This window comes from Streptomyces sp. NPDC020807 (assembly GCF_040641575.1).
Lineage (GTDB): Bacteria > Actinomycetota > Actinomycetes > Streptomycetales > Streptomycetaceae > Streptomyces.
On sequence record NZ_JBFADU010000010.1, the window covers coordinates 112476 to 205378 of the forward strand.

The following is a 92903-nucleotide window of genomic DNA, read 5'->3' on the forward strand; positions in this document are numbered from 1 at the left end:
GGCATCCCGCTGGCCACGGTCCGCGAGGCCCTGGCCAGGCTCCCCGAGGAACGCACGCCGACGAAGGAGGACTGGGCACGGCTCTCGGCGGCCTGGCGCACCGAGCTCGACGAGCGCATCCGTCAACTGGGCCGCCTCCGCGACCACCTGACGGACTGCATCGGCTGCGGCTGCCTCTCCCTGGAGAACTGCGTCCTGTCCAACCCCGACGACGTCATCGGCGACCGGATCGTCGGCTCGGTCCTCATGCCGACACGCCGTCCCGGCGAGGGCGTCGAAGACTAGGGCCTGTCCGACCCTGATCCGCCGGACAGTCCCTAGGGGTACGAGCTCCGCCACGCGACGGCCCGTCAGGGCTGAGGCCCTCCGGCCCGGGGCGCGCGGCCCCGGGGGCCGGCCGGAAACCGGGACTTCGCCGCCCGGCACGCGGCCCGTCGGACCCCACGCCGTGGCGGCCGCCGTACCGGGCCCGCGCCGGACGTGTGCTCGGCGCGGACACGGGAAGTCATGGGCGAGGCGAGGGCCCTGCGGACGGAACCGGCGGGACGCGCGACGCCCGCCCGCCGTCAGCACCAGAGCCCGCCCGCTCGCCGGCGGTCGGCGCCCGCCCGCCGGCCGCTGGGGTCCGTCCGCTCGGCGCCGATCTCCGGTCGCCGGCGTTCGTCCGCTCGGCGCGGGTGTCCGGTCGCTCGCCGTCGGTCTCCGTCTGCTGGGCGACCGGGTCCGGCCGCCGGAGTCCCCCGTCGGCGCCGGTGTCCGCTCGCCGTAGCCGTAGCCGTAGCCGTAGCCGTAGCCGTAGCCCGACGCCGGTGTACCGGTCGTGGTCTCAGGCCGCCGAGGCCAGCGGGCGGTGTCCGGCCCGCGCCCGGGCCAGCGCCCCGGAGGTCAGCACCGCGCGCGGGACGCCCACGCCGCAGTCTCCGCACACCGGGCCGAGCCACGGCTCGTACGTCTCCGCGGACCCGCTCCGCCACTCGATCCGCGGTCCCTCGCACACCGGACACCGCTCGCCCGGCCCGTCCTCCAGGGCGGTGATCAGACGACGGATCACCTCCGGCAGCGGGTCCGAGGGGTGCACCTCCGGGTCGCCGCACCGCACGACCCCGTTGCCGCCCCAGACGCGCCGGTGCCAGTCGTCGACCGCGCCGAGCCGCCGCAGCCCCTCGTGCTTCTCGCGCCGCCGCCGGGCGGCGAACTGCTCCTCGTACGCGAGCCACACGGCCCGCGCCTCCTCCAGCTCGTCGAGCGCGGCCACCAGCCGCCCCGGGTCGAGCTCCCGGTCCTCGGGCCCGAACCTGTGCCTGCGGCACAGATGGTCCCAGGTCGCCCGGTGTCCGTACGGCGCGAACCGCTCCAGGCACTTGCGCAGCGAGTACCTGCGCAGCGCCGTGTCGCACCCGGGATCACGCACCTGTCTCGCGAGACTCCGGAAACCGGCCATCTCTCGCCACCTCCGTCGCTGGTCCTACCGCGGTATCTGGAGGACGAACGAGCGGCCCGCCGTGTTCCGGCGACACGCGGAAAGCGTCAAAGTCCCGCCCGGGCCGCCGACACGACCACCCGGGCGAGTTCCGGGCGGCGGATGTCGCCGTGCGAGCGCACCGCCTCGGCCGCGTCCACGCTCACGCACCCCGCGCCCGGCACCCCGTCACGGAGCGCCTCCGCCAGGGTCAGCGCCATCGTCCCCGGCACCGCGAGGACGCCGTCGTACCCGATCGCGCCCCAGCGCGGATCCCGCGCGCCGAGCGGCCCGGCCAGGGGACCGGGGAGCGGGCCCGCCGCCGACTCGGCGTCGCGCGCCAGCCGCGACGCCAGCGGGTACATGACCCCGAGAGCCGTGTCGTGCCGCGAGTGGCAGGCCACCACCGGTCCCCGCACCCGGTCCTGCATGCCGCGCAGCGCGCCGGAGCGCCCCGGGTCGTGGGGCAGGCGCGGGGCGAAGGCGTAGTGCGAGAACGCGCCCTGAAGCAGGGTCACGGAGGCCACCGGCCGCGTCCCCGACGGAAGCCCCCGCAGCGCGTACGCGACGAGCCGGGCGCCCATGCTGTGCCCCACCAAGTGGACCCGCAGGCCCGGGGCGGCGCGGGCGACCTCGCCGAGCAGCGGCCCGAGCCCCGCCTCGCCGACCCGCCCGGCCCGCCGCTTCATCACGTAGTACGTGGCCTGGCGCAGCACCTCCTTGGCGCCCTTCCAGTACCGGCCGATCCCGCCGCCGAGGCCGCGGTCGAGCCCGGGGCCGAAGCCCGGGCCGAGGGGCGTCTCCCCGGTCTCGTCCAGCGCCTCCGTGAACACCGCGCAGACCCGCACCGGATCCGCCACCAGGAACTCCGGCACGGGCGCCGCGTCCCCGGCGAGGGCCTCCCCGCCCCTGGCGAGGTCCCCGTCCCCGTACGCGTCCGTCAGCTCCCGCAGCAGCTCGCCGAACTCCGCGAACGCCGCCTCCTCCGGCGGAGCCAGCGAGAGCAGCTCCGTGATCCGCCCGATGACCGGCTCCTTCTCCGGGAGGACCGTCACGAGCGCCCGGTAGTCGCGCACCGGCTCGTCCGTGAAGATCATCGAGGGCCACATCACCCCCGCGTACCCGGCCTCCACGCCCGGCCCGAGGAGCCCGGGGAAGGGGGCGAAGAAGTCCGAGCAGAGGCGGGTGGCGCCGGAGGGTGAGCTGTTCCAGCCGTGCGCGAGCAGCACGAGGTCCGTCACCCCCTGCCGGGCCAGCGCGACCAGGGCCGCGGACTGCCCCGCGGGCCCGTCGCCGTCCTTGTCGAAGGTGAGCTCCCGGTACGGCTCCACACTCATCCCGGTCACGGCACGACCCGCCCCTCCACGTCGAGGTGGCCGCGCGCGGCGGCTCCCTGGCAGCATGCCCGCGCGCGGCCCCGCCCAGACCTGCGGGGAGACGTCCCGTCAGCGGTACAGCAGGTACGCGCTCCGCACGTCGCGGAAGGCCGCGAGCCCCGGCTCCCAGGCCCCCACGACCTCGTCGGTGTCCGCGCCCGCGTCGATCAGGGTCCGTACCCGTGTCGAGCCGGTCAGCTTGTCGATCCAGTGGTCGGCCCGCCAGGCGAAGCCCGGCCACGAGTTCCGGGCCGTCACGAGCAGTCCGATCCCGGTGCGCACCGGGTCGAAGGCCGCCCGGTCGTCGACGTGCAGCTGCACCCCGCCCACCGTCCTCCCCTGGAACTTCGAGAACGTGGGTGCGAAGTACGCCTCGCGGAAGCGGACCCCGGGCAGGCCGAGCGCGTTCGCCGCCTCCGCCCAGCGGCGGTCGATCCCCTCGGCGCCGAGGAGCTCGAAGGGCCGGGTCGTGCCCCGACCCTCGGAGAGGTTCGTCCCCTCGAAGAGGCAGGTGCCCGAGTAGACGAGTGCCGTGTCCGGTGTCGGCATGTTGGGGCTCGGCGGCACCCAGGGCAGTCCGGTCGCGTCGAAGAACTCCCCGCGTCGCCAGCCGGTCATCCGGACCGTCTCCAGCTCCACCGGCACCGGCAGGAACTCCGCGTTGAAGAGCAGCGCGAGCTCGGCCACCGTCATGCCGTGCGCCTGCGCGATCGGCTCGCGCCCGACGAAGGTCGCGAACGCCCGCTCCAGGACGGGCCCGAGCGCCGCCCGCCCGGTGACCGGGTTCGGCCGGTCGAGGACCACGAACCGCTTCCCGGCGAGGGCGGCCGCCGCCATGCAGTCGTACAGCGTCCAGATGTACGTGTAGAAGCGCGCGCCCACGTCCTGGATGTCGAAGACGACGGTGTCCACGCCGGAGGCCGTGAAGACGTCCGCGAGGGCCTGCCCGCTCTTGAGGTAGGTGTCGTGGACCGGGAGGCCGGTGGCCGGGTCCTCGTGGCGGCCCTCGGACCCGCCGGCCTGGGCGGTGCCCCGGAAGCCGTGCTCGGGGCCGAAGACGGCGGCGAGGTCGACCCGGTCGTCGGCGTGCATGACGTCGACGACGTGCCGGGCGTCGGCGGTGACGCCGGTCGGGTTGGTGACGATCCCGACGCGTTCGCCCGCGAGGAGCGCGTACCCGTCCGCCGCGAGCCGCTCGAAGCCGGTCCGCACCCGGCCGTGGCCGGGCGGAGGGGAGACGGCGGACGCCGTGGCCGCGGACGCCGAGGCGACCACCGCCCCGCCCGCGGCCAGCAGACTCCGTCGCGACAGACCCATGGGACCTCCTCGGAACGACCGGGGTGACATGCGCACGCACGCTAGCGCCCGGCGGCGCTCCCGGGAACGAGGCATGCGGAGAGGTCTTCCGCTTCCCGTCTTCCCCCACTCCATACCGACCGGTTAGTCTGCCCGCGTCGACCAGGGGAAGGCAGGCACATGGAGAAGGAACACCACCTCGAAGGCGCCCGCGTCGTCGTGACCGGCGCCGCCGGCGGGATCGGCGCCGCCCTCGCCCGCCGCTTCGCGGCCGAGGGCGCCCGCGTCGTCGTCAACGACCTCGACCCGGCCCGTACCGCGGCCATGGCCGAGGAGATCGGAGGACTCGCCGTCGCCGGCGACGCCTCCGCCGTCGTCGAGGAGGCCCGCGAGGCCCTCGGCGGCACCGTCGACGTCTGGTGCGCCAACGCCGGGCTCTCCTCGCCGGGCGACGCCTTCGCCGACGAGGACGTCTGGGCCGCAGCCTGGGACGTCAACGTCATGGCCCACGTCCGCGCCGCCCGCGCCCTGCTCCCGGCCTGGCTGGAACGCGGCGAGGGCCGGTTCGTCTCCACCGTCTCCGCCGCAGGACTGCTCACGATGATCGGCGCGGCGCCGTACAGCGTCTCCAAGCACGGCGCGTACGCCTTCGCCGAGTGGCTCTCCCTCACCTACCGCCACCGCGGTCTCCGGGTCCACGCCATCTGCCCGCAGGGCGTCCGTACGGACATGCTCACCGCCGCCGGATCGGCCGGCGACCTCGTCCTCGCCCCCACGGCCATCGAGCCCGAGGACGTCGCCGACGCCCTCCTCGACGCCATCGCCGCCGACCGCTTCCTCGTCCTGCCCCACCCCGAGGTCGCCGGCTACTACCGCAACCGCGCCACCGACCCCGAGCGCTGGCTCGGCACGATGAACCACGTGCAGCGGGCCTGGGAGACCGGCGCCCGCTGATCCGGGCCGCGGCGGATGGGAAGATCTACCGACGGGAACGCCGTTCCCGTCCACACGGACGACCACGACGGAAGGCGGCGGAGCATGGCCAGGACGACGGACGAGGGCGAGGCGCCCGTCCCGCAGAGGCTGCTCGCCGCCGCCACCCGCCTCTTCGCGGAGCAGGGGTACGACCGCACCTCCGTCCAGGAGATCGTCGAGGCCGCCGGGGTCACCAAGGGCGCTCTCTACCACTACTTCGGCTCGAAGGAGGACCTCCTCCAGGAGGTCTACGCCCGGGTCCTGCGCCTCCAGCAGGAGCGGCTCGACGCGTACGCGGACGCCGACGCGCCCATCGAGGACCGGCTGCGCGGAGCCGCCGCCGACGTGGTCGTCACGACCATCGAGAACCTCGACGACGCCGCCATCTTCTTCCGCTCCATGCACCACCTCAGCCCGGAGAAGAACAAGCAGGTACGGGCCGAGCGCCGCCGCTACCACGAGCGCTTCCGCGCCCTGGTCGAAGAGGGCCAGCGCGCCGGGGTGTTCTCCTCGGCGACCCCGGCCTCGCTCGTCGTCGACTACCACTTCGGCTCGGTCCACCACCTGTCCACGTGGTACCGCCCGGACGGCCCGCTGACCCCGCAGCAGGTCGCCGACCACCTGGCCGACCTCCTGCTGCGGGCCCTGCGCCCGTGAGCCGTCACAGGTAGCGCTTCAGCTCCCGCCGCGCCAGCGACCGCTGGTGCACCTCGTCCGGGCCGTCCGCCAGCTTCAGGGTCCGCGCGGCGGCCCAGAGTTCGGCGAGCGGGAAGTCCTGCGAGACCCCGCCGGCGCCGTGCAGCTGCACCGCCTTGTCGATGATGTCGACGACCGCGCGCGGGGTGGCGATCTTGATGGCCTGGATCTCGGTGTGTGCGCCCCGGTTGCCGACGGTGTCCATCAGCCAGGCGGTCTTGAGGACGAGCAGCCGCAGCTGCTCGATCGTCACGCGCGCGTCGGCGATCCAGGTCTGGACGACGCCCTGCTGGGCGAGCGTCTTCCCGAAGGCCGTACGGGAGACCGCGCGGCGGCACATCAGCTCGACCGCCCGCTCCGCCATGCCGATGAGCCGCATGCAGTGGTGGATGCGGCCGGGGCCGAGCCGGGCCTGGGCGATGGCGAAGCCGCCGCCCTCCTCGCCGACGAGGTTCGCGGCCGGGACCCGCACCCCGTCGAACAGCACCTCGGCGTGGCCGCCGTGGTAGTGGTCCTCGTACCCGTACACCCGCATCGCGCGCCGGACCTCGACGCCGGGGGTGTCGCGCGGCACGAGGATCATCGACTGCTGGCGGCGCGGGTCCGGGTTGTCGGGGTCGGTCTTGCCCATGACGACGAGGATCCGGCAGTCGGGGTTCATGGCCCCGGAGATGTACCACTTGCGGCCGTCGACGACGTACGCGTCGCCGTCCCGCCGGATCCGCGTCTCGACGTTGGTGGCGTCGGACGAGGCCACCTCGGGCTCCGTCATGGCGAAGGCCGAGCGGATCTCGCCCGCGAGCAGCGGTTCGAGCCACTGCTTCCTCTGCGCCTCGTCGCCGAACTGGGCGAGCAGCTCCATGTTCCCGGTGTCCGGGGCCGCGCAGTTCAGCGCGGTCGGGGCGAGCTGGGGGCTGCGGCCCGTGATCTCGGCGAGCGGCGCGTACTGGAGGTTGGTGAGCCCGGCCCCGTACTCGTGGTCGGGAAGGAAGAGGTTCCACAGGCCCTGCCGCTTGGCCTCGGCCTTGAGCTCCTCGACCACCGGCGGGGTGTCCCAGGGCGAGGCGAGCAGCGCGCGCTGCTCCTCGGCGACGGCCTCCGCCGGGAGGACGTGCTCGTCCATGAAGGCGAGCAGCCGGGACCGGAGCTCCTCGGTGCGGGCGTCGTACGCGAAGTCCATGGCGGGTCAGCCTTCCTGAAGGGTCGTGAGGCCGTGCTCGATGAAGACGGGGACGAGCTCGCCGATCCGGTCGAAGCCCGCGCCGACCGTCTGTCCGAGGGTCCAGCGGCAGTGGATGCCCTCCAGGATCACGGCGAGCTTGAACCAGGCGAAGGCCGTGTACCAGGCGAGGGCGGAGGTGTCGCGGCCCGAGCGGGCCGCGTACCGCTCGACCAGCTCGGCGACGGCCGGATGGCCGGGGGCCGTGGCCGTCGTCGAGATCGGGGAGTCGGGGAGGTCGAGCGGCGTGCTGTACATGGCGAGCAGGCCGAGGTCGGTGAGCGGGTCGCCGAGCGTCGACATCTCCCAGTCGAGGACGGCCCTGATGCGGTCGTCGGGGCCGCCGACGAGCACGTTGTCGAGCCGGTAGTCGCCGTGGACCACGGTGGGCGGGGGAGAGGCGGGCAGGTCCCGGCCGAGCCCGGCGTGCAGCTCGTCGATGCCGGCCAGCTCCCGGCCGCGCGAGGCGTCGAGCTGCTTGCCCCAGCGGCGCAGCTGCCGGTCGAGGAAGCCCTCGGGGCGTCCGAAGTCGCCGAGCCCGACCGCCGCGGGGTCGACGGCGTGCAGGTCGACGAGGGTGTCGACCAGGCCCAGGAGCACGGCGCGGGTGCGCTCGGCGCCGAGCGGCGCGAGCTCCTCCGCCGAGCGGTACGGCGTCCCGTCCACGTGCTCCATGACGTAGAAGGGCGCGCCGAGCACCGACTCGTCCTCGCACAGCACGAGCGCCTCGGGGACGGGGACGTCGGTCGTGTGGAGGGCGCTGATGACGCGGTGCTCGCGGCGCATGTCGTGCGCGGTGGCGAGGACGTGCCCGAGTGGAGGGCGCCGGACCACCCAGCGGCCGGTGCCGTCGGTGACGACGTACGTGAGGTTCGACCGGCCGCCCTCGATGAGGCGGGCTTCGAGCGGGCCGGCGACCAGACCGGGCCGCTCGGCGTCGAGGAAGCGGCGCAGCCGCTCGGGGTCGAGGCCCGGCGGCGGGACGGGACCCGGCGGCGGGACGGGACCCGGCGGCGGGACGGGACCCGGCGGCGGGACGGGACCTGGCGGCGGGACGGGACCTGGCGGCGGGACGGGACTCATCGTGGACGTACCTCCGTGTCGGCTGCGGCTGCTCTCGTCGGTCGTGGCGGCGTTCATGATGACCGACCAGTCGGTATGCCGTCCAGAGGGGCCGGGGACGGGGCGGGGGTCGGGGGCCACGCGCACGTGGCCCCCGACCCCCTGCTCGACCCGTTCGATCACGCGTGGCAGGCCACCGGAACGCCCCCGTTCATCGCCGCCATGTCCCCGAAGACCGTCACCGGGTTCAGCGGGTGCCCCTCCGGCAGGCCCTCCAGTTCCGCGTACGCCCGGTGCAGGTTCGCGACGAGCCGCTCGCTCTCGCGCCACGCGGCGAACTCCCCGAGCTCCGCGCGCCGCGCCGTCTCCAGCGGGCTGTCCCCCTTCGCGTACCCCTCCGAGGCGAGGTCGAGGACCCAGCGCAGGTATCGCTCCGTCGCGTCGTACGCCGACGGGTCCGTCACGGGCCCGTGGCCCGGCACCACGGTCGGCGCGTCGAGCGAGCGCAGCAGGTCGAGCGCGCGCAGCGAGCCGGCGAGCGAACCCATCGGCAGGAACGGCGTCCCGCCCTGGAAGACGAGGTCGCCGGTGAAGACGACGCCCTGCCCGGGAAGGTGCACGATCGAGTCGCCGGTGGTGTGCGCGGGGCCCGGGTGGACCACCCGCACCTCGATCTCGCCGACGTACAGCGTCAGCCGCTCCCGGTACGTCAGGGACGGCGGCAGGATGTCGACCTTCCCGAAGTCGGTCTGCGGCCAGAGGAGATGGAGCTGGTGCCCGGCGTCCAGCTGCTCGGCCCGGCAGTTCTCGTGCCCCACGATCCGGGCCTCCGGCCGGAACACCCCGTTGCCGTAGGTGTGGTCGCCGTGGTGGTGGGTGCTGACGATCGTCCGGGGCAGTGGCAGCCCCTCGGCGAGCACCGCCTCGCGAAGCAGCAGCGCCCGGCGCTCGGTCGCGGCGGTGTCGACGAGGAGCGACTCGCCGGCGTCGCCCAGGAACCCGGCGTTGTTGAGGCACCAGCCGCCGTCGGGCTGGACGTAGGCGTGGACGTTCGGCGCGAGTGCGACCACGTACGGATCGGTTGCGGACAAAGCGGTTCCCCCGGCTAGGAGTTCGACTGGACAGGGGAAGAGTGCCAGGCGGCCCGGGACCGGGGGAATGCGGAACGGATGGTTCAGTGAGCGGTGGAGGGTGGGGCGCGGGTCAGTGGTCGTCCCAGTGCCCGTCGTGCGAGGCGTGCCGGTGCCCGTCGTGGACGTAGTCCACGTGGTCCCCGTGGGTCACGGCCTCGTGCCCGCACTCCGGCCCGTGCCGGTGCGCGTGCTCGCCGTGGGCGAGGTGCTCCGTCGTCTCGCACTCGTCCCAGTGGCCGGAGTGCTCGCGGTGCAGGTGGCCGTCGTGCGCGTAGTCCACGTGGTCCCCGTGCGCCACGGCCCGGTGCCCGCAGTCGGAGCCGTGGACATGGGCGTGGGTGGGGTGCTCTTGGTGCAGGAGGGTCATGACCTGTGCCTCTGTGCGGGGGCGGCTGACCTCTTCAGGCTAGTCCCGTATGTCCCACTCGTCCTGATCGGTGCGGGCGCCACGCCCCCGCGGTCACCAGATCACCGCCGCCCCGAAGACGGCCAGGGCGATCGTGCACCCCGCGGCGAGCAGCGCGCCACGGTGGGACAGCGGGGCGGGCCGGGCGGTGTCCAGGGCACGGATCCGGCGGTGGCTCACGGCGAGGAAGGCGATCCAGACGAGTGCCGTCAGCGCGAAGGCGCTCACCCCGACCGCCGTGACGGACTCGTCGAGGGTCAGCTTCAGGGCCAGGACCGTCACGACCGTGCAGGAAAGGGTCGTGCGCCGCCACGCGAGCCGCGTCCGCTCCGGCTGGAGCCCGGGGTCCCGGACCGCCTCCGTGTCCACTAGCCGGCCCAGCCGAAGACCACCACGACCACCATCGCGATCGCCACCACGGCCACCACCAGGCTGAGCACGGCGGGGAAGCGGGACGCCGGCAGGTCCTCGCCTCGCCGCATCGCCCGCTCGCAGCGCACCCAGTGGTTGACGGCGCGCAGCGCGCACAGCACACCGGCCGCGAGCAGCGCGAGCGAGAAGCCGACCCGGATTCCCCAGCGCAGGTCCGGCAGGAACTGGTCGACGGCGAAGCCGCCGCCCACGAGGGCGAGCGAGGTGCGGATCCAGGCCAGGAAGGTCCGCTCGTTGGCGAGGGAGAAGCGGTAGTCGGGGGTCTCGCCCTCGTCCCGGATCCGCTGCGGCGCGAACCACAGCCGCAGACTCTGCACGAAATCGCTCACACGTGCACCCTAGCGGCCGTGCGATCGCCCCGCCCGGCACCCGGGGAGGGCGAACGCCCGCCGCTCAGCGCTCCCGCAGCAGCTCGTACGCGGCCATCCCGTCCGGCACCCACTCCCACGTCCCGAGGCGCTCGGCCAGCTCCTCGTCCGTCAGGAAGGCGTGCCAGGCGACCTCCTCGACCTGCGGGTCGACGGGGTGGTCCCAGCGGGCCTCGTACACCGCCGACCACCACTTGCCCTCCGCGCCGCCGTCGAACAGGAACGTGAGGACCGGCTCGGGCCGGGCCAGCCCGGAGACCCCGAGCTCCTCCTCGGCCTCGCGCAGCGCGGCCTCGTCGTAGGACTCGCCCGCGCCCACGACACCGCCGACGAACATGTCGTACAGGGAGGGGTACGAGAGCTTCGTCGCCGTCCTGCGGTGGACGAAGGTCCGCCCCTCGGCGTCCCGGACCCGGATGAAGACGCAGCGATGGATCAGGCCCCGCGCGTACACCTCGCCGCGCGGGGCCTGCCCGATCACCCGGTCGTGCTCGTCGACGACGTCAAGGATCTCTTCAGCGCTCATGAGCCCATGAAATCACCGCCGTACGGCCCGGATCACTGCCCCATGACGTACTTGACCGTCGGGCCGGTGGTCCAGCCGCCGTCCACCGCGAGCTCCGCGCCCGTCACGTACGAGGCGGCGTCCGAGAGCAGGAAGACGACCGCGCCCGCGATCTCGTCGGCCTCGCCGACCCGGCCCATCGGCGTGTTCGGGTACTTGCCCTCGCCGCGCTCGATGCCGACGGAGGCGGTCATCGGGGTGTACGTCATGCCCGGGTGGACGGAGTTGACGCGGATCCTCGACGTGCCGAGCTCGACCGCCCCGATCTTCGTCAGGCCGCGCACGCCCCACTTCGAGGCGCCGTAGCCGGCGGTGAGGGCCAGGCCCATGAGGCCGGCCGCCGAGGAGATGTTGACGATCGAGCCGCCGCCGGCCTCCTTCATGGCCGGGATCGCGGCCTTCATGCCGATGAAGACGCCGGTCAGGTTGATGTCGAGGACCTTGCGGAAGTGCTCGACGGACTCGGTCTCCAGGAAGGCGCCGGTGGAGATGCCCGCGTTGTTCACCAGGCCGTGCAGCCCGCCGAACTCCGCCACCGCGTAGGCGACGGCCTCCGCCCAGCCCTCCTCGGAGGTCACGTCGTGGTGGAGGAAGCGCGCGCGCTCGCCGAGCGCCTCGGCGGTGGCCTTGCCGTCCTCGTCCAGGACGTCGGTGACGACGACGTTGGCCCCGGCGGCCACGGCCAGCCGTGCGGCCTCGGCGCCCAGGCCGCGCGCGCCGCCGGTGATGAGGACGGTCTTGCCGGTGAGGTCGTTCATGAGAGGTGTCCCTTCGAACAGCTGGTGATTCTCAGACGCTCCGGGGCTGTGCGGCCCGGAGAAGCGCGGTGGTCGTCCCGACCAGGTCGGCGAGGAAGAGCGGCTCGCCCGTGAGCGGCTCGACGCCCTCCAGGTACTGCCGGGCCCGGTCCGCCATCGCCGCGCCCACCACGGTCAGCGCCAGGTCGAGGCGCTCCAGGAGCAGCGGCTCGGGCAGCCCGCCGGCGGCCAGCCGCTCGGCGACGCGCTCGATCAGGCGCCAGTAGACGGTCCCGGCGAGCGTGGGGTGCGGGGTGCGGGTGCGGACCCCGCTCTCGTGGCTGAGCTGCGCGGAGATCCGCAGGCAGCGCCGTCCGCGGTCGGTCCCGAGCTCGCTGGCCTCGGCGGTGACGAGGGCCGCGACCAGCTCGTGGAGGTCGTCGCCGGCCGCCTCGACCAGGGGCGTGAGGACCTGCTCCGTACGGGCCTGGCGGCCGGCCATGACCGCGTCGAGGAGTCCGGCGCGCGAGCCGAAGTGGTACTGGACCGCCGACGGGTTCGCCTGCCCGGCCAGGGCCACCACGTCCCGCAGCTGCGCCCCGTCGACGCCCTGCGCGGCGAAGAGCTCCTCCGCGGCGCGGATCAGTTTGTCCCGGGTCTCGGGCCCCGATGTCCTTGCCATGCGGTCATGTTAATGCTCGACATTAGAAAACGGGAGTGACGGGCGACACGTCGTGACACCAACTCCCCGGCCCCGAACGGTTGACTGGATACATCCGTGTATCCAAGATGCGATCCATGTCCTACGACGCTGACGTGATCGTCATCGGGGCCGGCCTCGCCGGTCTCGTCGCCACCGCCGAGCTGGTCGACGCCGGCCGCACCGTGATCCTCCTCGACCAGGAGCCCGAACAGTCCCTCGGCGGCCAGGCCCACTGGTCCTTCGGCGGGCTCTTCCTCGTCGACTCGCCCGAGCAGCGCCGGATGCGCGTCAAGGACAGCCACGCCCTCGCCCTCCAGGACTGGTACGGCACCGCCGGCTTCGACCGCCCCGAGGACGAGTGGCCGCGGAAGTGGGCGGAGGCGTACGTCGACTTCGCCGCCGGCGAGAAGCGCTCCTGGCTCCACGCGCGCGGGGTGCGGTTCTTCCCGGTCGTCGGCTGGGCCGAGCGCGGCGGCTACGACGCCAACGGCCACGGCAACTCCGTCCCCCGCTTCCACATCACCTGGGGTACGGGCCCCGGCCTCGTCGCCCCCTTCGAGCGCAAGGTCCGCGAGGGCGTCGCCCGCGGCCTCGTCCGGCTCGGGTTCCGCCACCGCGTCACCGGCCTCGGCCGCACCGCCGGGGCCGTCGACACCGTCTCCGGCGAGATCCTGGAGCCTTCGGCTGCGCCCCGGGGCACCGCGTCGAGCCGCGAGGCCACCGGCGCCTTCGAACTGCGCGCCCAGGCCGTGATCGTCACCTCGGGCGGCATCGGCGGCAACCACGACCTCGTCCGCGCCCAGTGGCCCGCCCGGCTCGGCACCCCGCCCGCCCGCATGCTCTCCGGCGTCCCGGCCCACGTCGACGGCCTCATGCTCGGCATCGCCGAGAAGGCCGGCGCCCACCACGTCAACCGCGACCGGATGTGGCACTACACCGAGGGCATCGAGAACTGGAACCCCGTCTGGGCCCGGCACGGCATCCGCATCCTCCCCGGCCCGTCCAGCCTCTGGCTCGACGCCACCGGCAAGCGCCTGCCCGTGCCGCTCTTCCCCGGCTTCGACACCCTGGGCACGCTCGAGCACATCATGCGGACCGGCTACGACCACACCTGGTTCGTCCTCGACAAGCGGATCATCGGCAAGGAGTTCGCCCTCTCGGGCTCCGAGCAGAACCCCGACCTCACCGGTAAGTCCGTCCGCGACGTCCTCGGCCGCGCCCGCGCCGACGTCCCGGGCCCCGTCCAGGCCTTCATGGACAAGGGCGCCGACTTCGTCGTCGAGAACGACCTCCCCGCCCTGGTACGCGGCATGAACGCACTCACGGACGAGCCGCTGATCGACGAGGCCGCGCTGCGCCGCGAGATCACCGCGCGGGACCGCGAGATCGCCAACCCGTTCACGAAGGACCTCCAGGTCACGGCGATCCGCGGGGCGCGCAAGTACCTGGGCGACAAGCTGATCCGCACGGCGTCGCCGCACCGGATCCTCGACCCGAAGGCGGGCCCGCTCATCGCCGTCCGCCTCAACATCCTCACCCGCAAGTCCCTCGGCGGCCTGCAGACCGACCTCGACTCCCGCGTCCTGACGGAGAGCGGCGAGCCCCTGGAGGGCGTGTACGCGGCGGGCGAGGCGGCCGGCTTCGGCGGCGGCGGCGTCCACGGCTACCGCTCGCTCGAAGGCACCTTCCTCGGCGGCTGCGTCTTCTCGGGCCGGGCGGCGGGCCGGGCGGCGGCGAAGGCGGTCAGCTGAGCCGCGGCGGGCGCGGCGGCATCACCGTGCGCATCAGGGGAAGCCGCTCCACGACCCGCATCCGCTCCGCGACCACCATCGTCGTGTCGTCGACAGTGAAGTGCGGGTCCCCGAGGCCCTCGCGCATCTCCTCGCTGTGCCAGAAGCGCTCGTGCGCCGCCCGCCACTCGGCCACGCTCGTGTACCCCTCGCCCTCGTCGAGGGCGTGCTGCAGGTCGACCTCGCCGAGCGGCAGGACCCGGACCTCGGTCACCTCGACGACGGCGACCTCGCGCCCGTCCGAGTCGATGAGGGCCGAGCGTTCGCCGACCTCGGGCAGGTCCTCGTTCTCGACCCGGAACTCCGCGAGGAGACCGGTCGTGGAGACCTTCGCGCCGCTGAGGACGGCGGCGACCAACTGGTCCCGGAGGGGGCCGGGGTAGGCGAGGAGCAGGGGCTTGAGCGCGTGAGGGCCGGTCATGGCGACAGTGTCTCAGCCACGACCGGCCCTCACCGGGTTACGCCACTCGGGTCATGCCGTTCGGATCGTCCCCGAACGGCGGGAGCGGTCACAACACGAGCGACAGGAGCAGGACGAAGCCGATCCCGACCACCGAGATGATCGTCTCCATCACCGACCAGGTCTTGATCGTCTGGCCGACGTCCATCCCGAAGTACTCCTTCACCAGCCAGAACCCGGCGTCGTTGACGTGGCTGAAGAAGAGCGAGCCCGCGCCGATCGCGAGGACCAGCAGCGCCGTGTGGCTCGTGGACATGCCCTCCGCGAGCGGGGCCACGAGCCCCGCCGCCGAGATCGTCGCGACGGTCGCGGAACCGGTCGCGAGCCGGATGGCGACCGCGATCAGCCAGGCGAGCAGCAGCGCCGGGATCGACCAGTCCTCGGAGAAGTCCAGGATCATCTGACCCACCCCGATGTCGATCAGCGTCTGCTTGAAGCCGCCGCCCGCGCCGACGATCAGCAGGATGCCGGCGATCGGGGCGAGGGACTTCTCGACGGTCGAGGAGATCCGCTCCTTGGTGAAGCCGGCCGCGCGGCCCAGGGTGAACAGGGCGACTATCACGGCGGCGAGCAGCGCGATCAGCGGCGAGCCGATGACGTCGGTGACCTTCTGCAGGCCGTTCTCCGGGTCGTCGACGACGATGTCGACGAGCGCCTTCACCAGCATCAGGACGACGGGGAGCATCACGGTCGCCACGGTGGCGCCGAAGCCCGGACGCTTGTCCAGGTCCTCGGAGGGCCGGGTGGGGATCATGTTCTCGGGCGCCGGGATGTCCACCCAGCGGGCGGCGAACCGGGAGAAGACCGGCCCGGCGATGATCACGGTCGGGATCGCGACGACCAGGCCCAGGGCGAGGGTGACGCCGAGGTTGGCGCCGAGCGCGTCGATGGCGACGAGCGGACCGGGGTGCGGCGGGATCAGGCCGTGCATCACGGAGAGGCCGGCCAGGGCCGGGATGCCGATCCGCATCAGCGAGTAGTTGCCGCGCTTGGCGACGAGCAGGACCACCGGGATCAGCAGCACGATGCCGACCTCGAAGAAGAGCGGCAGGCCGATCACCGAGGCGATGAGGACCATCGCCCAGGGCATGGCCCGTCCGCTCGCCCGCGCCAGGATCGTGTCGACGATCTGGTCCGCGCCGCCGGAGTCGGCGAGCAGCTTGCCGAGGATCGCGCCGAGCGCGATGAGCACGCCCACGCCGGCCACCGTGTTGCCGAGGCCGGTGGTGAAGGACTTGATGGTGTCCGCGAGCGGGGCACCGGCGAACGCGCCGAGCGCGAGCGACCCGATGGTCAGCGCGAGGAACGCGTGCAGCTTGAACTTCGTGATGAGCAGGACGATGACGGCGATGCCGGCGAGTACGGCGATCCCGAGCTGGGCGTTGCCCGCCGAGGTGATCGGTTCGGCGGCGTCCGCTGCCAGGATCTCGACGCTGAGACTGGTCACGGTGGGTCCTTGGGGAGTCAGTGGGCGAGCCGGCGCAGCGCGGCGACGGCCCGGGTGGCGATGTCTTCGGGGGTGCCGGTGACGTCGACGGCGACACCGGCCTCGTCGTCGGCGAGCGGCTGGAGCGTGGCGAACTGCGAGTCGAGGAGCGCGGTGGGCATGAAGTGCCCCTTGCGCGCGGCCATCCGCCCCTCGATGAGCTCCCGGTCGCCGGTCAGGTGCAGGAAGACGACCCCGGGGGCGGCGGCGCGCAGCCGGTCCCGGTAGCTCCGCTTCAGCGCGGAGCTGCTCACCACCCCGCCGTGCCCGGCCCGCCCGGCCGCCCAGGCGCCGATCGCGTCGAGCCAGGGCGCGCGGTCGGCGTCGTCCAGGGGGGTGCCGGCCGACATCTTGGCGACGTTGGCGGCCGGGTGGAAGTCGTCGCCCTCGGCGTACGGGACGGCGAGGGCCTCGGCGACCAGCGGGCCGATCGTGGTCTTGCCGGTCCCGGCGACGCCCATCACGACGACGACCTGCCGTGTCTCGGGCTGGGGGGTGGTGCTCATGAGGTGGTGCCTCGCTGTCTTCGTCGACATCGATCCGTCGCGCCCATGAAACCCATTGGGTACGACGTATTCAAGAGGCTGTGACGTAAAAGTAGTACTTTTAATTCCCGAGGTGATCATCGCCGCGGCCCGGCCTAGGCTGACCCCCATGACGACACCGGCCCAGGGGCTCCACTCCCACGTCCTCGCCGCCCTGGGCCTCGCGATCACCGCGGGGGAGTACCCGCCGGGCACCGTGCTCCGCACCGACGAGCTCGCCCAGCGCTTCGACGTCTCCCGGACGGTGATCCGCGAGGTCGTGCGCGTCCTGGAGTCGATGCACCTCGTCGAGTCCCGCCGCCGCGTCGGCGTCACCGTCCTCCCCACCGCCAGCTGGAACGTGTACGACCCCCAGGTCATCCGCTGGCGGCTGGCCGGCGCCGACCGCCCCCGCCAGCTGCGCTCCCTCACCGTGCTCCGCTCGGCCGTCGAGCCGGTCGCCGCGGGCCTCGCCGCCGCACACGCCACCCCCGAGCAGTGCCGCGAGCTGACCGAGCACGCCCTCGGCATGGTCGCCACCTCCCGCGGCCGGCGCCTGGAGGAGTACCTCGTCCACGACATCGCCTTCCACCGGGTCGTCCTCACCGCCTCGGGCAACGAGATGTTCGCCCGCCTCGGCGACGTCGTCGCCGAGGTCCTCACCGGCCGCACCCACCACCACGTGATGTTCGAGGACCCCGACCCGGCCGCCGTCACCCTCCACGTCCAGGTCGCCGAAGCCGTACGGGAACGGGACGCGGCCCGCGCCGAGGAGCTCACCCGCCGCATCGCCGTCGGCGCCCTCAGGGAACTGGACGTCCTGGCTCCGTGAAGCTCTGAACTAGCTCAAATAAGGGCGTTCAGTGACATGCGCCACTGTCAGTCACGGCTTCTGCCGTGAGGATGTGCGCTGGCCGTGCCGGGAAACCCCCGAGGCGCGACCGCTCCACCTCCCCACACGAAGGCGAACAACTCCATGACTGACCGCGTCACCGCGGCCGAGCCGCTGTCCGCCGCACCGGCGAACCCGGCCGCCGCCCCCCACGTCGACGCAGGCGACGCCGGCTACCGCAAGGACCTCAAGTCCCGGCACATCAACATGATCGCCATCGGCGGCGCCATCGGCACCGGACTCTTCCTCGGCGCCGGCGGCCGGATGTCCCAGGCCGGACCGTCCCTCTTCATCGCCTACGCCGTCTGCGGCGTCTTCGCCTTCTTCGTGGTGCGGGCCCTCGGCGAGCTCGTCCTCTACCGCCCCTCCTCCGGCGCCTTCGTCTCGTACGCCCGTGAGTTCATGGGCGAGAAGGGCGCCTACACGGCCGGCTGGCTGTACTTCCTCAACTGGTCGACCACCGCCGTCGCCGACATCACCGCGGCCGCCACCTACGCCCACTTCTGGTCGATGTTCAGCGACGTCCCGCAGTGGATCCTCGCCCTGATCGCCCTCGCGGTCGTCCTCGCCGCCAACCTCATCTCCGTGAAGTACTTCGGCGAGATGGAGTTCTGGTTCGCGATCGTCAAGGTCGCCGCCCTGGTCGCCTTCATGCTCGTCGGCATCTTCCTCGTCGTCACCTCGCACGACGTCGGCGGCTCCACCCCCGGCCTCGCCAACATCACGGACAACGGCGGCATCTTCCCCAACGGCGTCATGCCGATGATGCTGCTCATCCAGGGCGTCGTCTTCGCCTACGCCTCCGTCGAGCTCTGCGGCGTCGCCGCCGGCGAGACCGAGAACCCCGAGAAGATCATGCCGAAGGCGATCAACTCGATCATGTGGCGCGTGGGCCTCTTCTACGTCGGCTCCGTGGTCCTGCTCGCGCTGATCCTCCCGTACACCGCCTACTCCGGCGACCAGAGCCCCTTCGTCACCGTCTTCGACAAGCTGGGCATCCCCGGCGCCGCCGGCGTGATGAACCTCGTCGTCCTCACCGCCGCCCTCTCCAGCCTCAACTCCGGCCTGTACTCCACCGGTCGCATCCTGCGCTCCATGTCGCTGGCCGGCTCCGCGCCGAAGTTCACCGGCGTCATGAACAAGGGCGGCGTCCCCTACGGCGGCATCCTCCTCACCGCGGGCTTCGGCGTCCTCGGCGTCGCCCTCAACTACGTGATGCCCGGCGAGGCCTTCGAACTGGTCCTCAACTTCGCCTCCATCGGCATCATCGGCACCTGGGCCATGATCATGGTCTGCTCGCTCCTCTTCTGGCGCGCGGCGAAGCGGGGCAAGGTGACCCGCCCCGGCTACAACCTGCCCTGGGCCCCGTACACCCAGATCGTCACCCTCGGCTTCCTCGCCTCCGTCCTCGTCCTCATGTGGCTGGACGGCGGCATCGGCCGCACCACCGTGAACTGCCTCCCGCTCATCGCGGCCGCCCTCGTCGGCGGATGGTTCCTGGTCCGCGGCCGCGTCCGCAGCACCTCCGCCGCCGACCGCGGCTGACCCCTTACGGCCGGCCCCCACGGCCCCCCACGGCCCTCCCCCCACGGGAACGGCGAGACCCCCGCAGGCAGCACCTGCGGGGGTCTCGCCTTTTGTCAGGAGATAGTGGTACGCAAGAGCCTTACAAGATCCCGTCGGAAGAACCCCGTCGAGGAATCCGGCCGGAGGAAGGGAAGTCCGCGATGCCGCAGCACGTCCAGGGGGTCATCGCCCCCGGAAGGAACGAACCGGTACGGGTCGAGACGATCGTGATCCCCGATCCCGGCCCCGGCGAGGCCGTCGTGAAGATCCAGGCGTGCGGCGTCTGCCACACCGACCTGCACTACAAGCAGGGCGCCATCAACGACGAGTTCCCCTTCCTCCTCGGCCACGAGGCGGCGGGCGTCGTCGAGTCCGTCGGCGAGGGCGTCACCGACGTCGCGCCCGGCGACTTCGTCGTCCTCAACTGGCGCGCCGTATGCGGCACCTGCCGCGCCTGCGAGCGGGGCCGCCCCTGGTACTGCTTCGCCACCCACAACGCGAAGCAGAAGATGACGCTCCTCGACGGCACGGAACTCTCCCCGGCCCTCGGCATCGGCGCCTTCGCCGAGAAGACCCTCGTCGCCTCCGGCCAGTGCACCAAGGTCGACCCCACCGTCGCCCCCGAGGTCGCGGGCCTCCTCGGCTGCGGCGTCATGGCCGGCATCGGCGCCGCCATCAACACCGGGAACGTCGGCCGCGGCGACACCGTCGCCGTCATCGGCTGCGGCGGCGTCGGCGACGCGGCGATCGTCGGCTCCCGCCTCGCCGGAGCCGCGAGGATCATCGCCGTCGACATCGACGACCGGAAGCTGGAGACGGCGAAGGGCATGGGCGCCACCCACACCGTCAACTCCCGCTCCACCGACGCCGTCGAGGCGATCCGCGCACTCACCGGCGGCTTCGGCGCCGACGTCGTCATCGAGGCCGTCGGCCGCCCGGAGACGTACGAGCAGGCCTTCTACGCCCGCGACCTCGCCGGCACCGTCGTCCTCGTCGGCGTCCCCACCCCCGAGATGAAGCTCGAACTGCCCCTCCTCGACGTCTTCGGCCGCGGCGGCTCCCTCAAGTCCTCCTGGTACGGCGACTGCCTGCCCTCCCGCGACTTCCCCATGCTGATCGACCTGCACCAGCAGGGCCGCATCGACCTCGCCGCCTTCGTCACCGAGACCATCGGCCTCGGCGACGTCGAGAAGGCCTTCGCCCGCATGCACGAGGGCGACGTCCTGCGCTCGGTGGTGGTGCTGTGATGGGCGCCCGCGTCGACCACCTCGTCACCTCCGGCACCTTCAGCCTCGACGGCGGCACCTGGGACGTCGACAACAACGTCTGGATCGTCGGCGACGACACCGAGGCCGTCGTCATCGACGCCGCCCACGACGCCGAGGCAGTCCTCGCCGCCCTCGACGGCCGCGCCCTGCGTGCCATCGTCTGCACCCACGCGCACGACGACCACATCGACGCGGCCCCGGCCCTCGCGGCCGCCACCGGCGCCCGCATCCTGCTCCACCCCGCCGACCAGCCGCTCTGGAAGCTGACCCACCCCGACCACACCCCCGACGGCGACCTCGCCGACGGCCAGGTCCTCACCATCGCCGGCATCGACCTCACGGTCCTGCACACCCCGGGCCACGCCCCCGGCGCGGTCTGCCTGTACGCCCCCGAGCTCGGCACCGTCTTCACCGGCGACACCCTCTTCCAGGGCGGCCCCGGCGCCACCGGGCGCTCCTTCTCGGACTTCCCGACGATCGTCGACTCGATCCGCGGGAAGCTCCTCACCCTGCCCCCGGACACGGTCGTCCGCACCGGCCACGGCGACACCACCACCATCGGCGCCGAGGCACCGCACCTGGAGGAGTGGATCAGGCGAGGCCACTGAGAGCCAGCCGGCTCTCGAAGCGCAGTTCCGCACCCGTGAGCGGGTCGGTGAACTCCAGTGTCCGCGCGAGCAGTTGCAGCGGACGCGAGAAGTCCTCCGACCCGTCCTCGCGCACCACCGGATAGACCGGATCGTGCAGGATCGGCAGCCCCAGCGCGTTCATGTGGACCCGCAGCTGATGCGTCCGCCCGGTCACCGGCACCAGCCGGTACCGCCCGAGCCCGCCCCGCCGCTCCACCAGCTCGATCCGGCTCTCCGCGTTCGGCTCGCCCGGCACCTCCCGGGCGGCCATCACCCCGCGCTCCTTCTCGATCCGGCTGCGCACGGTGACGGGCAGCCCGACGCCCGGACCGTACGGCGCCACCGCCTCGTACGCCTTCCGCACGGCCCGGTCCCGGAACAGCGTCTGGTACGCCCCCCGGTCCTCCTCCCGTACGACGAAGAGCACGAGCCCCGCCGTCAGCCGGTCGAGCCGGTGCGCGGGCTGGAGCCGCGGCTCCCCGAGCTCCCGCCGCAGCCGCGCCATGGCGGTCTCGGTCACGTGCCGCCCCCGCGGCATGGTCGCCAGGAAGTGCGGCTTGTCGACCACCACGATCCGCTCGTCCCGGTGGACCACCCCGATCCCGAACGGCACGGGCGTCTCGGCCGGGAAATCCCGGTGGAACCAGAGGTGCCGCCCCACCGTGTACGGCTCGGAGCCGTCGACCGGCCCCTCGACGGCGACGAACCGGCCGCCCCGGAGCATCTCGCCGACCCGCGCGACGCCGATCGCCGCCCCGTACCGGTCCCGCAGGTGATCGCCGACGGTCGCCCAGACCCCCTCGGGATCCTCCGGCAGCCGCACCCGCACCGCGTCGATCCCGTCCCGCTGGGGGAGGGGCGAGGAAGGGGCCTTCGCTCTGCGTCGCACCGTTCCCACCGCCGTACCGTCGTCACGCCATAACGAGAAAGACCCCACAAGATGTGGGGCCTTTCGCTGGTGTCCGAGGGGGGACTTGAACCCCCACGCCCGATAAAGGGCACTAGCACCTCAAGCTAGCGCGTCTGCCATTCCGCCACCCGGACAAGGTGTCTTGTCTTCCGGGCCGCTCGGCCCTTCCGACGAGGAAAACAATAGCAAACATCTGAGGGGGTCGATCACCACCCCCGCCCCGGCCTCCCCACGGGTCCCCCGAGTGTGTCGGCGGCATGTCGTCCGGAGGTCGCCCTTGGGCGGGGAGGGGGCCACGCGGGAGGATGGGGGCGATCACAGGAACCGCGGGGGCACCGAGTGGGAGGAAGCAGCGTGAGCGAGTCGAGCACGGCCCGGAGGATCACCGGTGAGGACGAGGTGGTCGACCTCTGCCGCGACCTCATCCGCATCGACACCAGCAACTACGGCGACCACTCGGGGCCCGGCGAGCGGGCGGCGGCGGAGTACGTCGCCGAGAAGCTCGCGGAGGTCGGGCTCGAACCGAAGATCATCGAGTCGCACAAGGGGCGCGCCTCCACGGTCGCCCGCATCGAGGGCGAGGACCCGTCGAAGCCGGCCCTGCTCATCCACGGCCACACCGACGTCGTCCCGGCCAACGCCGAGGACTGGACCCACCACCCCTTCGCCGGCGAGGTCGCCGACGGCTGCGTCTGGGGCCGCGGCGCCGTCGACATGAAGGACATGGACGCGATGACCCTCGCGGTCGTCCGCGAGCGGATGCGCAGCGGCCGCAAGCCCCCGCGCGACGTCGTCCTCGCCTTCCTCGCCGACGAGGAGGCCGGCGGCACGTACGGGGCGCGGCACCTCGTCGACCACCACCGCGACCTCTTCGACGGGGTCACCGAGGCGATCGGCGAGGTCGGCGGCTTCTCCTTCACCGTCAACGAGAACCTGCGGCTCTACCTGGTCGAGACGGCCCAGAAGGGCATGCACTGGATGCGCCTCACCGTCGAGGGCACGGCCGGCCACGGCTCGATGACCAACAACGACAACGCCATCACCGAGCTCTGCGAGGCCGTGGGCCGCCTCGGCCGCCACCAGTGGCCGGTCAGGGTCACCAAGACCGTCCGGTCCTTCCTCGACGAGCTCTCGGACGCCCTCGGCACCCCGCTCGACCCCGAGGACATGGAGGGCACCCTCGCCAAGCTCGGCGGCATCGCCAAGATGGTCGGCGCCACCCTCCGCAACTCCGCCGCCCCGACCATGCTGGGCGCCGGCTACAAGGTGAACGTCATTCCCGGCCAGGCCACCGCCCACGTCGACGGCCGCTTCCTGCCCGGGTACGAGCAGGAGTTCCTCGCCGACCTCGACCGCATCCTCGGCCCCCGCGTGAAGCGCGAGGACGTGCACGGCGACAAGGCGCTGGAGACCAGCTTCGACGGCGCCCTGGTCGACGCCATGCAGCTCGCGCTGCGCGCCGAGGACCCGATCGCCCGCGCCGTGCCGTACATGCTCTCCGGCGGCACCGACGCCAAGTCCTTCGACGACCTCGGCATCCGCTGCTTCGGCTTCGCGCCGCTCCAGCTGCCGCCGGAGCTCGACTTCGCCGGCATGTTCCACGGCGTCGACGAGCGGGTGCCGGTCGACGGCCTCAAGTTCGGCGTCCGCGTCCTGGACCGATTCCTCGACGCCTGCTGAGCCCGCCGAATTCGCCCGCCCATTCGTATGTGACCGGAAAGAGTGAATGAACTCGGGGGCTCGTAGCCCCCTCCATTCCCCCTCGTTACAGGTGGTGCGGTCCGCGGCTGGGATCGCATTGGAAACTAGGAGGAATAATGATCAAGAAGGTCGTCGCTGCTGCGGCTGCCACGGGCGGTCTCGTTCTCGCGGGTGCGGGCATGGCCGTTGCCGACGCGGGTGCCCAGGGTGCCGCCATCGGTTCCCCCGGCGTGCTCTCGGGCAACGTCGTCCAGGTTCCCGTTCACGTCCCGGTGAACGTGTGCGGCAACACGGTCTCCGTGATCGGCCTGCTGAACCCCGCCTTCGGCAACACCTGCGTCAACGCCTGACGTTGTGCCTCGCCCCGTGAGGGTGTGAGCCGGTCCGGCCCCGGAGTGCGTGCCATGCACTCCGGGGCCGGTGGCCATTTCCGCCCCGGGCTCGTTCCCGGTGGCCCTCTTTTTCGAAGCCGTGAAGGCGACAGGCCGAGAAGGCAGGCAGTAGAAACATGCGACAGGTCACACGCAAGGGTCTTATCACCGTCGCGGCGGCGGGCGGCGTCTTCGCCGCCGTCGGTGGCGGTTACGCGCACGCCGGTTCCGGCGCGAGCGGTACGGCCTCGAACTCCCCGGGCGTCGCGTCCGGCAACACCGTCCAGGCCCCGGTGCACGTCCCGGTGAACGCCTGCGGCAACACGGTCAACGTCGTCGGACTCCTGAATCCGGCGGTCGGCAACAAGTGCGCCAACACCTCGGCACCCGCCGGTTCCGCCGCGAGCGGCCACGCCAGTGACTCTCCCGGCGTCGCGTCCGGCAACACGGTCCAGGTCCCCGTAGAGGTCCCGGTCAACGTGTGCGGCAACAGCGTCAACGGCGTCGGCCTGGGCAACCCGGCCGCGGGCAACGACTGCGGCAACGCGAACGAGGGAGGGGACACGGGCTACGGCGAGGAGACGCCGGAGACCCCTGGGACCCCCGGCACTCCGGGTACCCCCGGCACTCCGGGTACCCCCGGTACTCCGGGGACGCCTGGCACCCCTGGGACCCCGGGTACTCCGGGTACCCCCGGTACTCCGGGGACGCCTGGCACCCCGGGTACTCCCGGTACCCCTGGCACCCCGGGTACTCCTGGCACCCCGGGTACTCCTGGGACGCCCGGTGGCCCCGGCGGTGACCACGGTTCGTACACGCCCGGTGGGAACACCCCCGGCGCGCACGAGGGCACCCGGCCCCGCGCCGTCGAGGAGCTCGCCGAGACCGGCTCCGCGCCGCTCGGCCTGATCGTCCCGGCGGGCGCCGGGCTGCTCCTCGCCGGCTCGCTGATCTACCGGCGCACGCGCGGCGCCGCCTGATCCGCGGACCGCACGCACAGGGGCCCCGCACACGGCGGGGCCCCTTTCCCGTCTACCAGGTCGCCCGGATCTGGCGGATGATCCGCCGCTTCAGCCGCACTCTGCGACTGCCGTCCCGGTGCAGGCTCAGGCGGTCCAACTCCCAGTTCCCGTACTCGGCATGGTCGGTCAGGAGCCGCGTCGCCTCCTTGCGGGAGACACCGCGCGGCACGTACACGTCGACAAATTCGTATTCCGGCATCGCATCTATTGTGCGGGCACGGGCCCGGTACGGATAGCGTCTGTCCCATGTCTGATGCTGCGCAGCCCACCGCTGCCGAGGTACGAGCCGCCGCCGAGGCGGTCAAAGCCGCACTGGACCGTCACCTTGCGGCGGTCGAACGCCGCACGGGGGACGACGACAAGGCCGTCTACGAGGCGTTCAACGCCCTCGCCGCCGCCGCCGAGGAGTACGACGAACTCCTCTACGACCGGTACGACGAGGTCACCCCGTTCGAGATCCCGGGCGCGGACGACGCCCTGCCGCCCTACGCCGGACCTGACGAACCCCATGCCCTCAGCCTGTTGATCCGCCGCGACTACGCGGTGGCGGATCCGCAGCGGCTCTTCGCCCAGGCGCGCCGGGTGGCCGAGGCCGAGCGCGAGGACGACCGGGCCGCCGGGGTGGCGGCCCGGGCCGGTGCCTCGCCGCTCGCCGCGCTCGGGGTCCTCTTCGGCGAGTACGAACCCGACGAGATCGCCTCCCGGCACGCGGAGTTCGGCCTCGAGGAGGGCGACTCCACGCTCTGGGTGACGGCCGCGGAGGAACTGCCCGAACCGGGAGAGTGGCTGGACGCGCCCTTCGAGCACGCCGACCCGGAGCGGATCGTGTGCCGCTTCGACGTCAGCTCCGTCTTCGACGAGAACCCTGACGAGGACGACGAGGACGACGAGGACGACGAGGACGACGAGGACGACGAGGACGACGGGGGCAGGCTGCCGGGCCCGGACAGCGACGACTGACGAACCTTGGACAGGAGGGAGGGCCGGACACCCGCACGGGGTGTCCGGCCCTCCCTCCTCCGTCCTGGGGCTACTGCTCCGCGGGGGTGGCCAGGAGGCCCTCCAGGAGCGGCCGGAGCCGCGTCGTGCGCTCCTGGGCCACGCCCTCCGCCACCGCGCGGGCCAGAGCCTGGTCCACGCCGTGCACGACCGACAGGTGGCGCTCCGCCCGGCCGAAGGCCGTGTACACCCAGGCCCGGCTCAGGCCGGCCGCCGCGTCGCCCGGGAGCACCGCGACCACGGCGGGCCAGCGGGACCCGGCGGCCTGGTGCGCGGTGAGCGCCCAGCCGTGCCGCAGCGCCGACTCCACCCGCTCCTTCGGTACGAGGACTTCCTCGTCGCCGCAGCGCAGCCGCAGGCCCTCGGCGTCGGCGCCCAGGACCGTGCCGGTCACCGTCCGGCCCGGCACCGGCGCGTACGCCACCCGGTCCCCGGGGTCGTAGCCGCCGAAGCGGCCGGGGCCGGGGTTGAGCCGCTGCTTGAGGGCCGCGTTCAGCGCGCGGGTGCCCGCGGAGCCGCCGTGGCCGACCGTGACCACCTGGGTCTGCTCGGGCGGCACCCCGATCGCCCGGGGCACCGAGTCGGCGACCAGCTGGACCGTACGGTGCACGGCCTCGCCCGCGTCCCGTACGGGGACGATGACGACCTCCTTGCCGGGGGCCTCGACCTGGTTCAGCTCGCCGACGCCGATCCCCGAGACGAGCTCGCCGAGCGGGCCGGGGTCGGGGAGACGGGAGGCGATCCGGGGACAGACCCGGGCGGCGAGCGCGTCGGCGAAGACCCGGCCGGCACCCGGCGCCCCCAGGACCTCCGGGTCGCCACTCAGGACCAGGCGGCAGCCGTCCGGGAGCGACTCCACGAGCATCGCGGCCGTCTCCACGTCCAGCTGCGGGGCGTCGAGGACCACGAGCAGGTCGACGGCGAAGGCCCCGTCCTCGTCGCGGCCCGGCCCCGCCGCCCCGGAGAGCAGTGCGGCGACCGTCACCGCGTCCGCGCCCGCCGGGCCGAGCGCACGGCGGCCGGCCTCGCTGTGGACCGCGAGCACCGCCCGCAGCCCGCGCGCGCGGGCCGCCGCGACGAGCGCGGCCGGTTCGGCACGGGACGCCTCCCCGCCCGTGTGCAGGACGAGCCCGTGCGAGCCCGCGGCCCGTTCGAGCTCGGGGCCCTCCCAGGCGTCGGCGGTCGCGGTCCTGACCAGGCGGGCGAGACCGTCGGCGAGGCTCTCCTCCGCCAGGGCGTACCGGTCGAGGCCGAGCAGCACGGGCGAGGCCGGTTCCTCCTCCGGTGCGGCCTCCGCCGTCCCCTTGCCGGTCTCGTCCTCCTCCTCGTCCGTGCCGGGCGCGTCCGCCGTCTCCTCCTGGAAGACGAGGACCGCGCCCTCGGAGACGGCCACCTCGACGGCCTTCTCCGGGTCGGGCACGCGGTGCCGGGCGAGCCCGGCGCGTACCGCTTCGAGCTCCAGCGCGGTGTGTCCCCGCAGGGCCGCCTGCTCCAGGAGCCAGACCGTCAGCGCGACGACCCGGCGCGGGTCGTCGGGGCCGCAGGCGCCGCCGAGCAGCGCCCGCGCGAAGCCGTCGGCCTGCTCGGGCCGCACCGCGGGGACGGCGAGGAGCTGCCAGGGGTCGTCGGAGAGGGCTCCGGCCGCGGTCTCGCCGAGCGCGGCGGCGACCTGCGCGGCCAACGACTCGGGGGCGCCGCCCCGGGCCAGTACCTCCCGGACGGCCTCGATGGTGCCGGGGGCGGCGGCGGGGGCGGCGGCCCGGACGGGAGGCCGCACGGTCGCGGCGGGCGCGGCGGCCTCGGCGGCGGGCCGCCGGGGCGCGGGCTCCGCGCTCTCGTAGAACGCGCTGCCCTTGGCCGCGCCGCCCTCCACGGCCCGCACGGCGGCGAGCAGGTCGGCCGCGGTGCCGCTGAGCTTGGCCCCGCTCACCACGGGCCCGTCCTTCTCCGCCTTCCGCGCCTCGATCCGCGCCCGCAGTTCCCGCTGCGCGGCGAGCTCGGCCTGCGCCTCACTGACCTGAGCCGTGTCCTCCCCGTCCCCGGTCCGCCCCTCGGCCGTGACGTCGGCGTCCGCTCCGTCCTCGCCTGCCCCGGACCCGGCTTCGGTCTCTTCCCCGGACCCGGCCTCGGTCTCTTCCTCGGACCCGGCTTCGACCTCTTCCTCGGATCCGGACTCGGACTCCTCCTCGGATCCGGCCGGGGACTCCTCCTGGGTCCGGTCGTCGGTCCCGGCGCCCGGCTCGGGGGTCTCCGCGTCCGGCTCGGCGCCCGGTCCGGCGTCCTCGCGTACGTCGTCGGTGGGCTCGGTCACAGGGTGCTCCAGTCGTGATCCGGATAGCGGTGCACGGGCGCCGACACGTCGTCCAGCGCCCTGCAGATCTCGTCAGGAAGACTAAGGCTCTCCACTGACAACGCGGCCGTGAGCTGCCGCGCCGTGCGCGCGCCGACGATCGGCGCGGTCACGCCGGGCCGGTCGCGGACCCAGGCGAGCGCGACCTCCAGGGGGGTCGTCGCGAGCCCTTCGGCGGCGGTCGCGACCGCGTCTACGATCCGGCTCGCGGGGTCGTCGAGGTACGGCTCGACGAACGGCGCCATCGTCTCCGACGCGCCCCGCGAGTCCGAGGGGGTCCCCGTGCGGTACTTGCCCGTCAGGACCCCGCGGCCGAGCGGCGAGGAGGGCAGGAGGCCTATCCCGAGGTCGAGCGCGGCGGGCAGGACCTCGCGCTCCACGCCCCGCTGGAGCAGCGAGTACTCCAGCTGCGCGCCCGCGAGCCGGGTCCGGTCGCCGGCGAGCTGCCAGGTCCCCGCCTTGGCCAGTTGCCAGCCGCAGAAGTTCGCCACGCCCGCGTACCGCGCGCGTCCGCTCCGTACCGCGATGTCGAGGGCCTGGAGGGACTCCTCCAGGGGCGTGTACGGGTCGAAGGCGTGCAGCTGCCACAGGTCGACGTGGTCGGTGCCGAGCCGGGCGAGGGAGTCGTCCAGCGCGGCGAGCAGGTGGCCGCGCGAGCCGTCCGTGCGCCGGTCGGGGTCCGGCACGCTGCCCGCCTTGGTGGACAGGACGAGGTCCTGCCGGGGCACGAGGCGGTCCAGGAGCCGCCCGAGCACGTACTCGGCCTCGCCGCCCCCGTACACGTCCGCGGTGTCGACGAGCGTGCCGCCCGCGTCCCAGAAGGCCTTCAACTGTTCGGCCGCGTCGTGCTCGTCGGTGTCCCGCCCCCAGGTGAGCGTGCCGAGTCCGATGCGCGAGACGCGCAGGCCGGTACGTCCGAGATGCCTCTGCTCCATGGCCGCGAGATTACTGGCCGTGGCGCGACCCGGAGTGACCCTGTGGACAACCGGCTCCTGACGGATGCCGGGACCGCGCGCTAGAGTCCGGCACACAGGGACGTTACCGATGGGTAAGGGGTGTGTGGAATGCGGCTCGGCATCAACCTCGGCTACTGGGGCGCCGGCATGGACGGCGACAACCTCGCCGTCGCCCAGGAGGCGGACCGCCTCGGCTACGACGTGTGCTGGGCCGCGGAGGCCTACGGCTCCGACGCCCCCACCGTCCTCGCCTGGGTCGCGGCCAAGACGGAGCGCATCGACGTCGGCTCGGCGATCATGCAGATCCCGGCCCGGCAGCCCGCCATGACGGCGATGACCGCCGCCACGCTCGACTCGCTCACCGGCGGCCGCTTCCGCCTCGGCCTCGGCGTCTCCGGCCCGCAGGTGTCCGAGGGCTGGTACGGCGTGAAGTTCGACAAGCCGCTCGCCCGGACCCGCGAGTACGTGGAGATCGTCCGCAAGGCGATGACCCGCGAGCGCCTCAGCTACGAGGGCGCGCACTGGACCCTGCCGCTGCCCGACGGCCCGGGCAAGCCGCTCAAGCTCACCGTCCACCCGCAGCGCGAGCACATCCCGCTGTACATCGCCGCGATCGGCCCCAAGAACCTGGAGCAGACCGGCGAGATCGCCGACGGCGCCCTGCTGATCTTCCCCTCCGCCGAGCACCTGGAGGACACCGCGCTCCGCCACCTGCGCGCGGGCCGCGAGAAGGCCGGGCTGACGATGGACGGCTTCGACGTCTGCCCGACGCTGCCGCTCGCCCTCGGCGACGACGTGAACGCGCTCGCCGACGTCTTCCGGCCGTACACCGCGCTGTACGTCGGCGGAATGGGCAGCCGCAAGCAGAACTTCTACAACCAGCTCGCCTGCCGCATGGGGTACGAGAAGGAGGCCGCCGAGGTCCAGGACCTGTACCTGGCCGGCGACAAGACCGCGGCGGCGGCCGCCGTGCCGCACTCCCTGATCGACCGGACGACGCTGCTCGGCTCCGTCGAGCGGATCGCCGAGCGGATGACGGCCTACGCGGAGGCCGGGGTCACGACCCTCACCCTCGCCCCGGCCGGCTTCACCCTCGACGAGCGGCTCGCGGCCCTGCGGGCGGGCGTGGAGGCTGCGGAGCGCGCGGGCCTCGCGTAGCCGACGGGGCGCGGGACCGAGCGGTGCGAGAGCACCGCGGAGAGAAGTCTGCGGCCGTGGTGGGGGCTCGGGGGTCTTCCCCGCCACGGCCGTCACGCTGCACAACGCTTCGGCGCGGCCCCCGGTTACGCCCTCGGGACTCACTCTTTCGGCCGACGTCCGAGGGCCCTCCTGTTGCCCCTCGCCGCGCGGCGGACTTGACTCGTGCTTCCCGGACGTACCGGAGCGAGGGTGTCCGCACGGAGGTGGCGGCGATGCTCACGGCCAGGAGCCTGTTCCAGGAGATCATCGACGACGACGAGTCGTTCCGGCTCTTCTGTTCGATCGCCGCGAGCGGCGAGTCCCAGGGCGGTTGGGAGAACGCGCGGATCGCGGCCCTCGTCGCCCCCGGCATGAGCGCGCTCGCGCCCAAGATCACCCGGCACGGTGCCGACGAGGACAAGCACGGCCGCATCTTCAACGCGCTGCTGCGCAAGCGGGGCCTCGACCCCGTCCCCGTACCGCCCGAGACCGACTACACGATGCTGCTCGAACAGCGCGGGATCGGCCTCGCGCACGAGAAGCTCCGCCGGGACGCGCCGCTGACCGAGGAGGACGTCGTCGTCTACCTCGCCCACAGCCGCGTCACCGAGCAGCGGGCCGCCGACCAGATGGCCCTGCTCGTCCGGTACTTCGGGGACCACCCCGAGCTCGGCAAGGCCATCCGCATGATCGACAACGACGAGGCCAACCACCTCGCCTACTGCCACGAGGAACTGCTCCGGCTCGCGCGCGCGGGCCACGGCCGCCTCATCCAGCGCACCCTGCGCGCGTCCGCGCTCGCCGAGATCCAGGTGTACCGGGACGTCAGCCTCGCCGTCATGGGCCACATGGGCCGCATCCTGGGCTGGCCGAGGGCCAAGGCCGCCGCCCTCGCCGCCGGGATCCACGGCGTGTACGCGTACGAGCGGGCCGCCGGCTGGCACAAGATGGTCGGCCTGCGGATGCCGGAGCGGCGCGACGCCCTGGGCGGCCCCGCGACGCCCGTGCCGGCCTTCTGACCGGCGTCCCCCGCCTCTGCCGGGTGCTCAGAGCCAGTCGCGGCGCTTGAACAGCCGGTAGAGGCCCAGGACCGTACCCGTCATCAGGAGGATCACCGCCGGGTACGACCACGTCCAGTGCAGCTCCGGCATGTGGTCGAAGTTCATGCCGTAGATCCCCGCGACCATCGTGGGGACCGCGGCCATCGCCGCCCACGCCGAGATCTTCCGCATGTCGTCGTTCTGCCGCACCCCCATCTGCGCGAGGTGGGCCGAGAGCACGTCGGAGAGCAGCCGGTCGAGCCCCTCCACCAGCTCGTTGGAGCGCAGCAGGTGGTCGTTGACGTCGCGGAAGAAGACCTGCGCGTGCTCGTGCACGAAGGGCACGGTCCCGGCGGTGAGCCGCGCGAGCGGACCGGCCAGCGGGCCGCTCGCCCGCCGGAACTCCAGGACCTGCCGCTTCGCCGTGTAGATCCGCTCCGCCGTGTTCGACGGATTGCCGCCGTTCGGCGCGAAGACGTCGGCCTCCAGCTCCTCCAGGTCGATCTGGAGCTCCCCGGCCACGTCGACGTAGTGGTCCACGACCGCGTCGCTCACCGCGTACAGCACCGCCGTCGGGCCGTGCTTCAGCACCTCCGGTTCGGCTTCGAGGCGCTTGCGCACCGCCGCCAGGGGCGCGCCCACGCCGTGCCGGACGGAGACCACGAACGAGTCGCCCATGAAGAGCATCAGCTCGCCGGAGGAGACCCGGTCGCTCTCCGGCTCGTAGACGATCGGCTTGAGGACGACGAACAGCGAGTCGTCGTAGACCTCCAGCTTGGGCCGCTGATGCGCCTTCAAGGCGTCCTCGACGGCCAGCGGGTGCAGCGCGAACTCGGAGGCGACGTGCGCGAACTCCGTCTCCGTCGGCTCGTGGAGCCCCACCCAGAGGAACGCGTCCCCGTGCGCCCGCGCCTCGGAGAGCGCCTCCGACAGGTCCGCGGGCCCCGACGTCCGGCGTCCGTCCCGGTAGATGGCTGAGTCGACGATCACGCGCCGTATTCTCCCTCGCTCCGCCGAACCACGCACGCGCGTGGCCCGTCGTTCTAGGCTGGCCCGCATGGCCACCCTGATCCTCGTCCGCCACGGACGTTCCACCGCCAACACCTCCGGGGTACTCGCCGGGCGCCTGCCCGGGATCGCGCTCGACGAACGCGGGGCGGCGCAGGCCGCGGCGCTGCCCGGGCGGCTCGACGGCGTGCCGGTCGCGGCCGCCGTCACCAGCCCCCTCCAGCGCTGCCGCGAGACCCTGCGCCCGCTCCTCGACGCCCGCCCCGGCCTGCCGCTCCACGTCGAGGAGCGGATCAGCGAGTGCGACTACGGCGACTGGTCGGGCCGCAAGCTGGGCGAGCTGAGCGACGAGCCGCTCATGGAGGTCGTCCAGAACCACGCCTCCGCCGCCGCCTTCCCCGGCGGCGAGTCGATGCGCGCGATGCAGACGCGCGCCGTCGAGGCCGTACGGGACTGGAACGCCCGGATCGAGGCCGAGCACGGCGAGGACGCCACCTACGTCATGTGCTCGCACGGGGACGTCGTGAAGTCGATCGTGGCGGACGCCCTCGGCCTCCACCTGGACCTCTTCCAGCGGATCCACGTCGATCCCTGCTCGGTCACCGTCATCCGGTACACCCGGCTGCGCCCCTTCCTCCTCCGCCTCGGCGACACGGGCGACTTCGCCGGACTCGTCCCCCGCGAGACCCCTGGAGACAGCGGTGCGGCGGAGGTAGGGGGCGGTGCGGGCGCACCGTGATCCCTTCGCGCAGTAGGGTGGTTGCGCCGCTGTAGTACCACTGTCGAGACTCAAGGGAGCCGAGAACGTGTCCCGTCAGGTGTTCCTCTACGACCCGCCGGAGCGTTTCGTGGCCGGCACGGTCGGACTGCCTGGCCGCCGTACGTTCTTCCTCCAGGCGTCCGCGACCGGCCGGGTCACCAGCGTCGCCCTGGAGAAGACCCAGGTGGCCGCGCTCGCCGAGCGCATCGACGAGCTCCTCGACGAGGTCGTCCGCCGCACCGGGGGCAACGCCCCCGTCCCGTCCGTCGCCCCCGCCGACATCGCGGACACGGCCCCGCTCGACGCCCCCGTCGAGGAGGAGTTCCGGGTCGGCACCATGGCACTCGCCTGGGACGGCGAGGAGCAGCGCCTGATCGTCGAGGCCCAGGCCCTCGTCGAGCTCGACGTGGACTCCGAGGAGGACCTCGCCGAGGCCGAGGAGCGGCTGCTCCAGGACGAGGAGAACGGCCCGCCGATGCTCCGCGTCCGGCTCACCGGCGCCCAGGCGCGGGCCTTCGCCAAGCGCGCGCTGGACGTCGTGAACGCGGGCCGCCCGCCGTGCCCGCTGTGCAGCCTGCCGCTCGACCCGGAGGGGCACGTCTGCCCGCGCCAGAACGGATACCGTCGCGGAGCATGAGCAGCAGCCCCGAGACCCTGCCGATCGCCGAGCTGCTCGCCCGCGGTGAACTGACCGTGCGCGGCCGGGTCGGGGAGGCGTCCAACGCCGTGCTCTACTGCTCCGTCGCCCACGAGGGCCGCGAGGCGACGTGCGTCTACAAGCCGGTCGCCGGCGAGCGTCCCCTGTGGGACTTCCCGGACGGCACGCTGGCGCAGCGCGAGGTCGCCGCGTACGAGATCTCCGAGGCCACCGGCTGGGGCCTCATCCCGCCCACGGTGCTGCGCGACGGCCCGTACGGGGAGGGCATGGTCCAGCTGTGGATCGAGGCCGACCCCCAGGCCCGCCTGCTCGCGCTCACCGAGGACGAGGAGGCGGGGGAGGGCTGGAAGGCGGTCGGGCCCGCGCAGATCGACGAGGAGCGCACGGCCCTGCTCGTGCACGCCGACACGCCCGAGCTGCGCCGCCTCGCCGTCCTGGACGCCGTCATCAACAACGGCGACCGCAAGGGCGGCCATCTGCTCCCCTCGCCCGACGGGCGGCTGTACGGCATCGACCACGGGGTCACGTTCCACGTCGACGACAAGCTGCGCACGCTCCTGTGGGGCTGGGCGGGCGAGGAGCTGCCCGGGGAGGCGGCGGCGGTCCTGGAGGCGCTGGAGGCCTCCCTGGAGCCCGGAGCGCCCCTCGCGGAGCGGTTGGCGGAGCTGCTGACCGAGGCCGAGGTGACGGCGGTACGCGCGCGCGTGGCGGCGCTGCGGGCGAGCGGGCGGCACCCGGTGCCCTCGGGGCAGTGGCCGGCGATCCCCTGGCCGCCCGTCTGAGCGCGGACGCCGAGAGGGCGATCGTTTTCGGCCATCGCTGTGACGGTGGTCGCACCCCCGTGGGGCATGCACGTACGTCTCCGACTTGCAAGAGCGCCTAATAGGTCAAGATCCCGGATCCGGTTCGTATCCGGAACACCTGTCCGGTTACGCTCGGGTCATGCATGCCTGGCCCGCTTCTGAGGTCCCCGCCCTTCCCGGCAAGGGCCGCGACCTCCGGATCCACGACACCGCGACCGGCGGGCGAGTGACCCTCGCTCCCGGCCCCGTCGCCCGTATCTACGTCTGCGGCATCACGCCGTACGACGCGACCCACATGGGTCACGCGGCGACCTACAACGCGTTCGACCTCGTTCAGCGCGTGTGGCTCGACACCAAGCGTCAGGTGCACTACGTCCAGAACGTGACGGACGTGGACGACCCGCTCCTCGAGCGCGCCATCCGCGACGGCGTCGACTGGGTCGGCCTCGCCGAGCGCGAGACCGCCCTCTTCCGCGAGGACATGACCGCCCTGCGGATGCTGCCCCCGCAGCACTACGTCGGCGCGGTCGAGGCCATACCCGGCATCATCCCGCTCGTCGAGCGCCTCCGGGACGCGGGCGCCGCGTACGAGCTCGACGGCGACATCTACTTCTCCGTCGACGCCGACCCGCACTTCGGCAAGGTCTCGAACTACGACACCGAGCTGATGCGCCACCTCTCCGCCGAGCGCGGCGGCGACCCCGAGCGGCCCGGCAAGAAGAACCCGCTCGACCCGATGCTCTGGATGGCCGCCCGCGAGGGCGAGCCGAGCTGGGACGGCGGCTCCCTCGGTCAGGGACGCCCCGGCTGGCACATCGAGTGCGTCGCCATCGCCCTCGACCACCTCGGTATGGGCTTCGACGTGCAGGGCGGCGGCTCCGACCTGATCTTCCCGCACCACGAGATGGGCGCCTCCCACGCCCAGACCCTCACGGGCGAGTTCCCCATGGCCAAGGCGTACGTCCACGCCGGCATGGTCGCGCTCGACGGCGAGAAGATGTCGAAGTCCAAGGGCAACCTCGTCTTCGTCTCCGCGCTCCGCCGCGAGGGCGTCGACCCGGCCGCCATCCGCCTCGCGCTCCTCTCGCACCACTACCGCGCCGACTGGGAGTGGACCGACCAGGTCCTCCAGGACGCCGTGGAGCGCCTCGACCGCTGGCGCGCCGCCGTCTCGCGCCCCGACGGCCCGTCCGCCGACGCGCTCGTCGAGGAGGTCCGGGAGGCCCTCGCCGACGACCTCGACGCCCCGACCGCCCTCGCGGCCGTCGACCGCTGGGCAGCCGTCCAGGAGGCCGACGGCGGCACCGACGAGTCCGCGCCCGGTCTCGTCTCCCGCACCGTGGACGCGCTCCTCGGCGTCGCCCTGTAGCCAGGGCCGGGGAAGTCAACAACTCCCTTTCGGGCAACCGCCCTTGGACTTCTCGACGAAGTCCGAGGGCGGTTCCTTTTTGTCCTGTCGCCATGCTCGATTCTGCGCTAAATAAGCTCCATGCAATCATCAACACGCATGAGAGCTGCAGTCGCCGGTGCACTGCTCGGCTTCCTCGCCACCCTCGGGGGACCCGGAGCCACCGCCACCGCCGCATCGGCCGACACCACCGTCGGCTCCGTCACCGGCTTCACCGCCGAAGGATCCGTCTACAAGCTGACCGCCGGGCGCACCCAGGCCCGCGTCTCCTTCGTCACCGCCGACACCTTCCGCATCGAACTCGCCCCCGACGGCAGGTTCACCGACCCCACCGGCACCGACGTCGTCCTGCCCCAGGGCCCGCCCCCGGCCACCACCTGGCGCGACCTCGGCGACCGCTACGAGCTCGGCACCGGCCAGGTGACCCTGCGGGTCACCAAGTCCCCGCTCCGCTTCGCGGCCCTGCGCGCCGACGGGACCCCGCTCTGGTCCGAGACCAAGGGCCTCACCTGGAACCGGGACAGCACCGTCCAGACCCTCGCCCGGGGCGCCGACGAGCAGTTCTACGGCGCCGGCATGCAGAACGGCCGCGGCAACACCTCCCACCGCGGCAAGACCGTCGAGGTCTCCGTCGACTACAACTGGGACGACGGCGGCCACCCCAACTCCGTGCCGTTCTACCTCTCCTCGGCCGGGTACGGCGTCTACCGCAACACCTACGCGCCCAACACCTACGCCTTCGGCGAGCCCGTCACCGCCTCCGCGAAGGAACGGCGCTTCGACGCCTACTACTTCACCGGCACCGGCGGCGACGCCGCCAAGGACGTCATCGGCCAGTACACCCGCCTCACCGGAAAGCCCTTCATGCCGCCCGTCTACGGCCTGGAGATCGGCGACGCCGACTGCTACCTCCACAACGCCAACCGGGGCGAGCGCCACACCCTCGACTCGCTGAAGATCGCCGACGCCTACGTCGCGAACGACATGCCCAACGGCTGGATGCTCGTCAACGACGGCTACGGCTGCGGCTACGAGAACCTCGCCGAGACCTCCGTCGGCCTCGGCGAACGCGGCACCAAGCTCGGCCTGTGGACCGAGGACGGCCTCGACAAGCTCGGCGAGCAGGTCCGGGCGGGCCAGCGGGTCGCCAAGCTCGACGTCGCCTGGGTCGGCGACGGCTACAAGTTCGCCCTCGACGGCTGCAAGAACGCCTACGCCGGCATCGAGGCCAACAGCGACGCCCGCGGCTTCACCTGGGCCCCCGAGAGCTGGTCCGGCGCCCAGCGCTGCGGCGTCCAGTGGTCCGGCGACCAGTCCGGCACCTGGGAGTACATCCGCTGGCAGATCCCGACCTACGCCGGTGCCTCCATGTCCGGCCTCGCCTACACCACCGGCGACGTCGACGGCATCTTCGGCGGCAGCGCCGAGACGTACACCCGCGACCTCCAGTGGAAGACCTTCCTCCCGGTCACCATGACCATGGACGGCTGGGCCCCCATGGACAAGCAGCCCTTCCGGTACGGCGAGCCCTACACCTCGATCAACCGCGCCTCGCTCAAGCTGCACGAGGCCCTGCTCCCGTACATCTACAGCCACGCCCACCGCGCGACCCGGAGCGGCGTCGGCCTCGCCCGGCCGCTCGCCCTGGAGTACCCGGACGACCCGAAGGCCGCGACCGACGCCGCGAAGTACGAGTTCCTCAGCGGCGAGGACTTCCTCGTCGCCCCCGTCTACCAGGACGCCACCGAGCGCGACGGGATCTACCTCCCGGCCGGCACCTGGATCGACTACTGGACCGGACGGACCCACCAGGGCCCGAAGACCCTGAACGACTACAGCGCCCCGCTCGACACCCTTCCGCTCTTCGTCCGGGCCGGTGCCGCCGTCCCCATGTGGCCCGGTGACATCCGCTCGTACACGGACCGCGCCCCCGGCGACCCGATCGCCTGGGACGTCTACCCGCAGGGCAGCTCCTCCTTCGAGCTGTACGAGGACGACGGCGTGACCCGCGAGCACCGCACGGGCCGCTTCGCCACCCAGCGCGCCGACGTCACCGCCCCGAACGCGGGCCCCGGCGACGTCACCGTCCGGATCGGCGCCAGCCAGGGCACGTACACCGGGAAGCCCACCGCCCGGCCGTACGCCTTCACCGTCCACACCGGCGACGCCCCCACCGACGTGCGCCTCGACGGGGACCCGCTGCCCGTCCTCACCTCCCGTGCCGCCTTCGACGCGACCACCCAGGGCTGGTGGTACGACCGCGACGAGCGCGGCGGAGTGGTCCGAGTGAAGACGGCGGCCCTGCCCACCGACCGCGCCTTCGAACTGCGGCTCACCGACACCAGCGCCGTCGGCGGCGCCGTCCCGGGCGCCACGGCCGTCGTCACGGCGCAGGGCGGCCAGACGCTCGGCGCCGGCACGCCGGGAACGGTCGCCGTGGACGTCACCGCGGGCACCCAGGACGCCACGAACGTCCAGGTCGCCCTCGGCGTCCCGGCCGGCTGGCAGGCCACCCCGCCCGCCCCCGTCGACCGCGTCCCGGCCGGCACCACCCGCCGGGTCCAGGTCGCCGTCACCCCCGCCGCGGACGCCGAGCCCGGCGACGACGTCGCCCTCACCGCCACGGCCCGCTACCAGGCCGCCGGAGCCGACCGCACCGCCGTCCAGCGGTTCGCTGTCGGGATCACGAGCGCCCCGCCGACCGCCGACAGCTGGGCGAGCGACCTCGCCTGGCTGACCTCCGCCAACGGGTGGGGACCGGCCGAACGCGACACCTCCAACGGCGAGGCCGCGGCCGGCGACGGCCGGACGCTCACCCTCGCCGGGAAGACCTACGCGAAGGGGATCGGCGCCCACGCCGACTCCGACATCGAGGTCCACCTCGGCGGGCGCTGCACCGCGTTCACCGCCGACGTCGGCATCGACGACGAGATCGACGGCTACGGGGACGTGGCCTTCTCCGTCGAGGCCGACGGCCGGGTCCTGTGGACCTCGCCGCGGGTCACCGGAGCCTCCGCGACCGTCCCCGTGAACGTCGACGTGACCGGCGCCCAGCGCGTACGGCTGCGGATCACGGACACCGACGGGTCCAAGAGCGGCGACCACGGCGACTGGGCGGCGGCCCGCTTCGACTGCGCCTGAACACGGACGGGAGGGGCGGCCGCGCCGCCCCTCCCGTCACCGCTTTTCCCGCGTCCTACTCCTCGGCCCGGTCGCCGGGGCCCTCGCCGTCCGGTGCCGCGTCCGGAGATCCGTCCGGCGCCGCGTCCGGAGACCCGTCGGGCGCCGCGTCCCGAGATCCGTCCGAAGGATCCTGCGCCGACGGGTCCGTCGTGCCCGGGACCGTCTCAGGGCCCGGGGACTCCGGCTTCGGCGGACGGGTCCTGGCGCTCCCCGTGTCCCGCAGGAAAGGCGAGTCGCCGCCCTCCGTCGCCACGCCGGGGCCCGGGCCCGCGCCCGGCTCGCGCCGCCGCAGGTAGCGCTCGAACTCGCGCGCGATGGCCTCGCCCGAGGCCTCGGGCAGCTCCGCCGTGTCCCGCGCCTCCTCCAGCGTCTGCACGTACTCGGCGACCTCGCTGTCCTCGGCGGCCAACTGGTCCACGCCCACCTGCCAGGCCCGTGCGTCCTCGGGCAGTTCGCCCAGCGGGATGCGCAGCCCGATCAGGTCCTCGAGCCGGTTGAGCAGCGCCAGCGTCGCCTTCGGGTTCGGCGGCTGCGACACGTAGTGCGGCACCGCGGCCCACAGGCTCACCGCGGGCACGCCCGCGTGCGTGCACGCCTCCTGGAGGATGCCGACGATGCCCGTCGGGCCCTCGTACCGGGTCTCCTCCAGGTCCATCGTCCGCGCCAGGTCCGGATCCGAGGTCACCCCGCTGACCGGCACCGGCCGCGTGTGCGGGGTGTCGCCGAGCAGCGCGCCCAGGATCACCACCATCTCCACGCCCAGCTCGTGCGCGAAGGCCAGCAGCTCGTTGCAGAAGGAACGCCAGCGCATCGACGGCTCGATCCCGCGCACGAGGACCAGGTCGCGGGGCTTCTCGCCGCCGACCCGGACCACGGACAGCCGGGTCGTCGGCCAGGTGATCTTCCGGACACCGTTGTCCAGGAAGACCGTGGGCCGGTTGACCTGGAAGTCGTAGTAGTCCTCGGCGTCGAGCGCCGCGAAGACCTCGCCCTTCCATTCCCGGTCGAGATGGGCGACCGCGGTGGAGGCTGCGTCGCCGGCGTCGTTCCAGCCCTCGAACGCGGCCACCATGACCGGGTCGATCAGCTCGGGTACCCCCTCGAGCTCGATCACCCAGCGCCTCCTTTTCGAAGTTCCTGTCGTACGGCCCCACCTTACGGCTTTCCGGTGGTCCGCCCGCAGCCTTCGGACGTCCCCGAAAACCCGTGCGGCCTTGATCGGCTACCCAGGAACCCGCCTCCGCACACGGCCCTTCCGCACCTGCCTCACTCGTCTTCCCAGAGCGTGCTCGGCGCCTCCCTCCGCACGACCGGCGCGATCTCCTCGGCGAAGCGCTGGAGGGTCTCCCGCTGCTCCTCCGTGGACTGGTTGAAGGTGTCGACCGTGATCGACTGGAGGTCGTGCCCGTAGTGCTCGTGCCAGCCGAGGATCTTGTCGATGATCTGCTGCGGCGAGCCGATCAGCTGGGGGCCGCTCGCGACGGCGTCCTCGATCGTGCGGAACGGGGTGTTGTACCCGGCCTTCCCCGCCAGGTGCGGCTTGAAGGACTGCCGCACCTTCGCCTCGTACAGGTCCTTGTACCGGCTGACGGCCTCCTGGCTGGTGTCGGCGACGAGGAGCCCGCCGGAACCGGCCGCCACGCGCGCGCGTGCGGGGTCGTGGCCGTACTCCTCGAACTTCTCGCGGTAGTGGGCGACGAGCCGCGCGTACGCCTCACGGGGCTGGATCGCGTTGGCGGTGAAGAGCGGGTCGCCGTGCTTCGCCGCGAGCTCGGGGGAGTCGAGGCTCGTGGCCGAGCCGTGCCAGACGCGGGGCGGACCGGCGTACGGACGCGGAATCGTGGTCACGTTCTTCAGCGGCGGCCTGAACTCGCCCTCCCAGTCGACGCCCTCCTCCGTCCAGAGGCGGCGCAGGAGCTCGTACTTCTCCCGCTGGAGGTCCCACTGCCGCTCCTCGTCGAGGCCGAAGAGGTCGAAGTGGCCGGCCTCCGCGCCCTTGCCGACGACGAGTTCGAGCCGTCCCCGGGAGAGCTGGTCGAGGGTCGCGTAGTCCTCCGCGACCCGGACGGGGTCGAGGATCGCGACCACGGTGACGCCGGTGAGCAGCCTGATCCGGTGGGTGCGGGCGGCGAGGGCCGCGAGGAGCACGGTGGGCGCCGAGGAGAGGAACGCGCCCGCGTGCCGCTCGCCGACCGCGTACGCGTCGAAGCCGAGCCGCTCGGCGGTCTCACCGAGCGCGACGACCTGCTCCAGCCGGTCGGCGGCGGGGAGGAGTTCGCCGGTGAGCGGGTGAGGGGAGTGGTGGACGATCGAGAGCACCTGAAACTTCATGCGTTCCACTCTGCGCGGCCGGTGTTGCGGCGGTGTGGCGGGCGCGTGGCACGCCGAAGGGCGGTCCCTCCGGGGAGGAACCGCCCGTGGCCGTACGGGTCGTGCCGTGCTGCCTACTTGCGCAGCATGTCCTCGACGCCGGCGCGGATCTCGTCCGTCGCCAGGCCTCGTATCGTCAGCGTGGTCCGGCGGCGCAGGACGTCGTCCGCCGTCTCGGCCCACTCGTGGCCGCGGGCGTAGGCCACCTGCGCCCAGATCTCGGGGGCGTCCGGGTGGATCCGCCGGGCGAGCTCGGGGTTCTCGTTCGCCATGCGGGCGATGTCGAAGGAGAGCGAGCCGTAGTGCGTCGCCAGGTGCTTGGCGGTGTCGGCGGCCATGCGGGGGCCGGGGGCCGGGCCGTCGACGAGCAGGCGGTGGGCGACCGCGTTCGGGTTGGCGATGCCGGGGAGCGGCAGGCGCTTCGGCAGCGCCGACACCGGCTCGTAGTCCTCGCCCAGCGGGTGGCCCGGGAGCGACTCCAGCTTCTTCATGATCGTCCGGCCGATGTGGCGGAAGGTCGTCCACTTGCCGCCGGCGACCGAGAGCATGCCGCCGCGGCCCTCGGTGACGACCGTCTCGCGCTTGGCCTTCGAGGTGTCCCCGGGGCCGCCGGGGAGCACCCGCAGGCCGGCGAAGGCGTAGGTGATCAGGTCGCGCGAGAGCTGCTGGTCGCGGATGGAGAAGGCGGCCTCGTCCAGGATCTGGGCGGTGTCCTTCTCGGTGACCTCGACCTGGCCGGGGTCGCCCTCGTACTCCTCGTCGGTGGTGCCGAGGAGCAGCATGTCCTCCCAGGGGAGGGCGAAGGTGATGCGGTACTTGTCGATCGGGGTCGCCAGCGCGGCCTTCCACGGCGAAGTCCGCTTGAGGACCAGGTGCGCGCCCTTGGAGAGGCGGATGGAGGGGGCCGCGTTCGGGTCCTCCATCTTCCGCAGGTGGTCGACCCAGGGGCCGGTGGCGTTGAGGACGAGGCGGGCGCTCACGCCGAACTCGTCGCCGCTGGTCCGGTCGCGCAGCTCGGCGCCGGTGACCCGGCCGCGGGTGAAGCGCAGGCCGGTGACCTCGGCGTGGTTGAGGACGGTCGCCCCGGCGTCGACGGCGGCGCGGACCGTCATCAGCGCCATGCGGGCGTCGTTCATCTGGTCGTCGCCGTAGACGGCCACGGCCTTGAGGTTGTCCGTACGGAGCTCGGGGACGTCCTGTGCGGCCTTGGCGGGCGAGAGCAGGTGACCGACGCCGTCGCCGAAGGCGGAGAGCGCGGAGTACGCGAAGACGCCGGCGCCCAGCTTGGCGGCGCCGTGCGGGCCGCCCTTGTAGACGGGCAGGTAGAAGGTGAGGGGGTTGGCGAGGTGCGGTGCCACCTGACGGGAGACCGCACGCCGCTCGAAGTGGTTCTCCGCGACCAGCTTCACCGCGCCCGTCTGCAGGTAGCGCAGACCGCCGTGGAGGAGCTTGGAGGAGGCGGAGGAGGTGGCGCCGGCGAAGTCGCCGGCGTCCACCAGGGCCACCCGCAGACCGGACTGCGCGGCGTGCCAGGCGGTGGAGATGCCCAGGATGCCGCCGCCGATGACCAGGAGGTCGTACGTCGCCTTGGAAAGCTGTTCCCGGGTCTCGGCGCGGCTCGGGAGGGAGCCGGAGGCCGGGTGCGTCCCGAGGGCGGGGACGCTCTGCAGGGTGGTCATAGCGATTTACTCCTCGTCAGATCCGTCTTCGAGCCAGCCCATGGAGCGTTCGACGGCCTTCAGCCAGCTCTTGTACTCGCGGTCACGCTTGTCGGCGTCCATGCGAGGGGTCCATTCCGCGGCCCGGCGCCAGTTGGCGCGCAGCGCGTCGGTGTCGGGCCAGAAGCCGACGGCCAGGCCGGCGGCGTAGGCCGCGCCGAGGCAGGTGGTCTCGGCGACCATCGGGCGCACGACGGGCGCGTCCAGGAAGTCCGAGAGGGTCTGCATCAGCAGGTTGTTGGAGGTCATGCCGCCGTCGACCTTGAGCGCGGTCAGCTCGACGCCGGAGTCCTTCGTCATGGCGTCGGTGATCTCGCGGGTCTGCCAGGCGGTGGCCTCCAGGACGGCGCGGGCGATGTGCGCCTTGGTGACGTACCGGGTGAGGCCGGCGATCACACCGCGGGCGTCGGAGCGCCAGTACGGGGCGAACAGGCCGGAGAAGGCCGGCACGAAGTAGGCGCCGCCGTTGTCCTCGACCGAGGACGCGAGGGTCTCGATCTCGGCGGCGGACTTGATCAGGCCCATCTGGTCGCGCATCCACTGCACCAGCGAACCGGTGACGGCGATGGAGCCCTCCAGGGCGTAGACCGGCTTGGCGTCGCCGATCTGGTAGCCGACGGTGGTCAGCAGGCCGCTGTAGGAGTTGATGATCTTGTCGCCGGTGTTCATCAGCATGAACGTGCCGGTGCCGTACGTGGACTTGGCCTCGCCCTCGGCGAAACAGGTCTGGCCGAACAGGGCGGCCTGCTGGTCGCCGAGCGCGGAGGCGACCGGGATGCCGTCGAGGACGCCGCCCTTGACGACGCCGTACACCTCGGCGGAGGAGCGGATCTCCGGCAGGACGGCGGCCGGGATGTCCATCGACTGGAGGATGCGCTCGTCCCAGGCCATGTCGTGGAGGTTCATCAGGAGGGTGCGGGAGGCGTTGGTGACGTCCGTGACGTGGACGCCGCCGTCGACGCCGCCGGTCAGGTTCCAGATGACCCAGGAGTCCATGGTGCCGAAGAGGATCTCGCCGCGCTCGGCGCGCTCGCGGAGGCCTTCGACGTTGTCGAGGAGCCAGCGGACCTTGGGGCCGGAGAAGTAGCTCGCCAGCGGCAGGCCCGTCTCGCGGCGGAAGCGGTCCTGGCCGACGTTGCGGCCGAGCTCCTTGCAGAGGGCGTCGGTGCGGGTGTCCTGCCAGACGAGCGCGTTGTGGACGGGCTCGCCCGTGTTCTTGTCCCACATCAGCGTGGTCTCGCGCTGGTTGGTGATGCCGATGGCCTTGACGTCGGCCGCGGTGATCTCGGCCTTGGCGAGGGCGCCGGCGACGACCTCCTGGACGTTGGTCCAGATCTCGGCGGCGTCGTGCTCGACCCAGCCCGGCTTCGGGAAGATCTGCTCGTGCTCCTTCTGGTCGACGGAGACGATCCGGCCGTCCTTGTCGAAGACGATGCAGCGCGAGGAGGTCGTGCCCTGGTCGATGGCGGCGATGAACGGCCCGTGGCCGTGGGAGGAAGTGCCGGACGTGTGGGTGTCGGTCACGGTGTGCTCCAAAGGTCTGGAAGAAGGACGGCTCAGGCGAACGCGATGTTGTAGATACCCGCGGCGAGGGCGCCACCGATCAGCGGACCGACGACGGGAATCCAGGCGTAGCTCCAGTCGGAGCCGCCCTTGTTCGGCAGCGGGAGCAGGGCGTGCACGATGCGCGGGCCCAGGTCGCGGGCCGGGTTGATGGCGTAACCGGTCGGGCCGCCGAGCGAGAGGCCGATGGAGACGACGACGAGGGCGGTGATGAGGCCGCCGATGACGCCGAGGCCCTTGCCGCTGTCGTTGAGGCCCTGGGTGAGCACGGCGAGGACCAGCACGACGGTGCCGATGATCTCGGTGGCCAGGTTCTGCCAGACGTTGCGGATCTCCGGTCCGGTCGAGAAGACGCCCAGCACCGGGCCGGGGCCCTCGACCGGCTTCTCGCCGACGGTCTCCGGGTCGGTGAGGTGGGCCAGGAACTGGCCGTAGTACGCGACCCAGACCAGCGCCGCGCCGATCATGGCGCCGAGCAGCTGGCCGGCGAGGTAGACGGGGACGTCGCCCCATGCGCCGCTCTTGACCGCGATGCCGACCGTGACGGCGGGGTTCAGATGGGCGCCGGAGAGGGAAGCCGTCATGTACACGGCCGTCAAGACGGCGAAGCCCCACCCGAAGGTGATCGCGAGCCAGCCCGCGCCGCGGGCCTTGGAGCTCTTCAGCGTGACGGCGGCGCAGACGCCGCCGCCGAGCAGGATGAGTACGGCGGTACCGATGGTCTCGCCGAGGAAGATGTCGGAGCTGGACACCCGCGACTCCTTTGTCCTTCGTCCAGGGGAAGGCGGACCCCGGGTCCCTCCGGAGGTCCGCGCCCTCGTGTGAGGGCGTTGCCGGCCCTTGGCAGTGCCACACTGTAGCGCGTATTGCCGTCAAGTGTTCGACAATGCCGACCGATGAACGGAAGTTTTGCCCCCGGTTCAACCGTGCGTCAAGGCTTTGGGATGCGAAAAACCCGCCGATAACGGGATCGTTACCGACGGGTAGATCGTCTGCGGGGAGGTGTGCGGACGGCGCTCGGGGGCGTACGGGGAGGGTGCTCCGGGGCCTACGGGGAGGCGCTCGGGGTGCGTGCGCGGAAGGCCCCCGGAACTGGGGCCTGTCCCGATCAGGGTCGGACAGGCTTCAGTGCGCGGAAGGCCTCAGAAGCGGCCCGCGCCCAGGTCGCGGGAGACCGCGCGGGCGCAGTCGCGCACCGCTGCGACCAGCTCGGGGCGCAGCTCCCCGTTCGGCCGGAGCCGCTCCACCGCGCCCGTGACCGCCACCGCGCCGACCGGCATCCTGCGCCGGTCGTGGATCGGCGCCGCGACCGAGGCCACGCCCTCCCAGGTCTCCTCCGCGTCCGCGGCCCAGCCCCGGGCCCGCGTCATGTCGAGCAGCGCCTCGAACTCGGCGAGGTCCGTGGTCGTCCGCGGGGTGAACGCCTCCCGCTCCACCTCCACCGCCTCGCTGTGGGCCACCGGGTCGTACGCCGAGAGGACCTTGCCGAGCGCCGTGGAGTGCAGCGGCTGCATGGCCCCCACCTCAAGGACCTGGCGGCTGTCGTCCGGCCGGAAGACGTGGTGGATGATCAGGACGCCCTGCTTGTGCAGCACGCCCAGGTGGACGCTCTCGCCGCTGGACCGCGCCAGGTCGTCCGTCCAGACCAGCGCCCTGGCCCTCAGCTCGTGCACGTCCAGGTAGCTGTTGCCGAGCCGCAGCAGCTCCGCCCCCAGCTGGTAGCGGCCCGAGGCCGCGTCCTGCTCCACGAAGCCCTCGGCCTGGAGCGTGCGCAGGATGCCGTGGGCGGTCCCCTTCGCGAGCCCCAGCGAGGACGCGATGTCGGACAGGCCGAGCCGGCGCTCGCCGCCCGCGAGCAGTCGCAGCATCGCGGCCGCTCGTTCAAGCGACTGGATGTTCTTCGCCATCGCCCGACCCTTCTTTCTCCATGCTGTTCGACAATGCTGAACACTATCGGTCGATGCCGACCTCGTGTCACAAGGACAGTGTCGGTCAAGAACGGGCCGGACCGGGAGTCCCCGCACACAGGATGCCGTCCGGCCCGTGGGACGCCATGTCCACCCCGGGTCAAGCACGGCTAGGCTGACCCCGTGCATGCTCCGCCGAGTGTGCAAAGCCGACAGCCGTCGCATCCCAGGGAGCTCATCCATGGCCTCGTCGCCGACCCCTTCCGCTGACACCCGGACCCGCGCCGCCGCGCTCCGCGAGGCGCTCGCCAGCCGAGTCGTCGTCGCCGACGGAGCGATGGGCACGATGCTCCAGGCCCAGGACCCCACCCTCGAGGACTTCCAGAACCTCGAAGGCTGCAACGAGATCCTGAACGTCACCCGGCCCGACATCGTCCGCTCCGTCCACGTGGAGTACTTCGAGGCCGGCGTCGACTGCGTCGAGACCAACACCTTCGGCTCCAACCACTCGGCCGCCGGCGAGTACGAGATCGCCGACCGCATCTTCGAGCTCTCCGAGGCCGGCGCCCGCATCGCCCGCGAGGTCGCCGACGAGTTCGGCGCCAAGGACGGCCGCCAGCGCTGGGTCCTCGGCTCCATCGGCCCCGGCACCAAGCTGCCCTCGCTCGGCCACACCACGTTCGACGTCCTGCGCGACGGCTACCAGCAGAACGCCGAGGGCCTCCTCGCCGGCGGCGCCGACGCCCTCATCGTCGAGACGACCCAGGACCTCCTGCAGACCAAGTCCAGCCTCATCGGCGCGCGGCGCGCCATGGACGCCCTCGGCATCGACGTCCCGCTGATCTGCTCGCTCGCCTTCGAGACCACCGGCGTCATGCTCCTCGGCTCCGAGATCGGCGCGGCGCTCACCGCGCTCGAACCGCTCGGCATCGACCTGATCGGCCTGAACTGCTCCACCGGCCCGGCCGAGATGAACGAGCACCTGCGGTACCTCGCCCGCCACTCCCGTACGCCCCTGATGTGCATGCCCAACGCCGGCCTGCCCATCCTCACCAAGGACGGCGCCTACTTCCCGCTGACGCCGCCGGAGATGGCCGACGCACAGGAGCACTTCGTCCGCGACTACGGCCTGTCCCTGGTCGGCGGCTGCTGCGGCTCGACCCCCGAGCACCTCCGCCAGGTCGTCGAGCGCGTCCGGGACCTCACGCCCGCCGAGCGGTCCCCGCGCCCCGAGCCCGGTGCCGCCTCGCTCTACCAGACCGTCCCGTTCCGCCAGGACATCTCGTACATGGCGATCGGCGAGCGGACGAACGCCAACGGCTCCAAGAAGTTCCGCGAGGCCATGCTCGACGGCCGCTGGGACGACTGCGTCGAGATGGCCCGCGACCAGATCCGCGAGGGCGCGCACATGCTCGACCTCTGCGTGGACTACGTCGGCCGCGACGGCGTCGCCGACATGGAGGAGCTGGCCGGCCGCTTCGCGACCGCCTCGACCCTCCCCGTCGTGCTCGACTCCACCGAGGTCGACGTCATCCGCGCCGGCCTGGAGAAGCTCGGCGGCCGCGCCGTCATCAACTCCGTCAACTACGAGGACGGCGACGGTCCCGAGTCGCGCTTCGCGAAGGTGACCCGCCTCGCCCGGGAGCACGGCGCCGCGCTGATCGCCCTGACGATCGACGAGGAGGGCCAGGCCCGTACCGTCGAGCACAAGGTCGCCATCGCCGAGCGCCTCATCGAGGACCTCACGACCAACTGGGGCATCCTCGAGTCCGACATCCTCATCGACACCCTGACCTTCACCATCTGCACCGGTCAGGAGGAGTCCCGCAAGGACGGCATCGCCACGATCGAGTCGATCCGCGAGCTCAAGCGCCGCCACCCGGACGTCCAGACCACCCTCGGCCTGTCGAACATCTCCTTCGGCCTCAACCCGGCCGCCCGCATCCTGCTCAACTCGGTCTTCCTCGACGAGTGCGTGAAGGCCGGTCTCGACTCGGCCATCGTCCACGCCTCCAAGATCCTCCCGATCGCCCGCTTCGACGACGAGCAGGTCACCACCGCCCTCGACCTGATCTACGACCGGCGCAGCGAGGGGTACGACCCGCTGCAGAAGCTGATGGAGCTCTTCGAGGGCGCCACCACCAAGTCCCTCAAGGCCGGCAAGGCCGAGGAGCTCCTCGCCCTGCCCCTGGAGGAGCGCCTCAAGCGGCGCATCATCGACGGCGAGAAGAACGGCCTGGAGGCCGACCTCGACGAGGCCCTGACGACCCGCCCCGCCCTCGACATCGTCAACGACACCCTGCTCGACGGCATGAAGGTGGTCGGCGAGCTCTTCGGCTCCGGCCAGATGCAGCTGCCGTTCGTGCTCCAGTCCGCCGAGGTCATGAAGACCGCGGTGGCCTACCTCGAACCCCACATGGAGAAGTCGGACGCGGACGGCAAGGGCACGATCGTCCTCGCCACCGTCCGCGGCGACGTCCACGACATCGGCAAGAACCTCGTCGACATCATCCTCTCCAACAACGGCTACAACGTCGTCAACATCGGCATCAAGCAGCCGGTCTCCGCGATCCTGGAGGCCGCAGAGGAGCACAGGGCCGACGTCATCGGCATGTCCGGCCTCCTCGTGAAGTCCACCGTGATCATGAAGGAGAACCTGGAGGAGCTCAACCAGCGCGAGCTGGCCGCCAAGTACCCCGTGATCCTCGGCGGAGCCGCCCTCACCCGCGCCTACGTCGAGCAGGACCTCCACGAGATCTACCAGGGCGAGGTCCGCTACGCCCGCGACGCCTTCGAGGGCCTGCGCCTCATGGACGCCCTCATCGGCGTCAAGCGCGGCGTCCCCGGAGCCGTGCTCCCCGAGCTCAAGCAGCGCCGGGTGCCCAAGGCCACCGCGGCCCTCCAGGTCGAGGAGCCGGAGCCGGGCGGCCGTTCCGACGTGGCCACCGACAACCCCGTCCCGACCCCGCCGTTCTGGGGCACCCGGGTCGTCAAGGGCATCCCGCTCAAGGACTACGCGTCCTGGCTCGACGAGGGAGCCCTCTTCAAGGGCCAGTGGGGCCTCAAGCAGAACCGCGCCGGTGACGGCCCCTCGTACGAGGAGCTCGTCGAGACCGAGGGCCGTCCGCGGCTGCGCGGCTGGCTGGAGCGGCTCCACACGGAGAACCTCCTGGAGGCGGCCGTCGTCCACGGCTACTTCCCCTGCGTCTCCAAGGGCGACGACCTCATCATCCTCGACGAGGCCGGGAACGAGCGGACCCGCTTCAGCTTCCCGCGCCAGCGCCGGGGCCGCCGCCTCTGCCTCGCGGACTACTTCCGCCCGGAGGAGTCCGGCGAGACCGACGTCGTCGGCCTCCAGGTCGTCACCGTGGGTTCGAGGATCGGCGAGGCCACCGCCAAGCTCTTCGAGTCCGACTCCTACCGCGACTACCTGGAGCTGCACGGTCTCTCCGTCCAGCTCGCCGAGGCCCTCGCCGAGTACTGGCACGCGCGCGTCCGCGCCGAGCTCGGCTTCGCCGGCGAGGACCCGGAGGACGTCCAGGACATGTTCGACCTCAAGTACCGCGGCGCCCGCTTCTCGCTCGGCTACGGCGCCTGCCCCGACCTGGAGGACCGCGCGAAGATCGCGGACCTGCTGCGGCCGGAGCGCATCGGCGTCCACCTCTCCGAGGAGTTCCAGCTCCACCCCGAGCAGTCCACGGACGCCATCGTCATCCACCACCCGGAGGCCACGTACTTCAACGCACGGTGACGGGCGGTCACCGGCGTGTGGCTCCCGTGACGTAAATGCCCGCGTCGGCGGCGCGCGAGACGTACACTTGTCGGTCCAGTGCAGGCCGGTCCTCCTCCCCGTACCGGGGAGGGCGACCGGCCTTCTCGTCCCTCGAGGTCGTTTCAAGGAAGGTGTGCCGTATGACCAGTACGGTCCCCGCGCCCCTGTTCGGTGCGAACGGAAGCTCCGCGCTCCAGGCGGTGTTCCTCGACATGGACGGGACGCTCGTCGACACGGAGGGGTTCTGGTGGGACGCCGAGGTCGAGGCCTTCGCCGACCTCGGGCACCGGCTCGACGAGTCCTGGCGCGACATCGTCGTCGGCGGCCCGATGACCCGCAGCGCGGGCTACCTCATCGAGTCCACGGGGGCCGACATCACCCTGGACGAGCTGACCGTGCTCCTCAACGAGAAGTTCGAGCAGCGCATCGAGCGGGGCGTCCCCCTCATGCCGGGCGCCGAGCGCCTTCTCGCCGAGCTGGCCCGGCACTCCATCCCGACCGCCCTGGTCTCCGCCTCCCACCGGCGGATCATCGACCGGGTCCTCGCCTCGATCGGCCACGACCGCTTCACGCTCACCGTCGCCGGCGACGAGGTCGCCCGCACAAAGCCGCACCCCGAGCCGTACCTCACGGCCGCCCGCGGGGTCGGCGCCGACCCCGCGCTGTGCGCCGTCGTCGAGGACACCGCGACCGGTGTCGCCTCCGCCGAGGCGGCCGGCTGCCGGGTGGTCGCGGTGCCCTCCGTGACCCCGATCGCGCCCTCTCCCGGGCGGGTGGTCGTGCGCTCCCTCGAAGAGGTCGACGTGCCCTTCCTTCGCACATTGATCACGGGAATCTGAGCTTTATCTGAGCTTTCCCGTGTGACGCGCGCTTTCCCGCGCGAAAATCGGACGCAGGCCGTCCGGGCCATTCACCGATAAGGCCTCCGCGTGACCTTCGTCACCCAGAGTCGCCGCCGGTGGGTGGCCCCTCTGCGTTCCGTGACCGAAATCTGCGGATTTCGTCGATCCCATGTGTCCCGGTTCGGTGGACCCCGTCCGCATCGCGTCGACGCATGGTTATCGAGACCCCCGTATTCATGATCACCGTCCGATTACCCGCCCGTCTGCCCGAAGTCGGGAAAAGGCGAGACCTCCCACTAATCTTTCGCGGGTACTTCGCCGCATATCCGCGTGCACCGGCGCCCACCCGTACCGCCGTGAACACAGGACCGATCGCAACACCCGGCCCGATCGCTCCCGCCCAGACCGGGCGGCCGGCGGCGGAGTGTCCCCAGACCTCTGTACCCCCGTGCCGGTTGAGGAGAACGTCCCTGATGAACCGCAAGACCCTGGTGCTGCCCGCCGCGGCCGTACTGCTCGCCCCCCTGCTCGCCGCGTGTGGCGGGGACGGGGACAGCAGAGCCATCGTCGTCGGCACCACGGACCAGTTCATCGCGACCGAGGACGCCCCCGCGCCGCTCGACCCGGCCTTCGCCTACGACACCGGCGCCTGGAACATCCTCCGGCAGACCGTCCAGACCCTGCTGCACACGCCCCGCGGCGGCGGCGCGCCCGTCCCCGAGGCGGCCGAGAGCTGCGGCTTCTCCGACACGGCGAGCGAGAGCTACCGCTGCAAGCTCCGCCCCGGCCTCACCTTCGCCGACGGCACGCCCGTCACCGCCGAGGACGTCAAGTTCTCCATCGAGCGCGTCCTGAAGATCAAGTCGGACAACGGCACGGCCGCCCTCCTCTCGACCGTCGACACCGTCGAGACCAAGGGCGCCGACGAGGTCGTCTTCCACCTCAACGCGCCCGACGCGACCTTCCCGTACAAGCTCTCCACCCCGGTCGCCGGCATCCTCAGCAAGCACAAGTACGAGGCCGGAAAGCTCCGCGAGGGGTTCGACGTCGACGGCTCCGGGCCGTACACGATGAAGGTCGAGCGCGAGGGCGACAAGGCCGCCCGCTTCGTCTTCACCAAGAACCCGAAGTACAAGGGCGACATCGTCGCGCGCAACGAGAAGGTCGAACTGCGCGCCTTCTCCGACGCCGGTTCCATGGGCAAGGCACTGGAGAGCAAGGACATCGACATGATGGCCCGCTCGCTCTCCCAGGAGCAGATCAAGAACCTCACCGAGACCCCGGACCAGGGCATCCGCGTCACCGAGGTGCCCGGTCTCGAGATCCGCTACCTCGGCTTCAACACCAAGGCGCCCACCGTCAAGGAGAAGGCCGTCCGCCAGGCCATGGCCTCCGTCATCGACCGCGGCGCCCTCGTCAACCTCGTCTACGGCCCCACCGCCGAGCCGCTGTACTCCCTGATCCCCTCCAGCATCACCGGCCACGCCACCCCCTTCTACGACGAGTACGGCGAGCCGGACACCGACCGCGCGGCCAAGATCCTCAAGGACGCCGGCATCAAGACCCCGGTCAAGGTGACCCTCAACTACACCACCGACCACTACGGCACCGAGACCGCCCAGGAGTTCGAGGCGATCTCGAAGCAGCTCACCGCCAGCGAGCTCTTCGACGCCACCGCCCAGGGCGCGGCGTGGTCCACCTTCCGCCCGGCCCAGAAGCGCGGCGACTACGCCGTCTACGGCCTCGGCTGGTTCCCGGACTACCCGGACCCCGACAACTACATCGCCCCCTTCCTGGACAGCGACAACTTCCTCAACACCCCGTACGTCAACAAGGTCGTCCGCGACCAGCTCATCCCGCGTTCGCGCCGCGAGGCCGACCGCACCGCCGCGAGCCCCGTCTACGCGCAGATCCAGAAGATCGTCGCCCGGGACGTGCCCGTCCTGCCGCTCTGGCAGGGCAAGCAGTACGTCGCCGCCCGCGAGGAGCTGACCGGAGTCGAGTACGCGCTGAACACCTCGTCCGACCTGCTCCTGTGGGAACTGGGCCGCGGCACCGCATAACCCCCTCGTCCGGATCGGTTACACCGGCCGCGCACCACGCGCGGCCGGCCTGGCAAGAGATCAAGAGGCACGTTCTGTGAAGGCACACACGAAGTGGCTGACGGCCCCGCTCGCCGCGGGCCTGTCCGCCGCCCTGCTCAGCGGCTGCGGCACCGAGTCGGTCACCGGCTCCGGCTCCGACTCCGGCGGCGTCCGCGTCGGCATGTCCGACGAGATCCTCGCCACCGACCCGGCGGCCGGCTACGACCCCGGCTCCTGGCTGCTGTTCAACAACGTCTTCCAGTCCCTGCTCGCCTTCCCCAAGGGCGGCTCCACGCCCGTGCCCGAGGCCGCCGAGGAATGCGACTTCTCCGGCGGCAGCAAGGTCTACACCTGCACCCTCAGGGACGGACTCACCTTCACCAACGGCAACCCGCTCACCTCCGAGGACGTCAAGTTCTCCTTCGAGCGGGCCCTCAGGATCGCCGACCCCTCCGGCCCCGCCCCGCTGCTCAGCACCATCGACACCATCGAGACCCCCGACGCGCGGACCGTCGTCTTCCGCCTCAAGGTCCCGGACGCCACCTTCCCCAGCAAGATCGCCTCCGGCGCCGGCTCGATCGTCGACCACCGCGACTACCCCGCGGACGCCCTGCGCACCGACGGCAAGGCCACCGGCTCCGGCCCGTACAAGCTGGACTCCATCGGCGACACCGAGGCCGCGTTCTCCGTCAACAGCGGCTACAAGGGCACCGCCAAGCCCAAGAACGGCGGCGTCACCCTCAAGCTGTACGGCGGCGACCGCGCCGCCCTCTCCAAGGCCTTCGCCGACGGCGACATCGACATCGCCTACCGAGGCCTCGCCGCCGACGACATCGCCGCCCTGGAAGCCTCCGACACCACCGACGACCGCGGCATCGAGGTCGTCCCCGGCACCAGCGCCGAGGTCCAGCACCTGGTCTTCAACATGAACGACCCGGTCGTCCGCAAGCTCGGCGTCCGCAAGGCCATAGCCCACCTCGTCAACCGCGAGGCGCTCGTCGAGAACGTCTACAAGTCGACCGCCACGCCCCTCTACTCGATCGTCCCGGCCGGCATCGCGGGCCACAACACCGCCTTCTACGACACCTACGGCACCCCCGACGCGGCGAAGGCGAAGAAGGCCCTGCGCGACGGCGGCATCACCGAGAAGGTGAAGCTCACCCTCTGGTCCACGCCCAGCCGCTACGGCCCGGCGACCGACCAGGAGCTCAAGGCCATCGCCGCACAGCTCAACGCGAGCGGCCTGTTCGCCGCCGACGTCCGGTCCGTCGCCTTCGACCAGTACGAGAAGGACATCGCCGCCGGCAAGTACGGCGTCTACGTCAAGGGCTGGGTCCCCGACTACCCCGACGCCGACAACTTCACCGCGCCGTTCTTCGGCGAGGGCAACGTCCTCGGCAACCACTACGAGAACAGCGCCATCACCGGCGACCTCATCCCGAAGACCGCCGCCACCGCCGACCGCGCCGCCACCGCCGACGAGTTCGGGAAGCTCCAGGACCTCGTCGCCGAGGAGCTCCCGGTCCTCCCGCTCTGGCAGGGCAAGCAGTACGCCGTCGCCCGCGAGGACGTCACCGGTCTGGAGTGGACCCTCGACGCCTCCACCGTCTTCCGCTTCTGGGAGCTGAGGAAGGGCTGAGGCCCCCGCACGCGGAAGGGCCCGGGGCGCGAGTCGCGCCCCGGGCCCTTCGCCGCTCCGGCGTCCTACTGACTGCCGCCGGGCCGCACGAGACCGCTCTCGTACGCGTACACCGCCGCCTGCACCCGGTCGCGCAGGCCCAGCTTCGTCAGCACGTGCCCCACGTGCGTCTTCACCGTCGTCTCGCTGACGAACAGGTCCGCCGCGATCTCCGCGTTCGACAGGCCGCGCGCCACCAGCTTCAGGACCTCCAGCTCGCGGTCCGTCAGCGTGCCCAGCGTGTCCGGGACCCGCTCCTCGCCCGTCGGCAGGTGCGCCGAGTACTTGTCCAGGAGCCGGCGCGTGATCGAGGGCGCGAGCATCGCCTCACCGGCCGCCACCACCCGGATCGCCTGCACCAGCTCGTTGGCCGGGGCGTCCTTCAGCAGGAAGCCGCTGGCACCGGCGCGCAGCGCCTCCACCACGTACTCGTCCAGGTCGAAGGTGGTCAGGACCAGCACCTTCGCCGGACCGTCCCGGCCCGGACCCGTGATCTGCCGGGTCGCCTCCACGCCGTCCATGCGCGGCATCCGGATGTCCATCAGGACCACGTCCGGCTGGAGCGCCCGGACCTGCTCCTGCGCCTGGAGACCGTCACCGGCCTCGCCCACCACCGCGATGTCCTGCTCGGCCTCCAGAATCATCCGGAAGCCGGTGCGCAGCAGCGGCTGATCGTCGACCAGGAGGACGCGGATCGTCACAAGGGCTCCTTCACGGGGCGGGCTGAACCGGATCCATTCTGCCCTGCACCGATTCGTCCGACTCCGGCGGGCGCGCGGACGCGATCGCCAGCGGGTACACCGGGGGAGTGCCGCCGAACTCCGGACACACCGCCTGGTGGTCGCACCAGCCGCACAGCTTCGTCGGCCGCGGCCGCCAGTCACCGGTCGCCGTCGCCAGCCGGATCGCCTCCCACAGGGCGAGCAGCTTCCGCTCCACCCGCTGGAGGTCCGCCTCCACCGGGTCGTACGTCAGCACGTCCCCGCTGCCCAGATAGACCAGCTGCAGCCGGCGCGGCAGCACGCCCCTCAGCCGCCACACCACCAGGGCGTAGAACGTCATCTGGAAGAGCGCGCCGTCCCGGTACTCGGGCCGGGGCGCCTTGCCCGTCTTGTAGTCGACGATCCGCACGTCCCCCGACGGCGCCACGTCCACCCGGTCGATCACCCCGCGCAGCCGCAGCCCCGAGTCGAGCTCCGTCTCCACGAACAGCTCGCGCTCGGCCGGCTCCAGACGCGTCGGGTCCTCCAGCGTGAACCACCGCTCGACCAGCCGCTCCGCCTCGCCCAGCCACCCCGCGAGCCGCTGCCCGTCCGGATCCTCCGCGAACAGCTCGCCCAGCTCCGGCTTCGACTCCAGGAGCCGCTGCCACTGCCCCGGCACCATCGCCTTCGCCCGCGGAGCCGTCCGCTCCACCGCGGCGTCGTCGAAGAGCCGCTCAAGCACCGCGTGCACCAGCGTCCCGCGCGTCGCCGCCTCGCTCGGCTTCTCGGGCAGCCGGTCGATCACCCGGAACCGGTACAGCAGCGGACACTGCATGAAATCGTTCGCCCGCGAGGGCGACAACGACATGGGTGCCCGGGGCTCCGCCGGCACCTGCTCGCTCGTACTCATGCCCAAGACCCTACGACCCGCCACCGACAAGGGCGGAATACCATCGACGGGGAACCCCGTCGCACTGCATGATCGAACCGTGACGCAGCGACGCGGCCACCCGTGCGACGAAAGGAACCCGTGAACCAGGACGAGCCCAAGCCGCAGCGGACCGAGGAGCCCGGAGGCGGGATCCTCATGGGCCGCCCCTTCGGCGTGCCCGTCTACGTCGCCCCCAGCTGGTTCCTCGTCGCCGCCCTCATCACCTGGGTCTTCGGCGACCAGATCGAACGGGTCCTGCCCGAGCTCGGCGCCGCCCGGTACCTCGTCTCGCTGTTCTTCGCGGTCGCCTTCTACGCCTCCGTGCTCGTCCACGAGCTGGCCCACACCATCGCCGCGCTCCGCTTCAAGCTCCCCGTGCGCCGCATCCAGCTCCAGTTCTTCGGCGGCGTCTCCGAGATCGAGAAGGAGACCGAGACCCCCGGCCGCGAGTTCGTCCTCGCCTTCGTCGGCCCGCTCCTCTCCCTCGTCCTCGCCGGCGTCTTCTACCTCTCGCTGTACGCCGTCGAACCCGGCACCGTCCCCGGTGTCCTCCTCGCCGGACTGATGATCTCCAACCTGATCGTCGCCGCGTTCAACCTGCTGCCCGGCCTCCCGCTCGACGGCGGCCGCATGCTCCGCGCCGTCATCTGGAAGATCACCGGCAAGCCCATGAGCGGCACCGTCGCCGCCGCCTGGGTCGGCCGCGCGCTCGCCGTCCTCGTCCTCGTCGGCCTGCCCCTCCTCACCCGCACCGGCCTCCTCGGCAACAACACCGACGACATCAGCGGCTTCACCACCGTCACCGACGCCCTGCTCGCCGCCATCCTCGCCGCGATCATCTGGACCGGCGCCGGCAACAGCCTCCGCATGGCCCGGCTCCGCGAGCACCTCCCCGAACTCCGCGCCCGCGCCCTCACCCGCCGCGCCATCCCGGTCGAACCCGCCACCCCGCTCTCCGAGGCCCTCCGCCGCGCAAACGAGGCCGGAGCCCGCGCCCTCGTCGTCGTCGACGGCGCGGGCGAGCCCACCGGCATCGTCCGCGAGACCGCCATCGCCGCCGTCCCGCAGCACCGCCGGCCCTGGGTCGCCGTCAGCGCCCTCACCCAGGACCTGAACCCCGGCATGCGCGTCCCCGCCGAACTCGCCGGACAGCCCCTCCTCGACCACCTCCGCGCCAGCCCCGCCACCGAGTACCTGGTCGTCGAGGAAGCCGGCGAGATCTATGGGGTCCTCTCCACCACCGACGTCGAGCGCGCCTTCGTCAAGGCCATGGCACGCCCCTCCTCGTGAGCCCGGTATGGTTGTTCACATGTCCGAACCGACCGGTGCCGCCCGCCGACGCGGGCCCTTCAAGGTCGGGGACCAGGTTCAGCTGACCGACCCCAAGGGCCGTCACTACACGTTCACGCTCGAAGAGGGAAAGAACTTCCACACCCACAAGGGTTCTTTCCCGCACGACGAACTGATCGGCGCCCCCGAGGGCAGCGTTGTCCGTACCACCGGAAACGTCGCCTACCTCGCGCTGCGCCCCCTGCTCCCCGACTACGTCCTGTCCATGCCCCGCGGCGCCGCCGTGGTCTACCCCAAGGACGCGGGGCAGATCCTGGCCTTCGCCGACATCTTCCCCGGCGCGCGCGTCGTGGAGGCCGGCGTGGGCTCCGGCTCGCTCAGCAGCTTCCTGCTCCGCGCCATCGGCGACAGCGGCATGCTGCACTCCTACGAGCGCCGCGAGGACTTCGCCGAGATCGCGAAGGGCAACGTCGAGCGCTACTTCGGCGGCCCCCACCCGGCCTGGCAGCTGACCGTCGGCGACCTCCAGGACAACCTGTCCGACACGGACGTCGACCGCGTCATCCTCGACATGCTCGCTCCCTGGGAGTGCCTGGAGGCCGTCTCCAAGGCGCTCGTCCCCGGCGGCATCCTCTGCTGCTACGTGGCGACCACCACCCAGCTCGCGCGCACCGTGGAGTCCATCCGCGAGTTCGGCTGCTACGCCGAGCCGCAGCCCTGGGAGTCCATGATCCGCAACTGGCACGTCGAGGGTCTCGCCGTCCGGCCCGATCACCGCATGATCGGCCACACCGGCTTCCTCGTCACCGCCCGCCGCCTGGCGGACGGCGTCGAGCCCCCGATGCGCCGCCGCCGTCCCGCCAAGGGCGCGTACGGCGAGGACTACGAAGGCCCCAACAAGGGCTGACGTCCCGACACCCACAGCACGCCGCCGTCGAGTTCCCCTCCCGCGAGAGGGAACTCGACGGCGGCGTCCTCATGTTCGGGACCGTCCGATCCGGGGCACGCGCGCGTGAAGCGGCGCGGACCCCCTTGTTCCGTCCCCGTGTGACGTGTGGCACGATGCCCAGAACCCCGCCGCACCACCCACAGGAGACGTCTCGCGTGCAGCCCTCCGCCGCCCCGGTTCCCGCGGATCTGCCCGACCTCGCGCACACCCACGCCCGGCCGGCGCACTGGCTCGGCACCGCCACCGCCGTTGCCGCGGTCGTCGCCCTCGCGGCCCTTCTCCAGCCCGGTCCCGCCGGGGCCACCGCGGCCCCCGTCGCCCCCCGCCCGGCGCCCGCGCCCGAGGCCGCGGCGGCCGACTACCCGCTGGAATGCGGGGGAGGGGACCGTACGGTCGCGGCACGCGCCACGGGGGACCTGGACGGCGACGGAAACCCCGAGACCGTTGCGGTCGTGCACTGCGAAGCCGGCTCCGGAACGCCGCCGAGCGGGGTGTACGTGCTCACGCGCGGCAAGGGCGCGGACGCGGCCGGGCGCGTGGTGGCCACGCTCGTCGCGCCGGAGCAGCACCGCAGCGTGACCGGCCTCGCCGTGCGCGACGGAGCGGTCCACGCCACGCTGCTCGGCTACTCGTCCCCCGAGGTCCCCAGCTGCTGCCCCGACGAGAAGGAGCAGGTCAGCTGGGCCTGGAAGGGCGGCGCCTTCGTCCGCGCCACACAGCGCGCGGCGCTGAGCGCCTGACCCGTCACTCCGCGTCGGGGCCGTACACCTCGACCTTGTCCGCGACCCGGCGGACGTGGATGCAGTCGCCCGGGCACTCCTTCGCCGAGTCCACCACGTCCTGGAGGAGGGGCAGCGGTACCGGCGTCGTCGCGCCCACGTCCTGGAGGAGCTCGTCGTCGGCGCTCTTCACATACGCGAGCCCGTCGATGTCCAGCTCGAAGACCTCGGGAGCGTACTGCGCGCAGATCCCGTCCCCGGTGCACAGGTCCTGGTCGATCCAGACCTCCAGTGCCTCTTCGACGCCCGTGGCCGGAGCCTCGTTCTGCACGGTCATTTCTCCTGCCGTTTCTGCTTCGCTGGGGCGAGCCCGGGTAAGTCGGGCCCCCTCTGACGGGTGTTGACCCATGACGACGATACAACCGCCCGCTTTCAAGCGGTGAAGGGTGGGTATTCCCCTGGCGAGAGGGGAAGCGCAAGGGTGAAGATCGGACACAGCCCGGAGTCTTTTTGATCTAGGGGTTTCAATCACCACCCACGCAGGTAGGGTCAGGAAGCGTCCAGCTCCCCTTGGAGGAGGTGAGGACCGTGGCAGCCCACGACGACGACATCAACCGCGGCATCCGGCCGGGGCGGGGGTCTGAAGACCCCGCCGGTCAGGTTGCCTATCTCGAGCAGGAAATCGCCGTCCTGCGCCGCAAGCTCGCCGACTCTCCGCGACACACGAGGATTCTCGAAGAGCGGATCGTCGAGCTGCAGACGAACCTGGCCGGCGTGTCCGCGCAGAACGAGCGGCTCGCCCATACGCTCCGGGAGGCCCGCGACCAGATCGTGGCCCTCAAGGAGGAGGTCGACCGGCTCGCGCAGCCGCCGGCCGGCTTCGGTGTCTTCCTGCAGGCCAACGAGGACGGCACGTGCGACATCTTCACCGGGGGCCGCAAGCTCCGGGTGAACGTGTCTCCCAGCGTCGAGCTCGAAGAGCTCCGGCGCGGCCAGGAAGTCATGCTCAACGAAGCGCTCAACGTGGTCGAGGCCATGGAGTTCGAGCGGGCCGGGGACATCGTCACCCTCAAGGAGGTCCTTGAGGACGGCGAGCGCGCCCTGGTGGTCGGGCACACCGACGAGGAACGGGTGGTGAGGCTCGCCGAGCCTCTGCTGGACGTCACCATCCGCCCCGGCGACGCCCTGCTGCTCGACCCCCGGTCCGGCTACGTCTACGAGGTCGTTCCCAAGAGCGAGGTCGAAGAGCTCGTTCTGGAAGAGGTCCCGGACGTCGACTACGACAAGATCGGCGGTCTGGGCAACCAGATCGAGCTGATCCGCGACGCGGTCGAGCTGCCGTACCTCTACCCCGACCTCTTCAAGGAGCACGAACTCCGACCGCCCAAGGGCATCCTGCTCTACGGCCCGCCGGGCTGCGGCAAGACGCTCATCGCGAAGGCGGTGGCCAACTCCCTGGCCAAGAAGGTCGCCGAGGTGACCGGTCAGCCCGCGGGGAAGTCCTACTTCCTCAACATCAAGGGCCCCGAGCTCCTCAACAAGTACGTCGGCGAGACCGAGCGGCACATCCGCCTCGTCTTCCAGCGTGCGCGGGAGAAGGCCAGCGAGGGCACCCCCGTCATCGTCTTCTTCGACGAGATGGAATCCCTCTTCCGCACCCGTGGATCCGGTGTCAGCTCGGACGTGGAGAACACCATCGTCCCGCAGCTGCTCGCCGAGATCGACGGTGTGGAGGGCCTGGAGAACGTCATCGTGATCGGCGCCTCCAACCGCGAGGACATGATCGACCCCGCGATCCTGCGGCCCGGCCGGCTCGACGTCAAGATCAAGATCGAGCGTCCGGACGCGGAGGCGGCGAAGGACATCTTCGCGAAGTACCTCACGGCCACGCTGCCGCTCCACTCGGACGACATCTCCGAGCACAGCGGCTCCAAGGCCGCGGCCGCCCACGGAATGATCCAGTCGGTCGTCGAGCAGATGTACGCGGAATCCGAGGAGAACCGCTTCCTCGAGGTCACGTACGCCAACGGCGACAAGGAAGTCCTGTACTTCAAGGACTTCAACTCCGGCGCGATGATCCAGAACATCGTCGACCGGGCCAAGAAGATGGCCATCAAGGCCTTCCTCGACCACAACCAGAAGGGCATCCGGGTCTCCCACCTCCTCCAGGCGTGCGTGGACGAGTTCAAGGAGAACGAGGACCTGCCCAACACCACCAACCCCGACGACTGGGCCCGGATCTCCGGAAAGAAGGGCGAGCGGATCGTCTTCATCCGCACCCTCGTCACCGGAAAGCAGGGCGCGGACACGGGCCGCTCCATCGACACGGTGGCCAACACCGGTCAGTACCTGTAAAACGCGCACCGGCTGCGGATGTCCGGAAACGGGCATCCGCAGCCGACGCATTCCGGACGGTATTTCTCCGCTCCCGGGGTCCTGGGCATCACCGGGATTCCCAGGAATCCCAGGGAATCCGGGGAAATACCGCTACCGATCTCCCCACCAGAGCCGAGCCGTTCTAGGCTCTTCGGTAACGCCGAGTCGCGCACTGTGAGCGACGCCGGGCAAGGAGGGCCGCATGACCGTACGGCGAGTAATGGGCATCGAGACGGAGTACGGGATCTCCGTTCCCGGGCACCCGAACGCCAATGCCATGCTCACCTCGTCCCAGATCGTCAACGCCTACGCGGCGGCGATGCACCGGGCGCGCCGCGCCCGCTGGGACTTCGAGGAGGAGAACCCGCTGCGGGACGCCCGCGGCTTCGACCTCGCCCGCGAGGCCGCCGACTCCAGCCAGCTCACCGACGAGGACATCGGCCTCGCCAACGTGATCCTCACCAACGGGGCCCGGCTCTACGTGGACCACGCCCACCCCGAGTACAGCGCGCCCGAGGTGACCAACCCGCGCGACGCCGTCCTCTGGGACAAGGCCGGCGAGCGGATCATGGCGGAGGCCGCCCTGCGCGCCGCCCAGCTCCCCGGAGCCCAGCCGATCCACCTCTACAAGAACAACACCGACAACAAGGGCGCGTCCTACGGCACGCACGAGAACTACCTGATGAAGCGGGAGACCCCCTTCTCGGACATCGTGCGCCACCTGACGCCCTTCTTCGTCTCCCGCCAGGTCGTCACCGGGGCCGGCCGCGTCGGCATCGGCCAGGACGGCCGGGAGGACGGCTTCCAGATCAGCCAGCGCGCCGACTACTTCGAGGTCGAGGTCGGGCTGGAGACCACCCTCAAGCGGCCCATCATCAACACGCGCGACGAGCCGCACGCCGACGCGGAGAAGTACCGCCGCCTGCACGTGATCATCGGCGACGCGAACCTCTCCGAGATCTCCACCTACCTCAAGCTGGGCACGACCGCGCTCGTGCTCTCGATGATCGAGGACGGTTTCATCACCGTCGACCTCGCCGTCGACCAGCCCGTCCGCACCCTCCACCACGTCTCGCACGACCCGACCCTCCAGTACCTGGTCACGCTCCGCAGCGGCCGGACCCTCACCGCGGTCCAGCTGCAGATGGAGTACTTCGAGCTGGCCAGGAAGTACGTGGAGGAGCGGTACGGCTCGGACGCCGACGAGCAGACCAAGGACGTCCTCACGCGCTGGGAGGACACCCTCAACCGGCTCGAGAACGATCCGATGAGCCTCGCCGGCGAACTGGACTGGATCGCCAAGCGGGAGCTCATGGAGGGCTACCGGCGACGCGACAACCTCGACTGGGACGCGGCCCGCCTGCACCTGGTGGACCTCCAGTACGCGGACGTGCGCCCCGACAAGGGCCTCTACAACCGCCTGGTGGCCCGCGGACGCATGAAGCGGCTCCTGGACGAGACCGAGGTCGTGCGCGCCGAGACGGCGCCGCCCGAGGACACCAGGGCGTACTTCCGCGGCCGCTGCCTCGAGCAGTACGCGGACGACGTCGCCGCGGCCTCCTGGGACTCGGTGATCTTCGACCTGCCGGGCCGCGACTCGCTCCAGCGCGTCCCGACCCTGGAGCCGCTGCGCGGCACCAAGGCCCACGTCGCGGCCCTCCTGGACCGGTGCCGCACGGCCGAGGAACTCGTACGGGTCCTGTCCGGAAAGTGATCGGTGCCCCGATCGGGGCCTGAAATGCCCCGGCACTGGGAATCATGAAAACAGTGCCCGGGCGTTGTGGAAACAAGGGGCCGATGTCAGACCCGAAGGATAGGGTCTGATCTTGTAAGCACTCGACCGAGCGGGCCGAATTTCGAGCGGGGTGAGGGATATGGCGACCAAGGACACCGGCGGCGGACAGCAGAAGGCGACGCGTTCCACGGAGGAGGTCGAGGAGACCACCACGGAGGCGAGCTCCGACCTCCAGGAACGCCAGGAGAAGCTCAGCGACGACGTGGACTCGGTCCTCGACGAAATCGACGACGTACTCGAGTCCAACGCCGAGGAGTTCGTGAGGTCCTTCGTGCAAAAGGGTGGCGAGTAGCCGCCTCACGCGCCTGAACCCCTCCGTCCCCGGAGCCCCGGAGAAAGCCGTGGGCCCGGGGACGGATGACAGGCGACGGCACGGGTATGGTCCGTGCACAACAGCAAGATCGGTCCGTCCGTCCCACGGCGGGCCGGTTCTCCCACCCGGAAGGAATCGCGTGGAAGCCAACCCTCGTAGCACCGGGCGTCTGCCGGCGGCCTTCCTGACGCCGGGATCGTCCTCGTTCATGGACTTCCTGTCGGCCCACTCCCCGGAGATGCTCCCCGGTCACCGGAAGCTGCCGGAGGGCGTCATCGAGGCCCCGCACGGCACGACCATCGTGGCGGCCACCTTCGCCGGGGGCGTCGTGCTCGCCGGTGACCGGCGGGCCACCATGGGCAACATGATCGCGCAGCGGGACATCGAGAAGGTGTTCCCGGCCGACGAGTACTCGGCCGTCGGCATCGCCGGCACCGCCGGTCTCGCCGTGGAGATGGTCAAGCTCTTCCAGCTGGAGCTGGAGCACTTCGAGAAGGTGGAGGGCGCCACGCTCTCCCTGGAGGGCAAGGCGAACCGCCTGTCCACGATGATCCGCGGCAACCTCGGCATGGCCATGCAGGGGCTCGCGGTCGTGCCGCTCTTCGCGGGCTGGGACGAGGGCAGGGAGAAGGGCCGCATCTTCTCCTACGACGTGACCGGCGGCCGCTCCGAGGAGCACGGGTACGCGGCGACGGGCTCCGGCTCGATCTTCGCCCGCGGCTCGATGAAGAAGCTCTACCGCGCGGACCTCACCGAGGAGCAGGCCACCACGCTCGTGGTCCAGGCGCTGTACGACGCGGCGGACGACGACTCGGCGACCGGCGGGCCCGACATGGCCCGCAGGATCTTCCCGATCGTCACCGTCATCACCGATGAGGGCTTCCGCAGGCTCACCGAGGCCGAGTCCTCCGAGCTGGCCCGATCGGTCACCGAGCGGCGACTCGAGCAGCCCGACGGGCCGCGCGCCGCCCTGCTCTGACCGTCCCTCGCCCGAAGCCCCCTTCAGACCGGAAGAAAGGGACGGTAGCCGGTGTCCACGCCGTTCTATGTCTCACCCCAGCAGGCCATGGCCGACCGGGCGGAGTACGCCCGCAAGGGCATCGCCCGAGGCCGCAGCCTCGTCGTCCTCCAGTACACCGACGGCATCGTCTTCGTCGGCGAGAACCCCTCGCGGGCGCTCCACAAGTTCAGCGAGATCTACGACCGGATCGGCTTCGCCGCCGCCGGCAAGTACAACGAGTACGAGAACCTCCGCATCGGCGGCGTGCGCTACGCCGACCTGCGGGGCTACACCTACGACCGGGACGACGTCACCGCGCGCGGCCTGGCGAACGTCTACGCCCAGACGCTGGGCACGATCTTCTCCAGCGCGGGGGAGAAGCCCTACGAGGTCGAGCTCGTCGTCGCCGAGGTCGGCGCCGAGCCGGAGGGCGACCAGATCTACCGGCTGCCCCACGACGGTTCGATCGTCGACGAGCACGGCTCGGTCGCGGTCGGCGGGAACGCGGAGCAGATCAGCTCCTTCCTGGACCAGCGGCACCGGGACGGCATGTCCCTCGCCGAGGCCCTGAAGCTCGCGGTGCAGGCCCTCTCGCGGGACACCAACGGCACCGAGCGGGAGATCCCCGCGGAGCGCCTGGAGGTGGCGGTCCTGGACCGCACGCGTCCGCAGCAGCGCAAGTTCAAGCGGGTCGTCGGCCGTCAGCTGTCCCGCCTCCTGGAGGCGGACAACGCGGCCCTGACGAAGACGGACGAGCCCTCGGACGAGGCTCCCGAGGAGTAGGCCGTCGCTGTCGGAAGGGGCCCCGATCCGGACGGATCGGGGCCCCTTCCGCGTACGTGCTCCGTGGTGTCCGCTCCGCGTGCGTGCTCGGCGGTGTCCGCTCCGCGTGCGTGCTCCGCGTGTCAGGCCGCCGGCGCGGGGCCCGAGGAGCCGCGGCAGGCGAGGGTGACCGGGAGGTCGTCCGGCTGCGGCGGTTCGCCCGCGAGGACGGCCAGGAGGGCCGCCATGCCCCGCTCGCCGATGCGCTCGGCGGGCAGCGAGACGGTGGTGAGCTCCGGCTCGACGGCGGTCGCGAGCGCGAGGTCGTCGAAACCGGTCACCGAGATGTCCTCGGGGACCCGGAGCCCGAGGCGTCGGACGGCCTTGCAGGCGCCGGCCGCGAGGATGTCGTCGTCGCACACGAGCGCCGTGGGGAGCGGGCCGGGCCCCGAGAGGGCCCGCTCGGCGGCCGCCATGGCGCCGTGCACGTCCAGGGGCGCCCGGACGGTCCGTACGGAGACGCCGGCGAGGGACTCGGCGAGCGCGGCGGCCCGGACGTCGAAGGTCCAGGACGGGACCGCCGAGGCGAGGTGGACGAACCGCCGGTGGCCGAGGGCGAGCAGGTGGCCGGTGACCTGGCGCATGCCGTCCGCGACGTCGAGGTTCACGTGCGCGGCGGCGCCGGTGTCGGCCGGGTCGCTGTCGAGCATGACGAGGGGCAGGTCGGTGCCCCGGAAGGCCTTGAGGGCGTCCGAGGCCATCGAGGAGGCGATGACCCCGTCGAGGGCGGCACGGGCGGACGCGAAGGGGTCCCTGGCGGGCCCGACGCCGTCGGGGGAGGGGTAGAGGACGACGCCGAAGCCGTGCCGGGCGGCGACGGTCGCCGCGCCCGTGTAGACCCGGGCGAAGAACTCGTTGGTGAGCGCCGGGACGACGAGCAGGGCCGTGCGGGTGTGGCCGAGGCGGAGGTTCCGGGCGGCGAGGTTGGGCCGGTAGCCGAGGCTCCGGGCGGCTTCCCGGACGGTGTCGGCGGTGCGCTCGGAGACGCGCCCGCGCCACTTGTCGCCGAGGACGAGCGAGACGGTGGCCTGCGAGACGCCGGCGGCCCTGGCGACGTCCCTGCTGGTCGGGCGCGTGCCGCCGAGCGGCTCCGGGGTCTGCACACAAGCCTCCGCGTCGGACGGGTCGCGGTACCGGGCGCCCAGGTCCTGTGCTGGGGCCTGTCCGGTACGTCGGATGGAATCCGGACAGTACCCGGTCGCGGGCGCAGCGCGGGCTGGACCCGCGCGCCGCCGACATGGTACGTATAACGACGCACGTTATACGTAAAACCTCGGCGGTGTCCGAGGCGGAGGGGAGACCCACATGGCCACCGAGGCCACGGCACACGGCGGCTATCTCGACATCCTCAGGGCGCCGCACGCGGCCCGGCTGCTCGCCGGCACCCTCGTCGGCCGCCTGCCCAACGGCATCGGCCCCATCGCCGTGACCCTCTTCGTCCGCGACCAGGGCGGCAGCTACACGCTCGCCGGCGGCCTCATCGCCGCCTACGGCCTCGCCACCGCCGTCGGCCAGCCCCTCCTGGGCCGCGCCGTCGACCTCAGGGGCCAGCTGCGCGTCCAGCTGCCCGCCGCCGTCCTCTCCGCCCTCGGCATGGTCCTGCTCGCGCTCACCGGCATCGGGAACCTCCCCCTCGCCTACGCGGCCGTCGTCCTCGCCGGACTCTTCACCCCACCCCTTGAGGGCGGCCTGCGGGCCCTGTGGCCGAGCGTCCTCGGCCGTGAGGACCGGGTCCACCGCGCGTACGCCCTCGACGCCGTCGCCCAGGAGGTCATGTTCACCGTCGGGCCCCTCCTCCTGACGCTGCTCGTCGCCCTCTGGTCGCCGGCCGCCGCGCTCCTCGTCGTCAACGTCCTCGGCGTCCTCGGCGCCCTCAGCGTCGTCCTCTCCGCGCCCTCCCGCGCCTGGCGCTCCGCGCCCCGCGAGGCCCACTGGCTCGGCGCCCTGCGTTCGCCCGGCCTCCTCGCCCTCCTCGGCTCCTTCTTCTTCGTCGGCCTCGCGCTCGGCTCGATCACCGTCGCCGCCGTCGCCTACGCCGACGACCGCGGCGCGCCGTCCGTCTACGGCTGGCTGATGGCCGCCCTCGGCCTCGGCGCCCTCCTCGGCGGCGTCGCCTACGGCGCGCGCCCCTGGGCCGGTGCGCCCGAGAGCCGGCTCCGGGTCCTCGTCCTGCTGCTCGCGCTCTGCTACCTGCCGCTCACGCTCACGCCCGGCCCCGTCGCCATGACCGGCCTCGCGGTCCTGTCCGGCGTCTTCCTGGCCCCGGCCCTCGCCTGCGCGTTCATCGTGGTCGACCGGCACGCCCCGACCGGCACCGTCACCGAGGCCTTCTCCTGGCTCGTCACGACCTTCGGCGTCGGCGCTGCCCTCGGCTCGGCCGTCGCCGGCCCCGCCGTCGAACTCGCCGGGACGCCCACCGGGTTCGCCGTCGCCGGCGCGGGCGGTCTCGTCGCCTTCCTCGTCCTCCTCGCCACCGGAAGGGTCCTGCGGGCACCGGCCGCCCGGGCGGTCCCCGAGGCGCGACACGCCGTCAGCGCGGGCGGTTCCACCCCCGTACACACCGAAAAGAACACGCACTGATCGGAAAATGATCGAAACGGGAACGTCCAACCCGGTTTCAGCACAGGCCGTCAGGCGTAATGTTCAGACATGGACCGCCGCATTTTCGGGCTGGAGAACGAGTACGGCGTCACGTGCACGTTCAGGGGACAGCGCCGACTGTCTCCTGACGAAGTGGCGCGCTACCTCTTCCGCCGTGTCGTGTCATGGGGCCGCAGCAGCAATGTCTTCCTGCGGAACGGCGCCCGCCTGTACCTCGACGTGGGTTCGCATCCGGAATACGCCACACCGGAATGCGACAACGTGACCGAACTGGTCACGCACGACAAGGCGGGCGAGCGCATTCTCGAGGGCCTGCTCGTCGACGCCGAACGCCGCCTGCACGAGGAGGGAATCGCGGGCGACGTCTATCTCTTCAAGAACAACACCGACTCGGCCGGAAACTCCTACGGCTGCCACGAGAACTATCTCGTCGCCCGCCACGGGGAGTTCTCCCGCCTCGCGGACATCCTGATTCCCTTCCTCGTCACCCGGCAGCTCATCTGCGGTGCGGGAAAGGTCCTCCAGACCCCGCGCGGCGCGGTCTTCTGCGTCTCCCAGCGCGCCGAGCACATCTGGGAGGGCGTCAGCTCCGCGACCACCCGCTCCCGACCCATCATCAACACCCGGGACGAGCCCCACGCCGACGCCGAGCGGTACCGCCGCCTCCACGTCATCGTGGGCGACTCGAACATGTCCGAGACGACCATGCTGCTCAAGGTCGGCGCCACCGACCTGGTGCTCCGCATGATCGAGGCCGGCACCGTCATGCGCGACCTCACCCTGGAGAACCCGATCCGGGCCATCCGCGAGGTCAGCCACGACATCACGGGCCAGCGCAAGGTCAGGCTCGCCAGCGGACGCGAGGCCTCCGCCCTCGAGGTCCAGCGCGAGTACTACGACAAGGCCGTCGACTTCGTCGACCGGCGCGGCATCCGCACCGGCACCGTCGCCCAGGTCCTGGAGCTCTGGGGACGCACGCTCGACGCGATCGAGAACGAGCAGCTCGACCGCATCGAGACCGAGATCGACTGGGTCATGAAGCACCGGCTCATCGAGCGGTACCGGGCCAAGCACAACATGACCATGTCGAATCCGCGGGTCGCGCAGATAGACCTCGCGTACCACGACATCCACCGCCGCCGCGGGCTGTACTACCTGCTCCAGAAGAACGGCCAGGCGGCCCGGATCTGCAACGACCTGAAGATCTTCGAGGGCAAGTCCGTGCCCCCGCAGACCACCCGGGCCCGGCTCCGCGGCGACTTCATCCGCCGCGCACAGGAGCAGCGCCGGGACTTCACCGTCGACTGGGTGCATCTCAAGCTCAACGACCAGGCGCAGCGCACCGTGCTGTGCAAGGACCCGTTCCGCTCCGTCGACGAGCGCGTGGAAAAGCTGATCGCCGGGATGTAGCACCGTCATGACGGACCGTGGGGCCCCGCACTTCTGGCGTGCGGGGCCCTCGACGTGACAGGAGGAACCCCTAGAGTGTCGGCACAACTACTGTGCCGTCTGAGATCTGAGGAACACGTGCGCCGACTTGCCGGCCTTCTCGTCGTCCCGCTGCTGCTGCTTTCCACGGCGGCGTGCGGCAGCGACGACAAGGGCTCCGATTCCGCCTCGATGAAGAACGGGCTTCCCGCCATCACCGCGGGCGCCGAGTTCGGTCAGAAGCCGACCCTCTCGAAGGGCGAGGGCGACCCGCCCAAGGAACTGAAGGTCAACGTCATCAGCGAGGGCGACGGCCCGGTGACGAAGGACGGCGACGCGCTCCAGGTGAACTACCTGGGTCAGGCGTGGGACTCCACGACCCCCTTCGACAACAGCTTCGACCGCGGCACCCCCTTCGACCTCACGCTCGGCGCCGGTCAGGTCATCAAGGGCTGGGACCAGGGCCTCAAGGGCCAGAAGGTCGGCAGCCGCGTCGAGATCGGCATCCCGCCGGAGCTCGGTTACGGCGCCCAGGGCCAGGGCGACATCAAGCCCAACGCGACCCTCGTCTTCGTCGTGGACATCCTGAAGGCCGCCACCATCCCGAAGTCGGCCGAGGGCACCGTCGTCCCGCAGGAGGACAAGAACCTTCCGAAGGTCGGCACCAACACGGACGGCAAGGCGCCCACGCTGACCGTTCCCAAGGTCGCCGCGCCGACCAAGCTCGTCTCGAACTACGTCCTCGAGTCCAAGGGCGAGGTCGTCAAGGCCACCGACACGGTCGTCGTGAACTACGTCGCCGCCCTGTGGAAGGACGGCAAGGTCTTCGACTCGACGTACACCACCGGCAAGCCCGCGAACTTCCCGCTGCCCCAGCTCACGCTGAAGGGCCTGAAGAACGGCCTCGTCGGCAAGAAGATCGGCAGCCGCGTCCTGATCGTCGCCCCGCCGTCCGAGGCCTTCGGCGACCAGGAGAAGCAGGGCATCCCGAAGAACTCCACGCTCGTCTTCGCGGTGGACATCCTCACCAAGATGTAAGGACGACGCCGCCCCACGGCGGCGGAGATGTAAGACTGTCCTGATCGAGCAGTACATCAGTTTGAGGAGCAGTTCCGTGAGCATCGAGAAGCCCGAGGTCGACTTCCCGGGTGGCGAGCCGCCGAAGACCCTGCAGATCCGGGACATCTGGGAGGGTGACGGCGCCGAGGCCAAGGCCGGCGCCAGGGTCTCCGTCCACTACGTGGGCGTGGCCTTCTCCACCGGCGAGGAGTTCGACTCCTCCTGGAACCGCGGCACCCCGCTGCAGTTCCAGCTCGGTGTCGGCCAGGTCATCTCCGGCTGGGACCAGGGCGTCCAGGGCATGAAGGTCGGCGGCCGTCGCGAGCTGATCATCCCCGCGGACCTCGCCTACGGCGACCGCGGTGCCGGCAGCGCCATCGCCCCGGGCGAGACGCTGATCTTCGTCTGCGACCTCGTCGCCGTCTGATCACCGTCTGATCGCCGATCGTCCGATCGGCGGAGACACCCCGAGGGCCCCCGCCGTCCGTGGCGGGGGCCCTCGGCTTTCGTCCCGAGACCCCGGGGCGGTACGGTCGGACGTCCGACAGTGGGATCCGGCAAAAGGGGTGCGGGGCGTCGATGGCGATTGCCAAGTCCGAGCGGCTGATGAATCTCGCGCTGTGCCTGCTCGGGACGCGCCGCCCGCTCAGCAAGCGCGAGCTCCGCGGCTCCATCGAGGCCTACCTCGAAGCGAGCGGCGACGAAGCCTTCAACCGGATGTTCGAGCGCGACAAGGACGACCTGCGCGAGCTCGGCCTCGTCATCGAGACCGTCGAGAACCTGGACGGCGAGACCGGCTACCTCGCCCGCCGCGACTCCAACCGGCTCCCGCCCATCACCCTCGACGCCGAGGAGGCCGCCGCGCTCGGCCTCGCCGCCAGGGTCTGGCAGCAGGCCCGGCTCGCCGGAGCCGCCAGCGGCGCCCTCCAGAAGCTCCGCGCCGCGGGCATGCCGGAGGCCGAGGACTCGTACGACGTCCAGCCCAGCGCCCTCGAACCCCGCATCCCGGTCCACGAGGCCGCCTTCGAGCCCCTCATGCTGGCCTGTCGCGACCGCCGGCCGGTCGTCTTCGACTACCGCAAGGCCAACGCCGCCCGCCCCGAGTCCCGCCAGGTCGAACCCTGGACCCTCGAATGCTGGCGCGGCCACTGGTACCTCGCGGGCTGGGACCGCGACCGGGGCGCCGAGCGGGTCTTCCGGCTCTCCCGGATCACCGGGAAGGTCCGCTCCCGCGCCGGAGCCTTCACCGCGCCCGTGCCCGACGTCGTGACCGTCCGCGAGACCGTCGAGAGCTGGGCCGGCGAGACCGCCACCCGCTCCGCCCGGATCCGGCTGCGCGCCGGCTGCGGCTACCCGCTGCGCGCCCGCGCCCAGTCCGTGCGGGTCGGCGAGGACGGCTGGGACGAGCTGGAGATCCCGTACGGGCACGGCCTCGACGCCTGGCTCGTCGAGTTCGGCCCCGACGTCGTCGTGCTGGAGCCGGCCGATCTGCGGGCCGATGTACTGGACCGGCTGCGCGCCGTGGCCAAGGGCTGAGGGGGAGACGTACCGCATGGCTGCCAACGCGATCGACCAGACGAGGCGGATGCTGTCCCTCGTCACCTATCTCCGCGAGCGCCCCGGCGCGCACGTCGCCGACGTGGCGCGCGCCTTCGGGATCACCGAGGACGAGCTCATCTCCGACCTCGACGTGCTGCCCATGTGCGGCACCAGCTTCCGGGGCGGGGACCTGCTCGACATCGACACCGACGGCGACCGGATCTGGTGGCACAACCCCGACGACGTCGCGGCGCCGCTGCGGCTCGCGGCCGACGAGGCGACGGCCCTCCTGGTCGCCGCCCGCGCCGTCGCCACCCTGCCGGGCCTGCGCGAGAGCGACCGGGACGCGCTCGTGCGCGCCACCGCCAAGCTGGAGGCCGCGGCCGGAGAGGCCGCCGGGGCCAGCTCGCGCCTCTCCGTCACCTTCGAGTCCGAGGGCGGCGTCTTCGCCGAGGTCGACCGCGCCATCTCCGAGCGCCGGCGCCTGTGGGTGCGCTACTACTCGCCCGCCCGCGACGAGCTCACCGAGCGCGAGGTCGACCCGATCCGCCTCTTCGCCGTCGGCCACACCTACATGGAGGCGTGGTGCCGCCTCTCCGAGGCGCGCCGCACCTTCCGCCTCGACCGGGTCGTCGAGATCCGGCTCCTGGACGAGCACGCCGCGCCGCCCGAGCTCGAACTCCGCGACCTCTCCGAAGGACTCGTCCAGCCCTCCGCCGACGACCCCGAGGTGGTCGTCGAGGTCGGCCCCGGCGGCCGCTGGGTCGCCGAGTACTACCCGCACGACCGTGCCGAGGAGCTTCCCGACGGCGGCCTGCGGATCACGCTGAGGACGCCGGACCCCGCCTCGCTGAAGAGACTCGCGCTGCGCCTCGGCAGCGACGGCCGGATCGTCGCTCCGCGCGAGCTCGCCGACAGCGCCCGCGAGGCCGCGACGGCCGCGCTCGCCGCGTACGAGGAGGTCTGAGGTGACACGCGGCCTGACGGCGACGATGGCCCCGGTCCTCTTCAAGGCCGCCTGCCCGGACTGCCGCGCCCGCTTCGAGCTCGCGGCGAGCGCCCTGCGGCTAGCCATCGGCGGAAGCCGCCGTACGACCTTCTACTCCTTCACCTGCCCCGAGTGCGGCAGCTCCGTCCGCAAGCCTGCGGGGGAGCGGATCGTCGAACTCCTCACGGGCGGCGGCGTCCGGACCCTGCGGCTCCACACGACCGGCTGAGGAGAGGCCGCCGGCCGGGCCGGCCGGGCCCGTTCCGACCGCCCGTTCGGTTCGCTCCGAGGGTCCGAGCGGCTCGCGCCGGAGGCCTGAGCGGCCCGTTCCGCCCGCCACCGTCTAGGCTCGGCGCATGTTCTGGCCCATGCTCGCCATCGCTCTCGGCTTCCTCGGCATCGCCGTCCTCGGCGTCCTCGCCATCAAGGTCTTCCTCGAGGTCCAGCGCCTCGGCCGCCAAGTGGCCCGTACCACAGAACGGATCAGCGCGGCGGCCGAAGAGCTCGAAGACGCGGCCACAGGACTGGCCCGTACGGGTGAGACGCTGCGCTGAACGCGTGCCACACGCTGCGCCGATGCCGTGCCGCGCGCACCACGAAGGGCCCCCTACCAGCGCTCCCACGACGAAATTCGCAGTATGCAGGGGCATTGCCCTGCGTTTACTCCTGCGGGTTACGATCGCAGGCAGCGCGGTGGCCGGACGCACGTCCGACCCGCCGGGCACGCAACCATGCCGCCTCGGTGAGAAGAGACCACAGCCATGTTCCGTCAGATCGGCCCCCTCGAGATCAGCCTCATCCTCCTCGTCATCGTGCTGCTCTTCGGTGCCAAGAAGCTTCCGGAGATGGCGCGCTCGCTCGGCAAGTCCGCCCGCATCCTCAAGAGCGAGGCCAAGGCGATGAAGTCCGAGGGCGGCGAGACCGCTCCCGCCGGCCCGCCGGCCGACCAGGCGACCCCGGCCCAGCGCACCATCAAGGCCGCGCCCGGCGACGTCTCCAGCGCCCGCCCGGTCACCGAGACCACGGACACCACCCAGCGCTGATCCCGGCCCGACCCGCTCGCCCCAAGGGCGCCGCTCGGCGTCCTGCCCGCATGAGATGAGGACGTGGGTTGCTCAAGTCTGCCCGCACACAGAAGGAGAAGGACCCCGAGGGGCGGATGCCTCTCGCGGACCATCTGCGTGAGCTGCGCAACCGCGTGGCCAAGGCGATGCTGGCGATCGTCGCGGCCTCGATCGTGGCCGCGTTCTTCAGCCAGCAACTGATGGACCTTCTGGCCTCGCCCGTGCCCAAGTGCACGACGTCCGGTGCGGTGACGGACAACACGGGCGGACGCTGTGTGACCCTCGCGTACCAGACCATGCTGTCCCCCTTCACCTCGACGGTGAAGGTCGTCATGCTGGCGGGCCTGCTCGCGTCCACGCCGGTCTGGCTGTACCAGCTGTGGGCGTTCATCGCGCCCGGCCTCCACAAGAGCGAGAAGAAGTACACGTACATCTTCTCCGCCGTGGCCGTCCCCCTCTTCGCCGCCGGCGCGCTCACCGCGTTCCTGATCATGCCGGTCAGCGTGCGGGTGCTCATCAGCATCACGCCCGACGTTGCGTCGAACTTCCTCTCGCTCGACGACATGCTCGACTTCACCACGCGCATGGTGCTGGTCTTCGGTCTCGCCTTCGAGCTCCCCCTGCTGCTGATCATGCTCAACCTCACCGGCGTGGTGACGGGCAAGCGCATGGCCGGCTGGTGGCGGGCCATGATCATGGGCACCTTCGTCTTCGGCGCGGTGGCCACGCCGTCCACCGACCCGCTCGGCATGATCGCCCTCGCCGGTCCGATCATCCTCCTGTACTTCGCCGCGGTGGGCATCGCGCTGCTCAACGACAAGCGGCGCAGGCGGGCCGACCCCGACGCCGCGCTCGACGACGACGAGGCCTCCTCGCTCGACCTCACCCCGCAGTCGGTCGAGGCCGTCGAACCCGTCAGCGCCGCCAGGGCCCTGCCCGAGCAGGCCAACGGGTCGGGCGGTGCGGTCCACCGCGCGAACGGCTACGACGACATCACCTGATCTCCTGATCTCCCGAAATCCCCCAGGTCATGGGCCTGGGGGATTTCGCGTTTCCGGGCCGGTCCCATTCCCCCGATAAAGATCGCGTCACTGTCAGAGGTGGCGGGTAGGCTCGACAACAAGATGACAGAGGACCTCACGCCAGCCGAAGCGTACGCAGCCGCCCGCGCCCGAAACGCCGAGCGGAAGACCGCCCTGGCCCCCTTCCGCGAGATGTACGAGTTCGGTCTGGACCCCTTCCAGATCGAGGCCTGCAAGGCCCTCGAAGCGGGCAAGGGCGTGCTCGTCGCCGCGCCCACGGGCTCCGGCAAGACCATCGTCGGCGAGTTCGCCGTCCACCTCGCCCTGAGCCAGGGCCGCAAGTGCTTCTACACGACCCCGATCAAGGCGCTGTCGAACCAGAAGTTCGCCGACCTCGTGAAGCGGTACGGAGCCGAGAAGGTCGGCCTCCTCACCGGTGACAACAGCGTCAACGGGGACGCGCCGGTCGTCGTCATGACCACCGAAGTCCTCCGCAACATGCTGTACGCGGGGTCCCAGGCCCTCTCCGGCCTCGGGTACGTGGTGATGGACGAGGTGCACTACCTCTCGGACCGCTTCCGCGGCGCCGTCTGGGAGGAAGTGATCATCCACCTCCCGGAGTCCGTCACGCTGGTCTCGCTCTCCGCGACCGTGTCCAACGCCGAGGAGTTCGGCGACTGGCTCGACACGGTCCGCGGCGACACCGAGGTCATCGTCTCCGAGAGCCGCCCCGTGCCGCTGTGGCAGCACGTCCTGGCCGGACGCCGGATGTACGACCTCTTCGAGGAGGAGACCGACCACGGCGGCCGCGGCGCGGCCCGCCGCGAGGTCAACCCCGACCTCCTCCGCCTGGCCCGGACCGAGAACTCGCGCACGTACAACCCGCGCGACCGGCGCCGCGGCAAGATGGTCCGCGAGGCCGACCGCGAGCGCGAGCGCCGCCAGCGCTCCCGGATCTGGACCCCCGGGCGGCCCGAGGTCATCGAGCGCCTCGACGCCGAGGGACTCCTCCCGGCCATCACCTTCATCTTCAGCCGCGCCGGCTGCGAGGCCGCCGTACAGCAGTGCCTGTACGCGGGACTCCGGCTCAACGACGACGCGGGACGGCAGCGGGTCCGCGAGATCGTCGAGGAGCGCACGGCCGCCATCCCCTCCGAGGACCTCCACGTCCTCGGCTACTACGAGTGGCTCGAAGCCCTGGAGCGGGGCATCGCCGCCCACCACGCCGGCATGCTCCCGACCTTCAAGGAGGTCGTCGAGGAGCTCTTCGTCCGCGGCCTCGTGAAGGCCGTCTTCGCCACCGAGACGCTCGCGCTCGGCATCAACATGCCGGCGCGGTCCGTCGTCCTCGAGAAGCTCGTCAAGTGGAACGGCGAACAGCACGCCGACATCACCCCCGGCGAGTACACCCAGCTCACCGGCCGCGCCGGACGCCGGGGCATCGACGTCGAGGGCCACGCCGTGGTGCTCTGGCAGCGCGGCCTCGACCCGGACCACCTCGCGGGCCTCGCCGGCACGCGCACGTACCCGCTGCGCTCCAGCTTCCGGCCCTCGTACAACATGGCGGTCAACCTGGTCGACCAGTTCGGCCGGCACCGCTCGCGCGAGCTCCTGGAGACCTCCTTCGCCCAGTTCCAGGCCGACCGCTCCGTCGTGGGCATCTCGCGCCAGGTGCAGAAGAACGAGGAGGGCCTGGAGGGGTACCGCGAGGGCATGACGTGCCACCTCGGCGACTTCGAGGAGTACGCGCGGCTCCGCCGCGACCTCAAGGACCGCGAGACGGACCTGGCCCGGCAGGGTGCCTCGCAGCGGCGCGCCCAGGCCGCCGAATCGCTGGAGAAGCTCAAGCCGGGCGACGTCATCCACGTCCCCACCGGCAAGTTCGCGGGCCTCGCGCTCGTCCTCGACCCCGGCATCCCGGGGCGGATCAACGGGCACCGCGGCTTCGAGCACCACGAGGGCCCCCGTCCGCTCGTCCTCACCGCCGAGCGCCAGGTCAAGCGGCTCGCGTCGATCGACTTCCCGGTCCCCGTCCAGGCGCTGGAGCGCATGCGGATCCCGAAGTCCTTCAACCCGCGCTCCCCGCAGTCCCGCAGGGACCTCGCCTCGGCGCTGCGCAGCAAGGCTGGGCACATCAACCCCGAGCGTCACCACAAGCAGCGCTCGGCCGCCGCCGACGACCGGCAGATCGCCCGGCTGCGGACCGAGATCAGGGCGCATCCCTGCCACGGCTGCGACGAGCGCGAGGACCACGCCCGCTGGGCCGAGCGCTACTACCGCCTGCAGCGCGACACCCGGCAGCTGGAGAAGCGGATCGAGGGGCGGACCAACACCATCGCCCGTACCTTCGACCGGATCGTCGCGCTCCTCACCGAGCTCGACTACCTGCGGGGCGACGAGGTCACGGACAACGGCAAGCGGCTCGCCCGGCTCTACGGGGAGCTCGACCTCCTGGCCAGCGAGTGCCTGCGCGACCGCGTCTGGGAGGGGCTGACGCCTCCCGAACTCGCCGCGTGCGTCTCGGCGCTGGTCTTCGAGTCGCGCCAGGCGGACGACGCCGTCGCGCCGAAGCTGCCCGCGGGCAACGCGAAGGCGGCGCTCGGCGAGATGGTCCGCATCTGGGGCCGGCTCGACGCGCTCGAGGAGGAGTTCAAGATCAACCAGGCGGAGGGCGTCGGCCAGCGCGAGCCGGACCTCGGCTTCGCCTGGGCCGCCTACCAGTGGGCCTCCGACAAGAGCCTCGACGAGGTGCTGCGCGAGGCGGAGATGCCCGCCGGCGACTTCGTCCGCTGGTGCAAGCAGGTCATCGACGTCCTCGGGCAGATCGCCGCGGCGGCGCCGAAGGAGAACAGCACGGTCGCGAAGAACGCCCGCAAGGCGGTGGATTCGCTGCTGCGCGGTGTGGTGGCCTACAGCTCGGTGGGCTGAGGCCGGACCGTCGGTCGAAGGGGCCCGTGGCGCGTGTGTGCCACGGGCCCCTTCGCCGTACCCGACGTCCTCCCGTTGACGGGAAGTTATCCACAGGTCGTCGTCCACAGGGCTGGCATGTGACGGGGCGTTCCGATTGCATGGACTCGCACACACGGACAGGGAGTTGGGGAGGGGACGTACGTGACCACGCAAGCCGGTCCCGACGCCGGGACGGACACATCGCGTCCCGGCGCGACCATCGTCGAGGGCCCCCGGGGAGTGCCGTTCCTCGGGAACCTGCCGGCCTTCGGCAAGGATCCCCTCGCCTTCTTCGAACAGCTCCGCGAGCGCGGCGACTTCGTGCGCTGGCGCTTCGGCCGGGGCCCCGCGCTCTTCATCGCCCACCCGGACGCCATCGGGGAGCTCCTCACCGAGGTCGAGCGGACCTTCGACCAACCCGACCTGGGCATCGCCTTCCGCACGCTCCTCGGAAACGGGGTCGTGGTCGCCAAGGGCGCCGACTGGCGGCGCAAGCGCTCCCTCGTCCAGCCCTCGGTCCGCCCCAAGCAGGTCAAGTCGTACGCGGCGACGATGAGCGAGTGCGCGGTGGACCTGGCCGACCGCTGGAGCGACGGGCAGCGGGTCGACATCAAGAAGGAGATGGCCGCCCTCACCCAACTCGTCGCGGTCCGCACCATCTTCGGCGTCGACACGGCGGCCGACGCGGAGGCGATCGGGCGGGCGATGGACGTCGCGCAGCAGGAGATCGGCGCGGAGTTCAGCGGGATCGGGGCGTTGCTGCCGGACTGGGTGCCCACGCCCGGACGCGCCCGCATCAAGCGGGCGACGGCCGTGATCGACGCCGAGGTCGCCCGCGTCGTCTCCCGCCACCGCGACGGCGACACGGAGCGGCCCGACCTCCTCAGCCGCCTCCTCGCCGCACGGGACGAGACGGGGGCCAGCCTCTCCGACCGGGAGATCCGCGACGAGACGGTCACGCTCTACATCGGCGGTCACGAGACGACGAGTTCGACGCTGGTATGGGCCTGGCACCTGCTCTCGCGCAACCCCCGCGTCCGCGACGCCCTCGCCGAGGAGCTCGACCGGGTCCTCGCCGACCACGAGCCGGGCTACGAGGACTACGCCTCTCTGACCTACACCCAGGCCGTCGTGAAGGAGACCCTGCGGCTCTACCCGACGATCTGGCTCCTCACCGGCATCGCCAAGGAGGGCGCCACGCTCGGCGGCGCGCCCGTCCCGGCCGGCACCCGCGTCTGGTCGAGCCAGTGGGCGACCCAGCGCGACCCCCGCTGGTACGGGGACGCGGAGGCCTTCCGGCCCGAGCGGTGGCTCCCCGGCGAGTACGGCCAACCGGCCGAGGAGATACCGGAGTACGCGTGGTACCCGTTCGGCGGTGGCCCCCGGGTCTGCCTCGGTACGCGCTTCGCCATGGTCGAGGCGGTCCTCATCCTCGCGGTCCTCGCCCGCCGCTACCACCTGGACCTGCTCACCGACGAGATACGCCCGGTCCCGAGCCTCACGCTCCAGCCGGACCGAGAGGTCCTGGCGACGGTCCGCGCCCGGCGCTGACGTATCTTCGCGGAATGCCCGAGAACCCCGAGAAGTTCGACACCGCGATGGCCGGCTGGACGGAGTGGCAGGAGGCGCCCTGGGGCCGTATCCGCTACACGGTCGCCGAGGCGAACCTGCTGCGTCACGTCGGTGGCCCCGCCGAGGGCCCCCTGAGGGTCCTCGACCTGGCGGGCGGCGACGGCGGGGACGCGATACGCCTCGCCGCCCGGGGGCACCACGTCACCGTCGTCGACCACGCCCCGGCCATGCTCGCCGCCGCGGGCGAACGCGCGGCGGCGGGCGGCCTGTCGGAGCGGGTGGCGTGCGTCCGCGCCGACGTGACGGAGCTCCCGGCGGACCTCGCCGCCGGCGAGTTCGACGTGGTGCTCTGCCACAACCTCGTGCAGTACGTCGACGACGTCCCGGCGACCCTCGCGGGGGCGCTCGCGCCCCTGAGGGAAGGAGGCCTCTTCTCCCTGATGGCCATCAACCGCCACTCGGAGGCCCTGAACATCGCCGTCCGCCGGACGGACCCGCGGGCGGCCCTGGCAGCCCTCGGCGACGACCGGCTCCAGAGCGCCCTGTTCGACGCCGAACTGACCCTCCACACCGCGGAGGAGCTCATCCCGACCCTGGAATCCCTCGGCTGCGAGGACGTCCACCACTACGGCATCCGTACCTTCTGCGACTACATCACCGACGACGCCCGCAAGTACGACCCGGGGTACTACGCCGACCTGGAACGCCTGGAACTCGCGACGACGGCCCTCCACCCGTACCCGCACACGGCCCGGCTCCTCCAGCTCACGGCGAGGAAGCGGCTGACGGGCTGACGGCGGGTGCCTCGCGGCGGCGGTCACGGGGTTCTCGGAGCCCCGCGCGCAGGAGGGCCTCCGCCAGGTCGCGGAGGTCGCCGGCGCGCAGCACGCGGTCGCCGAAGCCGGGGAGGGGTACGTGGAGGGCGGCGGCCCAGCGGGCCGGGACGGCACCGGCGCCGTGGACCGCTCCCGCGAGCATGCCGGTGACGGCCGCCACGGTGTCCGTGTCGCCGCCGAGGTCCACCGCCGCGCCGAGGGCCTCCTCGAAGGAGCCCGTGGTGCGCAGCGCCCACACGGCCGAGCCGAGGCACGGCCAGACCGCGCCGTTGAACTCGGTCGCGTCGTCGGGGTGCCACGCGGGGGAGAGGACGCGGGCCCAGCGTTCCCGATGGGTGACGGGCACCTCGGAGAGCGCCCCGGGCAGAGCGGTGAGCGGGTCCTCGCCCAGGAGGGCCGTCCGCACGAGTTCGTGGAGGATCGCCGTACCCTCCCCGGCCGCCCTGTCCCCGTGGGTCAGTGCGGAGATGCGACGGGCGGCGTCCATGGTCCCGGTCCGGCCGCGGGGAGCGAAGCGGACGGCGGCGGTCGATGCCCGCATGAGCGAACCGTTCCCCGCAGCGCGGGAGTTGACCCGGAAGTGACGGTTCGCGGCGAGGTCCCACGGGTCGCCGCCGAGCAGGACCTGTTCGGTCTGGAGGCCGATGTCCTTGGGTTCGGCCGCGGCCCAGCGGCGGAATCGGCCGAAGATGTCCGGCAGGTCGAGGCCGTGCCGTTCGAGGAGCGATTCCCCGACGAGGACGGCCATCTGCGTGTCGTCGGTCGCCTCGCCCGGATCCCAGCCGCCCCCTCCGCACAGCTCTCCCCGGCCGTCCGGAAACCGTTCGCGGAAGAGGCCGGGCAGCCCGAACTCGAAGGGTGCGCCGAGGGCGTCGCCCGCGGCGGAGCCCAGGACGGCGCCGACCGCCCGGTCCATGTCTCGCATGGGCACGGAGCCTATTGCGTCGCGGGTCGCCGGTGGAGGGAGGGGGAGGCCGGGGACGGGCGGAGGCTGAGCGCCGTGGCCGTCGCGGCTGCGACGGCGAGGACCGTCGCTGCCGTGAGGGTGGTGGCGTCCGGGGACGTGAGGGGCTGGCCTCGGAGGGCCTGCCAGGTGAGGAGGGCGAAGGCGGCCGCGTAGGTGGTGGCGGCGGTGAGGGTGAGGCGGAGGCGGACGCGGGGGTCGGCCAGGCGGGGGAAGCGGGGCGCCAGGGCGGTCAGGGCGAGGAGGAGCAGGGGCAGCAGCTGGAGGGCGTGCATGCCGAAGAAGTGGGGGACGCGGAGGTCGCCGCCGGTGGTGGCCCAGCCGGTCAGGGGGAGGGACGGGCCGCCGTCCGGGACGCCGACGCTGTGGGCGCCGACGACGGACGGGTTCTCCGTCGCCAGCTGGTCCGGGGTCGGGGCCACCATCAGGAAGCCCACGGCAGCGCCCGCGAGGGCGATGAGGGAGGAGAGGCGGACGGCCCAGGCGGTGGCGGGGTCGAGGATGCGGGCGCGCAGCAGGAGGACGGCGATGACCAGCGCGGCCAGCCACAGGACGCCGACCGTGGCGCCCATGATCTGGAAGACGGCCGTGTCGAAGGCGGTCGCCTGGTTGAAGTGGCTCCGGGTGCCCCGGACGACCTGAAGGGTGATCAGGACCATCTCGGCGGCGCTCGCGGCGGTGACGACCGTCCCGGCCCACCAGCCGATCCGCCGGCCTCGGGGGAGCAGGGTGAGCATCCACGCGAGCGAGAGCGCGTAGGCGACGAACGAGACCGAGAACTTGAACGGCTTGGTCCAGATCGGCACGCCCACGAGGATCCGGTCGTCGGCGACCAGTCCGACGGCGGAGACCACGGCCAGGGCGACCATCGAGCCCGCGAACCAGACGAGCGGCCGGTGCCAGGCGGATAAGAGCGGCATGGGAACCCCCGTGAAGTATGGATAGCGACACTAGCCGCTATCTGATAGCTCCACTATCTATGATGGAGGGGAAGGCGGCAAGGGCCGCGGAGATGCCGGGAAGGTGAAGACGCGGTGCGCATCGGAGAGTTGAGTCGGACGACCGGGGTGTCGGTGCCGACGATCAAGTTCTACGTACGGGAGGGACTCCTCCCGGCCGGCGAGCTGACGAGCCCGAACCAGGCCTCGTACGGGGAAGCACACGTCCAGCGGCTCAGGCTCGTCAGGGCCCTGCTCGACATCGGCGGTCTCCCGCTCGCCGCGATCCGCGACGTGCTCACGGCGGTCGACGACCGTGACCTGCCGGTGCACGAGGTCCTCGGCAGCGCCGTCAACCGCATGGTCCCGCGCTACGACCGCGAACCGGGCGACACGGGGATGGCGGAGGCCAGGAAGAGGGTCGAGGACCTCGTCGCCGCGCGCGGCTGGCGCGCCCATCCCGGCGGTGGCGCGGGGGAGGCGCTGGCCGTCGCGCTCGCGGCCCTCGACGAGCTCGGGCACGGCGACTTCGCCGAGGTGCTCGACGCCTACGCGGACGCGGCGGAGCGGGTCGCCCGGGCGGACCTGGAGTACGTGGCGCACCACGTCGCCCGCGAGTCGGTCGTGGAGAGCGCCGTCGTCGGCACGGTCCTCGGCGACGCCATGCTCACGGCCCTGCGCCGCCTCGCCCAGGCCGACGCCTCGGACCGGACGTACGGCGACGCGTTGTAGGGGCGGCGACCACGCGGAGAGGGGCGGCGACCACGCGGAGAGGGGCGGGGCCCCGTGGCCCCGCCCCTCTCCGCGTCGTCCTCGCGGTCGTCGCGCGCGGTGAGCCTCAGCTCTCCTGCTCGCGCTCCACCTGCTCGTTCCAGTCGCGCTTGATCGCGCGCCACGCCTCGTCCGTCTTGCCCAGGCGCCAGTACCCGGAGATCGACAGGCGTTCGCGCGGCACCTCGCGCTCCATGCGCAGGTGCCGGCGGAGCTCCTTCACGAAGCCCGCCTCGCCGTGGACGAAGGCGTGGACGTCGCCCTCCGGGAAGTCGAGCGCCCGCACCGCGTCCACGACGGCCTCGCCCGTCGCGCGGTCGCCGCGGTGCAGCCAGGTGACCTCCACCCCCGCCGCCGTGGCGAACTTCTGCTCCTCCGAGGCGTCCGCGACCTCCACGAAGGCGTGCACGCGCGCGCCCTCCGGGAGTCGTTCGAGCGCCACCGCGATCGCCGGCAGGGCGCTCTCGTCGCCCGCGAGCAGGTGCCAGTCCGCCGCCGTGTCCGGCGCGTACCCGCCGCCGGGGCCGAGGAAGCGGATCGTTTCGCCCGCCTGCGCCCGCGCCGCCCACGGGCCCGCCAGGCCCTCGTCGCCGTGGACCACGAAGTCGATCGTCAGCTCCCGGTGGACCGGGTCCCACGCCCGTACCGTGTACGTCCGGGTCGTCGGCCACTCCTCGCGCGGGAACTCCGCGCGGATCCGCTCCATGTCGAACGGCTCCGGGTAGGAGACGCCCTCCGGGGCGAAGAGCAGCTTCACGTAGTGGTCGGTGAACTCCCCGACCTCGAACGCGTCGAGCCCGGGGCCGCCGAGGACCACCCGCACCATGTGCGGGGTGATCCGCTCGGTGCGCACGACACGCGCTTCGGTGGCCTTCGGTGCCTTGCGGGTCGGCTGGTCCGCCACGAGGGGTCTCCTGACTCGACGATGAGTGGAAGCGAGTAACTTAGGTATGCCTAAGCTAGCATCCCCGCGCAAGCGGTCGCAGGGAACCTCAGCGTTCAAGTGCGGGCAGCAGTCGGCCGACCGCGCCGCCCAGTCCCCAGCGCTTCACCAGCGCCTCGAGAGCCGCAGGATCGCGCGGTGCCGACGGCAGCGCCGGATCGAACTCCGGCAGCGCCACGTCCCCGGCGACCCGCACCACCGTCGGTGCCACGTCCAGGTACGCCGCCGCCTCCAGGATCCCGCGCCGCTTCGCCGGGGTCAGCTTCGACGTCCGGTCCTCGGCCGCCGCCCGCACCCCCGCCAGGTCGCCGTACTCCGTGATCAGCTGCGCGGCCGTCTTCTCGCCGATGCCCTTCACCCCGGGCAGCCCGTCGCTCGCGTCCCCGCGCAGCGCCGCGAAGTCCGCGTACTGGTCGGGGCGCACCCCGTACTTCGTACGGATCAGTTCGGCGTCCACCAGGTCGCAGTCGCCGACGCCCTTGCGCGGGTACAGCACGCGCACGCCCCGGGCGTCGTCCACGAGCTGGAACAGGTCCCGGTCGCCCGTCACGATGTCCACCGGCCCCGCCGCCCGGCCCGCGAGCGTCCCGATCACGTCGTCCGCCTCGTACCCCGGCGCCCCGATCCGGGCGATGCCGAGGGCCGCGAGGACCTCCTCGATCACCGGCACCTGCGGGGAGAGCGTGTCCGGGATCTCCTCCTCGTCCGGGCCGGCCTCCGTCTCGACGGCGACGCGGTGCGCCTTGTACGAGGGGATCAGGTCCACCCGCCACTGCGGCCGCCAGTCCTCGTCCCAGCAGGCCACGAGGTCGTCGGGCCGGTGGTCCTGGACGAGCCGGGTCACGAAGTCGAGGAGCCCGCGCACGGCGTTCACCGGAGTGCCGTCCGGCGCGCGGACCGAGTCCGGCACGCCGAAGTAGGCGCGGAAGTACAGGCTGGCGGTGTCGAGGAGCATCAGACGTCGGGTCACCCTCCCGATCATGCCGCACACCACCGACAACGCCGCGGGTACAAGGCCGGGGGTCACTGCGCGTGACCCCCGTCACTTTGCGTTTGCACCTGGTGGACCCGGGCAGGCGCGAGCCCGGAGCGGAACCCGGTACGGGATTCAACGAACGGATCCCCGTACGCGAAAAACGGGCTCGCGGGCCGATCCCGCCCGCTCCACGGTCCGACCCGCGCGGGGGCGGCGGGCCGTTCTCGTCGCTACCCGTGAGGTGTATGTGTCCAGGCTCCAGGCCGACCATCTGTTCAAGGTGTTCGGCAGACGACCCGACGACGCCGTCCGGCGGCTCGCCGACGGCGCCGACCGCGAGGAAGGCCACGCCGAACTGCGGGCCGAGCTCCGTGCCGAAGGCACGACGGCCGCCGTCGTCGACGCCGGCTTCGTCGTCGAACCGGGTCAGATCTTCGTCGTGATGGGCCTGTCCGGCTCCGGGAAGTCCACCCTCCTCCGCATGCTCAACGGGCTCCTCGAACCCACCGCGGGCCGGGTCCTCTTCGACGGCCGCGACCTCACCGCGCTCTCCCCCCGAGAGATGCGCGCCGTCCGGTCCTCCAAGATCAGCATGGTCTTCCAGCACTTCGCACTCTTCCCGCACCGGAACGTCCTGGAGAACGCCGCCTACGGCCTGGAGGTCCAGGGCGTGCCCCGCGCCGAGCGCGAGACCCGCGCCGCCGAGGCGCTCGCCCTGTGCGGGCTCGCCGGCTGGGAGAAGTCCTGGCCCGACGAGCTCTCCGGCGGCATGCAGCAGCGCGTCGGCCTCGCCCGCGCCCTCGCCACCGACGCCGACCTGCTCCTCATGGACGAGTCCTTCAGCGCCCTCGACCCCCTCATCCGCCGCGACATGCAGGACCAGCTCCTCGTCCTCCAGCAGCGGCTGAAGAAGACCATCGTCTTCATCACCCACGACCTCAACGAGGCCATGCGCCTCGGCGACCGCATCGCCGTCATGCGCGACGGCCGGATCGTCCAGCTCGGCACCGCCGAGGACATCCTCGTCCGCCCCGCCGACGACTACGTCGCCTCCTTCATCCAGGACGTCGACCGCTCCCGCGTGCTCACCGCCTCCGCGGTCATGGAGGCGCCCGTCGCGCCCGTCGCCCCGGACGCCCCCGTCGTCGGACCCGACACCCTCGTCGTGGACCTCTGCGCCGTCGCCGCCCGGGGCCCGCACCCGGTGACCGTCGAGGACGCCGACGGCGCCGTCCTCGGAGTCGTACCGCCGGAGCGTCTCCTCGCCGTCATGGGCGGCGCCGAGCGCGAGGAGGTGACCGCCGGTGCCTAGGCTCCCCCTCGGCGACTGGGTCGACAGCTCCGTCGACTGGCTCCAGGCCCACCTCGCCTGGCTCTTCGACGCCGTCAGCACCGGGGTCACCGGACTCTACGACGGCATCGACGCCGTCCTGTCCGCCCCGCAGCCGCTGCTCCTCGCCGGCATCCTCGCCGTCGTCGCCTGGTGGCTCCGCGGCCTCGCCGCCGGCCTCCTCGCCTTCGCCGGGTTCGCGCTCGTCGACTCCGTCCAGCTGTGGGACGAGGCCATGGCGACGCTCTCCCTCGTCCTCGTCTCCACCCTCGTCACCCTGGTCATCGCCGTCCCGCTCGGCATCTGGGCGGCCCGGTCGAAGAGGGTCAGCGCGGTCCTGCGGCCGGTCCTCGACTTCATGCAGACCATGCCGGCGATGGTCTACCTCATCCCCGGCATCATCTTCTTCGGCGTCGGCGTCGTCCCCGGCATCATCGCCACCATCGTCTTCGCGCTGCCCCCGGGCGTCCGGATGACCGAACTCGGCATCCGCCAGGTCGACGGCGAACTCGTCGAGGCCGCCGAGGCCTTCGGCACCACCCCGCGCGACACCCTGTTCCGCGTCCAGCTCCCGCTCGCCCTCCCGACGATCATGGCGGGCGTCAACCAGGTCATCATGCTCGGCCTCTCCATGGTCGTCATCGCCGGCATGGTCGGCGGCGGAGGCCTCGGCGGTGCCGTCTACCGCGCCATCGGCAACGTCGACATCGGCCTCGGCTTCGAGGCCGGCGTCTCCATCGTCGTCCTCGCCATGTACCTGGACCGCATGACCGGCGCGCTCGGGACGCAGGTCTCCCCGCTGGGCCGCCGCGCCGCCGCCAAGGCCCGTGCCGCGCTGAGCGCCGGCCGCCCCGGCGCGGCGGTCTGGGCCCACCGCCCGCAGCCCGTCACCGCCCTCGTCGGCGTCGTCGTCCTCGCCCTCGTCGCGGGCGGCACGGGCTTCCTGGGCTCCGGCGGGGCCACCTCCACCACCGCCGCCGGCCCGAACACCGGCCACGGCAAGAAGATCGGCATCGGCTACATCCCCTGGGACGAGGGCATCGCCTCCACGTACCTCTGGAAGGAGCTCCTGGAGCGCCGCGGGTACGAGGTGGAGACCAAGCAGCTGGAGGCCGGCGCCCTCTACACCGGCCTCGCCGGCGGGCAGCTCGACTTCCAGACCGACGCCTGGCTCCCCGTCACCCACGCCCAGTACTGGGAGAAGTACCGCGACAAGCTGGAGGACCTCGGCTCCTGGTACGGCCCCACCTCCCTGGAGCTCGCCGTCCCCTCCTACGTGAAGGGCGTCGACTCGCTCGCCGACCTCAAGGGGAAGTCGGGGCGGTTCAAGGGCCGGATCGTCGGCATCGAGCCGAGCGCCGGGATGATGGGCATCCTCAAGGACAAGGTGCTCAAGGAGTACGGCCTGGAGGGCGAGTACGAGGTCGTCGACGGCTCCACCCCCGGCATGCTCGCCGAGCTCCAGCGCGCGTACGACCGCAAGGAACCCGTCGTCGTCACGCTCTGGTCCCCGCACTGGGCCTACTCCACCCACGACCTCAGGAAGCTCGCCGACCCCAAGGGCACCTGGGGCAAGGGCGACGGCGTCCACACCCTCGCCCGCGAGGGGTTCGCCGCCGACAACCCCGAGGTCGCCACCTGGCTGAAGAACTTCGAGCTGACGGAGGCGCAGCTCACCGGGCTCGAAGCCGTCATCCAGGAGACCGGCAAGGGCAAGGAGCAACAGGCCGTCCGCACCTGGCTCGACCGCAATCCCGGCCTCGCCGAGAAGCTCGCCCCGCAGTAGCCGCCCACGAGACCCGCACGGGGTCCCGCCGGCCTCACTGGCCGGAAAGGGGTGGTCGCCGAACGTGTTCGGCGACCACCCCTTTTCGTCACGACGCGAAACACCGCCCCAAAGCTGCGTAAGGTTCAGGTAACCGACGGGTACGACCGGGAACGAGCAGAGGGAGGGAGCCGACATGGACGAGAAGGAAGCACCCCGCGTGGGCGCTGCCGTCAAGAGGCGCCGCAGGACGCTCCAGCTCACCCTTGCCGTCGTCGCCCGGCGCAGCGGCCTCTCCGTGCCCTTCCTCAGCCAGATCGAGAACGAGCGCGCCCGCCCGAGCCGCCGCTCCCTCGAACTCGTCGCGGAAGCCCTGGAGACCACGGCGGGGGAGCTCCTCGCCGAGGCCGAGGCCTCCCGCACGGTCGACGTCGTCCGGGCGGACGAGCGTCTCCCGGGCATGCCCGACGGGGTGCGCAGGCTGGTCAGGGGCCGCCACCAGCTGCACGCGCTGGAGTTCACCGGCGAGCAGGACGCGGGCCGCGAGTTCCAGCACCGGAACGACGAGCTCCTGTTCGTCGCCGACGGGGCCGCCGAGGTCGAGGCCGAGGGCCGCGCCCACCGCCTGGGCCGCGGCGACACGCTGTACCTCTCGGGAGGCGTACGGCACCGCTGGCGCGCGACCGAGCCGGGCACCCGACTGCTCGTCGTCGCCGTGGCCGACCACGTCGAGGTCGAGGAGGAGTGACCGGGCCGCGCGAGGTGCCCCGGCCGCCGGCCGGATCCCCGTCGCAGGCCGAGGCTCGGCCGCCGGCCGGATCCCCGTCGCAGGCCGAGTCTCCGTCGCCGACCCGGGCGCTGCCGCCGGCCCGGGCCCTCTCACCGACCGGGTCCCTGATCAGGGCCGGGTCCCTGCCCCGGGCCGGGTCCCTGCCCCGGGTGGTCTCCCTCGTCCCCTCCCTCACCGAGGCCGTCGCCGTCTCCGCCCCGCCCGGCGTCCTCGTCGGCGCCACCGACTGGTGCAGCCACCCCGCCGCCCTCGACGTCGTCCGCGTCGGCGGCACCAAGAACCCCGACGTCGCGGCGATCGCCGCACTCCGCCCCGACCTCGTCCTCGCCAACGAGGAGGAGAACCGCGCCCCCGACATCGCCGCCCTGCGGGCCGCCGGCGTCGACGTCCTCGTCACGGAGATCCGCACGCTCGACCAGGGCCTGCGCGAGCTGCAGCGGGTCCTCGCCGCGTGCGGCGCGCCCCGGCGCCCGCGCTGGCTGGCGGAGGCGGAAGCCGCCTGGGATGCGGTGGTCCCGCTGCGGTCACCGGAGCCGTACACCGCCGTCGTGCCGATCTGGCGCCGCCCCTGGATGGTCCTCGGCTCCGACACCTTCGCCGGCGACCTGCTCACCCGCCTCGGCGTCCGCAACCTGTACGCCGACCACGCCGAGCGCTACCCCCGGATCCCGCTCGACGAGCTCCGTGCCGCCGCGCCCGACCTCGTCGTCCTGCCCGACGAGCCCTACCGCTTCACGCGCGACGACGGCCCCGAGGCGTTCCCCGGGACCGCCGCCGCGCTCGTCGACGGGCGCATGCTCACCTGGTACGGGCCGTCCCTCGCCGAGGCGCCCGAGCGGCTGTCGCGGGAGCTGTCCCGGGCGCTGCGAGCAGCGCGCCGCTGAGCAGCCCGCGCACGGTGTGGAAGCCGGCCACCAGCCAGGCCGCGACGAGGAACACGTACAGGCCGACGGCGAGCCACCGGAAGGCGGCGAGCCCGGTGTGCTGGGCGAGCCCCTCGGCGCCGGTGACGCAGGTACCGACGGGGAAGGTGAAGGCCCAGAAGGTCATGGCGAAGCCCATGCCCTTGCGGCGGGCGCGCAGCACCATCGCCCCGGCGAGCGCCAGCCACATCAGGGCGAAGCCCATGACGGGGACTCCGTAGAGGACCGCGAAGGCCGAGAAGCCGTGGGCGTACGTGTCGGGCAGCACGCCCTGGGCGGCGTCGGCGAACTTGTTCGCGGCGGTCGTCGACTGGCCGAGGGGGCCGAGCACCAGGAAGAGCGTGGGGGTCAGCGCGAGGGGCAGCGGGCCGCCGACCACGAGCCGCTGGAAGACCAGGGGCAGCATCACCAGGGTGCCGAGGAGGCTGATGCCGAACATCGCGTAACAGGCGACGAGCAGGGTCTGCTGGGCCTGGCCGGCGGGGAGGTGGGGCACGAGCAGGGGGCCGAGGGCGGCCGAGACCATGGGGGCGACGACCGGGAGCAGCCACACGGGCGACGCGCTCTCGATCTTGTGGTGCACCACCATCAGGTAGGGGATCGCCACGGCGGCGGCCAGGCCGATCACCGTGCCGGCGGTGAACAGGACCGTGTCGACCGCGATCGCCGCGGGCAGGCCGATCCAGTCCTGGCCCACGATCATCGCTCCGCCGCCGACGGCCAGCAGGGCCATCGACAGACAGCCGTAGAAGGGGGCGGTCGCGGGGTCGAGGAGATGGGCGCGGGCCTGGTCGCGGTGGCGGGCCCAGTGGACGGCACGGGCGGTGAGCAGGACGAGCAGCATCGCGAGGGAGAGCGCCCAGAAGGCCGCGCAGACGGTGCGGAGCCCGGGGACGTCCACGGGGAGGGAGGCGCCCGCGTTGGCGATGATCGCCGTGCCCATGACGGAGGCGTACCAGTTCGGGCCGAGGTGGCGGACCGAACGGGCCGGGGTGACGGGCGCGGCCGGGGCGGCCTGTGCGGCCGGGCGGCCGGCGCGGGCGGGAGCGCCGGGGGTGGTGGCGCTGGGGGCCGGACTGTGGGCCGGGCGGGGTGTTGCGAGGCTTGCCATGACTCCACGTTCGCGTGGTTTGTCCGCCCCCACCAGGGATCTTGTGACTATGACGTCATAAGCTGACCTTATGAGCAGCGAGACGAAGGGCGTTCCGGGTCCGGCCGCGCCGCGACCGCACCTCTCCCACCGGGTCCCCGACCTCGGCGCGCTCGAACTCCTCCTCGCCGTCGCCCGGCACGGCAGCCTCGGCGCCGCGGCCCGCGAGGTCGGCATCACCCAGCCCGCGGCGAGCAGCCGGATCCGCTCCATGGAGCGGCAGCTCGGCGTGGCGCTCGTCGACCGCTCACCGCGCGGCTCGCGGCTCACCGACGCGGGCGCCCTCGTCACGGACTGGGCACGGCGGATCGTCGAGGCGGCGGAGGCCTTCGACGTGGGCGCGACGGCCCTGCGGGGCAGACGGGACTCGCGGCTGAGGGTCGCGGCCTCCATGACCATCGCGGAGTACCTGCTGCCCGGCTGGCTCATCGCGCTCCGCGCCCAGCGGCCGGACACGGCGGTCTCCCTCCAGGCGGGGAACTCGGCGGCCGTCGCCCAGCGGCTCTTCGCGGGCGAGGCGGACGTCGGCTTCGTGGAAGGGCTCGCCGTGCCCGAGGGACTCGACGGGGTGGTCGTCGCGCACGACCGGCTGGCGCTCGTCGCGGCGCCCTCGCACCCCTGGGCGCGGCGGCGCGGACCGCTCGACCCGGCGGAACTCGCGGCGACGCCGCTGGTCCTCCGCGAGCGGGGCTCCGGAACCCGGCAGGTCCTGGACGCGGCCCTCGCGGCCCACGGCGGGCTCGCCGAGCCGCTGCTCGAACTCGCCTCCACGACGGCGGTGAAGGCGGCGGCGGTCAGCGGGGCGGGGCCGGCGGTCCTCAGCGAGCTGGCGATCACGGAGGAGCTGGCGTCGCGGCGGCTCGTCGCGATCCCGGTCGAAGGGGTACTCCTCCGCCGGGACCTGCGAGCGGTCTGGCCGACGGGCCACCGGCCGACGGGACCGGCGCGCGACCTGCTGTCGCTGACGCGGGGGTAGGGGGCGGGGATAGGCGTGGGGCGGGGTGGGGCGCCCGCGGCGGGCCGTTCCCCCACCCCGCCCCTTCCCGAAACAGATAGGAAGAGCGGAGGGGTG

General features: G+C 72.2%; 85 protein-coding genes and 1 tRNA gene (1 of these 86 only partly in view). 50 read left to right on the forward strand and 36 right to left on the reverse strand.

Annotated features, from left to right (window positions below):
* Positions 1-285: the 3' portion of a redox-sensitive transcriptional activator SoxR gene (soxR, locus tag AB0G79_RS17635; RefSeq protein WP_360807256.1), read on the forward strand. The gene continues 195 nt to the left of window position 1, outside the view; the window shows 285 of its 480 coding nt (coding positions 196-480); its start codon lies off the left edge, out of view; it ends in the stop codon at positions 283-285.
* A 541-nt stretch (positions 286-826) separates the two neighbouring features.
* Here soxR and AB0G79_RS17640 read toward each other — a convergent pair.
* The 3 genes from AB0G79_RS17640 to AB0G79_RS17650 all read right to left on the reverse strand — a co-directional run bounded on the left by AB0G79_RS17640 (position 827) and on the right by AB0G79_RS17650 (position 4152).
* Positions 827-1441: a hypothetical protein gene (locus tag AB0G79_RS17640; protein ID WP_360807258.1), complete on the reverse strand. Its 615-nt coding sequence runs from the start codon at positions 1439-1441 to the stop codon at positions 827-829.
* A gap of 86 nt (positions 1442-1527) precedes the next feature.
* A complete protein-coding gene (locus AB0G79_RS17645) occupies positions 1528-2796 on the reverse strand; it encodes a serine-threonine protein kinase (RefSeq protein ID WP_360807259.1) in 1269 nt (422 codons plus the stop codon).
* Between the two features lie 108 nt (positions 2797-2904).
* Positions 2905-4152, reverse strand: coding sequence for a DUF1343 domain-containing protein (locus AB0G79_RS17650; RefSeq protein ID WP_360807261.1), 1248 nt, complete (start codon positions 4150-4152; stop codon positions 2905-2907).
* Positions 4153-4311: 159 nt separating this feature from the next.
* On the opposite strand from AB0G79_RS17650, the gene AB0G79_RS17655 reads away from it, so the two are divergent.
* Together AB0G79_RS17655 and AB0G79_RS17660 are read left to right on the forward strand one after the other, a co-directional pair.
* On the forward strand, positions 4312-5085 hold the full coding sequence (locus AB0G79_RS17655) for an SDR family oxidoreductase (RefSeq protein ID WP_360807263.1): 774 nt from the start codon (positions 4312-4314) through the stop codon (positions 5083-5085).
* Positions 5086-5169: 84 nt separating this feature from the next.
* Entirely contained in the window at positions 5170-5763 is a 594-nt protein-coding gene (locus tag AB0G79_RS17660) for a TetR/AcrR family transcriptional regulator (protein WP_360807265.1), read from the forward strand.
* Positions 5764-5767: 4 nt separating this feature from the next.
* Here AB0G79_RS17660 and AB0G79_RS17665 read toward each other — a convergent pair whose 3' ends face one another.
* The 9 genes from AB0G79_RS17665 to AB0G79_RS17705 form a co-directional block, all read right to left on the reverse strand.
* The gene (locus AB0G79_RS17665) at positions 5768-6982 is read right to left on the reverse strand and encodes an acyl-CoA dehydrogenase family protein (RefSeq protein WP_360807267.1); all 1215 of its coding nucleotides are present in this window, start codon (positions 6980-6982) and stop codon (positions 5768-5770) included.
* A gap of 6 nt (positions 6983-6988) precedes the next feature.
* Complete coding sequence (locus AB0G79_RS17670; RefSeq protein ID WP_360807269.1) at positions 6989-8104, reverse strand: phosphotransferase family protein; 1116 nt, start codon at positions 8102-8104, stop codon at positions 6989-6991.
* A 158-nt stretch (positions 8105-8262) separates the two neighbouring features.
* On the reverse strand, positions 8263-9174 hold the full coding sequence (locus tag AB0G79_RS17675) for an MBL fold metallo-hydrolase (protein WP_360807271.1): 912 nt from the start codon (positions 9172-9174) through the stop codon (positions 8263-8265).
* Between the two features lie 112 nt (positions 9175-9286).
* A complete protein-coding gene (locus tag AB0G79_RS17680; protein WP_360807273.1) occupies positions 9287-9583 on the reverse strand; it encodes a hypothetical protein in 297 nt (98 codons plus the stop codon).
* Positions 9584-9676: 93 nt separating this feature from the next.
* Positions 9677-9991, reverse strand: a complete 315-nt coding sequence (locus AB0G79_RS17685; RefSeq protein WP_360807275.1) for a DUF202 domain-containing protein — start codon at positions 9989-9991, stop codon at positions 9677-9679.
* Positions 9991-10383, reverse strand: a complete 393-nt coding sequence (locus AB0G79_RS17690; RefSeq protein ID WP_360807277.1) for a DUF202 domain-containing protein — start codon at positions 10381-10383, stop codon at positions 9991-9993. The genes AB0G79_RS17685 and AB0G79_RS17690 overlap by 1 nt, the downstream gene beginning before the upstream one ends.
* Before the next feature lie 64 nt (positions 10384-10447).
* The gene (locus AB0G79_RS17695; protein ID WP_360807279.1) at positions 10448-10948 is read right to left on the reverse strand and encodes an NUDIX domain-containing protein; all 501 of its coding nucleotides are present in this window, start codon (positions 10946-10948) and stop codon (positions 10448-10450) included.
* 32 nt (positions 10949-10980) lie between these two features.
* Positions 10981-11745, reverse strand: coding sequence for a glucose 1-dehydrogenase (locus tag AB0G79_RS17700; RefSeq protein ID WP_360807281.1), 765 nt, complete (start codon positions 11743-11745; stop codon positions 10981-10983).
* 31 nt (positions 11746-11776) lie between these two features.
* A complete protein-coding gene (locus AB0G79_RS17705; protein WP_360807283.1) occupies positions 11777-12406 on the reverse strand; it encodes a TetR family transcriptional regulator in 630 nt (209 codons plus the stop codon).
* 116 nt (positions 12407-12522) lie between these two features.
* Between AB0G79_RS17705 and AB0G79_RS17710 the strand changes: the two genes are divergently transcribed.
* Complete coding sequence (locus AB0G79_RS17710) at positions 12523-14178, forward strand: FAD-binding dehydrogenase (protein ID WP_360807285.1); 1656 nt, start codon at positions 12523-12525, stop codon at positions 14176-14178.
* On the opposite strand, the gene AB0G79_RS17715 is transcribed toward AB0G79_RS17710, so the two are convergent.
* From AB0G79_RS17715 to AB0G79_RS17725, 3 genes are all read right to left on the reverse strand, one after another.
* On the reverse strand, positions 14171-14638 hold the full coding sequence (locus tag AB0G79_RS17715) for an ASCH domain-containing protein (protein ID WP_360807287.1): 468 nt from the start codon (positions 14636-14638) through the stop codon (positions 14171-14173). The two genes, AB0G79_RS17710 and AB0G79_RS17715, sit on opposite strands and share 8 nt — an antisense overlap.
* Positions 14639-14726: 88 nt before the next feature.
* The gene (locus tag AB0G79_RS17720) at positions 14727-16124 is read right to left on the reverse strand and encodes a gluconate:H+ symporter (RefSeq protein WP_360807289.1); all 1398 of its coding nucleotides are present in this window, start codon (positions 16122-16124) and stop codon (positions 14727-14729) included.
* Positions 16125-16141: 17 nt separating this feature from the next.
* Positions 16142-16669: a gluconokinase gene (locus AB0G79_RS17725; RefSeq protein ID WP_360807291.1), complete on the reverse strand. Its 528-nt coding sequence runs from the start codon at positions 16667-16669 to the stop codon at positions 16142-16144.
* Positions 16670-16817: 148 nt separating this feature from the next.
* Here AB0G79_RS17725 and AB0G79_RS17730 point away from each other — a divergent pair, with 148 nt between their 5' ends.
* The 4 genes from AB0G79_RS17730 (at position 16818) to AB0G79_RS17745 (ending at position 21021) form a co-directional block, all read left to right on the forward strand.
* On the forward strand, positions 16818-17519 hold the full coding sequence (locus AB0G79_RS17730) for an FCD domain-containing protein (RefSeq protein ID WP_360807293.1): 702 nt from the start codon (positions 16818-16820) through the stop codon (positions 17517-17519).
* Between the two features lie 144 nt (positions 17520-17663).
* A complete protein-coding gene (locus AB0G79_RS17735; RefSeq protein ID WP_360807295.1) occupies positions 17664-19124 on the forward strand; it encodes an amino acid permease in 1461 nt (486 codons plus the stop codon).
* A gap of 182 nt (positions 19125-19306) precedes the next feature.
* Positions 19307-20392: an S-(hydroxymethyl)mycothiol dehydrogenase gene (locus AB0G79_RS17740; RefSeq protein ID WP_360807297.1), complete on the forward strand. Its 1086-nt coding sequence runs from the start codon at positions 19307-19309 to the stop codon at positions 20390-20392.
* Complete coding sequence (locus tag AB0G79_RS17745) at positions 20392-21021, forward strand: MBL fold metallo-hydrolase (RefSeq protein WP_360807298.1); 630 nt, start codon at positions 20392-20394, stop codon at positions 21019-21021. Before AB0G79_RS17740 ends, AB0G79_RS17745 begins: the two co-directional genes overlap by 1 nt.
* Here the strand turns inward: AB0G79_RS17745 and AB0G79_RS17750 are convergent.
* Together AB0G79_RS17750 and AB0G79_RS17755 are read right to left on the reverse strand one after the other, a co-directional pair.
* Positions 21005-21931 (reverse strand): pseudouridine synthase, encoded by a 927-nt coding sequence (locus tag AB0G79_RS17750; RefSeq protein ID WP_360807300.1) that lies wholly within the window; start codon positions 21929-21931, stop codon positions 21005-21007. The genes AB0G79_RS17745 and AB0G79_RS17750 overlap by 17 nt on opposite strands.
* A 67-nt stretch (positions 21932-21998) precedes the next feature.
* Positions 21999-22086 (reverse strand) — tRNA-Leu (locus AB0G79_RS17755).
* Positions 22087-22306: 220 nt separating this feature from the next.
* Between AB0G79_RS17755 and AB0G79_RS17760 the strand changes: the two genes are divergently transcribed.
* From AB0G79_RS17760 to AB0G79_RS17770, 3 genes are all read left to right on the forward strand, one after another.
* Positions 22307-23632 carry a M20/M25/M40 family metallo-hydrolase gene (locus tag AB0G79_RS17760; protein WP_360807302.1) on the forward strand — a complete coding sequence of 442 codons (1326 nt, stop codon included), beginning with the start codon at positions 22307-22309 and terminating at the stop codon, positions 23630-23632.
* Positions 23633-23769: 137 nt separating this feature from the next.
* Positions 23770-24003 carry a chaplin ChpH gene (gene chpH / locus AB0G79_RS17765; protein WP_015032475.1) on the forward strand — a complete coding sequence of 78 codons (234 nt, stop codon included), beginning with the start codon at positions 23770-23772 and terminating at the stop codon, positions 24001-24003.
* A 158-nt stretch (positions 24004-24161) separates the two neighbouring features.
* Positions 24162-25004: a chaplin gene (locus tag AB0G79_RS17770; protein ID WP_360807304.1), complete on the forward strand. Its 843-nt coding sequence runs from the start codon at positions 24162-24164 to the stop codon at positions 25002-25004.
* A gap of 52 nt (positions 25005-25056) precedes the next feature.
* On the opposite strand, the gene AB0G79_RS17775 is transcribed toward AB0G79_RS17770, so the two are convergent.
* Complete coding sequence (locus tag AB0G79_RS17775; protein WP_360807306.1) at positions 25057-25245, reverse strand: DUF5703 family protein; 189 nt, start codon at positions 25243-25245, stop codon at positions 25057-25059.
* Between the two features lie 47 nt (positions 25246-25292).
* Here AB0G79_RS17775 and AB0G79_RS17780 point away from each other — a divergent pair, with 47 nt between their 5' ends.
* Positions 25293-26006 (forward strand): hypothetical protein, encoded by a 714-nt coding sequence (locus tag AB0G79_RS17780; RefSeq protein WP_360807308.1) that lies wholly within the window; start codon positions 25293-25295, stop codon positions 26004-26006.
* A gap of 70 nt (positions 26007-26076) precedes the next feature.
* Here the strand turns inward: AB0G79_RS17780 and AB0G79_RS17785 are convergent, their stop codons facing one another.
* Together AB0G79_RS17785 and AB0G79_RS17790 are read right to left on the reverse strand one after the other, a co-directional pair.
* Positions 26077-28356, reverse strand: coding sequence for a helix-hairpin-helix domain-containing protein (locus AB0G79_RS17785; RefSeq protein WP_360807310.1), 2280 nt, complete (start codon positions 28354-28356; stop codon positions 26077-26079).
* Positions 28353-29330 (reverse strand): aldo/keto reductase, encoded by a 978-nt coding sequence (locus tag AB0G79_RS17790; protein ID WP_360807312.1) that lies wholly within the window; start codon positions 29328-29330, stop codon positions 28353-28355. The genes AB0G79_RS17785 and AB0G79_RS17790 overlap by 4 nt, the downstream gene beginning before the upstream one ends.
* A gap of 129 nt (positions 29331-29459) precedes the next feature.
* On the opposite strand from AB0G79_RS17790, the gene AB0G79_RS17795 reads away from it, so the two are divergent.
* Positions 29460-30509 carry an LLM class F420-dependent oxidoreductase gene (locus tag AB0G79_RS17795; RefSeq protein ID WP_360807314.1) on the forward strand — a complete coding sequence of 350 codons (1050 nt, stop codon included), beginning with the start codon at positions 29460-29462 and terminating at the stop codon, positions 30507-30509.
* A 254-nt stretch (positions 30510-30763) separates the two neighbouring features.
* Positions 30764-31549, forward strand: a complete 786-nt coding sequence (locus AB0G79_RS17800) for a ferritin-like domain-containing protein (RefSeq protein WP_360807316.1) — start codon at positions 30764-30766, stop codon at positions 31547-31549.
* Positions 31550-31576: 27 nt separating this feature from the next.
* Here the strand turns inward: AB0G79_RS17800 and AB0G79_RS17805 are convergent, their stop codons facing one another.
* Positions 31577-32569: a magnesium and cobalt transport protein CorA gene (locus AB0G79_RS17805; protein ID WP_360807425.1), complete on the reverse strand. Its 993-nt coding sequence runs from the start codon at positions 32567-32569 to the stop codon at positions 31577-31579.
* Positions 32570-32627: 58 nt separating this feature from the next.
* Here AB0G79_RS17805 and AB0G79_RS17810 point away from each other — a divergent pair, with 58 nt between their 5' ends.
* From AB0G79_RS17810 to AB0G79_RS17830, 5 genes are all read left to right on the forward strand, one after another.
* Positions 32628-33317 carry a histidine phosphatase family protein gene (locus AB0G79_RS17810; RefSeq protein WP_360807318.1) on the forward strand — a complete coding sequence of 230 codons (690 nt, stop codon included), beginning with the start codon at positions 32628-32630 and terminating at the stop codon, positions 33315-33317.
* Between the two features lie 67 nt (positions 33318-33384).
* Positions 33385-33975, forward strand: a complete 591-nt coding sequence (locus AB0G79_RS17815; protein ID WP_360807320.1) for a DUF3090 domain-containing protein — start codon at positions 33385-33387, stop codon at positions 33973-33975.
* Positions 33972-34778, forward strand: coding sequence for an SCO1664 family protein (locus AB0G79_RS17820; protein WP_360807322.1), 807 nt, complete (start codon positions 33972-33974; stop codon positions 34776-34778). Before AB0G79_RS17815 ends, AB0G79_RS17820 begins: the two co-directional genes overlap by 4 nt.
* A gap of 160 nt (positions 34779-34938) precedes the next feature.
* Entirely contained in the window at positions 34939-36168 is a 1230-nt protein-coding gene (gene mshC, locus AB0G79_RS17825; RefSeq protein WP_360807323.1) for a cysteine--1-D-myo-inosityl 2-amino-2-deoxy-alpha-D-glucopyranoside ligase, read from the forward strand.
* A 120-nt stretch (positions 36169-36288) separates the two neighbouring features.
* Entirely contained in the window at positions 36289-39348 is a 3060-nt protein-coding gene (locus AB0G79_RS17830) for an NPCBM/NEW2 domain-containing protein (RefSeq protein ID WP_360807325.1), read from the forward strand.
* Between the two features lie 55 nt (positions 39349-39403).
* Here AB0G79_RS17830 and AB0G79_RS17835 read toward each other — a convergent pair whose 3' ends face one another.
* The 6 genes from AB0G79_RS17835 to AB0G79_RS17860 form a co-directional block, all read right to left on the reverse strand.
* On the reverse strand, positions 39404-40504 hold the full coding sequence (locus tag AB0G79_RS17835; RefSeq protein ID WP_360807327.1) for a PAC2 family protein: 1101 nt from the start codon (positions 40502-40504) through the stop codon (positions 39404-39406).
* A 152-nt stretch (positions 40505-40656) separates the two neighbouring features.
* Positions 40657-41721, reverse strand: coding sequence for an LLM class flavin-dependent oxidoreductase (locus tag AB0G79_RS17840; RefSeq protein ID WP_360807329.1), 1065 nt, complete (start codon positions 41719-41721; stop codon positions 40657-40659).
* Positions 41722-41834: 113 nt separating this feature from the next.
* Positions 41835-43439: a glycerol-3-phosphate dehydrogenase/oxidase gene (locus AB0G79_RS17845; RefSeq protein WP_360807331.1), complete on the reverse strand. Its 1605-nt coding sequence runs from the start codon at positions 43437-43439 to the stop codon at positions 41835-41837.
* Between the two features lie 6 nt (positions 43440-43445).
* The gene (gene glpK / locus AB0G79_RS17850; protein WP_360807333.1) at positions 43446-45002 is read right to left on the reverse strand and encodes a glycerol kinase GlpK; all 1557 of its coding nucleotides are present in this window, start codon (positions 45000-45002) and stop codon (positions 43446-43448) included.
* Between the two features lie 32 nt (positions 45003-45034).
* Entirely contained in the window at positions 45035-45793 is a 759-nt protein-coding gene (locus AB0G79_RS17855) for an MIP/aquaporin family protein (protein WP_360807335.1), read from the reverse strand.
* 390 nt (positions 45794-46183) lie between these two features.
* Positions 46184-46948 carry an IclR family transcriptional regulator gene (locus tag AB0G79_RS17860; RefSeq protein ID WP_360807336.1) on the reverse strand — a complete coding sequence of 255 codons (765 nt, stop codon included), beginning with the start codon at positions 46946-46948 and terminating at the stop codon, positions 46184-46186.
* Positions 46949-47189: 241 nt separating this feature from the next.
* On the opposite strand from AB0G79_RS17860, the gene metH reads away from it, so the two are divergent.
* The 4 genes from metH (at position 47190) to AB0G79_RS17880 (ending at position 55285) form a co-directional block, all read left to right on the forward strand.
* Positions 47190-50699 (forward strand): methionine synthase, encoded by a 3510-nt coding sequence (gene metH, locus AB0G79_RS17865; RefSeq protein WP_360807338.1) that lies wholly within the window; start codon positions 47190-47192, stop codon positions 50697-50699.
* A 161-nt stretch (positions 50700-50860) separates the two neighbouring features.
* Positions 50861-51559 (forward strand): HAD family phosphatase, encoded by a 699-nt coding sequence (locus AB0G79_RS17870; protein ID WP_360807340.1) that lies wholly within the window; start codon positions 50861-50863, stop codon positions 51557-51559.
* Between the two features lie 476 nt (positions 51560-52035).
* Positions 52036-53625, forward strand: coding sequence for an ABC transporter substrate-binding protein (locus AB0G79_RS17875; RefSeq protein ID WP_360807342.1), 1590 nt, complete (start codon positions 52036-52038; stop codon positions 53623-53625).
* Between the two features lie 76 nt (positions 53626-53701).
* Complete coding sequence (locus tag AB0G79_RS17880) at positions 53702-55285, forward strand: ABC transporter substrate-binding protein (RefSeq protein WP_360807344.1); 1584 nt, start codon at positions 53702-53704, stop codon at positions 55283-55285.
* Positions 55286-55350: 65 nt separating this feature from the next.
* Here AB0G79_RS17880 and AB0G79_RS17885 read toward each other — a convergent pair whose 3' ends face one another.
* Positions 55351-56025 carry a response regulator transcription factor gene (locus AB0G79_RS17885; RefSeq protein WP_360807346.1) on the reverse strand — a complete coding sequence of 225 codons (675 nt, stop codon included), beginning with the start codon at positions 56023-56025 and terminating at the stop codon, positions 55351-55353.
* A gap of 10 nt (positions 56026-56035) precedes the next feature.
* Positions 56036-56938: a PD-(D/E)XK nuclease family protein gene (locus tag AB0G79_RS17890; RefSeq protein ID WP_360807348.1), complete on the reverse strand. Its 903-nt coding sequence runs from the start codon at positions 56936-56938 to the stop codon at positions 56036-56038.
* Positions 56939-57115: 177 nt separating this feature from the next.
* Here AB0G79_RS17890 and AB0G79_RS17895 point away from each other — a divergent pair, with 177 nt between their 5' ends.
* The 3 genes from AB0G79_RS17895 (at position 57116) to AB0G79_RS17905 (ending at position 59938) form a co-directional block, all read left to right on the forward strand.
* The gene (locus tag AB0G79_RS17895; RefSeq protein WP_360807427.1) at positions 57116-58249 is read left to right on the forward strand and encodes a site-2 protease family protein; all 1134 of its coding nucleotides are present in this window, start codon (positions 57116-57118) and stop codon (positions 58247-58249) included.
* Between the two features lie 19 nt (positions 58250-58268).
* Entirely contained in the window at positions 58269-59156 is an 888-nt protein-coding gene (locus AB0G79_RS17900) for a tRNA (adenine-N1)-methyltransferase (protein WP_015032448.1), read from the forward strand.
* A gap of 197 nt (positions 59157-59353) precedes the next feature.
* Positions 59354-59938: a hypothetical protein gene (locus tag AB0G79_RS17905; protein ID WP_360807350.1), complete on the forward strand. Its 585-nt coding sequence runs from the start codon at positions 59354-59356 to the stop codon at positions 59936-59938.
* 4 nt (positions 59939-59942) lie between these two features.
* Here the strand turns inward: AB0G79_RS17905 and AB0G79_RS17910 are convergent, their stop codons facing one another.
* Positions 59943-60254, reverse strand: coding sequence for a ferredoxin (locus AB0G79_RS17910; RefSeq protein ID WP_360807352.1), 312 nt, complete (start codon positions 60252-60254; stop codon positions 59943-59945).
* 251 nt (positions 60255-60505) lie between these two features.
* On the opposite strand from AB0G79_RS17910, the gene arc reads away from it, so the two are divergent.
* From arc to prcA, 5 genes are all read left to right on the forward strand, one after another.
* A complete protein-coding gene (gene arc / locus AB0G79_RS17915) occupies positions 60506-62272 on the forward strand; it encodes a proteasome ATPase (protein ID WP_360807354.1) in 1767 nt (588 codons plus the stop codon).
* Positions 62273-62495: 223 nt separating this feature from the next.
* Positions 62496-64007 carry a depupylase/deamidase Dop gene (gene dop / locus AB0G79_RS17920; RefSeq protein WP_360807356.1) on the forward strand — a complete coding sequence of 504 codons (1512 nt, stop codon included), beginning with the start codon at positions 62496-62498 and terminating at the stop codon, positions 64005-64007.
* Positions 64008-64167: 160 nt separating this feature from the next.
* Positions 64168-64380, forward strand: coding sequence for a ubiquitin-like protein Pup (locus tag AB0G79_RS17925; protein WP_055644448.1), 213 nt, complete (start codon positions 64168-64170; stop codon positions 64378-64380).
* A 160-nt stretch (positions 64381-64540) separates the two neighbouring features.
* On the forward strand, positions 64541-65380 hold the full coding sequence (gene prcB / locus AB0G79_RS17930; RefSeq protein ID WP_360807358.1) for a proteasome subunit beta: 840 nt from the start codon (positions 64541-64543) through the stop codon (positions 65378-65380).
* A 51-nt stretch (positions 65381-65431) separates the two neighbouring features.
* The gene (gene prcA, locus AB0G79_RS17935; RefSeq protein WP_360807360.1) at positions 65432-66184 is read left to right on the forward strand and encodes a proteasome subunit alpha; all 753 of its coding nucleotides are present in this window, start codon (positions 65432-65434) and stop codon (positions 66182-66184) included.
* Positions 66185-66306: 122 nt separating this feature from the next.
* Here prcA and AB0G79_RS17940 read toward each other — a convergent pair whose 3' ends face one another.
* Complete coding sequence (locus tag AB0G79_RS17940; RefSeq protein ID WP_360807362.1) at positions 66307-67326, reverse strand: LacI family DNA-binding transcriptional regulator; 1020 nt, start codon at positions 67324-67326, stop codon at positions 66307-66309.
* Between the two features lie 202 nt (positions 67327-67528).
* Between AB0G79_RS17940 and AB0G79_RS17945 the strand changes: the two genes are divergently transcribed.
* The 13 genes from AB0G79_RS17945 (at position 67529) to AB0G79_RS18005 (ending at position 81239) form a co-directional block, all read left to right on the forward strand.
* Positions 67529-68803, forward strand: a complete 1275-nt coding sequence (locus AB0G79_RS17945) for an MFS transporter (protein WP_360807364.1) — start codon at positions 67529-67531, stop codon at positions 68801-68803.
* A gap of 69 nt (positions 68804-68872) precedes the next feature.
* On the forward strand, positions 68873-70234 hold the full coding sequence (pafA, locus tag AB0G79_RS17950) for a Pup--protein ligase (RefSeq protein ID WP_360807366.1): 1362 nt from the start codon (positions 68873-68875) through the stop codon (positions 70232-70234).
* 117 nt (positions 70235-70351) lie between these two features.
* Positions 70352-71290, forward strand: a complete 939-nt coding sequence (locus AB0G79_RS17955; protein WP_360807368.1) for an FKBP-type peptidyl-prolyl cis-trans isomerase — start codon at positions 70352-70354, stop codon at positions 71288-71290.
* 76 nt (positions 71291-71366) lie between these two features.
* Entirely contained in the window at positions 71367-71738 is a 372-nt protein-coding gene (locus tag AB0G79_RS17960; protein WP_360807370.1) for an FKBP-type peptidyl-prolyl cis-trans isomerase, read from the forward strand.
* A 152-nt stretch (positions 71739-71890) separates the two neighbouring features.
* Complete coding sequence (locus tag AB0G79_RS17965) at positions 71891-72847, forward strand: WYL domain-containing protein (RefSeq protein ID WP_360807372.1); 957 nt, start codon at positions 71891-71893, stop codon at positions 72845-72847.
* Between the two features lie 16 nt (positions 72848-72863).
* Entirely contained in the window at positions 72864-73817 is a 954-nt protein-coding gene (locus AB0G79_RS17970) for a WYL domain-containing protein (RefSeq protein ID WP_360807374.1), read from the forward strand.
* A gap of 25 nt (positions 73818-73842) precedes the next feature.
* A complete protein-coding gene (locus tag AB0G79_RS17975; RefSeq protein ID WP_360807428.1) occupies positions 73843-74067 on the forward strand; it encodes a hypothetical protein in 225 nt (74 codons plus the stop codon).
* Between the two features lie 127 nt (positions 74068-74194).
* Positions 74195-74392 (forward strand): hypothetical protein, encoded by a 198-nt coding sequence (locus AB0G79_RS17980; protein WP_360807376.1) that lies wholly within the window; start codon positions 74195-74197, stop codon positions 74390-74392.
* A gap of 207 nt (positions 74393-74599) precedes the next feature.
* On the forward strand, positions 74600-74881 hold the full coding sequence (gene tatA, locus AB0G79_RS17985; protein WP_360807378.1) for a Sec-independent protein translocase subunit TatA: 282 nt from the start codon (positions 74600-74602) through the stop codon (positions 74879-74881).
* A gap of 68 nt (positions 74882-74949) precedes the next feature.
* On the forward strand, positions 74950-75903 hold the full coding sequence (gene tatC, locus AB0G79_RS17990; protein ID WP_360807380.1) for a twin-arginine translocase subunit TatC: 954 nt from the start codon (positions 74950-74952) through the stop codon (positions 75901-75903).
* Between the two features lie 123 nt (positions 75904-76026).
* Positions 76027-78852 carry a DEAD/DEAH box helicase gene (locus tag AB0G79_RS17995; RefSeq protein WP_360807382.1) on the forward strand — a complete coding sequence of 942 codons (2826 nt, stop codon included), beginning with the start codon at positions 76027-76029 and terminating at the stop codon, positions 78850-78852.
* 183 nt (positions 78853-79035) lie between these two features.
* A complete protein-coding gene (locus AB0G79_RS18000) occupies positions 79036-80424 on the forward strand; it encodes a cytochrome P450 (protein WP_360807384.1) in 1389 nt (462 codons plus the stop codon).
* A gap of 14 nt (positions 80425-80438) precedes the next feature.
* Positions 80439-81239 (forward strand): methyltransferase domain-containing protein, encoded by an 801-nt coding sequence (locus AB0G79_RS18005; RefSeq protein WP_360807386.1) that lies wholly within the window; start codon positions 80439-80441, stop codon positions 81237-81239.
* Here the strand turns inward: AB0G79_RS18005 and AB0G79_RS18010 are convergent.
* Both AB0G79_RS18010 and AB0G79_RS18015 read right to left on the reverse strand, forming a co-directional pair.
* Positions 81211-82206, reverse strand: a complete 996-nt coding sequence (locus AB0G79_RS18010; protein WP_360807388.1) for an ADP-ribosylglycohydrolase family protein — start codon at positions 82204-82206, stop codon at positions 81211-81213. The two genes, AB0G79_RS18005 and AB0G79_RS18010, sit on opposite strands and share 29 nt — an antisense overlap.
* An 11-nt stretch (positions 82207-82217) precedes the next feature.
* On the reverse strand, positions 82218-83165 hold the full coding sequence (locus AB0G79_RS18015) for a hypothetical protein (protein ID WP_360807390.1): 948 nt from the start codon (positions 83163-83165) through the stop codon (positions 82218-82220).
* 114 nt (positions 83166-83279) lie between these two features.
* On the opposite strand from AB0G79_RS18015, the gene AB0G79_RS18020 reads away from it, so the two are divergent.
* Entirely contained in the window at positions 83280-83915 is a 636-nt protein-coding gene (locus AB0G79_RS18020) for a MerR family transcriptional regulator (protein ID WP_360807392.1), read from the forward strand.
* Between the two features lie 106 nt (positions 83916-84021).
* Here AB0G79_RS18020 and AB0G79_RS18025 read toward each other — a convergent pair whose 3' ends face one another.
* Together AB0G79_RS18025 and AB0G79_RS18030 are read right to left on the reverse strand one after the other, a co-directional pair.
* A complete protein-coding gene (locus AB0G79_RS18025) occupies positions 84022-84858 on the reverse strand; it encodes a siderophore-interacting protein (protein ID WP_360807394.1) in 837 nt (278 codons plus the stop codon).
* Between the two features lie 88 nt (positions 84859-84946).
* Entirely contained in the window at positions 84947-85852 is a 906-nt protein-coding gene (locus tag AB0G79_RS18030; protein ID WP_360807430.1) for a 5'-3' exonuclease, read from the reverse strand.
* Positions 85853-86120: 268 nt separating this feature from the next.
* Between AB0G79_RS18030 and AB0G79_RS18035 the strand changes: the two genes are divergently transcribed.
* From AB0G79_RS18035 to AB0G79_RS18050, 4 genes are all read left to right on the forward strand, one after another.
* Entirely contained in the window at positions 86121-87185 is a 1065-nt protein-coding gene (locus AB0G79_RS18035) for a betaine/proline/choline family ABC transporter ATP-binding protein (protein WP_360807396.1), read from the forward strand.
* Positions 87178-88989: an ABC transporter permease/substrate binding protein gene (locus AB0G79_RS18040; RefSeq protein WP_360807397.1), complete on the forward strand. Its 1812-nt coding sequence runs from the start codon at positions 87178-87180 to the stop codon at positions 88987-88989. The genes AB0G79_RS18035 and AB0G79_RS18040 overlap by 8 nt, the downstream gene beginning before the upstream one ends.
* 175 nt (positions 88990-89164) lie before the next feature.
* Positions 89165-89716, forward strand: a complete 552-nt coding sequence (locus AB0G79_RS18045; protein ID WP_360807399.1) for an XRE family transcriptional regulator — start codon at positions 89165-89167, stop codon at positions 89714-89716.
* Between the two features lie 182 nt (positions 89717-89898).
* Positions 89899-90642 (forward strand): helical backbone metal receptor, encoded by a 744-nt coding sequence (locus AB0G79_RS18050; protein WP_360807432.1) that lies wholly within the window; start codon positions 89899-89901, stop codon positions 90640-90642.
* On the opposite strand, the gene AB0G79_RS18055 is transcribed toward AB0G79_RS18050, so the two are convergent.
* A complete protein-coding gene (locus AB0G79_RS18055; RefSeq protein ID WP_360807401.1) occupies positions 90557-91792 on the reverse strand; it encodes a TDT family transporter in 1236 nt (411 codons plus the stop codon). The genes AB0G79_RS18050 and AB0G79_RS18055 overlap by 86 nt on opposite strands.
* Positions 91793-91862: 70 nt before the next feature.
* Between AB0G79_RS18055 and AB0G79_RS18060 the strand changes: the two genes are divergently transcribed.
* On the forward strand, positions 91863-92807 hold the full coding sequence (locus AB0G79_RS18060; RefSeq protein WP_360807403.1) for a LysR family transcriptional regulator: 945 nt from the start codon (positions 91863-91865) through the stop codon (positions 92805-92807).
* Positions 92808-92903 lie beyond the last annotated feature (96 nt).

Coding starts and splice junctions, on each gene's coding strand:
- AB0G79_RS17640 (WP_360807258.1), bottom strand. CDS start 1,441: ATGGCCGGTTTCCGGAGTCTCGCGAGACAGGTGCGTGATCCCGGGTGC.
- AB0G79_RS17645 (WP_360807259.1), bottom strand. CDS start 2,796: ATGAGTGTGGAGCCGTACCGGGAGCTCACCTTCGACAAGGACGGCGAC.
- AB0G79_RS17650 (WP_360807261.1), bottom strand. CDS start 4,152: ATGGGTCTGTCGCGACGGAGTCTGCTGGCCGCGGGCGGGGCGGTGGTC.
- AB0G79_RS17655 (WP_360807263.1), top strand. CDS start 4,312: ATGGAGAAGGAACACCACCTCGAAGGCGCCCGCGTCGTCGTGACCGGC.
- AB0G79_RS17660 (WP_360807265.1), top strand. CDS start 5,170: ATGGCCAGGACGACGGACGAGGGCGAGGCGCCCGTCCCGCAGAGGCTG.
- AB0G79_RS17665 (WP_360807267.1), bottom strand. CDS start 6,982: ATGGACTTCGCGTACGACGCCCGCACCGAGGAGCTCCGGTCCCGGCTG.
- AB0G79_RS17670 (WP_360807269.1), bottom strand. CDS start 8,104: ATGAGTCCCGTCCCGCCGCCAGGTCCCGTCCCGCCGCCAGGTCCCGTC.
- AB0G79_RS17680 (WP_360807273.1), bottom strand. CDS start 9,583: ATGACCCTCCTGCACCAAGAGCACCCCACCCACGCCCATGTCCACGGC.
- AB0G79_RS17695 (WP_360807279.1), bottom strand. CDS start 10,948: ATGAGCGCTGAAGAGATCCTTGACGTCGTCGACGAGCACGACCGGGTG.
- AB0G79_RS17700 (WP_360807281.1), bottom strand. CDS start 11,745: ATGAACGACCTCACCGGCAAGACCGTCCTCATCACCGGCGGCGCGCGC.
- AB0G79_RS17705 (WP_360807283.1), bottom strand. CDS start 12,406: ATGGCAAGGACATCGGGGCCCGAGACCCGGGACAAACTGATCCGCGCC.
- AB0G79_RS17710 (WP_360807285.1), top strand. CDS start 12,523: ATGTCCTACGACGCTGACGTGATCGTCATCGGGGCCGGCCTCGCCGGT.
- AB0G79_RS17715 (WP_360807287.1), bottom strand. CDS start 14,638: ATGACCGGCCCTCACGCGCTCAAGCCCCTGCTCCTCGCCTACCCCGGC.
- AB0G79_RS17725 (WP_360807291.1), bottom strand. CDS start 16,669: ATGAGCACCACCCCCCAGCCCGAGACACGGCAGGTCGTCGTCGTGATG.
- AB0G79_RS17730 (WP_360807293.1), top strand. CDS start 16,818: ATGACGACACCGGCCCAGGGGCTCCACTCCCACGTCCTCGCCGCCCTG.
- AB0G79_RS17735 (WP_360807295.1), top strand. CDS start 17,664: ATGACTGACCGCGTCACCGCGGCCGAGCCGCTGTCCGCCGCACCGGCG.
- AB0G79_RS17740 (WP_360807297.1), top strand. CDS start 19,307: ATGCCGCAGCACGTCCAGGGGGTCATCGCCCCCGGAAGGAACGAACCG.
- AB0G79_RS17745 (WP_360807298.1), top strand. CDS start 20,392: ATGGGCGCCCGCGTCGACCACCTCGTCACCTCCGGCACCTTCAGCCTC.
- chpH (WP_015032475.1), top strand. CDS start 23,770: ATGATCAAGAAGGTCGTCGCTGCTGCGGCTGCCACGGGCGGTCTCGTT.
- AB0G79_RS17770 (WP_360807304.1), top strand. CDS start 24,162: ATGCGACAGGTCACACGCAAGGGTCTTATCACCGTCGCGGCGGCGGGC.
- AB0G79_RS17775 (WP_360807306.1), bottom strand. CDS start 25,245: ATGCCGGAATACGAATTTGTCGACGTGTACGTGCCGCGCGGTGTCTCC.
- AB0G79_RS17780 (WP_360807308.1), top strand. CDS start 25,293: ATGTCTGATGCTGCGCAGCCCACCGCTGCCGAGGTACGAGCCGCCGCC.
- AB0G79_RS17790 (WP_360807312.1), bottom strand. CDS start 29,330: ATGGAGCAGAGGCATCTCGGACGTACCGGCCTGCGCGTCTCGCGCATC.
- AB0G79_RS17795 (WP_360807314.1), top strand. CDS start 29,460: ATGCGGCTCGGCATCAACCTCGGCTACTGGGGCGCCGGCATGGACGGC.
- AB0G79_RS17800 (WP_360807316.1), top strand. CDS start 30,764: ATGCTCACGGCCAGGAGCCTGTTCCAGGAGATCATCGACGACGACGAG.
- AB0G79_RS17810 (WP_360807318.1), top strand. CDS start 32,628: ATGGCCACCCTGATCCTCGTCCGCCACGGACGTTCCACCGCCAACACC.
- AB0G79_RS17820 (WP_360807322.1), top strand. CDS start 33,972: ATGAGCAGCAGCCCCGAGACCCTGCCGATCGCCGAGCTGCTCGCCCGC.
- mshC (WP_360807323.1), top strand. CDS start 34,939: ATGCATGCCTGGCCCGCTTCTGAGGTCCCCGCCCTTCCCGGCAAGGGC.
- AB0G79_RS17830 (WP_360807325.1), top strand. CDS start 36,289: ATGCAATCATCAACACGCATGAGAGCTGCAGTCGCCGGTGCACTGCTC.
- AB0G79_RS17840 (WP_360807329.1), bottom strand. CDS start 41,721: ATGAAGTTTCAGGTGCTCTCGATCGTCCACCACTCCCCTCACCCGCTC.
- AB0G79_RS17845 (WP_360807331.1), bottom strand. CDS start 43,439: ATGACCACCCTGCAGAGCGTCCCCGCCCTCGGGACGCACCCGGCCTCC.
- AB0G79_RS17860 (WP_360807336.1), bottom strand. CDS start 46,948: ATGGCGAAGAACATCCAGTCGCTTGAACGAGCGGCCGCGATGCTGCGA.
- metH (WP_360807338.1), top strand. CDS start 47,190: ATGGCCTCGTCGCCGACCCCTTCCGCTGACACCCGGACCCGCGCCGCC.
- AB0G79_RS17870 (WP_360807340.1), top strand. CDS start 50,861: ATGACCAGTACGGTCCCCGCGCCCCTGTTCGGTGCGAACGGAAGCTCC.
- AB0G79_RS17875 (WP_360807342.1), top strand. CDS start 52,036: ATGAACCGCAAGACCCTGGTGCTGCCCGCCGCGGCCGTACTGCTCGCC.
- AB0G79_RS17890 (WP_360807348.1), bottom strand. CDS start 56,938: ATGAGTACGAGCGAGCAGGTGCCGGCGGAGCCCCGGGCACCCATGTCG.
- AB0G79_RS17895 (WP_360807427.1), top strand. CDS start 57,116: ATGGGCCGCCCCTTCGGCGTGCCCGTCTACGTCGCCCCCAGCTGGTTC.
- AB0G79_RS17900 (WP_015032448.1), top strand. CDS start 58,269: ATGTCCGAACCGACCGGTGCCGCCCGCCGACGCGGGCCCTTCAAGGTC.
- AB0G79_RS17910 (WP_360807352.1), bottom strand. CDS start 60,254: ATGACCGTGCAGAACGAGGCTCCGGCCACGGGCGTCGAAGAGGCACTG.
- dop (WP_360807356.1), top strand. CDS start 62,496: ATGACCGTACGGCGAGTAATGGGCATCGAGACGGAGTACGGGATCTCC.
- AB0G79_RS17925 (WP_055644448.1), top strand. CDS start 64,168: ATGGCGACCAAGGACACCGGCGGCGGACAGCAGAAGGCGACGCGTTCC.
- AB0G79_RS17945 (WP_360807364.1), top strand. CDS start 67,529: ATGGCCACCGAGGCCACGGCACACGGCGGCTATCTCGACATCCTCAGG.
- pafA (WP_360807366.1), top strand. CDS start 68,873: ATGGACCGCCGCATTTTCGGGCTGGAGAACGAGTACGGCGTCACGTGC.
- AB0G79_RS17965 (WP_360807372.1), top strand. CDS start 71,891: ATGGCGATTGCCAAGTCCGAGCGGCTGATGAATCTCGCGCTGTGCCTG.
- AB0G79_RS17970 (WP_360807374.1), top strand. CDS start 72,864: ATGGCTGCCAACGCGATCGACCAGACGAGGCGGATGCTGTCCCTCGTC.
- AB0G79_RS17975 (WP_360807428.1), top strand. CDS start 73,843: ATGGCCCCGGTCCTCTTCAAGGCCGCCTGCCCGGACTGCCGCGCCCGC.
- AB0G79_RS17980 (WP_360807376.1), top strand. CDS start 74,195: ATGTTCTGGCCCATGCTCGCCATCGCTCTCGGCTTCCTCGGCATCGCC.
- tatA (WP_360807378.1), top strand. CDS start 74,600: ATGTTCCGTCAGATCGGCCCCCTCGAGATCAGCCTCATCCTCCTCGTC.
- AB0G79_RS17995 (WP_360807382.1), top strand. CDS start 76,027: ATGACAGAGGACCTCACGCCAGCCGAAGCGTACGCAGCCGCCCGCGCC.
- AB0G79_RS18005 (WP_360807386.1), top strand. CDS start 80,439: ATGCCCGAGAACCCCGAGAAGTTCGACACCGCGATGGCCGGCTGGACG.
- AB0G79_RS18010 (WP_360807388.1), bottom strand. CDS start 82,206: ATGCGAGACATGGACCGGGCGGTCGGCGCCGTCCTGGGCTCCGCCGCG.
- AB0G79_RS18015 (WP_360807390.1), bottom strand. CDS start 83,165: ATGCCGCTCTTATCCGCCTGGCACCGGCCGCTCGTCTGGTTCGCGGGC.
- AB0G79_RS18030 (WP_360807430.1), bottom strand. CDS start 85,852: ATGCTCCTCGACACCGCCAGCCTGTACTTCCGCGCCTACTTCGGCGTG.
- AB0G79_RS18045 (WP_360807399.1), top strand. CDS start 89,165: ATGGACGAGAAGGAAGCACCCCGCGTGGGCGCTGCCGTCAAGAGGCGC.
- AB0G79_RS18055 (WP_360807401.1), bottom strand. CDS start 91,792: ATGGCAAGCCTCGCAACACCCCGCCCGGCCCACAGTCCGGCCCCCAGC.
- AB0G79_RS18060 (WP_360807403.1), top strand. CDS start 91,863: ATGAGCAGCGAGACGAAGGGCGTTCCGGGTCCGGCCGCGCCGCGACCG.